86 protein-coding genes and 3 pseudogenes are annotated in these 84,014 nt (G+C 60.1%); 47 read left to right on the top strand and 42 right to left on the bottom strand.

What is annotated here, in order from left to right; genetic code table 11:
* Window positions 1-90 precede the first annotated feature (90 nt).
* Window positions 91-366 carry a copper-binding protein gene (locus tag MK745_RS14780; RefSeq protein WP_243614076.1) on the bottom strand — a complete coding sequence of 92 codons (276 nt, stop codon included), beginning with the start codon at window positions 364-366 and terminating at the stop codon, window positions 91-93.
* Between the two features lie 825 nt (window positions 367-1,191).
* Here MK745_RS14780 and MK745_RS14785 point away from each other — a divergent pair.
* The 12 genes and pseudogenes from MK745_RS14785 (at window position 1,192) to MK745_RS14840 (ending at window position 14,615) form a co-directional block, all read left to right on the top strand.
* Window positions 1,192-2,949: a copper resistance system multicopper oxidase gene (locus MK745_RS14785; protein ID WP_243614077.1), complete on the top strand. Its 1,758-nt coding sequence runs from the start codon at window positions 1,192-1,194 to the stop codon at window positions 2,947-2,949.
* Between the two features lie 25 nt (window positions 2,950-2,974).
* Window positions 2,975-3,679: a copper resistance protein B gene (locus tag MK745_RS14790; RefSeq protein WP_243614078.1), complete on the top strand. Its 705-nt coding sequence runs from the start codon at window positions 2,975-2,977 to the stop codon at window positions 3,677-3,679.
* Between the two features lie 154 nt (window positions 3,680-3,833).
* Window positions 3,834-4,454: pseudogene (locus tag MK745_RS14795) on the top strand (IS6 family transposase); the annotation flags it as partial.
* A gap of 64 nt (window positions 4,455-4,518) precedes the next feature.
* Window positions 4,519-5,678, top strand: a protein-coding gene (locus MK745_RS14800) for an IS3 family transposase (RefSeq protein ID WP_243614079.1) whose coding sequence is annotated in 2 segments (ribosomal slippage) — window positions 4,519-4,768 and window positions 4,768-5,678 — 1,161 coding nt in all. Because the reading frame shifts where the segments join, the coding sequence is not laid out codon by codon here.
* Between the two features lie 123 nt (window positions 5,679-5,801).
* Entirely contained in the window at window positions 5,802-7,064 is a 1,263-nt protein-coding gene (locus MK745_RS14805; RefSeq protein ID WP_279391823.1) for a multicopper oxidase family protein, read from the top strand.
* Window positions 7,065-7,177: 113 nt separating this feature from the next.
* Complete coding sequence (locus MK745_RS14810) at window positions 7,178-7,690, top strand: disulfide bond formation protein B (protein WP_243614081.1); 513 nt, start codon at window positions 7,178-7,180, stop codon at window positions 7,688-7,690.
* A 41-nt stretch (window positions 7,691-7,731) separates the two neighbouring features.
* A complete protein-coding gene (locus tag MK745_RS14815; RefSeq protein WP_243614110.1) occupies window positions 7,732-8,397 on the top strand; it encodes a L,D-transpeptidase in 666 nt (221 codons plus the stop codon).
* 263 nt (window positions 8,398-8,660) lie between these two features.
* Window positions 8,661-9,260, top strand: a complete 600-nt coding sequence (locus tag MK745_RS14820; protein WP_243614082.1) for a calcium-binding protein — start codon at window positions 8,661-8,663, stop codon at window positions 9,258-9,260.
* Between the two features lie 141 nt (window positions 9,261-9,401).
* Window positions 9,402-9,788: a DUF302 domain-containing protein gene (locus tag MK745_RS14825; RefSeq protein WP_243614083.1), complete on the top strand. Its 387-nt coding sequence runs from the start codon at window positions 9,402-9,404 to the stop codon at window positions 9,786-9,788.
* Window positions 9,789-9,884: 96 nt separating this feature from the next.
* Window positions 9,885-10,805, top strand: coding sequence for a prolipoprotein diacylglyceryl transferase (gene lgt, locus MK745_RS14830; protein WP_243614084.1), 921 nt, complete (start codon window positions 9,885-9,887; stop codon window positions 10,803-10,805).
* Between the two features lie 135 nt (window positions 10,806-10,940).
* Entirely contained in the window at window positions 10,941-13,229 is a 2,289-nt protein-coding gene (locus tag MK745_RS14835; RefSeq protein ID WP_431978981.1) for a copper-transporting P-type ATPase, read from the top strand.
* Window positions 13,230-13,277: 48 nt separating this feature from the next.
* Window positions 13,278-14,615, top strand: coding sequence for an APC family permease (locus MK745_RS14840; RefSeq protein WP_243614086.1), 1,338 nt, complete (start codon window positions 13,278-13,280; stop codon window positions 14,613-14,615).
* Window positions 14,616-14,622: 7 nt separating this feature from the next.
* Here MK745_RS14840 and MK745_RS14845 read toward each other — a convergent pair whose 3' ends face one another.
* On the bottom strand, window positions 14,623-15,267 hold the full coding sequence (locus tag MK745_RS14845; protein ID WP_054540602.1) for a hypothetical protein: 645 nt from the start codon (window positions 15,265-15,267) through the stop codon (window positions 14,623-14,625).
* A gap of 109 nt (window positions 15,268-15,376) precedes the next feature.
* On the opposite strand from MK745_RS14845, the pseudogene MK745_RS14850 reads away from it, so the two are divergent.
* The 3 genes and pseudogenes from MK745_RS14850 to MK745_RS14860 all read left to right on the top strand — a co-directional run.
* Window positions 15,377-15,496 (top strand): annotated as a pseudogene (locus MK745_RS14850) (IS5/IS1182 family transposase); the annotation flags it as partial.
* Complete coding sequence (locus tag MK745_RS14855) at window positions 15,484-16,206, top strand: cytochrome c biogenesis CcdA family protein (protein WP_007803446.1); 723 nt, start codon at window positions 15,484-15,486, stop codon at window positions 16,204-16,206. The pseudogene MK745_RS14850 and the gene MK745_RS14855, both read left to right, overlap by 13 nt.
* 193 nt (window positions 16,207-16,399) lie before the next feature.
* Window positions 16,400-17,065: a L,D-transpeptidase gene (locus MK745_RS14860; protein ID WP_007803448.1), complete on the top strand. Its 666-nt coding sequence runs from the start codon at window positions 16,400-16,402 to the stop codon at window positions 17,063-17,065.
* Between the two features lie 47 nt (window positions 17,066-17,112).
* Here MK745_RS14860 and MK745_RS14865 read toward each other — a convergent pair whose 3' ends face one another.
* Complete coding sequence (locus tag MK745_RS14865; RefSeq protein WP_431978980.1) at window positions 17,113-17,400, bottom strand: hypothetical protein; 288 nt, start codon at window positions 17,398-17,400, stop codon at window positions 17,113-17,115.
* A gap of 177 nt (window positions 17,401-17,577) precedes the next feature.
* On the opposite strand from MK745_RS14865, the gene MK745_RS14870 reads away from it, so the two are divergent.
* Complete coding sequence (locus tag MK745_RS14870; RefSeq protein WP_207287124.1) at window positions 17,578-19,932, top strand: heavy metal translocating P-type ATPase; 2,355 nt, start codon at window positions 17,578-17,580, stop codon at window positions 19,930-19,932.
* On the opposite strand, the gene MK745_RS14875 is transcribed toward MK745_RS14870, so the two are convergent.
* Window positions 19,926-20,201: a hypothetical protein gene (locus MK745_RS14875; protein ID WP_012187175.1), complete on the bottom strand. Its 276-nt coding sequence runs from the start codon at window positions 20,199-20,201 to the stop codon at window positions 19,926-19,928. The two genes, MK745_RS14870 and MK745_RS14875, sit on opposite strands and share 7 nt — an antisense overlap.
* A 97-nt stretch (window positions 20,202-20,298) precedes the next feature.
* Here MK745_RS14875 and mntR point away from each other — a divergent pair, with 97 nt between their 5' ends.
* Window positions 20,299-20,757, top strand: coding sequence for a manganese-binding transcriptional regulator MntR (gene mntR, locus MK745_RS14880; protein WP_008327326.1), 459 nt, complete (start codon window positions 20,299-20,301; stop codon window positions 20,755-20,757).
* Window positions 20,758-21,018: 261 nt separating this feature from the next.
* On the opposite strand, the gene lnt is transcribed toward mntR, so the two are convergent.
* From lnt to MK745_RS14930, 10 genes are read right to left on the bottom strand one after another with little or no spacing between them, the layout of a single operon-like run.
* The gene (gene lnt / locus MK745_RS14885; RefSeq protein ID WP_009807490.1) at window positions 21,019-22,590 is read right to left on the bottom strand and encodes an apolipoprotein N-acyltransferase; all 1,572 of its coding nucleotides are present in this window, start codon (window positions 22,588-22,590) and stop codon (window positions 21,019-21,021) included.
* A complete protein-coding gene (gene lspA / locus MK745_RS14890) occupies window positions 22,587-23,060 on the bottom strand; it encodes a signal peptidase II (protein ID WP_007803461.1) in 474 nt (157 codons plus the stop codon). The genes lnt and lspA overlap by 4 nt, the downstream gene beginning before the upstream one ends.
* 4 nt (window positions 23,061-23,064) lie before the next feature.
* Window positions 23,065-23,847 carry a ZIP family metal transporter gene (locus MK745_RS14895; protein ID WP_054540603.1) on the bottom strand — a complete coding sequence of 261 codons (783 nt, stop codon included), beginning with the start codon at window positions 23,845-23,847 and terminating at the stop codon, window positions 23,065-23,067.
* A gap of 22 nt (window positions 23,848-23,869) precedes the next feature.
* Window positions 23,870-24,328 carry a DUF411 domain-containing protein gene (locus MK745_RS14900; RefSeq protein WP_007803465.1) on the bottom strand — a complete coding sequence of 153 codons (459 nt, stop codon included), beginning with the start codon at window positions 24,326-24,328 and terminating at the stop codon, window positions 23,870-23,872.
* A 3-nt stretch (window positions 24,329-24,331) separates the two neighbouring features.
* Complete coding sequence (locus MK745_RS14905) at window positions 24,332-25,705, bottom strand: M23 family metallopeptidase (protein ID WP_243614087.1); 1,374 nt, start codon at window positions 25,703-25,705, stop codon at window positions 24,332-24,334.
* Entirely contained in the window at window positions 25,702-26,328 is a 627-nt protein-coding gene (locus MK745_RS14910; RefSeq protein ID WP_007803468.1) for an SCO family protein, read from the bottom strand. The genes MK745_RS14905 and MK745_RS14910 overlap by 4 nt, the downstream gene beginning before the upstream one ends.
* Window positions 26,328-26,798 carry a copper chaperone PCu(A)C gene (locus MK745_RS14915; RefSeq protein WP_008327335.1) on the bottom strand — a complete coding sequence of 157 codons (471 nt, stop codon included), beginning with the start codon at window positions 26,796-26,798 and terminating at the stop codon, window positions 26,328-26,330. The genes MK745_RS14910 and MK745_RS14915 overlap by 1 nt, the downstream gene beginning before the upstream one ends.
* Before the next feature lie 22 nt (window positions 26,799-26,820).
* Complete coding sequence (locus MK745_RS14920; protein ID WP_054540605.1) at window positions 26,821-27,480, bottom strand: DsbA family protein; 660 nt, start codon at window positions 27,478-27,480, stop codon at window positions 26,821-26,823.
* On the bottom strand, window positions 27,477-27,899 hold the full coding sequence (locus tag MK745_RS14925; RefSeq protein ID WP_007803474.1) for a disulfide bond formation protein B: 423 nt from the start codon (window positions 27,897-27,899) through the stop codon (window positions 27,477-27,479). The genes MK745_RS14920 and MK745_RS14925 overlap by 4 nt, the downstream gene beginning before the upstream one ends.
* Before the next feature lie 5 nt (window positions 27,900-27,904).
* Window positions 27,905-28,471, bottom strand: coding sequence for an SCO family protein (locus MK745_RS14930; RefSeq protein ID WP_007803475.1), 567 nt, complete (start codon window positions 28,469-28,471; stop codon window positions 27,905-27,907).
* 213 nt (window positions 28,472-28,684) lie between these two features.
* On the opposite strand from MK745_RS14930, the gene MK745_RS14935 reads away from it, so the two are divergent.
* The 6 genes from MK745_RS14935 (at window position 28,685) to MK745_RS14960 (ending at window position 32,736) form a co-directional block, all read left to right on the top strand.
* Window positions 28,685-29,113: a MerR family transcriptional regulator gene (locus MK745_RS14935; RefSeq protein ID WP_007803476.1), complete on the top strand. Its 429-nt coding sequence runs from the start codon at window positions 28,685-28,687 to the stop codon at window positions 29,111-29,113.
* Between the two features lie 82 nt (window positions 29,114-29,195).
* On the top strand, window positions 29,196-29,816 hold the full coding sequence (locus MK745_RS14940) for a cation transporter (protein WP_008327361.1): 621 nt from the start codon (window positions 29,196-29,198) through the stop codon (window positions 29,814-29,816).
* 69 nt (window positions 29,817-29,885) lie between these two features.
* Window positions 29,886-30,449 (top strand): transglutaminase-like domain-containing protein, encoded by a 564-nt coding sequence (locus MK745_RS14945; RefSeq protein ID WP_007803479.1) that lies wholly within the window; start codon window positions 29,886-29,888, stop codon window positions 30,447-30,449.
* The gene (locus tag MK745_RS14950) at window positions 30,439-31,404 is read left to right on the top strand and encodes a cation diffusion facilitator family transporter (protein WP_007803480.1); all 966 of its coding nucleotides are present in this window, start codon (window positions 30,439-30,441) and stop codon (window positions 31,402-31,404) included. Before MK745_RS14945 ends, MK745_RS14950 begins: the two co-directional genes overlap by 11 nt.
* Entirely contained in the window at window positions 31,376-31,687 is a 312-nt protein-coding gene (locus tag MK745_RS14955; protein ID WP_007803481.1) for an STAS/SEC14 domain-containing protein, read from the top strand. The genes MK745_RS14950 and MK745_RS14955 overlap by 29 nt, the downstream gene beginning before the upstream one ends.
* Before the next feature lie 353 nt (window positions 31,688-32,040).
* The gene (locus tag MK745_RS14960) at window positions 32,041-32,736 is read left to right on the top strand and encodes a hypothetical protein (protein ID WP_173674657.1); all 696 of its coding nucleotides are present in this window, start codon (window positions 32,041-32,043) and stop codon (window positions 32,734-32,736) included.
* 517 nt (window positions 32,737-33,253) lie between these two features.
* On the opposite strand, the gene MK745_RS14965 is transcribed toward MK745_RS14960, so the two are convergent.
* Window positions 33,254-33,511, bottom strand: coding sequence for a helix-turn-helix domain-containing protein (locus MK745_RS14965; protein ID WP_017470289.1), 258 nt, complete (start codon window positions 33,509-33,511; stop codon window positions 33,254-33,256).
* 124 nt (window positions 33,512-33,635) lie between these two features.
* Window positions 33,636-33,887 (bottom strand): hypothetical protein, encoded by a 252-nt coding sequence (locus MK745_RS14970; RefSeq protein WP_008327366.1) that lies wholly within the window; start codon window positions 33,885-33,887, stop codon window positions 33,636-33,638.
* 210 nt (window positions 33,888-34,097) lie between these two features.
* On the opposite strand from MK745_RS14970, the gene MK745_RS14975 reads away from it, so the two are divergent.
* From MK745_RS14975 to MK745_RS15060, 18 genes are all read left to right on the top strand, one after another.
* Entirely contained in the window at window positions 34,098-34,466 is a 369-nt protein-coding gene (locus tag MK745_RS14975) for a hypothetical protein (RefSeq protein ID WP_008327368.1), read from the top strand.
* A gap of 43 nt (window positions 34,467-34,509) precedes the next feature.
* Window positions 34,510-35,124: a lytic transglycosylase domain-containing protein gene (locus MK745_RS14980; protein ID WP_243614088.1), complete on the top strand. Its 615-nt coding sequence runs from the start codon at window positions 34,510-34,512 to the stop codon at window positions 35,122-35,124.
* On the top strand, window positions 35,121-35,414 hold the full coding sequence (locus tag MK745_RS14985; RefSeq protein WP_008282963.1) for a TrbC/VirB2 family protein: 294 nt from the start codon (window positions 35,121-35,123) through the stop codon (window positions 35,412-35,414). Before MK745_RS14980 ends, MK745_RS14985 begins: the two co-directional genes overlap by 4 nt.
* Window positions 35,407-35,685 (top strand): type IV secretion system protein VirB3, encoded by a 279-nt coding sequence (locus MK745_RS14990; protein ID WP_008282962.1) that lies wholly within the window; start codon window positions 35,407-35,409, stop codon window positions 35,683-35,685. Before MK745_RS14985 ends, MK745_RS14990 begins: the two co-directional genes overlap by 8 nt.
* Complete coding sequence (locus MK745_RS14995) at window positions 35,675-38,050, top strand: type IV secretion system DNA-binding domain-containing protein (RefSeq protein ID WP_197922769.1); 2,376 nt, start codon at window positions 35,675-35,677, stop codon at window positions 38,048-38,050. The genes MK745_RS14990 and MK745_RS14995 overlap by 11 nt, the downstream gene beginning before the upstream one ends.
* Window positions 38,047-38,214 carry a hypothetical protein gene (locus tag MK745_RS15000; protein WP_008327378.1) on the top strand — a complete coding sequence of 56 codons (168 nt, stop codon included), beginning with the start codon at window positions 38,047-38,049 and terminating at the stop codon, window positions 38,212-38,214. The genes MK745_RS14995 and MK745_RS15000 overlap by 4 nt, the downstream gene beginning before the upstream one ends.
* Entirely contained in the window at window positions 38,204-39,358 is a 1,155-nt protein-coding gene (locus tag MK745_RS15005; protein ID WP_173585991.1) for a lytic transglycosylase domain-containing protein, read from the top strand. Before MK745_RS15000 ends, MK745_RS15005 begins: the two co-directional genes overlap by 11 nt.
* The gene (locus tag MK745_RS15010) at window positions 39,358-40,167 is read left to right on the top strand and encodes a type IV secretion system protein (protein WP_040884167.1); all 810 of its coding nucleotides are present in this window, start codon (window positions 39,358-39,360) and stop codon (window positions 40,165-40,167) included. Before MK745_RS15005 ends, MK745_RS15010 begins: the two co-directional genes overlap by 1 nt.
* A 15-nt stretch (window positions 40,168-40,182) precedes the next feature.
* The gene (locus MK745_RS15015; protein ID WP_043755065.1) at window positions 40,183-40,836 is read left to right on the top strand and encodes a virB8 family protein; all 654 of its coding nucleotides are present in this window, start codon (window positions 40,183-40,185) and stop codon (window positions 40,834-40,836) included.
* An 11-nt stretch (window positions 40,837-40,847) separates the two neighbouring features.
* Window positions 40,848-41,534, top strand: coding sequence for a TrbG/VirB9 family P-type conjugative transfer protein (locus MK745_RS15020; protein WP_173585992.1), 687 nt, complete (start codon window positions 40,848-40,850; stop codon window positions 41,532-41,534).
* On the top strand, window positions 41,531-42,910 hold the full coding sequence (locus MK745_RS15025) for a TrbI/VirB10 family protein (protein ID WP_043755071.1): 1,380 nt from the start codon (window positions 41,531-41,533) through the stop codon (window positions 42,908-42,910). Before MK745_RS15020 ends, MK745_RS15025 begins: the two co-directional genes overlap by 4 nt.
* Window positions 42,911-42,914: 4 nt before the next feature.
* Window positions 42,915-43,901, top strand: a complete 987-nt coding sequence (locus MK745_RS15030; RefSeq protein ID WP_043755074.1) for an ATPase, T2SS/T4P/T4SS family — start codon at window positions 42,915-42,917, stop codon at window positions 43,899-43,901.
* The gene (locus MK745_RS15035; protein ID WP_054540613.1) at window positions 43,898-44,086 is read left to right on the top strand and encodes a hypothetical protein; all 189 of its coding nucleotides are present in this window, start codon (window positions 43,898-43,900) and stop codon (window positions 44,084-44,086) included. The genes MK745_RS15030 and MK745_RS15035 overlap by 4 nt, the downstream gene beginning before the upstream one ends.
* The gene (locus MK745_RS15040; protein ID WP_082386782.1) at window positions 44,083-44,487 is read left to right on the top strand and encodes a hypothetical protein; all 405 of its coding nucleotides are present in this window, start codon (window positions 44,083-44,085) and stop codon (window positions 44,485-44,487) included. The genes MK745_RS15035 and MK745_RS15040 overlap by 4 nt, the downstream gene beginning before the upstream one ends.
* A gap of 6 nt (window positions 44,488-44,493) precedes the next feature.
* On the top strand, window positions 44,494-45,573 hold the full coding sequence (locus tag MK745_RS15045; RefSeq protein WP_243614089.1) for a type IV secretion system protein: 1,080 nt from the start codon (window positions 44,494-44,496) through the stop codon (window positions 45,571-45,573).
* A 222-nt stretch (window positions 45,574-45,795) separates the two neighbouring features.
* Window positions 45,796-46,968 carry a metallohydrolase gene (locus tag MK745_RS15050; RefSeq protein ID WP_093412170.1) on the top strand — a complete coding sequence of 391 codons (1,173 nt, stop codon included), beginning with the start codon at window positions 45,796-45,798 and terminating at the stop codon, window positions 46,966-46,968.
* Between the two features lie 9 nt (window positions 46,969-46,977).
* On the top strand, window positions 46,978-49,296 hold the full coding sequence (locus MK745_RS15055) for a ThiF family adenylyltransferase (RefSeq protein ID WP_243614090.1): 2,319 nt from the start codon (window positions 46,978-46,980) through the stop codon (window positions 49,294-49,296).
* Between the two features lie 23 nt (window positions 49,297-49,319).
* Entirely contained in the window at window positions 49,320-50,036 is a 717-nt protein-coding gene (locus tag MK745_RS15060; protein WP_131815006.1) for a hypothetical protein, read from the top strand.
* Window positions 50,037-50,097: 61 nt separating this feature from the next.
* On the opposite strand, the gene MK745_RS15065 is transcribed toward MK745_RS15060, so the two are convergent.
* From MK745_RS15065 to MK745_RS15085, 5 genes are all read right to left on the bottom strand, one after another.
* Complete coding sequence (locus tag MK745_RS15065; RefSeq protein WP_243614091.1) at window positions 50,098-52,101, bottom strand: type IV secretory system conjugative DNA transfer family protein; 2,004 nt, start codon at window positions 52,099-52,101, stop codon at window positions 50,098-50,100.
* 8 nt (window positions 52,102-52,109) lie between these two features.
* Window positions 52,110-54,461 (bottom strand): relaxase/mobilization nuclease domain-containing protein, encoded by a 2,352-nt coding sequence (locus tag MK745_RS15070; protein WP_243614092.1) that lies wholly within the window; start codon window positions 54,459-54,461, stop codon window positions 52,110-52,112.
* Window positions 54,448-55,029, bottom strand: coding sequence for a helix-turn-helix domain-containing protein (locus MK745_RS15075; RefSeq protein WP_243614093.1), 582 nt, complete (start codon window positions 55,027-55,029; stop codon window positions 54,448-54,450). Before MK745_RS15075 ends, MK745_RS15070 begins: the two co-directional genes overlap by 14 nt.
* A 517-nt stretch (window positions 55,030-55,546) precedes the next feature.
* Complete coding sequence (locus MK745_RS15080; RefSeq protein ID WP_243614094.1) at window positions 55,547-55,753, bottom strand: hypothetical protein; 207 nt, start codon at window positions 55,751-55,753, stop codon at window positions 55,547-55,549.
* Window positions 55,754-56,292: 539 nt separating this feature from the next.
* Window positions 56,293-57,222, bottom strand: coding sequence for a DUF2493 domain-containing protein (locus tag MK745_RS15085; protein ID WP_243614095.1), 930 nt, complete (start codon window positions 57,220-57,222; stop codon window positions 56,293-56,295).
* A 683-nt stretch (window positions 57,223-57,905) separates the two neighbouring features.
* On the opposite strand from MK745_RS15085, the gene MK745_RS15090 reads away from it, so the two are divergent.
* Window positions 57,906-58,988 (top strand): AAA family ATPase, encoded by a 1,083-nt coding sequence (locus MK745_RS15090; RefSeq protein ID WP_081536350.1) that lies wholly within the window; start codon window positions 57,906-57,908, stop codon window positions 58,986-58,988.
* 31 nt (window positions 58,989-59,019) lie between these two features.
* Window positions 59,020-61,359: a S8 family peptidase gene (locus tag MK745_RS15095; RefSeq protein ID WP_243614096.1), complete on the top strand. Its 2,340-nt coding sequence runs from the start codon at window positions 59,020-59,022 to the stop codon at window positions 61,357-61,359.
* 166 nt (window positions 61,360-61,525) lie between these two features.
* Here MK745_RS15095 and MK745_RS15100 read toward each other — a convergent pair whose 3' ends face one another.
* The 16 genes from MK745_RS15100 to MK745_RS15175 all read right to left on the bottom strand — a co-directional run bounded on the left by MK745_RS15100 (window position 61,526) and on the right by MK745_RS15175 (window position 75,132).
* Window positions 61,526-62,254 carry a DUF736 family protein gene (locus tag MK745_RS15100; RefSeq protein ID WP_114512665.1) on the bottom strand — a complete coding sequence of 243 codons (729 nt, stop codon included), beginning with the start codon at window positions 62,252-62,254 and terminating at the stop codon, window positions 61,526-61,528.
* Between the two features lie 107 nt (window positions 62,255-62,361).
* Complete coding sequence (locus MK745_RS15105) at window positions 62,362-62,682, bottom strand: hypothetical protein (RefSeq protein ID WP_093733159.1); 321 nt, start codon at window positions 62,680-62,682, stop codon at window positions 62,362-62,364.
* 99 nt (window positions 62,683-62,781) lie between these two features.
* A complete protein-coding gene (locus MK745_RS15110) occupies window positions 62,782-63,243 on the bottom strand; it encodes a DUF6915 family protein (protein WP_243614097.1) in 462 nt (153 codons plus the stop codon).
* Window position 63,244: 1 nt separating this feature from the next.
* Entirely contained in the window at window positions 63,245-63,631 is a 387-nt protein-coding gene (locus tag MK745_RS15115; protein WP_243614098.1) for a DUF6878 family protein, read from the bottom strand.
* 121 nt (window positions 63,632-63,752) lie between these two features.
* Window positions 63,753-68,015 (bottom strand): strawberry notch family protein, encoded by a 4,263-nt coding sequence (locus tag MK745_RS15120; protein ID WP_243614099.1) that lies wholly within the window; start codon window positions 68,013-68,015, stop codon window positions 63,753-63,755.
* A 104-nt stretch (window positions 68,016-68,119) separates the two neighbouring features.
* Window positions 68,120-68,272 carry a hypothetical protein gene (locus MK745_RS15125; RefSeq protein ID WP_043754116.1) on the bottom strand — a complete coding sequence of 51 codons (153 nt, stop codon included), beginning with the start codon at window positions 68,270-68,272 and terminating at the stop codon, window positions 68,120-68,122.
* Window positions 68,262-68,426, bottom strand: a complete 165-nt coding sequence (locus MK745_RS15130) for a hypothetical protein (protein ID WP_243614100.1) — start codon at window positions 68,424-68,426, stop codon at window positions 68,262-68,264. The genes MK745_RS15125 and MK745_RS15130 overlap by 11 nt, the downstream gene beginning before the upstream one ends.
* 96 nt (window positions 68,427-68,522) lie before the next feature.
* A complete protein-coding gene (locus tag MK745_RS15135) occupies window positions 68,523-69,041 on the bottom strand; it encodes a type II toxin-antitoxin system YhaV family toxin (RefSeq protein WP_243614101.1) in 519 nt (172 codons plus the stop codon).
* Complete coding sequence (locus tag MK745_RS15140) at window positions 69,038-69,367, bottom strand: type II toxin-antitoxin system PrlF family antitoxin (RefSeq protein ID WP_243614102.1); 330 nt, start codon at window positions 69,365-69,367, stop codon at window positions 69,038-69,040. Before MK745_RS15140 ends, MK745_RS15135 begins: the two co-directional genes overlap by 4 nt.
* 125 nt (window positions 69,368-69,492) lie before the next feature.
* Window positions 69,493-70,146 (bottom strand): DUF6927 domain-containing protein, encoded by a 654-nt coding sequence (locus MK745_RS15145; RefSeq protein WP_243614103.1) that lies wholly within the window; start codon window positions 70,144-70,146, stop codon window positions 69,493-69,495.
* The gene (locus tag MK745_RS15150; RefSeq protein ID WP_025042408.1) at window positions 70,146-70,739 is read right to left on the bottom strand and encodes a hypothetical protein; all 594 of its coding nucleotides are present in this window, start codon (window positions 70,737-70,739) and stop codon (window positions 70,146-70,148) included. Before MK745_RS15150 ends, MK745_RS15145 begins: the two co-directional genes overlap by 1 nt.
* A gap of 74 nt (window positions 70,740-70,813) precedes the next feature.
* Complete coding sequence (locus MK745_RS15155; protein ID WP_243614104.1) at window positions 70,814-72,796, bottom strand: ParB/RepB/Spo0J family partition protein; 1,983 nt, start codon at window positions 72,794-72,796, stop codon at window positions 70,814-70,816.
* Window positions 72,797-72,955: 159 nt separating this feature from the next.
* Window positions 72,956-73,345, bottom strand: coding sequence for a DUF3768 domain-containing protein (locus MK745_RS15160; RefSeq protein WP_028288612.1), 390 nt, complete (start codon window positions 73,343-73,345; stop codon window positions 72,956-72,958).
* An 87-nt stretch (window positions 73,346-73,432) separates the two neighbouring features.
* Window positions 73,433-73,642 carry a DUF6330 family protein gene (locus tag MK745_RS15165; RefSeq protein WP_072629723.1) on the bottom strand — a complete coding sequence of 70 codons (210 nt, stop codon included), beginning with the start codon at window positions 73,640-73,642 and terminating at the stop codon, window positions 73,433-73,435.
* 23 nt (window positions 73,643-73,665) lie between these two features.
* Complete coding sequence (locus MK745_RS15170) at window positions 73,666-74,607, bottom strand: ArdC family protein (protein WP_072629722.1); 942 nt, start codon at window positions 74,605-74,607, stop codon at window positions 73,666-73,668.
* A gap of 39 nt (window positions 74,608-74,646) precedes the next feature.
* Window positions 74,647-75,132 (bottom strand): hypothetical protein, encoded by a 486-nt coding sequence (locus tag MK745_RS15175; RefSeq protein ID WP_072629721.1) that lies wholly within the window; start codon window positions 75,130-75,132, stop codon window positions 74,647-74,649.
* A gap of 278 nt (window positions 75,133-75,410) precedes the next feature.
* Here MK745_RS15175 and MK745_RS15180 point away from each other — a divergent pair, with 278 nt between their 5' ends.
* Window positions 75,411-76,613 (top strand): Fic family protein, encoded by a 1,203-nt coding sequence (locus MK745_RS15180; RefSeq protein WP_243614106.1) that lies wholly within the window; start codon window positions 75,411-75,413, stop codon window positions 76,611-76,613.
* A 135-nt stretch (window positions 76,614-76,748) separates the two neighbouring features.
* Here MK745_RS15180 and repC read toward each other — a convergent pair whose 3' ends face one another.
* From repC to repA, 3 genes are all read right to left on the bottom strand, one after another.
* Window positions 76,749-77,969, bottom strand: a complete 1,221-nt coding sequence (repC, locus tag MK745_RS15185; protein ID WP_243614107.1) for a plasmid replication protein RepC — start codon at window positions 77,967-77,969, stop codon at window positions 76,749-76,751.
* Window positions 77,970-78,146: 177 nt separating this feature from the next.
* Window positions 78,147-79,163, bottom strand: a complete 1,017-nt coding sequence (gene repB, locus MK745_RS15190; RefSeq protein ID WP_055296344.1) for a plasmid partitioning protein RepB — start codon at window positions 79,161-79,163, stop codon at window positions 78,147-78,149.
* Window positions 79,160-80,347: a plasmid partitioning protein RepA gene (gene repA / locus MK745_RS15195; RefSeq protein ID WP_055296343.1), complete on the bottom strand. Its 1,188-nt coding sequence runs from the start codon at window positions 80,345-80,347 to the stop codon at window positions 79,160-79,162. The genes repB and repA overlap by 4 nt, the downstream gene beginning before the upstream one ends.
* A 236-nt stretch (window positions 80,348-80,583) precedes the next feature.
* Between repA and MK745_RS15200 the strand changes: the two genes are divergently transcribed.
* Both MK745_RS15200 and MK745_RS15205 read left to right on the top strand, forming a co-directional pair.
* Complete coding sequence (locus MK745_RS15200; RefSeq protein ID WP_055296342.1) at window positions 80,584-80,811, top strand: AbrB/MazE/SpoVT family DNA-binding domain-containing protein; 228 nt, start codon at window positions 80,584-80,586, stop codon at window positions 80,809-80,811.
* Window positions 80,801-81,196 (top strand): PIN domain-containing protein, encoded by a 396-nt coding sequence (locus MK745_RS15205; RefSeq protein WP_110281057.1) that lies wholly within the window; start codon window positions 80,801-80,803, stop codon window positions 81,194-81,196. Before MK745_RS15200 ends, MK745_RS15205 begins: the two co-directional genes overlap by 11 nt.
* A gap of 61 nt (window positions 81,197-81,257) precedes the next feature.
* On the opposite strand, the gene MK745_RS15210 is transcribed toward MK745_RS15205, so the two are convergent.
* Window positions 81,258-82,151, bottom strand: a complete 894-nt coding sequence (locus MK745_RS15210) for a recombinase family protein (RefSeq protein ID WP_243614108.1) — start codon at window positions 82,149-82,151, stop codon at window positions 81,258-81,260.
* 226 nt (window positions 82,152-82,377) lie between these two features.
* Here MK745_RS15210 and MK745_RS15215 point away from each other — a divergent pair, with 226 nt between their 5' ends.
* A complete protein-coding gene (locus MK745_RS15215) occupies window positions 82,378-83,445 on the top strand; it encodes a helix-turn-helix domain-containing protein (RefSeq protein ID WP_243614109.1) in 1,068 nt (355 codons plus the stop codon).
* A gap of 121 nt (window positions 83,446-83,566) precedes the next feature.
* On the opposite strand, the pseudogene MK745_RS19900 reads toward MK745_RS15215, so the two are convergent.
* Window positions 83,567-83,812 (bottom strand): annotated as a pseudogene (locus MK745_RS19900) (hypothetical protein); the annotation flags it as partial.
* Window positions 83,813-84,014 lie beyond the last annotated feature (202 nt).

Genomic DNA, 84,014 nt, shown 5'->3' on the forward strand with positions numbered 1-84,014 from the left:
CCAGACCTTCTGGCGCATATCTCGCCGCTCGGATGGGCTCATATCCTGCTCACAGGCGAATACAGGTGGAAAAGCAGGTGACGTCCGGTCTTAGGGTGTCATTCTGCACTCAGCCGGAGCAGACCCCTTCATCATCGACGGATCAGCAACCGCATATCCCATTTCCATTGCTGGCATTTTGATATTTGCCATTGGCCCATGGTTTAAAGTCAGTACGTTCGATTTGCGATCAAGTTTGGTTACTGTGCCCATCGTCATGTCATGATCGCCGCCCGCAAAGGCGGTCGTTGCGGCAACGACTATTGCGGTGGTTAGTGAAAGAAACTTCATTTTTCTATTGCTTCTTGGGTTGATTTTCTTCGTCATGCTCGATGTTCCTTCTGCGTTTACGGTTTAGGAAAAAGTGTCATTCGGGGAACGGCCACTTTGCGTTCCTACGGAAACTGTTTTTTGGCCTAGTATCGAGTTCGTTCAGGCGTGTTACCCCCAATTTTCAGTTTCCCGCGATGTATTGAAGCAAGCATCGGCTGCCTTTCAAATGAGACAGTAACTTGAGGTAAATCAATGGATTCTGGCCGACTTAAATGTATCAAATTGTATCGTTTACATTGAAAGGGGTCACGCCTAAACGTCTCTCGAGTAATTCGAAAGATCCGACCATGCATCCTACACGTTTTGCGAAGATTTTGAGTATTTTGTCGCTTGTGTTCTTTTCCGCTGCCTTTGCAACCCAAGCCTCTTTCGCGACTGGTTTGGGGCATGACGCAGTCGGTGCAATATGCTCGCACTCCGACGCCGAGAATAGTACGCCTTCTCGTATGAGCGTTGTTTCCAAAGAGGCAGTTTGCTTCGATTCAGCCGCTCAATGCTCGATGTACTTCACTGCATCTCAAAAGCCTTCTGGACCGAATAATGTTGTAGGCAAAGACGAGCAGGTGCCTTGCGAACGAAATGCTGAGAGTTGGACAGGTGAGGTTTCTTCGCCTCCCCCGCGTGGGTAAAATGCTGTGCATGTTGATGCTCTAAGCCAACTATCGCGCAACTGACAATTCTTGTGCTCCCGAATACGCGTTGTCCACAGTTTGGACACATGCAGGAATGGCTTCTTCGGAACAGCGGAAAATCCTGTCCGCTTTTCTAAGGGCCGTGAGTTTCAGCACACCCTAAAGATCCCATTACTAAGGAAAAAGTATGCGTTTTTTCAATGCAAAGTTCCTCGCACGCTCAGATACGGCTCTGAGTACCTCAGAAGACCTGCTCGGTAGCCTTTCACGGCGTCAATTCGGTCTGACCGCAGCTGCGGCGCTCGCTGTACCAACCGCTTTGCAAGCACATCAGGCCCCGAAAATCTCATCCAAGGGAACCTACGATATCACGGTCGACCGCGTGCGGATGAACATCGGAAATGTTCGACGGAGGGGGGTTGGCTATAATAACAGCTCGGTGCCGACAATCCTGCGTTTCAAGGAAGGCGAAGAGGTGACCATTAATGTCACCAATAATCTCAACGAGACGACATCGATCCACTGGCACGGGCTGATCCTTCCCTTCCGTCAGGACGGAGTTCCAGGGATCAGCTTCAACGGTATCGCTCCAGGCGAAACATTCACATATCGGTTCCCGATCACCCAAGCTGGCACTTACTGGTTTCACAGCCATTCCGGTTTCCAGGAACCTGACGGAGCCTACGGAGCGATTGTGATCGAACCGCGTGGCGGTGAAAGGGTTCGAGCCAACCGCGACTATGTTGTGCAGCTAGCAGACAGTCACCCCCATCCCGGTCGTAAAATCATGCGCAACCTCAAAAGAATGCCGGACTACTATAACCGCTCGCAACGTACTCTCCAAACATTGATCAAAGACTCGCGTCAAGACAGCCTGCAAGCCGCCTTAAGAGAGCGCGGGATGTGGGGCCGCATGCGCATGATGCCAACGGACATTGAAGACGTGCAGGGCTTTACCGCTTCGATTAACGGACTCAGTACATCGCAGAATTGGACAGGACTATTCCGACCCGGCGAAAAGGTACGACTTCGGATCATCAACGCGTCCGCGATGACCTATTTCGACATGCGTATCCCTGGTTTGAAAATGACCGTTGTTCAGGCCGACGGGAACGACGTTAAGCCAATCAAGGTGGACGAGCTGCGTGTGGCCGTTGCTGAAACCTATGACATTATCGTACAGCCACGCGAAAACAAAGCTTACAGCATTATTGCCGAGTCGGTTGGTCGAACTGGATTGGTTCGCGGAACTCTTTCTCCCAAAGAAGGACTGGTCGGTGCGGTACCAGCACTCAGACCTAAGCCGATGCTCACAATGGCGGACATGGGCGGCATGATGCACGGTATGGGAATGGGTGACCATGTCATGCAAAATATGGCGGATATGGACCACTCCAACATGGCGGGTATGGACCACTCCAACATGGCGGGTATGGACCACTCCAACATGGTTCAGGCTGGCGCTGGTGATCCATTCTATGCTGAAGGCAGCGGATTGACCCCTAAGGCTTACAACGGTGGAAAATTCTTGTCCTATTCGGATCTGACCGCTTCACGTCCTCGATACAAACATCGGGCGCCGTCACGTACAATTGAATTGCGCCTCACAGGTATCATGGAGCGCTACATTTGGTCGATAAATGACATCAAATTCGATGATGCTGAACCCATCATACTGAATTACGGAGAACGGGTACGGATCCGTTTCATCAATGAGACGATGATGGCGCACCCGATGCACCTGCACGGGATGTGGTCACTTCTGGATGTTGGCAAGGGCGCACGGAACCCGATCAAACATACGGTGAACGTCAACCCTGCAACCACGGTCGATATGGATGTCGAAGTGGATGAGCCAGGGCAGTGGGCTTTCCACTGCCACCTCTCGTACCACGCAGACGCGGGCATGTTCAGGAAAGTCGTCGTCAACGGCGGCCCTGCCTAACCCTTGCCAAAAAAGGACAAAAATCATGCAAATTTATACGATTGCCGGTGCAGCCGGTATACTTCTCACAACGATGTCGATGACACATGCAGAGCCACTAATTTACGGATTTCAGGCGGAGAGACTTGAATATCGAAATGGCGACAACGATGAAAATGTCTTTGTTTGGGACTTCGATGTTGTTGCAGGAACTGATGAACTAAAGTTCGTTTGGCGAAGTGAGGGAGAAGTTGTTGAAGGGTCCGGCGAGTTTGAGGGCCTGGAAAACCAGTTGCGTTTACAGTTCCCGATTTCAACGTTCTTTGACGCCGTTGTTGGTGTTCAAGCAAGCACACCAGATGACTTGCCCGACCGCTACAATGCTGTATTGGGTCTTAAGGGGCTGGCACCTGGTTTCTTAGAGATCGATGCAGACTTCTACTTGTCAGATCATTCGTTCTTCCGTTTTGAAGCTGAGTACGAAGGCCTAATCACTAACCGTCTTATTCTCATACCCAGTATTGAACTGGTTGTGCCGTTGCAGGATGACCTCGCCTATGATCAGGCTGCGGGTGGCGCAACCGTCGAAGCGGGATTGCGCCTCAGTTACGATTTGGTTGGTCGGGCATTCTCTCCGTACATTGGGGTAAATTATGAGAAGTCTTTTGGTGGAACCGCTGACCTCATTCAAGCAAGTGGCGAGAAAAACGGTGTTACTTCCATTGTTTTCGGGACTCGCATGATGTTTTGATCATCGACCGCTCCCGCGTAAAGTGGGAGCGGTGCACATTTGCTGAGTTTATACATAGCCCGTGTGATGCGGTTGCGAACTTTTGCTTAACTTGAAGGGCATTGTCAGATTAAACAGGCTTGAGGCGGGTAGGGCGACCAACTAGCGGTTGAATATGCCAAAACGCTCCCCTTTTCGCTACTCCAAAACCAGCCCCGAGATCATCCGCCTAGCGGTGATGATGTAAATCCGGTTTCAACTCTCTCTGCGCGATGTGGAGGATCTTCTTCATGAGCGGGGTATCGATGTCAGCCATGAAACCATCCGGTTCTGGTGGAACAGATTTGGACTACTATTCGCAGCCGAGATCCGAAGAAAACGGGCCAGCCGGATGCGGTGTTACTCGAATTTGCAATGGCATTTGGACGAAGTGTTTGTGAAAATCTACGGCGTCCAGCATTACTTGTGGCGTGCGGTTGATCACGAAGGCGAAGTGCTCGAAAGTTACGTCACCAAGTTCCGAGATCGCGCTGCAGCCTTTAAATTCTTGAAGAAAGCGATGAAACAGTATGGTCAACCGGAGGTCATCGTCACCGACAAATTGTGTTCTTACGGTGCCGCAATGAAGGTTATTGGGAATGTGGCCAGGCTAGAGACTGGACGTTGGAGGAACAATCGAGCTGAGAATTCACATTTACCTTTTCGTCGACGAGAAAGTGCTATGCACCGTTTTCGTCGCATGCGAAGTTTACAGAAATTCGTCTCCGTTCACGCTTCCGTCGTCAACCGCTTTGACCTGCCTCCCGAAACCTCCCTCGTTCTGATGTAGAGTTTGCTCAACCTTTTGAAGGAGCAAACGAATGCGAAAGAGCCGTTTCACCGAGGCGCAGATCATCGGGATGATCAAGGAACAGGAAGCTGGAATGCCGACGGCGGAGGTGTGCCGCAAGCACGGTCTCAGCCAGGGCACGTTCTACAAATACAAGTCGAAGTATGGCGGCATGGAGGTGTCCGACGTCTCGAAGCTGAAGGCGATGGAAGACGAGAATGCCAGGCTCAAGCGCCTGCTGGCCGATACGATGCTGGACAATGCTGTTCTGAAGGATCTTCTGGGAAAGAACTAACGACGCCGAATGAGCGGCGAGAGGCAGCGCGTCGCGCGATGCGGGATCACGATATCTCGCAACGCCGGGCCTGCCGACTTGTCGGTGTCGATCCGAAGACGGTCCGGCGCGAACGCCCGCCGGACAACCCCGAGATACGCAAGGAGATGAAAGCCGTCGCGGCCAAGCGCCGTCGCTTCGGCTACCGGCGGATCGGGGTGATGCTGGAGCGCAAGGGAATGATCATGAACCACAAGAAGCTGTATCGGCTTTACACGGAGGAGAAGCTGGGCGTCAGGCGTCGACGGGGCCGGAAACGGGCGCGAGGATCGCGGACGCCAATGCCAGAAGCTCTGAGGCCGGGCGAACGCTGGTCGTTGGACTTTCTGTCCGACACGTTCGGTGCTTCACGCCGGTTCCGCATCTTGGCAGTGAACGATGATTGCTGCCGCGAGAACCTGTGCCTGATGGCCGATACCAGTATCTCGGGCGCCCGTGTGGCGCGGGAACTGGATGCGCTAGTTCGCATCTATGGCAAGCCTGCCAGCATTGTCAGCGATAATGGGACAGAGTTCACCAGTCGGGCCATCCTGAAATGGGCCAACGACAACGACGTGGACTGGCACTACATCGACCCGGGCAAGCCACAGCAGAATGCCTTCATCGAGTCATTCAACGGCAGCCTGCGCGACGAACTTTTGAATGAAGAGATGTTCGACACTTTGGACGATGCCCGGCGCAAGCTGGCGCTTTGGCGCTACGACTACAACAATGTCAGACCGCACTCATCGCTCAGCAACAAGACACCCACAGAAGCGCGCCGGACGCTTGAGCAATTTGAGGGCTCCGCGCCCGACGCGCTTGCCCAAACCGAAACCGAGGAATATGAAAACCAGACCCGCAGACTCTCGTTATGAATGAGGGACCATCGGGGGGCAGGTCACCTTGAATATGGCAAATACTCGGTGATTGGTGAAAACCAGTAATGTGACGATGAGGTGGCAAAATTGTCTTTGACCAGGAGAGCTTTCCTTAGAGGAATGACGTTTGCACTGGCTGGTACCCGCTTGTCAGCAGCGCCTTCCGAATTGGTCCTCGCGCCACAAGAGATCAAGGCTCGCTTCAGAGGGCAAGACGTGTCGATGCTGGGCTTCAACGGCGGTCTGCCAGGCCCTGAGATCAGGGTGAGACAAGGGCAAAATGTCCAAATTATCCTTGAGAACCGCTTGGATGAGGGCGCGCTTGTCCATTGGCATGGGTTGCGGGTTCCAAATCGGATGGATGGTGTGAACGTACTCACCCAGGATGTAGTCATTCCGGGCGATTCATATCGTTATCAATTTGGCGTCCCGGATGCTGGCACGTTTTGGTATCACTCGCATTACCTGTCTTATGAACAGGTTGGTAGAGGACTGTTCGGTGCGTTCATCGTCGAGGAGAAAAATGTGCCCGCTGTCGATCATGACATTGTTGTTCAGTTCTTCGATGTCTTGCTGGATGAGGCTGGACAATACGAAGATGAGTTCAATGCGGCCCATTTCTCGACCGAGGGCCGCATAGGAAACTTGGTGATGGCTGATGTTAGCAATGGAACCGGCCAAATCGTAAAGCGAGGCGACCGTCTGCGGCTGCGTCTCATAAACCCTTCAATCGATAGGGTTTACCGTGTCAGCCTGGATGGTTTGGAAGGCAAGATCGTTGCACTGGATGGCATGCCCCTGGCGCATCCACGGGCACTTGAACCAATTCTACTCGCTCCGGGGCAAAGATGCGACGTGATCGGTGATGCGACCGGGCCTATTAGATTCGACGACAGCTTTGGAGAGCGGACGTTGAGCCTTGGCGTAATCACAGTTTCCGGTTCCCGTGACCCTGCGAAAACGCCCATCACCGCGTTGCCCGCCAACCGAATGCCCGCCCCCAAAGACCCCGGCCAAACCGCGGAGCTGGTGCTCCAGGGAGGTGCGGGAAGCGCGTCCCACAGCGGCACGGCGACATGGGCGCTCAATGACGTATCGGGCCTGCCTCGAACCCCTTTCCTATCCGTCGCGCAGGGGACGACCGCGCGTATTTCGATCCGCAACGAAACCGAGTTTCCACATGTCATGCATCTGCATGGCCACCATTTCTGGGAACTCGATGCGGCGGGTGAAGCCGGTCCATACCGAGACTCGATCTATCTGGATATCGGCGAGACGCAGGACATTCTGGTCGTCCTAGACAATCCGGGATCGTGGATGCTGCATTGCCACATGTTGAGCCACCAAGCCGACGGAATGGCCACGTGGATCAAAGTCGGCTGAGGGTCGAGACGGATACATACCGTTACAAATATCTGAATGATAACAGGCCTTCTGCCGTTTACGTAGCCTGACAAGCGAGAAACAGGTCCATCGATTGCCAACGGGAGCGTTCATTGACCCTGACACCAAAATCTCTGGGCAGGATTGCGGCGGCAGGATCAGCCGCCTTGCTGTTCGGGGCGTTCGTTTTCCAGGCTCTAGGCTACGCGCCGTGCGCAATGTGCATCTGGCAACGCTACCCACACGCAATCGCCATTGGAATGGGGGCTCTGTTGCTCCTCGCTCTTCCGGTCCTGCCAATCCTGATAATCGGCGCCCTATCGGCACTGAGCACATCCGCGTTGGGGGCGTTTCATACCGGTGTCGAGCGCGGCTGGTGGGAGGGACCGACGTCTTGCACGGGATCCGGCCTCGATGTCTCTCAAATGTCGGTATCGGAATTGCTGCCCTCTGCCAGTTCAAGTGATCCGACTCTGATTCTGTGCGATGAGGTTGTCTGGGAATTTCTGACGTTGTCCATGGCCAGTTGGAACGCGATCCTGAGCGGTGTCCTTGCTTGTCTCTGGTTGGTCGCAATCGCAAGGCATCAAAAGGGTCGGTGGTATGAGGCCGCGGACGTTTCTTGAATCGTCTCACATCCATCAAGAACAGCAAAGGGCTTCGTTTCATGGTTACAAGACGACACTTCCTTGCACTCTCCGGTTCGTTGTTTTCAGCGTCTCTGAGTTCACCTGTGTTCGCGAAGACCTGGCCGACGAAAGCCGAAAAAGCGGCGTGGGATGCGCAGGTCACGCCCGCCAACTATGACCCGGCAACATCCAACCCATGGGGGCTGCATCCCAGGCTGTTGCCGCAACGCGTTTTGGCAAATGACGGTTTGCGCCCGGGTGACATTCACGTCGATGCGATCGCGCGCTATCTGTACCATATTGAGGAGGGTGGCACCGCGATGCGCTACGGGGTCGCGATTGCCAAGGGCGATCTCTATGAACCCGGCACCTATACGATCCGCCGAAAGGTCGAATGGCCGCACTGGACGCCAACACAATCGATGATCGAACGCGATCCGGAGGCTTACGAACGGTTTGCCGATGGTATGGAGCCTGGCCCCGACAATGCCTTGGGCAGCAGGGCTTTGTATCTATTCGTCGGAGATCGGGATACGTACCTTCGAATTCACGGAACACCGAGCCCACGCAGCATTGGCGGCCGGGCCAGTTCAGGATGCGTGCGCATGGTGATGGCCCAAATCAATGATCTCTATCCGAATGTCGCTATCGGATCGACGGCGTTCCTCTACTCGGCCGAGGACAGCGTTACCGCTCGAAGCTGATCTATTCGTCGGAAGGCGCGTCTTTGGCTCACCCGCCGAGTCCCGCGTCGTTTTCGGTTGGTATACGGCTCCTCGACACCTTTTTTCTGGATATCGCATGTCTCAGATGAAGAGGAGCGTTCGCCCCGAACTGATTTGTCGCAATTTGTAACAGACCCCGCCTTTGTGACCTCGCGATACAAAACACCGGCTCGCGTGGCATTCCGTAAAAGCAGGTGCCGCCCATATGATTTGTATCGCAACACTGACACGAGGTGATCGAAATGAAGCGCAACACAATACTCGCTGCAATGACGCTGGCTGCAACTGCTATCGGCGGTGCTGCATTTGCGGATGCCAACCACGGGCGTGGGGGGCAATTCGGTGCCCAGAGCGGACCGAGCATGATGCAGAACAGTTGTCCCGACATGATGGGAAAGATGGGCGGCATGATGGACATGATGACGCGCATGCACGGAAACATGATGGGCGGCCGCATGATGGGCGGCGGCATGATGGGCCCAGGCATGGGTGGCGGCATGATGCAAATGTTCGACACTGATGGAGACGGCACAACCGCGCCGACAGAGATGCGCACGCAGCTTCAGTCAAAGCTTTCCGAGTTTGACAGCGACGGGGATGGAAACCTCTCTATTGCCGAGTTTGAAGCTCTCCACAGCGCGATGATCCGCGAAATGATGGTTGATCGCTTCCAACACCTCGATGCCGATGGCGACGGCGCGGTGACGCCGGAAGAGATGGCCGCTCCGGCCGATAGGATGGAACGGATGCAGATGATTCGGTCGAACATGGCAGATGACGCGCCCGTGCGGCCCGGCAATGGCCAGGGCATGGGCGACGGCACCATGATGCAGGACAACTGAGTCGTGGCGTGCCGGTTCTTTTACCGGCACCCTTTCTCGAAGCGCCAAAACCATACGCCGGTGGGACATTGAACCCAACAGCGGCATGAGGCGTTCAGCCTCCGTAGGCAGACAGTTTTAGAAACGGAAAGGAAAAAACCCATGTCATATACCCATGATCGCGTCTTGAAAGATACCAATATCGATGACGCGGAGATGCGCGTCCGAGACGCTCTGTCAGACAAGGGATTCGGCGTTCTGACCGAGATCGACGTCAAGGCGACGATGAAAAACAAGCTGGATGTGGATATGCCAGCCTACCGCATCCTGGGGGCCTGTAATCCGGGCATGGCGCACAAAGCCATCGAGATCGAGCCTCGTATCGGCGCGATGCTCCCGTGCAACGTGATCCTGCGGCAAGTGGACGGCGGTACCGAAATCAGCGCCGTCGATCCTGTCGCTTCGATGCAGGCGGTACAGAACGAAGACCTGGCCGCGGTCGCCGGCGAAGTCCGCGATCTACTCCGGGACGCCCTCGACGCCGCGTGATGGGGATTGGATATCCTATCCCCGATTGAGCACCTTTGGCATTGCTCGATCAATGCCATTTGAACCCACATCTGTCTTTTATTAGGAACTCACCCAGTGTTGCCAGCGGCTTTGCCATTTCCGGACATCGGAACCGACCTCTTCTCCTTCGACATCGGGGGGGTCACATTTGCACTCCGCTGGTACGCGCTAGCCTATATCTTCGGTATCCTGATTGGCTGGCGCATTTGTTTGAGTGCCATAAGCCGTCCAGCGCTCTGGACGTCAGCTGGACCGCCGCTTGACCGAACGCAGATCGAAGATCTTCTGACGTGGATTATCATCGGCGTGATTGCTGGCGGGCGTCTGGGCTTTGTATTGTTCTACCAGCCCGCATATTATCTCGCCAATCCCTTGGAAATTCTGATGGTCTGGCAAGGCGGCATGTCTTTCCACGGGGGGTTCGCGGGCGTTGTCATTGCGGCCTTGCTGTTCTGCCTTAGACAGAACGCGTCATTGCTCAGCACTGGCGACTTGCTGGCTTTGGCAACACCACCAGGCTTGTTTCTTGGGAGGCTGGCGAACTTCACCAACAATGAGTTGTGGGGGCGTCCAACGGACGTTCCCTGGGCGGTGATCTTTCCCGGCGAAGTCGCGCAGGCCTGCCCAGGGATTAGCGACCTCTGCGCGCGACACCCGTCGCAGCTGTATGAGGCGCTATTGGAGGGGCTCATTCTTGGAATGCTGCTCATTTATCTCGCTTGGGGCCGGGGCTGGCTGAAAATGCCCGGTGCCTTGGCTGGCGTGTTTCTGACCGGCTATGGTCTTGCCCGAAGTTTCGTCGAGATGTTCCGGCAACCGGACCAACAATTTGTGACGGCGGACAACCCGATTGGCCATGCGTTTCATTTTGGTGAGTGGGGTTTGACGATGGGCCAGTTGCTCTCCATGCCGATGGTGTTGGTCGGGCTGGCGTTGATCGTGTTCGCCAGGCGGGTATGGGGCCGGAAAGCGCCACCCCGCAGAGCCGCAATGTAATCTCCATACTGATCTCTCTTGACCTTCCTGTGGATGGAAGCCTTAGGCAAGAGAAGCATTCTCGGAAAGGACCGCAAAATGAGCACCCCCGACAGTTCTCAAACCACAGCGACTTCTTCGGTATTCGTTTGCCCCATGCACCCTGAGGTGCGACAGGTTGAGCCCGGCAATTGTCCGAAATGCGGAATGCATCTCGTGCCGGAATCGGAGCTCGATGTCCATTCAGCACATGATCATCACAACCACCACGCGCATGCCACGCCGGCCGATGGCCGTTATGATCTGGTTCCTACAGGGCATAATGGTCCCATTTACACCTGCCCGATGCACCCTGAGGTGCGGCAGCCTGATCCGGGCGCGTGTCCGATCTGTGGTATGGGATTGGAACTGGAATCCGGTGTGCCGGGCGATGAAGGTCAAAATCCCGAACTGGTGGATTTCACACGGCGGTTCTGGGTCGGCACAGTCCTGACGATCCCTCTCCTTGTCCTCACGATGGGGCCATTCGTCGGTTTCCCCGCAGTCCGGACTTTTTTTGGCGAAAGCACTACACAATGGATCGAATTGATCCTGGCAACGCCAGTGGTCTTGTGGTGCGGCTGGCCGTTTCTGGAACGCGGATGGATTTCGTTCCGCACGTTGAACCTCAACATGTTCTCCCTGATCGGCATGGGCGTTCTTGCCGCCTGGCTCTTCAGCGTCGTTGCCGTTCTCGCACCGGACATATTCCCTGATGGGTTCCGAGACTTCGAAGGCCATGTCGGCGTCTACTTCGAGGCGGCGGCGGTGATCGTGACGCTCGTGCTGCTCGGTCAGGTGATGGAATTGCGCGCACGTGAAGGAACCGGTAAGGCGATCCGTGCGCTTCTCGACATGGCCGCCAAGACCGCGCGGGTCATGCGGGACGATGGCTCCGAGGAGGAGATTCCGCTGGAGGACGTACAGGTCGGCGACCGTCTGCGCGTGCGGCCCGGCGATAAAGTGCCTGTCGATGGCGTGGTTCTGGACGGCCGGTCCTCGATCGACGAAAGCATGATCTCCGGTGAACCTGTGCCGGTCGAGAAGACCGAAGGCGACCCGGTAACTGGTGCGACGATCAACGGCACTGGCAGTCTGGTGATGGAGGCGACGCGTGTCGGGTCCGACACGATGCTGGCTCAAATTGTCGAGATGGTGTCGAACGCGCAGCGCTCGCGCGCCCCGATCCAGAAATATGCCGACAAGGTGGCGGGTTATTTCGTTCCGGCCGTCATCGGTATCGCGGTCCTGTCCTTCATCGCCTGGGCGATCTGGGGGCCCGCGCCTGCGCTGTCTTATGCACTCGTCTCCGCCGTCGCGGTTTTGATCATCGCCTGTCCCTGTGCGCTTGGCCTGGCGACACCGATGTCGATCATGACGGCGACGGGACGGGGGGCTCAGGCCGGGGTGCTGATCAAGAACGCCGAGGCGCTGGAGCGGTTCGAGAAAGTCGATACCCTGATCGTCGACAAGACCGGCACGTTGACCGAAGGCAAACCGCGGCTTGTCGACGTACTCCCGCAACCCGGCCACGACGAAGCCGAAGTCCTGCGTCTCGCCGCATCGCTTGAGCGCGGATCGGAGCACCCTCTCGCCGAAGCGATCGTCAGGGGCGCGGAGGCGCGTAACGTCACGATGGCCGATGCCGACGACTTCGAGGCGGTTACCGGCAAGGGCGTAAAGGGGGTCGTAGACGGCAAGGCCGTCGCCCTCGGCAATCTGGCGATGATCCGCGAATTGGGGCTTGAGGCAGGCGACCTGACCGCCAAGGCCAACGCCCGCCGCGACGAAGGCGAGACGGTGATGTTCGTGGTGCTGGACAGTGAGATCGCCGGTCTTGTCGGTGTCGCCGACCCGGTGAAGGAAACGACGCCCGTAGCCATCAAGGACCTGCACGAGCTGGGATTCCGGGTCATAATGGCAACCGGCGACAATGAACGCACGGCCAAGGCCATCGGCGCGCGGCTCGGCATCGACGAGATCCGGGCCGACGTGCTGCCGGAGGACAAGGCGCGGATCATCAAGGAATTGCAGGCCGAGGGCCGCAAGGTCGCCATGGCCGGGGATGGCGTCAACGACGCCCCCGCGCTCGCGCAGGCCGATGTCGGCATCGCGATGGGCACCGGCGCAGATGTGGCCATCGAAAGCGCGGGCATCACGCTGGTCAAGGGCAACCTCGACGGTATCGTGCGCGCGCGGCGGCTGGCTCGGGCCACTATGCGCAACATCCGCCAGAATCTGTTCTTCGCGCTGATCTACAATGCCTCCGGAGTGCCGGTCGCGGCGGGAGTTCTGTTTCCCTTCTTTGGCATCCTCATCAGTCCGATGTTTGCTGCCTTCGCCATGAGCGCGTCGTCAATCTCGGTGGTGCTCAATTCGCTGCGCCTTCGCGGCGTTCGTATCTAGAAGCGCGCAACAGCGTTCGGACGAACCAAAATTAAAAGGGGATCATTTATGCAGAGCGATCAAGACACGTACCGCGAAGGTTCCATAAGTCTGGGCGGAGCCATTGCGATGGGAACAGGCGTGATGATCGGCGCCGGAATCTTTGCGTTGACGGGGCAAATCGCGCAGCTCGCCGGCCCTCTATTCCCGCTTGCATTCATCGCCGGCGCGGTCGTCACAAGCTTCAGCGCCTACAGCTATATCAGGATGTCGAACAAATGGCCTTCCTCGGGTGGCATCGCCATGATCCTGCAAAAATGCTATGGCCCCGGAGCCATCGCAGGCGGGGCCGCGTTGCTGATGGCGCTCAGCATGGTGATCGCGGAAAGCCTCGTCGCGCGAACCTTCGCCACCTATGTCCTGCGCCCTTTCGATATCGAAGGTGGCCCACTGGTCCCCGCTCTGGCCGTGGCCGTGATCATTTTCGCCTTTTTGGTGAACATCGCCGGAAACCGCTCGGTCGGGCTGTTCTCGCTGATCATGGCAGCGATCAAGATCGGAGGCATAGCTCTGTTCGGCATCGCGGCCCTGTGGTCCAGTGGTTTTGCGTTCGCCGCGGCCTCCGAGACGCTTCAATCCTACGGGCTCACCGGGTTCATCGCCTCTACGGCGCTGGCCATCCTCGCCTTCAAAGGGTTCACAACGATCACAAACAGCGGGGCCGAGATCACCGAACCCAACCGCAACGTTGGGCGAGCGATCATGTTCTCGATCGGAATCTGCGTCGTCGTTTACCTGTTGGTCGCCTTCGGGGTCGGTTCGAGTCTGACGATCGAGGAGATCATTTCGGCGCGGGACTATTCACTGGCACAAGCGGCGCAGCCCGCCCTTGGACAAACCGGCTTCATATTGACGGTGATCCTGGCCGCTGTCGCAACCGCATCGGGCGTTCTGGCCAGCGTCTTCGCGGTGTCGCGTATGCTGGCGATGTTGACCGACATGGAAATGATCCCGCACAGCCACTTCGGTATGTCCGGCCCAATCCAACGCCACACGCTGGTCTATACCGTTGTCATCGCATCAGCGCTGGCCGTGCTTTTCGACCTGGGCCGAATCGCATCCCTCGGTGCTTTCTTCTACCTAGTCATGGACATGATCATACATTGGGGCGTGTTCCGCTATCGTCGAACAGACGTCGGCGCCTCCGGTATCGTGCTTTTGACTGCCCTGTCGCTCGATGTAGTTGTATTGGCAGCTTTCACCGTGATGAAGCTTCAAAGCGACCCGATGATCGTTCTCTACGCCGCTGTCGGGATGATCGCTGTGTTCGCCTTCGAGCGCGTTTACTTGTCGCAATGGGTGGCACCGCAAGTCGCCCCCGCCCCCGCCCACGCCCACGGTGATTAGCCTGCCATCACCTGGCCTGAAGAGATGCGATGCCTTGTGCGCCGATCGTGATCAGCCCGACCGACAAGGCAAACGCAGCCAGGGCAAGCAGCATCACGCCCGTGTTCATGGGCAAGCGACGTACAACCGGTCCAAGAAATTCCGACCGCCCGAAAGCCGAGACGTAGAGCGGCAACGCGCTTATCATAGTCGCATAGAGGTAAACGCCGGAGATGTTCTCGAAAAACGCCGAACGCGCAAGAGTCGGGGATACAACCGCCAAAGCGGTTGAACGATTGCCGCCGAATGACCCGAACCAGTCGGCAGATAGAACGTATATCAGCACGTGGAGACCTGGAAAGAGAAGGGCTCTGAGCAAGACATCGACCAGCACGAAAAACGCCGTGTCTCTTGAGCCCGCCTTTGGTTGCTTTGTCATAGCGAAAAGGAAAAAACTGACATAGTTGACGGCAAAAACCACGGGCAAACCGTTGGTCGCAACCTGCCTTAGAAAGCGCATGAGTGCCGGTCCGCCGGCAGCAAGAGCCGGAGCAAAGCCCGGAGCCAGTAAGACGTAGAACAACAGGACCGGCAGTAATGCAGCGAAGCTGAACAGCAGGACATTTCTAACAAACTGAGCCGCGGGCATACTGATAGAGAAAAATCTATCCATTGAAATAGCCTGCCATGTGGGCACCACTAGGTCGATGATACGGGGCGTTGTTGCACAAGTCTGACGCCTCAGGATTCCCTTCGCGAACCCATGCTGTTAGCCGCATTCCATGAGCAACCCATCTCCCGCCCGCTATCGTACGACCAACTGGTCCAGCTACAACGCATCGCTGCGCAAGCGGGGGTCCCTGCTGATCTGGGTCGACGAAGACATCACTTGGCGCGCGCCCTCACCGCCGCCCTCCTAGCCGGCACGATATCATTTCTGTCCCCCTGCGTGCTACCTCTTGTGCCAGGTTATGTCTCCTACGTAACCGGGCGCACAGCCGCTGAGGGCGGGGTGGTCGGCGCTTCGCCGTCGCGCGCGGTCTGGCTAAGCCTGTGTTTTGTCCTCGGCTTCTCCACCATCTTCATGGGACTTGGCGCATCCGCGACTGCAATGGGTCAGGCCCTGCTTCGGTGGCGGTATGAACTCAACCTCGTTGGGGGCGGCATCATCATTTTCTTCGGGCTCTTCATGATAGGAGCCGCGCGTGTTTCGGTCATGGAACGCGACTTCCGATTCAATCTCAACATCCCCGGGGGCCAACCCGCTGCGTCCTATGTCCTCGGTCTTGCCTTCGGTTTCGGCTGGACTCCGTGCATCGGCCCGATCCTCGGCGCGATCCTGACAGCCAGTGCGGCGAGTGCCACGATGGGCGAAGGTATCATGCTGCTTGCCGTCTATTCCGCCGGCCTTGGAATACCGTTTCTGATCGTGGCCGGATTCACCGACCAGATCGCGGGACGGTTGCGGGCCATCGGCCGGGTTGGCCGCCGCCTCCACCAGCTTGCGGGCATAGTGATGATCTTGATGGGGCTGGCGATGATGACAGGGCAGTTGAGCGCGCTGTCATACTGGATGCTCGACGTATTTCCGGTTCTGGGACGGATCGGATAGCTCCATTAGTAGCAGCGTCTATTGATAACAGAAAATTTTCTTGAACCTCTAGTAGCTTTAGGAGTTAAGCCACCGACAAAGAACGGCACCATGGAGCAAGTTGCCAATAACGCCTCACTCCTTCCCGGGCGAACAACACTGCGTTCGGGGTAAGGTTCGGTTTGCCGTCCAATGCGTGAACGGAGCAATCTATATGCTGACAAGACGACATTTCATCCAGACGACCACCGCGCTGTTTTCGGCATCGATATCCAGCCCGCTCCTTGCAGACACGTGGCCTACCGATGCGCAGAAGGCAGCTTGGGACGCACAGGTTACACCTCCCGGCTACGACCCGGCCACGTCCAACCCTTGGGGCCTTCACCCTCGCTTCCTGCCACAGCGGGTCCTCGCGAAGGACGGACTTGTACCCGGTGATATCCATGTCGATGCTGTTGCGCGCTATCTCTACCACATCGAAGAAGGCGGCACGGCGATGCGCTATGGCGTGGCGATCGCGCGCGGTAAACTTTACGAACCGGGCACCTATACGATCAAGCGCAAGGTCAGGTGGCCGCATTGGCAGCCGACACAAAACATGATCGACCGCGACCCAGAGCTCTACGCCGATATCGCTGACGGTATGGAACCCGGACCTGAAAACGCGCTCGGATCGCGAGCCCTCTATCTCTTCGTCGGCGACCGAGACACCTATCTAAGGATTCACGGGACACCGTATCCAAGAAGCATTGGCGGCCGTGCGAGTTCCGGCTGCGTCCGAATGGTCATGGCACACATCAATGATCTCTATCCCAACGTCGAGATTGGCTCGACGGCATTCCTGTACTCGGCGGAAGACAGCGTCACCCCGAGAAGTTGACTGGCGCATCATGTGTTACGCGTGGGCTTGACGCATCTATGGGCTGATCAGGACTGGCGCGAAGTGCAGATGGGGTTGCCACCTGCCGAGCGTAGCGGAACCAAGGTGTTTTCCACCGGACCGCTGTGTTCATACCAATAACAGCCATCCTCGGGACGAAGCCGCGCCGTGGTGAGATCCTGACCAGGCGCAGCAAGGGCAATGACGGCCTCGGGAACACTTCCCACTTCGTTGCGAGCGCCGCCGTCGTCCAGCGTTGGCACCGCGCAGCCAGCAAGCACCAATGTCGCTGCGATATTCGGCGCGTTTCGTTTCTGCATGTCTACCTCACTCATTCTGATCGCTTCGTACCGGCAAGCGTTGCTCCAACCGCGTCGTTTCAAGGGGGCGGCTAGCTTCAAGCCTCCGCAGGGCGCCTTTCTTGCTGGACGAATATCCACTTGTTGCCCTTGAAGCTCTAGTTACTGTAGGGGCTATGTCAATGTGGAATCAATGAATCCTGAGGTCAATCCATGTCTTCCGACGGCAACCGCAACGATCACGGCCATCCGGGTGATCAAGAGCATTCTGACCCAAGAGGCAACTCCTGTTGCGACGCCAGCAAGGACGTCGCGTCCACGGCGCCAGCGCCGTCTGGCGGAAGGAGCTTTCAGGTCTCCGGGCTCGATTGCGCCGAAGAGGTGGCGATCCTGAACCGGGTTGTCGGGCCGAAAGTGGGCGGAACCGAACACCTGGCATTCGACGTGATCAACGGGCGAATGACCATCCTCGATAGCGCCGAGAGGATACCAGACGACGAAGTCACGCAGTTGGTCGCAACGACCGGCATGAGCGCCAAGCCATGGGATGCCGACAACGCAGCAGAGGACCAGGCGGCGCATCTGGCACGTCAGAAGCGCTTTACCTCGTTGAGCGGCGGCTTCTGGGCGGCGGGATTCCTTTTTCACATTGTCGAGACCGGCATGGGCGGCGCGCTCGGGCTCTTTGCGGGCCATGGCGAGGTGCCTATGCCTATGGTGGAAGCAGGGATCTTCGCCGTCGCGATTCTTTTTGGCGTCTGGCTTGTCGCGCCCAAGGCCTGGTCTTCGGCGCGGAGGCTTAGCCCCGACATGAACCTGCTCATGGTGGTGGCCGTCGCGGGCGCCATCGGCCTCGGCGAGTTTTTTGAGGCCGCGACGGTCGCCTTCTTCTTCTCGCTTTCGCTTTATCTTGAGAGCTGGAGCGTGGGGCGGGCGCGTAATGCGGTTTCCGCGCTCCTCGATCTGGCGCCGCCAACGGCGCGGGTTCTTTACGACGACGGATCTGAATCCGACGTTCCGGCCGCGGCCGTGGCAGTCAATGCAAGGTTTATCGTGCGCGGCGGCGACCGGATCCCCCTCGACGGTGAGGTCGTGGACGGGGCAGGGGCCGTCGATCAGGCCCCAATTACTGGGGAAAGCGCGCTAGTGCCCAAGGAACCAGGCGACGAGGTCTATGCCGGCACGATCAACGGCGAGGGCACACTGACGGTGCGGGCGACGAAGGCCGCCTCGGACACGGTGCTCGCGAAAATCATTCGCATGGTGGGCGATGCCCATGCCCGCCGCGCGCCGGTCGAACAGTGGGTGGCCAAGTTCGCGCGCATCTACACACCCATCGTGATGGCTTTGGCGATCGCCATCGCGCTGGTGCCGCCACTGCTGCTCGGCGGCGCCTGGGACTACTGGTTCTACAATGCTCTGGTCCTTCTGGTCATCGCATGTCCTTGCGCGCTGGTCATTTCTACGCCGGTCTCCATCGTGGCAGCGCTGACCGCGTCGGCACGGGCGGGGGTGCTCATCAAGGGCGGCGCCTATGTCGAGGCGCCGGGGCGGACCACGGCACTGGCGATGGACAAGACCGGGACGATCACCATGGGCGAGCCTGAGGTGGCGGCGGTTCACCCACTGGTCGGCGTTTCCGCACGCGATCTCATGGCGCTGGCAGCAAGCCTGGAGGCGCGGTCTTCACACCCGCTGGCACGCGCCATCCTCTCGCGCGCCGAAGCCGATGGTGTTTCCGTGTCTGCCGCAGAGGACACCCGTACCGTGCCCGGGCGCGGTCTGGAAGGACGCGCCGACGGGCGCGCTATCTGGCTCGGCTCGGATCGCTTCGCCGAAGAGAAGGGGTTCGGCAATGCCATTCCGGCGGATCTGCGGGATCGGATCGAAGGGGCAGGGAGCACCCTCGTTGCCGTGGGTGACGAGACCGGCGTGACCGGCGTACTGGAGCTTCGCGACCGCATCCGCCCAGATGCAAAGGGGATCGTTGCGCGTCTGCATGCGCAGGGTGTGAAGACCATCGTGATGTTGACGGGCGACAACGAACGCACCGCGCGCGCGGTGGCAGCCGAAGTCGGCATCGACGAGGTGCGCGCCGAACTTTTGCCAGAAGACAAGGTGACGGCCATTGAGGAACTCGTCGAAAGCCACGACATGGTGGCGATGATCGGCGACGGTGTGAATGACGCACCGGCCATGGCGCGGGCGCATTATGCCATCGCCATGGGCGCTGTCGGATCGGATGCCGCGATCGAGACGGCCGACATCGCGCTGATGACCGACGACATCGGCAAGGTACCCTGGCTTATCGGCCATTCGCGCCGTGCCATGACGATCATCCACCAGAATATCGGCATATCGCTGGCGACCAAGGCGCTGTTCGTCGGGCTGACCGCGTTCGGTATGGCCTCAATGTGGGGCGCCATTGCTGCGGATGTAGGGGTGTCTCTGCTGGTGGTCGCCAACGCACTTCGGCTCCTGAACGGCCATCAGGTTGAGGCCGGGCCTTCAGGCGGAGAACCGGTGGGCGAGCAGATGGCGAAAGGAGCACTGGCGCACGGTCATTGATCCGGCGGTTTCGGTAGCTCGATATCGCTTTTGCGGTCCAGCCACGCCAGCGCCCCGACAGAGAATTCCGAACCCCGGTAGGGTTCCGTCCAGGCGGTCTCGATGTCGTCCCAGGGCAGAGGCTCGAGATTTCCAAGAAAGAGCGTCAGACGGTAGGCCGCTGCCTCGGGAAGCCAAGGCGCCTCCTTGGCCGGCGTCGCGGCGACAGGTCCGGACAGGAGGAGCGCACTTGCGAGTGTGGCGAGCAGCACTCTCATAATATTTCGCATCACCACGGCCTCCAAAGTAAAAAGTTAGACATGGCTAACTTATCTACCCGAAGCAAACAAGTTGTCAATCCCGCTGTTTCGCTGCAAAGTCCCGAGTATGACAAAGCTACAATCACAAGGGCGTGAGCCATTCGAAGCGGTCGACCGGGCTCCCGAGGCGCAGGCCGATGGCTTTGCGACCGTGCGTCAGGCACATGAAAGCGAGATGGCGGAGGATTACGTCGAACTGATCGCGGAACTGATCGAGACGCGCGGGGAGGCCAGACCGGTCGAGATCGCCGAGCGGCTTGGCGTGAAGCCGCCGACCGTGACCAAGAACATCTCGCGGCTCAAGGCTGCTGGTCTGGTCCGGCGGGAGCCATACCGCGCGATATTCCTCACCGATGCCGGGCAGGACCTCGCGGAGATCTGTCGACGCCGCCACAGGGTCGTCGTCGCCTTTCTTCTGAGCCTGGGAATCGACGAAGAGACCGCGGAACGCGATGCGGAAGGGATCGAGCATCACGTCAGCGGGACGACATTGGAGGCGTTCGAGCGACGGCTCAATCAGAAATGAGCTCGCCTAGATGCACATTCGCGCGATTCTCTATCGGGACCTCGAGCTATCAGGTCTTCAAGCCGCTGACACGTTTGCGCAATTTCGAAGCTCGCTAGCCGAGAACCCGCGACAGCACGATGGTTGCAAACAGGGCGACAAGTCCGAAGGCGATCGCAGACGCTACCGCATATTGGAGGATATCCAGGTGATTCCCCCTCCTCCGTCGTGCCAGATAGCCACCCCAGATCGCGCCTCCGATAGCGCTCACGATCACAAGCATCAGGATACCTCCGTTCCAAAATGCCGCGCATCGGGATCTCGTCCGAGCAAACTGGCCAGCCAGCCGAAGACCCAGCACCCAAAAACAAGAACCAACAAGGTCCAGTCGCCGAACCGCGCATAGGGCGTTGGAGTACGCGCGCCCGGCAGGCCGGCATCAATGGTGCCTGTTTCCCCGGTATCAAGACGCGCGACGACATTTCCATTGGCGTCGATGATCGCGGATATCCCAGTGTTGGCCGCCCGGACCACGGGAAGTCCCTCCTCGACCGCGCGCATCCGCGCGGAGGCGAGGTGCTGCTCGGGTCCGATGCTGGTTCCGAACCAGGCATCATTTGTGGCGTTGAATATCCAGTCGGGGCGGAAAAGGTCATCGACCACGTGGCCCGGAAAGATGATCTCGTAACAGATCGCCACCGCGACCAGAGGCGCGCCAGGGATCGCCAGCGTGCGCGGCCCTGGTCCCGGCGTGAAATCGCCCAACCCTTCGGTCAGCCGCTCGATGGGCAGCCAGCCTTTCAGGGGCACATATTCCCCGAACGGAACAAGATGATGTTTTGCATACCCCGTCAGAACCTCGCCGCTGCCGTCATAGGCCTGAACCGTGTTGAAATATCTGGTTCCCCCATCGCCCTCCACTCGGTCAGGCGCACCTGTCAGTAGGATCCTGCCGTCTGGCAAAGCTGCAGATATCCGCGCGCGTGCCGCAGCATCTTCGTCCAGAAAGCCGGGGAAGGCCGTTTCCGGCCAAAGCAGCAAATCGAAACGTCCGGGTTGCGCGGACAAGCCCAGGTATTTTTCCAAGGTTCGCTGGCGGCTGCCCGGTACCCACTTCTCGACTTGTGGCACATTGCCTTGGACGATGCGCAAAGCAACGTCTGTCGGCGGCACGTCCTGCCCTGACCGAAGCGCACCGCCAACCCAGAAACCCGCCACAGCAACGGCGAAGAGCACGAGAACAGGCGCGCGTCTCTTTGGCGCCGCCACAGTCAACACACCTGGCAATATGCCGATGAAGACCGTGAGAAAGCCCAAACCGTAGCTTCCGACCCAGGCGGCGGGTTGGCGCAGGGCGGCATAGTCGACAAGGGCATAAGCGGCAAGGTTCCAGGGAAACCCTGTCAGGACATGACCCCGCAGCCATTCCGTGGCCACCCAGCAGGTTGCAAACAGCAGGCCCGCCGCAATGCCGCCGACAGCTCGGCGCTGCATGATGGCGGCAAAAAGCATCGCCGCCATGCCCGGGAAGATGGCAAGTCCGGCGGACAGACCCGCGACCGCCGGAATCGCCAGTGCGCCGAAACGTTCGGCATCGACGTAAAAGCTCTCGGCGATCCAGGAAATTCCAATCCCGAATTGGCCCAGTCCGAAAGCCCAACCGACAAGGAAAGCGCGCGAGGTTGAGATGTTCCGGAGAACGATAAAGAGCACGGAGAAGGCGACAGGGACCGCGATGAGCCAAGAAAACGGCGGAAGAGTCAAAACCGTCAATCCGCCGGCAGCAAGGGCAAGACCCATGCGCTGGAACAGGTTCAGGTCCTCACTAACGAACTGCGGCAATCCCGGCTTCATGAATCGGTCTGAAGTCGAGCGCCAACCCACGGCGCAATGAGCAGCAGCATCACGCCGCCAACCACAAAAACATCGGCCATGTTGAAGGCAGGCCAGTGCGCCGTCCCGATGTAGAAATCGAGGAAATCCGTCACCGCACGATAGCGCAGGCGGTCCAGAATATTGCCGAGTGCACCGCCGATGATCGCACCATAGGCAATGGCCTCGACCCGGCTGCTGGTACGGACCAGCATGAACGCCAGCCAGACGCAGATGCCAAGCGCCAGTAAGACAAGGCTCCACCACGGCGCGCCGCCGAGAAGCCCGAAGGTCACTCCGTCATTGCGCAGGTAGATGAGATTGAAGCCGGGAAAGACCGATACGCCGGAACTAAGAACAGTCGCATTGGACACAACGATTGCCTTCGTTGCCTGATCGACAAGAAAGGCGATCAGCGCAGCAAGCAGACCGACGAAGAGGCAAGTTCTCATCAGCTTATCCCAGCCAGACGTCGAGGAACAACATGATCACAAGACCAACGGCGAGGCCGAGCGTCGCCCTGTTCTGATGGCCGGATCGGTGGGTTTCCGGAATGATCTCGTGGCTGATGACGTAGAGCATCGCACCTGCTGCGAAGGCGAGACCCCAGGGCAGCAGCGGTTGCGAAAGACTGATAATCCCTGCGCCGAGAAGTCCACCGACGGGCTCGACGAGACCGGTCAGAGCGGCGATGCCCCAGGCGCGAAGCCTGGAATAGCCCTCGCCGAGCAACGAAACCGCCACCGCCAGACCTTCGGGGGCATTCTGTAATCCAATACCGATCGCAAGTGGCAACCCGCCCGACAAACCGTCAGCCCCGAACCCGACGCCGACGGCAAGCCCTTCGGGAAAATTGTGGATAGTGATCGCGATGATGAAAAGCCAGACGCGCCGCAGCGATGCGGCGTCGGGACCTTCCCGCCCCGTCTTGAAATGTTCATGCGGTAGCCGTTCGTTCATCAGAGCGACCGCGCCCATGCCAAGCAGGATCGCAACACATACGATGGCCGCCGGGAGAGCACCGTTGTCGAACTGTCCTTCAGCTGCGTCGAGAGCCGGGATGATCAGCGAGAAGAACGAAGCCGCGAGCATGACACCCGCCGCGAAGCCAAGCAGCAGATCGCGCGTGGCCCGGGACGGGATGCGCCCAAAAAGAACGGGGACCGCCCCGACCGCGGTCAGCGATCCGGCGGCCAGGCTTCCAAGAAAGCCAAGCGCTATGGGGGAGAGGGGTTCCAATTGTTAAGGTTCTGCCGCGAGTTCAGTCAGGAGCCGAGTAGCTGGTGTAGACCTCGGTCGATCCGTCTTCGTGGATCAGGAAGACATCGTAAGCCTCCCGGTCGTCCTCCGGTCCCATGCCGGGCGACCCGTAGGGCATTCCCGGCACCGCCAGGCCTACCGCGTCTGGCCGGTCCTCCAGCAGGCGTTGGATGTCAGCCGCCGGCACGTGGCCCTCGATCACATAGCCGTCGACCAAAGCCGTATGGCAGGAGACCATGCGCTGCGGCACGCCATTGTCGAGTTTGAAGCGCACAAGAGATCCTCCGAACATGTCCTCGCCCATCGGCGCGAAGCCATTCTCCTCGAGGTGCTTCATCCAGGACAGGCAACAGCCGCAGCCGTTTGTCTTCCGGACGTCGATCTGAATCGCCTCTGCGACGGCCTGCGCCGCAGGAAGCAAGGCAAATGCGATGGCAAGGGCGGGAGTAAATCGTTTCATGGATCAAAGCCTTTCGGTTGTCGTCTGTGCAAATTCGCTGGCGAGCCTCTCAGCAAGAAGTGAACGCGCCTCACGCAGTCGCTCAAGCGCGGCCGTGTCGTCCGCTTCACGCTCGGCCGCCTCTGCCAATCGGTCGTCAGAGAGAGGGTCGGTTGGGCGACCGTCCACCAGCACTTCGTAATGTAGGTTGGGGCCTGTCGCGGTACCCGTCGCACCGACCCGCCCGATCATATCTCCGGCCATCACGCGTTGCCCTTGTGTGAGCCCGTCCGGTACGGCGCTCAGATGCGCATAGCGCGTCAGGGTGTCGGAGCCATGAGCGATCTCGACGACCCGGCCATACCCACCGCGTCGGCCGATGAAGCTAACGCGGCCCGGCGCCGGCGCCTGTACCGGCGTGCCGCGCGCCGCCGCGAAGTCGACTCCTGTGTGCATCCGTACATTGCCGTAGACCGGATGGGTGCGGCGCCCGAACACAGAACTCAGCCGTGCACCTTCGACCGGTTGCGCAAACACGCGCAGGACTTCTCCGTCGACATAGATCGTCGCTTGGCCGCTGCCGTCGTTCGGCCAGACGATTTCATAGACCGAGCCATCGATATCCAGTGCGGCAAAGGCAAGCTCGGGCTGACCAATCCTCTTGTTCCCGTCTCGGGCCTCGCGCCAAAGGAGGCGCATCGTCTCGCCACCCGCAAGATCACGACGGAAATCCACGGTGCCGCCCAGCATCTGCGCCAGGTCCACCGCAAAACGGGCGGGGATGTCTGCCGTGTTCAGGGCGGCGAAAATCGAGCTCTCGATCACCGCCTCGCCGGCGAAAGTCACCAATTCGGGATCCGGGTCCAACACGCGGGCGGCAAGCTGTTCGCCGAAGACCGCCTCTATCCGGACACCGTCTTCGACGGCGAGCTCTACACGACGCGGGTTGTCGTCCGTTGTGGAAACCACCGTAATGATGTGACCCGGACGCAGACGGCGCAGATCGTATTCCGTGCCAATCGCCAAGGCGATTTCGGCGCGATCCGAAGCATCCAGCCCCGCATCGGAAAGGACCGCATCAAGCGTCTCGCCGGACGCAATCTCCCGCGACCAGGTGACCAGCGGGGGCTCGATAGATGGCAAGGAGGTATCAGCGGGGGAAACGGTCAGGAGCGGCCGGGGTCTGAACTCGAATGCGATATCCGCCTGGGCGAGTGTAGGGCGGACCGAATTGGTTTCGGTAATCCGAGGCGGCGCAAGCGGATTGGGAGTCCAGAGGGTCGCTTCAGCAATCGCAGGGGGCACCGGTTCTTTGGACAGAACGCCAGAGATGGCGATGGCGGTCACCGAAAATGCGCCTGCGACCGCAACGGCCGCCAAGACAGTTCTTATCTTCATGTTGCCCCCTCTACGTCTTCTGTCAGTGCGCGCTGGATCTTCGGCACCGCGAATTCTCTTTGCTCGTGATAGTCGATCATGGTGACGAGCTCACCCTCGGCATCGAACAGGAATACGCTTGCCGTATGGTTCATCGTATAGCCGCCGCCCTCAGTCGGGACGCGCTCAAATGAGGCACGAAACCCTTCTGCAGCGCGGGCAATTTGGTCTTCCGGCCCCGTCCAGCCACGAATGACCGGATGAAAATAGCCGACATATTCGGCCATGGCCTCGACCGTGTCCCGCTCCGGGTCGACCGTGATGAAGACCACGTTCATCTCTGATGCTTCGTCGCCCAGTTCCTCAAGCCAGCCGGAAATATCCGATAGGGTCGTCGGGCAGACGTCCGGGCAGTAGGTGAACCCGAAAAACACCATTGTGGGACGACCGATCAGGTTGCCAGGCCCTACCTCATTTTCCTCGTGGTCGGTCAGCCGGAACTCCATCGCCGATAGGGGCAGGGGCCGCTGCCCTTTTGGTTCAGGCGCACCGGGCCCGTCCACCCGCCACCAGCCCACGAAGAGCGTCAGGCCAAGAACGCCGGCACCGGCTGCGCCGTATAGAAGGAGCTGCCGACGTTGCATCAGCCCTCCGGTCCACGCGCGGCGATTCCGAGGATTGGGACCTCGACCGTCACCTTGCCGCCATCCGAGAAGGTCAGTGTCAGCGGGAAATTCTCGCCTTCGGTCATCGGCTCTTGCAGCTTCATGAGCATGGCGTGCAACCCGCCCGGCTCCAATGCCACGCTTTGGCCGGGCTCAATCGTGATCTCGCCTGCAGGCGCCATGGAACTGACGCCATCGGAGTTGGTTTTCGACTCATGGATCTCGGGCATCATTGCCAGCGGTGTCGCAAGTCCGGTCAGCGTAACGGCGTCTTCACCCGTGTTGCGCACGGTCATATAGGCGGCACCTGGCCTGTTGACGCCGATCGAGGCGCGGGACCACGCATTCTCGACCACGACATCCTCCGAACCGGCCAGTGCGGGGGCCGACAGCCCTGCAACCGTCAAAAGCACGGCCAATGCATTGGTATATCTCAACTTCTTCACCACTCGTTTCTCCTGCCTCCGCAAATCAGCTTTGGCTTGCCGCAACTTCCACTGCCACCAGCCTCCGCAATTCGGCCTCACCGAACGGATCGAGAGGCTTGCCGTTCACGAAGAACGTGGGCGTTTGGCGGACCCCGACTGTCTCGACATCGGCGCGGTCCTGGTTGAGCACCGCCACAACACCGGGGGCCAGCATCTGTGTCCGGGCAGCTTCGACATCCAGACCTCCGCTTGCTGCAATCTCAAGGATCAATCCGGGTGCCGGGGTCCCGTGAGACGCCCATCTGGGCTGCTCTCGCAAGACTGCCTCGAGCACAGGTTCAAACACGTCCTGCATGCGCGCCGCCTCGAGCACACGGATCGCTTCTACCGACGCCTCGCCGTGAAAAGGCGTATAGCGGATTACAACGCGCACCGCGTCTCCGTGCTCCGCCATGATATCCTCGACGACCGGATAGAAAGCGCGGCATGCCTCGCAGGCCGGGTCGAAGAATTCAACGATGGTTACGGGCGCATCCTCGGGCCCGAGGATCGGGGAATAGGGTCGGATCAGCGCGTCGGCCATTTCAGGGTCGATGGGATCGGACGCGGCAATCGGGTCGGGGCGGGTGGCATACCAGGCGGCACCGCCGAAACCGGCGACCCCGAGCGCGAGAACGGACAGGATGAGGCCGCGTCGTTTCATTTTTGTGTTTCCTTCAGTGAGAGAGCCGACAGCAGACCGATCATCGCGAAGGCGACGAGCGCCATCAAAGGAATCGGAATGCCGAAGACCAGTTGATTGTCGTCGGTACAGGATGGGCCGGTCGCCGTGCAGGGCTGGATACGCTCGGGGATAACGCCGACATAGAGGCCCAAGTGCCAAAGCGCGACGGCGGCACCGCCCAAAGCCAGCGCGATCCCGTAGCGACCCACGCGCCGATCCTGCCACCACAGCCCAAGCCCGAGGATGATGGCCAAGGGGAACATGAAGGCACGCTGGAACCAGCAGAGCACGCAAGGTGTCTGCCCCAGAACCTCGCCGATGAAGAGCACGGCAAGCGACGCGGTGAGCGCGATGATCCAGGCCAGGCCAAGGGCCGTCTCTCCGGAAAGTCGGGTCATGACGATCAGATCCTCTGTCTCAGATCGGCGAGGATCTCTTCGGCGGGCGTGCCGTAGGGCCAGGAGTCCGCGAAGCCTGCTTGCGTGTCGAAAAGGAAAAGATGCGACGTGTGACCCATCGTGTATCCGCCCGGCGCAGTCGCCTGCTCGATCCGCTCAAAGAATATCGGAAAGGTTTCGGATGTCGCGGCGATCTGCTCCGGTGTACCGGTCAGCCCGATGATCCCTGCGTCGAACAGGGGCACATACTCGGCAAGTGCAGTCGGCGTATCCCGCTCCGGATCAATCGTTATGAAAATCGGCTGAACCATTGCTGCCTCATCGCCCAGGCCCTCCATCACGGCCGCGACTTCGGACAGTGTTGTCGGACAGACGTCGGGGCAATTGGTGAAGCCAAAGAAGACCAGCATCCAGCGCCCTGCGAAATCTTCGTCCGTTTGGACCATGCCGCGATGATCGGTCAGTTCGAAATCAGCAAGAAACGGTGGTTCACTCTCGGTGCGGGCAAGATCGGCACGGTAGTCGGACCATAGCAACAGCCAGATGAAAACGAACGCCGCCGCGCCCGCCAACACCCACAATACCTTCTGAAGACCTGAAAGCCTCACGCCGCTCCGCCCGAACCTGATTCTATATTTTGTGTGCGTTTACATCCTCTAGCTACTGTAGGTTCAAGCGTGATTGTCATCGATCGGCCAACAATCACCGATCTGTGAAACTCGGGTGAAGCTTGTGATGCGCACCGCATAAAGCTACACCCACTGTAGGTAATGTGGGGAGCGGAAATGCTGACGATTGGGACGCTGGCGAAGAAGACCGGAACAAAGGTGCAGACCATCCGGTATTACGAGCAGATCGGACTTATGCCTGAGCCCGGCAGGACCGAGGGGGGCCAACGACGCTATGGCGACGCCGAACTCGACCGCTTGTCATTCGTCCGGCACGCACGGCAACTGGGGTTCTCGTTGGACGCGATCCGTGAGCTCCTCGATCTCAGCGATCATCCGGGAAAGTCCTGCGCTGAGGCGGATGCAATAGCCCGTCGGCAACTCAAACAGGTCGAGCAACGATTGGCGCGGCTCGAGGCGCTGCGGACGGAATTGAAGCGGATGGTGCATGAGTGCAGCGGCGGACAGACTTCTGATTGCCGTGTGCTCGAGGTACTGCGCGACCATTCCGAATGCCTGACCGACCATGAAGAGATCGGCGCCTGAGCAATTTCGACGACCTTTGATCGGAACGCAAAAAGCCCGGTGTTAGTTACTCATTGGCAATTCACTAATTTGGATACCCGGCATGGCGGAGCAGAGAAACGCAACGGAAAGACGCACACTCTGGATCGTGCTGGGTCTCAACATCGGGCTGGCAGTCGCTTTCTTCGCCTCGGGCGCATTCGGCGAGTCAAGCGCGCTTATCGCCAATGGCCTCGACAATCTGTCGGACAGTTTCGTCTACGCGATCAGCCTCTTCGCGCTGTCCCGCTCCGCCAAGTGGAAGCGCGGAGCGGCGAACGTTTCGGGCGGCCTGCTGATCCTCTTCGCCCTTGGAATCCTGTATGACGCGTGGCGCCGCTACGTCGGCGGATCGGATCCTCTTGGCACGATCATGATTGTCATGGCGCTGGTAGCGGCGGCCATCAACGCACTTTGCGTCTGGCTGCTGGCACGGCTTCGCGATCCAGACGTAAACATCCGAGCGGCGAATACGTTCAGCTGGAACGACTTCGCGGCCAATCTCGGAATCGTCGTCGCAGGCGGGCTCGTAGCCTGGCTCGGAACGAATTGGCCGGACCTTGTCGTGGGCGTGATTGTCGCCGGCATCGCGGCCTGGGGTGGCGTCGGAATCCTGAGAGACGCGCATGGTGAACACCACAAGGCGGTGCACAATGACGATCAGGTAACCAAGGACTCGGCCTGAAATCGGGGCTTGAAGCTACAGTGACTGTAGCAACTACATATTCTCGTGAACGATTCGAGGAGGTATCCCGTGAACCCCGCCGACCCTCATTTGGCCAAAACCCGGCTGCTGGATTTTGACGCGACCTCAATTGCAAAACTGATCGAGGAGCGCGGCTGGGCAGACCTTCCCAGCGACGACCGAATTGGGGCCATCTACGATTTCGTCAGGAACGAGATTACCTTCGGCTACAACCGCGCCGACGACATTCCGGCGTCCGAGGTCCTCGCAGATGGCCACGGGCAGTGCAACACCAAGGGCACGCTCCTCATGGCCCTGCTGCGTGGCGTGGGAGTTCGCTGCCGACTGCACGGGTTCACAATCCACAAGGCGCTTCAGAGAGGCGTCGTTCCGGAACTCGTCTATCCCCTCGCGCCGTCCGAAATCCTCCACTCCTGGGTAGAGGTGGACTTGGGCGACGGATGGGTCAATCACCGCCAGAACTTCGGATTTGTGCGCGACTTGCTCTATCGCCACGTCATCCGTCACTGGATGAATGCCAGGGTTCGCCGCATCCGCCGCGGAATCTTGCCGCCGGTCCCCGGATTCGATCGGCCGAACCACCGCCATGAGGAGACGAACCGTGCCGCATGATCACGGCCACGCCCACATCGATCCTCAATCCGGTGATCGTCGCGTCTCCATCGCCATCTGGGCCAACGGCCTCCTGACGGTCGCGCAGATCGTCGGCGGGATCCTTTCCGGCAGCCTCGCGCTGATCGCGGATGCCCTCCACAATTTCTCGGACATGGCGTCGCTGGTGATCGCCTTCTTCGCGCGTAAGATCGCTCGCCGCCCGGCGGACAAGCGCATGACCTTCGGCTATGGGCGGGTAGAAATCGTCGCAGCGCTCATCAACTACACGACACTTATCCTGATCGGCTTCTACCTGATCTACGAGGGTGGCATGCGCATGATCGACCCACCAGAGGTACAGGGCTGGACGGTGGTGATCCTGGGCGGTGTGGCACTGGTCGTCGACACGTTGACGGCGCTGCTCACCTATTCGATGCAGAAAGGCAGCGTGAACATCCGTGCGCTCTTCCTGCACAACCTATCGGACGCTTTGGCCTCCGTGGCGGTCATCATCGGCGGCTCGCTCATCCTCCTCTACAACATGCGGTGGGTCGACCCGGCGATCACCATCGGCATCGCTCTCTACATCCTCTACCTCGCATTTACCGAGATCGGCGGTCCGATTCGGACGCTGATGCTCGGCAGTCCACCGGACATCGATAATGAAACCGTCGTTCAGGCGATGCGGGGTGTGGATGGTGTCGCGGACGTTCATCACGTGCATCTGTGGCAGATGCAGGAGCACGAGGCGGCTCTGGACTGCCACGTCGTGCTGACAGCGGACGGCTGGGGTCAAATCGAAAAGATCAAGGCCGCGATCAAGGACCGGCTGAAGGACGATTTCAGCATCGGTCATTCGAGTCTGGAATTTGAGCACGAAGACCGCGCACACGAAAACGCTGACCTTTACGGTCACGGCAAACCGGAAAAAGAGGAGGAAAACCATGTTCACCGAGACACTGACAGCTCATGACGACACGATTGGCCTCGCCTGCGAGGGCAAGCTCAGCGAAAGCGACCTGAAACGGATGCACGCCCTGCTTCATGAGCGCCTGCAAGAGACAAGTAAGCCCGGCCTGGTTCTCGATCTCACGAGGTTCGAAGGCTACGATGGGCCGTCCGCTCTGCTCGAAGATCTGAAAATCGACACAGCCCATAGGAATGACTTCCGCCGCGTCGCTGTGGTGGGCGAAGGGGCTTTGTTGGAGTGGGGAACCAGGTTCGCCGACGTGCTGACCACGGCAGAACTCCGTTAGTTCGACCCGGCGGAAATGAAGGCGGCAATCGCCTGGGCAAGTGAAAGGTAGAGTAGCTTTCAATCAGATGCCTTCGCAGAAGACAGCATCTGTTCGAAACCATAAACAAAAGAACTACAGCAGTTGCGAGACCCAAGAGCAATCCGAAAGTTCTGAACATGGTCGCTCCTTTCGCAAAGGAGTAACTTTGGTACGGTGGCACTGCCCTTGCCGGGGCATTATCAAATCGTAATGTTTTAGCGGCTCAGGGCGCCAGTTGGTTAACATAAACTTAATTATGCGACTTTATACTTAGCGTTGCGATAGTATATTATTGTATGTATGCTGAACTCCTATCACGGAGGCTCCACAGCATGCGCCATTTACTCAAGAAGCTCCTCCCCTCGGTCGCAGTCGCTTTGACCGTGACAGGTTCTTCGCTGCCAATACCCGCCCGCGCGCAGACATACCCGATCGATTGCGCGATCCTCTTGTGCCTGTCTGGCGGCTGGCCTGCTTCCGTCCCTTGCGCCCGAGCCCGCGCCGAATTTATCCGGCGGATTACACCTTGGCCGGTCGAACCACCGCTGCAAATCTGGCGCTGTCCCATGGGCGCCTCCTACGAGAACGATCGGTTACAAAACAACGCTGGCGGCATCTTTGAAGCCTTGTACCGAACCGACAGCCGTCGACCGCTTCAATCCTTGCCAGTAGATAATCTCGTTCCCACCGACCTCGCCCTGCGGCTCGTTCAGGACCGCGCGGACATCGATATCAGCGGGCCAGAGTTCAATTTCGTGCGGTCCATCCGCGTCTTCGATGTACGGTATGCACGACAGCACGAGTCCGGGCGCGATGGGGATTGTAACCGAAGCGCGACCGTGGTCCTCGGCACCTACGGGACCCAAGGCGATTTCTCATGGCAGCGATCTTCGATAACTGCCCTGCCCGAGGCCCATGTGGGACTTGAACGTTGGGGCGAGCATTGCCCTGGCATTTATCACCGATCCGTCTTCGTCGATTGGCGTGACTATGACGGCAACTACGGGTTCGAGCAGGTGAACTACTGACCTGCCGCTACGTAGATTTGTCATGGAAGACGGCTTCTTTGGCTTGCACGACCGCACCGCATACGCTTCGCGGTCCACATGCTGTTTGGCGTTTAGGCAAACACCGCGGGTTCGCTCTGTTCACCCGTCGTCGCTTCTTCCGATCCTCGTCAGCGCATCGAAGTCGATTTCTTGCTTCTGTTCGTCACTTATATCCGGCCGGGTTTCCGATACCGGCTGGGGCCCTTGGACGTCCCACATCACCGCATGTGAGCCTGTCCTCCAGCGATAAACCCAACCAACAACACTGCACCCATCGGTCCCGATCAGATTGGCGATCGCGACGCCCTCACCCTTATCTTCGTTCACTGTTTACTGGCTTCCTGCACTGCGGCGCTGCGAATTGCGGCGTGGGGTTGCAGAGCGTTCACTACGACCGCGCGCCGGGCTTCTTTGATGTTGGCTAACTGGTCCTCGATGAGGAAATGATCATCAGACCGGGAAAGTGGGTTCCCGTGTTCTCAACAATTCATTGGCTTCAAATCCTGTGGTCGGGCTCCGTGGCGGCTTCAACGATCGCCAGAACCTCGAACGGGTCAAAGCCGATGGCGCGCGCCAAGACGACCAGCTCGACAACGTCGACCCGGCGCTGGCCGCTCTCAAGGCGGGCAATAAGGGACTGGTGGCATCTGAGCCTGTCTGCCAGGTCTTTCTGACCAAGGCCCGCTTTGACACGGGCGTCGACCAACGCCTGACAGAGTGCCACTTGTCCCTTGCTTCTGATTGTCTTTGCCACGCGTCACATACCTTTTGTGACGTCGCTAGCGGATGAAATCTGTTATCTAAAAAGTAGATATATGAGGGTGTTATCGGCGTCTGGTTTCCATGGGCTGCAAGTCTGATGCTCCCGAGGTTGCCCATCAATCCCCTACCAATTGCAGGAACCGGCCATATTCCTCGCTGACTTCGCGCGCTTCCTCGAAGGCGCGGGCCCGTTCACCGTCGAGGCAACGGAAGTAGCTCTGGATATCCTGAATGTAATCTTCGAAGTCGCCGCGGATGATATCCGCATAGTCCCGCGCGGCCTGCGAATCGCTTGGCAGGAAAGGACGGGATGGCGCAAAGCAGGATTCCGCCAAAACCGGCCCAGGAACGCAGATCAGAAGGGCCATAGCTTGCAATGGGAGCAGGCATGTCAACCTTGGGTTTCTCAAACCTGTTATCTCCTTGATCGCGGACACTGGCCGTGACTAGTGTTTGCGTAACCAAACTACAGCCAAAGCACGATATTACATCTTGCGGTTGATAATATACTATCGTAACTCTGGGCTTCAAGTAGGAATGCCTGGGGTCGCGCCATTGGAGAAAGCGTGAGCCGGGCCATGAACTGGGACATCGAAGCACCAAATGTGGTTACGGAAGCCAGGTTCCGCGAACTCGTGGAAAGCGGCTATAGCGCAGAAATCCTGTGCCAAGAGTCGGCACACAAGAAAGGCCCCAGCTATTACGGGGTCTGGATCATGCGTGTTGTCTCTGATGACGGGGTGGAAAAGCTCCTCGTCACCGCCCGCACGCGGACGACCTACAACGATATCAAGATCCGCGAGTTCAAGACGATCTCCGGCGTGGTGTCTTTCTTCATTGGCCTTGGTTTTGCGCATGTCGACCTGCCGCTTGAGGCGGGGACAAGCCGTACGCACAAATTTGCGCCGCCAGACAAAGCCCCATCAGACAAGGGCGCTGGCAGCTAACCTCGTCTGTCTCTGGCTGGTCGCAGCACCTGCCTCAGCGCAAATGGTCCTGGTCATGGAGAGCGACGGCTCCCTGACCCCGTCCCGCTCTCAGAGCAGCTTTGCTCGAAACTACAATGAAGGGATTGGTCAGAGTTCGGCCTCCGATGGGATCGCGATCTTCGGCGAGGTAGAGGCCGAGCAAGAGGGCGTCCAAGTCGCGGCCCTTGCCCGCCCGACTCCCCTGCCCCGCGCCGATGTCCTCTCCGGGATTCAGACCACGGCCTTGCGCTATGCCGGCCATCCCGGCCTGCGTCGCGCGGGGCTTTCCGTGACGGATTGGCTAGCTCTCTATCGAGCCAATATCGAGGTTGAGAGCGCCTACCGGCAGGATGCGATTTCAAGTGCAGGTGCCATTGGCCTTGGTCAATTGATGCCAGCGACGGCGCGTGATCTGGGCATCGACCCGCGTGATCCGCTGCAGAACCTCGAGGGCTCTGCCCGCTACCTCGCGATGATGCTGGAGCGCTTCGGCGATCCGCATCTGGCGCTGGCGGCCTACAACGCCGGTCCCGACGCCGTGCGCCAACACGGTGGCATTCCCCCTTACCGAGAAACCCAGAACCACGTGGCCCGTGTCATGGCCGTCGTGGCCCGATTGGAAGGATCAAATTCGTGAAACAGATTTCAAACCTCTTTGTCGCCTCGCTGGCGCTATTCCTGTTCATTGCCGAGCCCGCCCTTGCACAGAGCATCGATCTCTCCCCGATCCAGAGCTTGTTGCAGGGCATTGTCGATGCGCTGACCGGCCCTCTTGGTGTGGTCATCGCCACACTCGCGGTCCTCGGCGTTTTCTTGAGCTGGTTCTTCAACATCATCGACCTGCGCCAAGCGCTTTGGGTCCTCGTGGGCATCGCTGGTGTTGCCGCCGCTCCCACCATTGTTGCCGCGGTCTTCGCCGGTGGCTGAACGCTCGCCCCTCTTTCTGGGCCTCGTGCGCCCGCCGAAGCTTCTGGGCCTGCCCATCATGTACGCGATGGTCTGGCTCTTCGGCTCTGTGCTCTTGTTCGTCTGGGTCCAGCACATCGCGGTGCTGGGTTTCGCCGCCCTGCTCTATCCGGTGCTGTGGAAGGCCGCAGATTGGGACCCGCGTTTCATCGACGTGATGATGACGGCCCTGCAGGAGACACCGCCCACGCGCAACAGGTCCATCCATGGCGGGGACAGCTATGCCCCGTGATGACGCCCGTGGTGCTGCGCTCGATGCCCGCACAATGACGCCAGACTGGTATGCGCGCGAGACCCGCCTCGCGCATATGCTGCCCTATGTAAGCCTCGTCGACGACCAGACCGTGCGGACCCGGGTGAACGAACTCTTCCGCTGCATTCGGCTCGAGGGGATCAACAGCTACACGACCGACGATGCCTATCTCGACAAGGTGACGGCGCTTTTTGCCCGCATCGTCGCGCAGCTCGGGCCGGAATTCAGCTATTACGTCCACAAGGTCTCCAAGGCCATCAAACCTGATCTCGACCCGATCCGTGAGGACAGCTTCGCAGGCGAGGTGGACCGGCGCTGGCGCGCAAAACTCGAGACCAGCGGGCTGCGCGACAAGACGCTGACGCTCACCGTCATTCACCGTCCGCCCCCGAAAAGCCTCCTGCCGTTCCTGAGCCGCAGCGCGCCGGACCGACTGAAGGAGGAGACCCGCAAACGCCTGCAGCGCCTCGGTGAGGCCGTGAACGTCTTCCTCTCGGGGCTTACCGAGCTCAAGCCGCGCCTGCTGTCAGCAGGATCGGGAGAGTTGGTGGGATTTTTGGGCGCGCTGAACACGGGCACCGAGCTGCCGCTCTACCCGGCCAACACCTACGGCTTTCTGTCCTTCAACGTCGCCAATACCCGCGTGACGTTTCACGGCGACCATTTCGAGCTCTCCGAGGGCGTCGTGGGCCACCGCTACGGCAAGAGCTTCACCATCGGAGAATACTCGGAAGGCACCTCCTGCACCATGTTCGACATGCTGAACCTGCCAGTCGACATGATCGTGACGCACTCCTTCACGCCGATCAATTCGAACCTCATGGCGGGCCGCATCAAGCGGCAAAAGCGCCAGATGCAGGCGAGCCAGGACGCCGCCCTATCGCTTATGGAAGCGCTCGACATCGCCGCCGATGATCTGGAGGCCAAACGCCAGAGCTTCGGTGAGCACCACATGGTCGTGACGATCTTCTGCGAAACGCTCGAAGAGCTGCAGACGCTCAGCGCCGAGATCGTGAATGCCGCCGCGACCGAGGGCGTGAAAATGATCGGCGAGCGGGTCGCCGCAAAGGCCCATTACCTCAGCCAGCACCCCGGCAACCAGCCCAAGCGTGTCCGCGCGAGCGCCGTCACCAATCGCAACTTCGCGGATTTTGCGGCCTTCCACCGGACGCAGCTCGGCAAACCCGCAGCACTTACCCCTTGGGGCCGGGTCGTCACTTATTTGCCCACGCCGGAGCAGAGCGCCTACCGGTTTTCCTACCACGAGCAGGGCAGCCCGGACAAAGAACCGACCAGCGGGCATACCCTGATCATGGGTCGGCCCGGGTCGGGCAAATCGGTGCTGTCCGCCTTTCTGATGACGCAAGCCCGTCGCGCAGGCGCGCGGATCTTCGTCTTCGATTACCGTCTTGGTATGGAGATGGCGGTCCGCGCCAATGGCGGGCGCTACGCGTCCCTGAACGCCGGTCAGCCCACGGGCCTCAACCCGCTCTGGACCGAGACCGATGCGCGCGGCACCGCCTGGCTCTCGGACTGGCTTGCCACCCTGCTCTACCGCGCCGACAAGCCGCTCACTCCTGCCCAGACCAATCGCATCCAGGAAGTCGTGCGCCAGAACGCGCAGGCCACAAACCCGGCCCTGCGGAACTGGCGGGATTTCGCATCGCTTTTTGTGTCCACCGACGATGGCGGCGATCTGCACCAGCGCCTGCTCGAATGGACCGAGGACGGCCGCTATGGCTGGATCTTCGGGCAGAGCCTCGAGGACACGTTCTCGCTCAAGGGCGATGTGGTGGGCTTCGATCTGACCGGCATTCTCGACAGCGAGGCCGACAAGGAACGGATGGCGGTCCTGTCCTATCTCTTCCGCCGGGTCGAGCGCGAAATCGAGGACCGCCGCCCCACCATCATCGTGATCGACGAGGCCTGGAAGGCCCTCGATAACGCGTATTTCGCCGAGCGGCTGTCGAACTGGCTGGTGACAGCGCGCAAACAGAACACGGTCGCGGTGATGATGACGCAATACGCAAGCCAGCTCGAGCGCACCCGGACCGGCAAGACCATCATCGAGGCGGTGCCGACGCAGATCCTGCTCCCCAATATCCGCGCGCAGCCAGCGGACTACGCCATGCTGAACCTCACGGAGAAGGAGCTCGATGTCCTTCTCAACACGGGCAGCAACAGCCGCTTGGCGCTGATCCGCGACGATCAGGGCTCGATCGTCGTCGATGCCGATCTGAGCGCGCTTGGACCCAATCTCACCATCCTTGGCGGCATGGAAAAGGGCGAAGCGCTTGTCGGCGCCGATTACCGCGACCGCCCTGATTTCTGGAGGCTTTCATGACCCGTATTTTGATGTTCGTTGCCGCGCTCGGTGCGTTGGCCTCCTGTGCCCAGTACCAGGAACCGCAGGCCAATTGCTTCACCTTCCTCGCCTCCACGACAGCCATCTCGCCTGATTGCACCTTCACGCCCCTTGGCGCACCGGAGGGCGACATTGAAGTCTAGCCTGCCTCATATCCTGGCCCTTTGCCTGCTGCCCGGTCTCGCTTTGTCTCAAGGCGTGCCGACCAATGACAGTGGGCTGACCGCGCGTGACATCGTCGAGACTGGCGATCGCGAGGCTGACTTGGCCGTTCAGGCCGACAAGCTTGCCGTGCGCGAACTCATTGCCGAGATCGAACGGGAGCAGCTGGAAACCCTGCAACGCATCCTCGATGCCCAGACCAGCTTCGGCGGTCAGGGCTTGCCGGCTATGGTCTCGGGGCTGGAAAGCGGCAGCGGGGATCCGGCCCGGTCAGTCGAGGCGGTCTATGGCAATGCCGACATCGACCCCAATCCCGGCGGTGCGCAGATGTTCGGGGATGCGGCGGAAAACATCGAGCAGCTCATTATCCGCGTGGCTCAGGAGACCAGCGGCTTTGCCGGCGTTGGCCGCGCGGGCCTCTCCCCGGTCCAATGGCGCGCACTCCTACAGGCGCTGATCTGGCAGGAAAGCCGTTTCACCATCGGTGCACGCTCTCCCGTCGGCGCCTTTGGCCTCACCCAGATCATGCCCGGTACCGCCAGCGATCTGGGCATCAATCCGGAATACTATGACAGCCCCTACCTGCAGGTGCATGGCGGTGCACGCTATCTCGCGACACAGCTCAACACCTTCGACGGCAATATCATCAATGCGCTCGCGGCCTATAACGCGGGACCCGGCCGGGTTTTCGAGTATGGCGGCGTGCCACCCTTTCGCGAGACCCAGCACTACGTCCAGGTGATCCCCGAACGCTATAACCTCTATTTGACCCGTATCGGCGGGATCGAAGCGCTTGGCACGATCGACCCCGCGCTTCTGGCCAATGCCAACCTCTCGCTCACTGGGCACGGCGCGGCCTTCTATGGCAACAACTCACCCGCCGCGATCAGGCAAGCCGCCCTACGTATTGCGGATATCGTCGAACGGATTTCCGAGACCGAGGATGTGCAGGAGAGCGTTGCGCTCAACACTTATGCCCGCGCCGAACTCGTGCGTCTCGTGGCCGCCCGCATCCGGCTTCAGGCCGCCCGCACCCGCGTGCTCTCCGCCGAAGAGCTGGCCCAGGCCAGCGCCCGCATGGCCGAAGGCGCGTTCATGGATTTTACGATCAGGGAGATTGAATGATGGGACATCTGCTCTTGAGGACAGCTTTGGCCACGACACTTGGGGTTGGTCTGCATCTTGGCGCCCTATCCCCCGTCCTCGCGCAAGGCGTGCCCGTCGTCGATACCCAGAACATCGCGCAAAACATCCAGCAGCTGCGGCAGATGATCGAGGACGAGATCTTGCAAAACGAGCAGCTGACGCAGCTCCGCGAACAGCTCGGCCTTCTCACGGACCAACTCGCGGAGCTGCAAAGAACCTACGAGGCCCTCACCCGCCTCGCCGAACTGCCGGAGATCATCCGGACGGAAATGGAAGACGAGTTGAATGGTCTGCTCGACCAGGAGTTCGGCGACATCCTCGCCACGATTGAGGCGATCAAGACTGGGGATTTCTCCGGCCTGTCCGGTTCTGGCGCAGGCGAGATCGAAACACAGATGGACCGGGTGCTGGCCGATCTCGGATTTGACGATGACACCCTCTCGGAAATGGCCACCAGCGGCAATCCCGGGGCCAACCGCGTGGCGACGCAGGCCACCACCGGTGCCCTTGTCTCGGCCGCCGCCCAGAACAGCTATGAGGATGCCGGCCAATCGCTCGAGCGGGTGGACCGCCTTGTCGGGCTCATCGACGACATGGATGAGCTGAAGGAAAGCGTCGATCTCAACACCCGCGTCACGGCGGAACTGGCCATCGCGCTGGTCGCCATGTGGCAGCTCGAAGCGGTGCAGACCGTGGGCGATGGCACAGGCGGCGTGATCGATGCCGCCACCATCGCCGAAGAGCAGCGCTTCATGGACTTTACGCTGCCGGACCTGCGCGCAGACTGATTTGAGGCATGACGCGTGGCGAGTGAACAGGAAATCATCGAAGAAGAGCTGGTCTATGGTGCTCTGCGCCGTGAACGCCTCTGGCAGCGCCTTGGGCTCATCGGGCTCATCTTCGGCATTCTCGGATGCCTGAGCGCGGCGGCTGTCGCGATCCTCGATGTCGATCCGCCGCCTGTGGTCGTGCCCTATGATCCCGCCACCGGCTTTGCCCTGCCCGAGGCTTCGGTGGGCGCGACGTCTGTCACAGCCAACCAGGCGATCATCGAGGCGGAGGTCTTCCGCTACGTGACCGACCGCGAGGTCTATAACCAGCTCGACAACGATCTGCGCATCCGCAGCGTCCTGCGCCGCTCGGACGGAGCTGCCGAGAGCGGGTTGCGCCAGATCTGGAACAGCGCCAACGAGAATTACCCGCCGACCGTCTATGGCCCCAACGCCAGGCTCGACGTGGAAATCCTCAGCATCAACCGGATCGGAACCAACCGCGCGACGGTCCGCCTGCGCAAGCGCCTGACGTCCATTAACGGCACCCAGACCGGCCTCTTCACTGCGACGCTTCTCTTCGAGTTCCGCCCGGAGACCCGCCGCTCCATCGACGAGGTCTGGACCAACCCCTTCGGCTTCACCGTGCGCGAATATTCCATCCGCTCCGACAGATTGGAGAACTGACGTTGTTGTATATGAGATCGCTTATTTTTGTCATTGCCCTGTTGCCCGGCCTCGCCTCTGCCGAAACCATCCCGCGTGGCGGTCCCAACGACAGCCGAGTGCGCTTGGCCACCTACCAGGAGGGTCAGGTCTACCGTCTCAGCGTGTCGCTCACCCATGTGACCACGGTCGAATTCGGTGAGGGTGAAAGCATCCGCTCGATCATCGCGGGCGACACGGAAGGCTTCGAGATCGATGGCGTCCCCGGTGGTCAGGCCTTTGCAATCAAGCCCGTCGCGCGCGGTGTCCATACCAATGTGACGGTCTACACGAACAGGCGAAGCTACTATTTCAACGTCGAGGAGGTCCGCAGCCCGACCTTCTACGTTGTGCAGTTCCGCTACCCTGACGACGCTGCGCGCCCGATCCGGGCCATCGCCGCCCAAGCGCCGAACTACAATTACGGCGCCAGCGCGCGGACCGAGTTCACGCCAACCCGCATCTGGGATGACGGGACGTTCACGTATTTCGCCTTTCCAAGAAACGCACCTGTGCCAGCGATCTTCCGCTACGCGGGCGGCCGTGAACGCACGGTCAACACGCAAACCCCTGAGGACGGTGTGATCCGCGTCAGCGGCGTAAACCGCCAATGGGTCCTGCGACTTGGCGAAGAGGTGGTCTGCATCGAGGCGATCCCGCCCGCGGAGGCCGCCTCATGAGCGATACCGAGAACACCGAGCTGGAAAAACGCCTCGCCGCCCTTGAGAAAGGCAGTGCCCGCGCCCCCACGGCGGCGCAGCGCCGGTCGCCCCTTCTCGCGCTGATCGTGGTCCTCGTCATCGGCGCGGGTGGTGCCCTGCTTTATCTTCTCTCACAGCCCGACGAAGAGGAAGCCTTGCCGACGGCCACCCCGGATGTCTTCCAAAACGAGGGGGACGGCTTTGGCGCCATCGAGACCTTGCCCCCGCCCGAGCCCGAGGTTGTGTTTGTCGGACCGGATCCAGTCGAGCCCAACGCGGAGCTTCTGGCGCAGATCACCGCGCTGCAGGCCCAGATCGAGGAGTTGCGCAACGCCCCTGAACCAGTTGTCGAGGAAGACACCGCTGCCGCAGATGCGATTGACGCGCTGACCGCGCAGATCGCGGCCCTGCAAGCCGCGTCGGAAACCGCGCAACAGCAGTTTCGCGATGAGCTCACGGCGCGCGACCGCGAACTGGAGCAACTCCGCATGGACCTTGAGCTCGCGCAGCTTGAGGCCAACCGGCCCCTTCCGGCACCCATCGGGCCCACCGAGGACGAGTTACGCGCGCGGGAAGAAGAGCGGCTCCGGCGCGAGGAAGAAGCAAGACGGCTCGCGGAACTTGAACGCCGCGCCGCGGAGGAACGCGCCTTCCAGGAGCGGCGCATCGCCTCGCCGACCATCGCTTTTGGCGGTGCCTCCGGAGCGAATGAAACAGCTCTGACCGAACGCACTTTTGGCGAGGTGACGGATTTCGTGCTGAACGGGGCGCTGCCCTCTACCGTGACGCAGGCCGAGGTGATCGCCAATCCCTCCAACACGATTCTACAGGGCACCATGATCCAGGCCGTCATGGAAACTGCCCTTGACAGCTCCCTGCCCGGCCAGACCCGTGCCGTGGTGTCCGAGGATGTCTACAGCGTCGATGGCGCGCGCCTCTTGATCCCCCGCGGATCCCGTCTCATCGGGCGCTACCGCGCTGGCGTCGATATCGCGCAGCGCCGGGTCACCATCGCCTGGGACCGGATCATCCTGCCCGCGGGCCAGACCGTCCAGATCAGCTCCTTCGGAGGTGATGAACTGGGCCGTTCTGGCGTCACCGGTTTCGTGGACACACGCTTCGCCGAGCGTTTCGGGTCGGCCGCCCTGATCTCGCTGATCTCAGCAGCACCCAGTGCTGCCGCCTCCGAAGTCCAGGATGAGACTGCCGCCGACGCTCTCGAAGACGTTGGCGATGATCTGGCAGATGCCACGGACAGCGTCATAGGCGATTACCTCTCCATCGGCCCCGTCATCTATGTCGACCAGGGCGCCCGCGTCACGGTCATGGTCGACCGCGATCTGGAGATATTCTGAGCCCATGTCGCTGAGCTATCTCGAAACCTCGCTCGACCGGATCGACGCCGCCGCTCGCGACGATGTCATCGAGATCTGCATCAACCCTGATGGCACCTGCTGGGGCGAATTCCAGGGCGATCACTTCATGCGGAGGCTGGACCAGGCGTTGACCGCAACAGAAGTGAAGGACCTCGGCAACCAGATCGCCTCTTCCGCCAACACAACGATGAGCAAGGACCGCCCGATCGTCTCGGTCTCGATCACCTACAAGGGGCGCCCGATCCGCGCACAGGTCATCACCCCGCCTGCCGTGCTCTCGGCCATGTCGATCAGCCTTCGGTTCTTCTCAAGCCTGCCGCTTGACGGGATTGCGCTTGATTTCCTTTTTGGCAAGGAACGCAAGCTTGAAGAACTCCGCCTCGAGAAAACCCACGAACTGCGCGAAGTGGTGGCCGCGGGCGTGATCGACGATGCGCTGGCCTTTTGCGTCGACAACAAGCTTAACATGATCGTCTCTGGCGGCACCTCCACCGGCAAGACCGTGGCTGCACGCAAGATCCTCTCGCACGTGCCATCCGAGGAACGCATCGTCACCATCGAGGAAGCCGCCGAGCTTCTGCCGACCCAGCCCAATGCCGTGACCCTCATCGCCAATCGCGATGCGGAGTTCCAGACCGCCGATGTGCTGCTCACCGCAACGTTGCGCATGCGCCCCGACCGGATCATCCTGGGCGAGGTGCGCGGCAAGGAAGCCATGACCTTCCTCGAGGCGATCAACACTGGCCATGGCGGCTCAATGACCACGCTGCACGCAGAAACCCCGCAACTTGCCGTGCAGCGTCTGGCCATCGCCGCACTCAAGACCGAGATCCCGATGACCTATGCCGACATGATCCAGTACATCGAGAACTCCATCGACGTAATCATCCAGGCCGGTCGCCATGATGGCAAACGCGGCATCACCGAATTCTACCTCCCCGGCACCAATGAGATCGGAGCTTCCCAATGAAAACCTTTGAATACGATATCCTGTCCTTTCCGGTGAAGAAGCAAAAGGACTACGACGAGGTGCGACGTGCTTTGAATGAGCGCGGCGCGGAAGGGTGGGAGGTTATCACCGCCGAAGCCGGCGACTACGGCTACACCACTTTCTTGAAGCGTGAGACTGGTACAATGAAGGCGGCATCGGAATGACACGGGCTATCGCAGTCGCTGGCCTGCTCTTGATCTTTGGCACAACTGCTGGCGTAGCCGAGCGGAACCTGATCCCGACGCTCGACAACCACCCAAATGTTTGCCCAGACCAGCCACCTGAGCCGAAGTGGATGCAGAACATCAATGTGCGCGAATCCTATAAGCGCCTTTTAATCCAACAGATATATCGGGCTCAAAGCATGGAGCGCGTCGTAGAATCGCAAAACTGCGACTGTCCCACGCGGTATCCATCTTGGGCAGCAGCCGAACGCGTATACATCGAGCATTTCGCCGCATCTGAATACTGGGACATCGTGGAAGCGACTTCCGCATACCGACGCCAAGCAAATGAGCTTCGACGCGAAGCCATGCCTATCTGCGAAGCCACCGGAAACTGGTAGGTCTCCATGAGTGTCGTCACCTATTTCGTGGAAACCGCTGAAGGCTATCTCAATACCGCTGCCGAGACGCAATTCGGCGCGGTCGCCGCAACGGTCGGCACGTTGCTGGTTCTGGGAACAACACTAGTTGTCATTCTGGTCTTCATCAACATGATCTACCAGTATCGCGCCATGGACGGCCGAACTGCCTTTTGGCTGGCCGTGAAGGTCGGACTTATAGGGGTCTTCGCGGCCAACTGGGTCCAGTTCAATGCGCTTGCCTCAGCAATACTGAACGGAATTGACAGCATTGCCGGCGCCCTTGTGGCTTCTGTCGGCGGCGGATCACCTGGTCCGTCCGGTACCTTTGCAGAGGAATTTGACGAACTGATTGCAGCGCTAGGGGATTATCTGAATGCTGCGGGATCTGAGCTGAACTGGATGGCGGGTGCCTTGCTTGACACACTTGGGGTTCTGCTGCTCTCGATTCTTGGCGGGTTGGCGGCATTTATTGTTGTGGCGTCCCGGCTCATGATCGCTCTGCTAATTGGCATTGCGCCAGTGATGATCTTCTTGACCCTGTTCGAGGTGACCAAGGATTATTTCGCACGCTGGCTTTCGGCACTGATTTCCTTCGCGATATACCCGATCGTCGTTGCCGGCGTGTTCGCGACCATCACGGGTGTCTCGCGTGCGCTTCTTGCTAAGCTGGGCGACCCGGAAGGCGCCTCCAACATCGGTGCGCTCATTCCGTTCTTCATGATGGTGCTGATGGCAAAGGGATTCATCATAGCAACGCCATTCCTGGTTCGGGCGATTTCTGGAAACATCATGATGCCAGCACTCTCGGCCGGATTCGGGGGAAGCTATGCCTTTGCCCGAGGACTCGCAGGCAGCCAACAAGTCTACAACCGGTACGCCATCGGAGGTGCGACTGGCGCGGAATACGCAGCTCTGCGGGCGCGACAATTCTTTGGTGTGCAAGCGTTGCCAAGCCGACCCAATACTGCGGGAGGGCCAACCGCTGCTGCTCCCGGCGACGGGACCGGCGCAGGAGCCCGGATGCTGGCACAGCTTTCAAGGTTGGGACGCCTTGGCAAGCGGTGATGGCGCGAAACGAAGTGGACATCTGCGCATCCCATCAACGCAGCGGCGCAGGTTTTTAAAGCAGACCATAGTCATTAATGGAATTTTGGCGATGCCTATTGCGGGACACAACATGTTGTTGAAAGGCTATCCTCGATCAACTATGTTAAGAACAAAGCGTAAACTTGTTCGATTCGGTGGGAGGCGCGTCACTCAGGTTTTCCAAGCTAAGGAGCAGTACTGATGAGCGTCGAAACTTCGCATTTCAAAGTCGCCAATGGTGACATGAGCCTAATCAAAACACAGAGTGGCCGTTATATTCTCGTAGACATAAATATTAGTGCCTCTGCTGATGACAAAGATGAGGATGTGCCTGATGTTGGAGCACAGCTTCGCAAAGCGCTTGACCGTGACAGCGACGGACGTCTGTTTATCGATGCATTCTTGCTGACGCATCCGGACATGGATCACTGCTCTGGACTGCAGAACCATTTTCATCTCGGCAAAATTGAGGATTGGTCGCCCGAAGACGACAAGATCGTAATTCGCGAGATGTGGTCTTCCCCAATTGTTTTTAGACGTGCCAGCAGTACCAACAAGCTTTGCGCTGACGCAAAGGCTTGGGCGACAGAAGCGCGCCGGCGCGTTGAAATGTTCCGCCAGGACAAAGATATCGAAGACGGAAGCAGAATTTTGATCCTGAGCGAGGATGCGGACGGCAAGACGGATGATTTGGCCGACATTCTGATCAAAACGGGCGAGACATTTTCCGAGATTTGCGGCGTAGCAGATGACAGTTTCAAGGCGGTCTTGTTGGCTCCGCTGCCGGTCACGGACGATGAAGACGAAGAAGAGTTGCTCAGCAAGAACAACTCTAGTGTCATCACTCAGTTTACGCTTGCGAAAGATGATACCGAAAACGCCGCCCAGTACCTGTTTGGTGGTGACGCCGAAGTGGCGATTTGGGAGAAAATTTGGGCAGAGTATTCTGAAACTCCCGAGGTTCTTGCATATGATGTCTTGATCGCGCCCCATCATTGTTCCTGGCGGTCACTGTCGCACGACAGCTGGTCCAAAAAGGGAAAAGATGCGGTAGTTTCTGAAGATGCCCGATCAGCTCTTTCGCAAGCAAACGGCGGTGCAATAATCCTGGCGAGCAGTAAGAGTGTTATAGACGACGACAACGATCCGCCCTGTATCCGCGCAAAGGAAGAATATGAAGCCATTCTGAGCGAAGCGGAAATCAATGGGGAGTTCCGGTGTTTAGAGGACGAAAAAGGTGACAAGCCGCTAAAGATGGAAATCACCGAACATGGTCCAAAAGTCGCCTCCCTGAAAATGGCAGCCGCGATCTCTTCATCGTCCGCTCTTGGAGTCGAGGCACATGCTCATGGTTGTGGGTCAGACTTGGCATGAGTCAGCTGCATGGTAACCGTCGATAATCTTCTAGCCGTTCCCGTAGCCATTGCCCGTGCGATTCGCACACTGGACAAGCACCCTCAAGTAATCGGCATAGCTATTGCGTCGCGGGCTGATGACGATTGTCCGGTGGATGTGACTCTACAAATCAAAACGGAACTTCCATCTCGGTTTCGAGGCGAAAGCCCGTCGGGAGTACGACGTGTCGAGCCCGTCAAACTATCGTTTCCTGTCTCCTTCCCTCTGTTTGCACCGCGCCCGAGTTTACGGGACGACTTTGACCGGTCCCATCCTCACTTACAGCCAAGTGCGGCCGGTGCAGCGCCCGAACCGTGCCTCGTTTTCGGATCTCCACGTGAGCTAATTCAGTCCGGGGGCGGTATTCTTGCGCTTCTCCAGCAACTTCTGGACTGGCTCGATCGAGCAGCGATGCTGAAACTGAATGATCCAAAACATGGTTGGGAATTTGTTCGGCGTGACCACTTGAACGACCTTATTGTTGGAGATGCCTCGCAGATCCGGAGTGTAGTTAAACGTAGGTCCGGCGGGACTTGGCACCGTACGTGGGTTTTTGCGCAGATGGGTCAGTCCGACCCCTACTATCGAATCTGTCTAAAGGGCGATGAGCAGGTCAAAATTGATGAAAAGACACTGAAATCCCTTGGACAGGTCCCGAAAGGTGACAACGAATGGACGGGGTTTAGCCTCGGACTGATTGTCTGGCCCGGCAAGCATCCAAACGGAAAGCCAATCATCTGTGACCGCTATCTTCCAGAGACAGTAGGCAACGTTGCAGAGTTATACGAACGCGCTGAACTCTACGGCTGCGGCAAGATGCTGGCAGAGAGGATGAAGTGGCTGCGTTCGAAGCTCGACGGCTATACCATCAAAAAGGCGTTGCCAGTCACAGTGATATTGATCGCCCGCCGACCGTTCAATCTCATTGGCCAAGCCTCACCTCTTGAAATCTGCCCATATGTGATCGAATTCCAATCTGTGGATGATCTCAAGCCGACATCAAGTGCGATTGTCCGTTTGGCGGGCCACAGAGATTCGATCTCGATCGATGTCTTGAGAAGAACCTCGCATGGTGATCCCAGCTCGCAATGGCTTTCATGGTCCATGCTAGGTTGTGGAAGCTTAGGTTCGAAAATTGCGATGCATCTCGCGCGGTCCGGCCGTGCCCCGATATCGGTCATAGACAACGACACCATGGAACCGCACAACTACGCGCGACATTCCTGCTTGCCGTATTCTGCTGATTTGGATTCGATGTTCTACTCTTCCAAGGCTGGGGAATTTGCGCATGACGTCAGCAAACTTGCGCAGGAGACGGATGGGTATCGGATTGATGCCAACACTGTGCTGCGTACCAAAGAGCTTCGCAGAAAGCTGAAGCTCGAAAAATCCAAAGCACTATTGAACACTACCGCCTCTGCGGTTTTGCGGGAAACCCTGAGCTATACAGATTGGGCGAAGGGCAAGACACCACGGGTGATGGAAGCAAGCCTAATGGGTGATAGTGACATTGGTTTCTTCTCGGTGTCAGGCCAGAGCGCCAACCCCAGTAGCAGCGACCTGATGACCGAGTTTTATCACCATTTACGGAGCGACGACGCACTCCGATCTAAAGTGATGGGCCAAAGCGCTGACGAGATCATCATTGGTCAAGGTTGCTCGAGCTTCTCGATGATTGCCTCAGACACTCGGCTTTCTATGATGGCGGCTCCGCTCGCGAAGCTGACAAGCGACGTGCTTTCCGGCAGGTATGTGGATGAAAGTGGGCAATTCAACATTGGGCACCTGCAGGCCGATGGTCTTTCCCAGAATTGGGAAAGCCATAACGTTGAACCCTATACCATCGTAAAAGGACCCAAGATGGGCGCGCTTGAAACGCGGCTTGCCCGCCGGGTTACGATAGAAATTGACGCTGAAATTGCGCGCAAGCCGGGATCTGAAACCGGCGGTGTTTTGGTCGGGCGCTTCTCGGCCATCGGTAACGTCTTTCAAGTCGTAGATACGATTCCAGCTCCGCCCGATAGCAGATTTTCTAAAACGGAGTTTGTTCTGGGTACCGAAGGTTTGAGTGATCAGCTCGCACAATTATCCAAGTCTTCGGGAAACACTCTCTACGCGCTAGGAACGTGGCACAATCACCTTGCGTCCACTGGTCCCTCTACAACTGATTTCAGTACAGCGGCCAAGCTTGCAATTGGACAGCTGTTTCCCGTTCTGATGATTATCAGAACCCCAACTGGGTACCGTCAGCTTATCGCAGAGGCGGTGGACTTGTCCTCCGAACTCGGAGGAGACGAAAATGCCTAATTTTCATCGAAGAGTTCATGCAGATGGATAAGATGTTCGGTATGGACCGCTACGATAGGACTGCCCGTCTCAATCCGGCGCTTTTGACGCTGTTGCCCGCGCTCCTTTTTGTCTTTGTTTGGTTTCCAGCTGTTTGGACCCAATTGGGTACCATAGCTGCATTTGTCGTCACTTGCGGGGTCCTGTTCGCGTTGACGCGGTTGGCGCGTAAGTTTGGTCAAAATGTTGAGCGCAAAATGGGCAGCCGAGTTGGACGTCTGCATACTGCGTCTTTGCTTTCCCTTTCCGATGATCGTTTACCCAAGACCATGAAGACGAGGTGTCGCTCATACATTGAGAAACATAGCAAGATTATCTTGCCGAGTTTAGTTGATGAGACCCAGGACCCAAAGAACGCTCAGGATGACCGCTTGCTAGCAGTACGTTGGTTGCTTGAGCACACCCGCCCGCAATCAGAAGCAAGCCTTCTGTTGAATGAGAACATTGCGTATGGGTTCGCGCGCAATTTGCTCGGATTGAAACCATTGGGCATTGCAATCACCACCACGGTGGCTCTTGGAAGTGCATATTTCTTATATGATCTCGAGAGCGGGTCGACTGCGTTCGTTCTCGGGGCACTGCTTTGCGGAGCCGCAATTATTGGGCTTTTGATGTGGGTATTTTTGGTGACGAAGAGCTCTGTAGAACACGCGTCTCAGGTCTATGCCGAAAAAATTCTGTCGCTGTGCTTAGAACACTGAGCGAATGCGACACGACAGACCTAAATATGCGGCTGCAAACTTCCTGAACGCGCCCGCCACCCTATCGAGCAACCAGCTTTGCGCCGCCATCCCCCTCTTGCAGCATCGCTTCCATGTCGTCCAAGCCATCGACTGCAGAGCGCATCTGCGCCTCATCAGCTACGCTCGCTGCTTCAGAATCCGCGACGCCGCTGCCAAAATCCATCTCCATCTGGCGCTGTTCCTCGGCGATGACGGCTTGAACGACAGGCGCGGTCTTCTTTGGAGCGGCGTCGGCTTGGCCTGACGGTTGACCATCGCCAGCCTGGCTCGCCCTCTCCACATCGGCTTCTGTTCCCCCTGGCCCATCCGACGGCGGCGTCATCGGCATGGCGCGCACACTCAGCGGCAGCGTGCCCTGCGATCCCCCTCCCCCCGGCTTCGGAAACGGCAGCTCCCCCGTCTGTGCCGCATGGATCGCCTTGAACAGCCGGTCGTCAAAATATTGGATCCGCTTGGCCCGGACAGGCATTTGCGCGTCGATCACCATGACGATCTCGTCGAGCGGCAGACGGCGCGCCTCATCTTCAGGGAGCAATGAGCTTTCTTCGGTCCGTATGGATTGGCTGCGCCCTTCAAAAGGGTTCTTGCCGATGGACTGGGAGCGCGTGATGACGGTCTTCGTGGTCTTGCCGACCGCCTTACTCAGCTCCTCGACAGTCTTTTCATCTGACGGCGTCAGGTAAAGCTTCACGCCCGCGTTGCCCTGCAGGGCGCGGCGGGTGTTCTCGCCGTAGATTTCATCGAGGGCGGGGATGGTTTGGGTGACCACGGCCAAATGGCCGCGATAGGTACGCAGGGTCTCGATGCTCTCGACCACGATGGGCATCTTGCCGAGACGGTTGAACTCGTCGAGCATGATCATCACTGGCCACGGCTCGTCTGGCCCGGGATCCTTTTCCTGCATGGCCGAGAGCAGATCGGAGAAAAACAGCCGGATCAGCGGCGCGAGCGGCTTCACCATCAGCGGCTGGACCACGAGATAGACCGAAAAGGGCTTTTTCCGGATCGTGCGGAAATCAAAATCCGAGACGCTTGTCGCCTCATCGATGGCCGGGTTCTGCCACTGGTCCAGCCCCGAGGTCATCAGGAGCGAGACGTAAGAGGTCAGCGTGTCGTTGTTGGTCGAGGCCAGCCGCGTGAAGATCAGCTTGGCGGCCCTGTTATCCACCTCGTGGCCGCGCGCGAAGTATTCCTTCTGCTTGTTCCCACCCGAGGCCGCGATGCGATAGATCTCGCCCAAGGTGGGGCGCTTGCGCTGGAAGGCCAGCAGGCCTGCTGCCACAAAGAGATCGATCCCGCCCTTGAGGAGGCCTTGCACCCGGTCGTTGTCGCTCTGCAGGAAGAGCGTCGCCAGGAGCTGCAATTCCATCTGCTGGCGGGCAGGATCTTTCAGCTCGAAGATGCGCAGGAGCGGATTGTAGCGATGCGTGCGCTTGTCCTCCCAATCGGTGGGGGCAAAGCGATAGACCTTGTCGCCCTGGGCTGCGCGGTGGCGGGACGTGGCCTCGAAACACTCGCCCTTCACATCGAGCGTCACGGCGGAGCCTTGCCAGGTCAGCAGGTTCGGAATGACAAAGCCCGTGGTCTTGCCGCGGCCGGTGGGGGCCACGATCAGCGCATGCGGGAAGACCTTGGAGCAGATGTACCTGGCGCGGGAGCCCGGCGGCCCCAGTTTGCCGAGGATGAACCCGGTCCCGGGTGCCCCGAAGAAACCATTGGCCTTCATCTCGCGCGCGGTCTGCCAATGGGTCTGGCCAAAGCGTGTCAGAGCGGACCCCGACAGGGCGAGGCTCAGCATCAGGCCGGCGGCGGCGAAGCTGCCGATGATCAGGTGAATAAGTTGGGCGTCCTCCGGGCGGCGGTCCAGGATCGCCAGATAGTTCTGCGCGATATAGGCAAAGTCGATCTCGGCCCCGAAGCCGAGATCCTGGTAGGTCAGCACCGCCGAGGCGATCGTATAGCCCATGGCCCCGGTCACCAGCGTCACAAGCAGGACGCCCGTGGCGATCCGCGCTTTTCCCATGGGCGCGCTCAATGGACCTGACCCCGCTCGGTCTCGCCATCCACGTCTGTCGCGCGGTGTTTTTCGTATTCGGTGTCGGCAAGATCATCGACCACCTGGCGCAAGGCCTCCGTGTTGGCCGTCGCGGCATCGGATTGCAGATAGACCTTGGCGACATAGAGCCGGTCGAGGCGGTCCTCGAGAACCTTCTCCAGCGCATCGGCATCGCCGGATGTGAGCCTCTCAAGTTGACGGTCATCCAGCACCCGCGCGATCTCGCCCCGGAAAGCGTCCCGCTCCGCCTCGGTCTCGAAGGGCGCGGACAACTCCCCCGCCCGCTCATGGTCCAGAACACGCGCAATCTCGTCTGCAAGGCGGTCGGCACGGTCAGACTGCGGCGCAGTTTCACCGCGGGCTGCGAGGAGTGCGTCGCGCGTGCCAGACCCAAGCCCCCCGCGCAACTCGTTTTCGCGGCGGACCTGGTTGATGGCCTCCGTGTCGCGGATCTCGAAGACGGCCGCATAGGTCGCGCCAAGCCCGCGGGCGAGGTGGGACGGCATGTCCGGATAGCGCTCCCTGAATTCATCCGTGACAGCATCTGCAACGGGCGTGCGGACGTCGCGTCCCTCCATGATGCGGTCGACCTCGCGGGTGATCTCGCTGGCGCGGGCCGCATCGGTGATGGTCTCCCTGTAGGGCTCAGACCGGTCGATCACATCGCCGGGACGTGCGAGCAAGTCCGGGTGTGCTGCGAGATACGCGCGCTGCTCCGTCTCGATCCGGCGCTCCGCCCGGGAGACCACCTCCCAATCCCGGTCCTCGATCTGCTGCGCTGTCAGGCCGTCTGCGCGCATCTCCATACGGATTGTCCCTTCCATCGCCCGGACTGCGTCCCGGTGATAATGGAACCGCTCGCTGTCCGCTTCCGCTTCCATGACACCATCCCGGCGCAGCACCTTCTCCTGTTCCAGCATCGTGCCAAGCTCGACATGCACATCGTTGAGAATGTCGCGCGCCTGTTCCAGATCGGCGCGGCGCTCGAGGTTGAGATCCCGCGCTTCGGCCACTTTGGAGAGATCATTGGCGATCCATTGATGCTCGAGCGCTGCATTTGAGGCGCCCGTCTCGATCCGGGCCACCACTTCCGATGTGTTGATCCCGGTGCCCCGTAGTGCCGCGTCAATGCGCGATCTCAGGTCGGGCTCGGCCAGTCGCTCGCGCTGGCTGGCGTCAATATTGGCTTCGGAATAGATACCGCCCTCCGAGGGGGTCTCTGACAGCGTGGATGATCGCAAACCGAGAGGCTGCATGTGCTGGACCTGCGTCTGGATCTCGATGAGACGTTTTTCCAGCACGGGACGTTCCGCGTCAGACTTCTCGGCGATCATGCCCTGCACCCGCGCGAGCTTTTCCGCATAGAGGCTTCTCAGATCCTCAAAACTTTGATCCTCGGCCATATACACATCTCCTGTTCGGTCCACCTGCCCGCCATGCGCCAGCACCTCACCCGCGCGGAAGAGGGCCGCGGCGATGTCTTCGCGGGCCCCGCGGACCTCGGAGGTCTCCCGGGAGGCCTCCACGGCAAGCGAATGGTAGACGGTTCTGGTGTTGGCGATCTCCGCCAGCGTCCGGGTCAAGTCGGTCCCCACGCGTTCCCGCTCGCGGGGCGCGCGACCCTCTTCTTTCGCCGCATAAACCTCGCGGGTAGGGGCTGGGTAATGCACAACCCCGCGATCGACCCGGCGCGTGGCCTCCAGGCGCACGCCGTACTTCTCCGCCTCCTCGACCATGGCGAGGCGGAAGTCGTCATAGTTGAAGCGGTGGTTGCGCCCCAGAAAGAAGAACTCGCCTTCCTGCGAGCGGCGGTTCAGCACCAGATGCGCATGCGGGTGATCGCGGTCCTCATGCACCGCGATGATGTAGTCGAAATGCCCCTTATCAGTCTGGAAGAACCGCTCGGCCACATCCGTCGCGATGTCGCGCACATCCTCCCCACGCGTGCCGATGGGGAAGGACATGAGCATATGGGTGGTCTGCCCAAGCTTCGGCTTGAAGCCCGCATCCCACCGCTTGGCAAAGCGCTCGGTCAGATCCTTGATGTCACCCGCCTCGAGCTTCGCCTTGCCATCCAGAAACCCGCTCGAGTCCACGATATGGGTGGACTTGGTGGTGAGGTAATCGAGCTGGTTTGCGAGCTGCGATTTGGTATGTGTGCCCCCGCCCCGGATCGCCTTGAAGACTGCTGGCCGATGCCCTGCTGCCGCGCGGGTAAGCTGGGTCTGCTTGGCCACATGCAGCCCTTGCATCGAGCCCCGAACGCGGCTCCAGCCATCCCGAAAGACCTCGCCCGTGACGGCATGGACGGCATCATTCAGCCGCATGGGCAAACTCCCTCAGCGCGACCGTGGCCTCCAGCTGCATCGCGTCCCGACGACGGCGCAGAAGCAGATCGATCTCGTCAGCAGAATCCAGGATGAACCGCGCCAGCCCGCGCATCTGCGCGAGGCGCAATTCGGTGAGCTCCGAGCCGGCCCCCTGCCCTTGCCGATTGGCCTGCGTCATCTGCTTGGCAATCTGCGCGACCCCATTGCCGACCTCGTGCAGCGAGGCGCGGTAGCGCGCCATCTCTGCTGCCATCTGCGCGTCCGGGACAAACACGCCGCCTGCCGCCTGAATGAGCCGCCGCAGCCCCTCGGCCCGGCTCTCGATCCCGGCTTCGGCCAACACCTCGTCGAGCGCCGCAAGCTCCGCAGCCGTAACCTTCACACTTACCGCTAAGACCGGGATGGCTGCATCCGTCTGGCGCTCGGCATCAGCTTTGAGCGTGTACTGAATCGCCCGCACCGACACGCCAAACCGTTCCGCCAGCACTGAAGTGGAAATGCCTTCCGCAGCTTCGCGAACGATCTCCAGGCGGTCCGCATCTGTGAGACGTTTTGAGCGCGACATGCGAAGAAAGACCCCCTATTTCCTGCCACCTTCCACCAAGGCTGCCCCTACCTTACGATAATATACTAAACTGTCAATTATATACTTACGTCGCATTCAGGCTCAGGCAGCCTTGGTGTCCGCTTCGCGCCGCGGCCCGCAGGGACGCGGCTCTGCCGCCCTCACCATCGGGCGACCCACCTGTCCTAGGGGTCCCCTTCCCCAGCACCGCCCGAGGGTCTGGCCGAACGCCAAGTGTTCGGACGGAACCGCGGGCGGGCGCAAACCCCACCGACAGGGCGGACAGGCAGGGTCAAGGCGGGTCAGATTTGGCTTGCCAAATCTCTGCCGCAAAAACCGGGAGGCCCTGGCCGATAGGTTTTTGTGGATGGCCCCCTTGAGGCTGACTGGCCGGTCTGTCGCGGCCTGATCATTCCGGGGGGAGTGCGTCCGTTGAACGCGCAGGGACCGGCATCCCTGGAACAGGGATCGGGCCGCCCCAAGATCGTCCTGGGGCGGCCCATCCTCGTCAGAGGATTTATTCCTGCGGTTCCTTCGAACTCGGCGGGAACATCACCAGCTCCGAGACCGCGACCGGGAAGTCGAGCTTGAGGCTGAAGAACTCCGAGCCGTCCCCGTTGCGGGTGTTGCGGAACATCGCGCCGACGCGCTGAAAACGGGTGCGCTCCTGGCCATCGGTATCGGTGAACTTGACGGGGACGGTGGCGACGTAGTGGTTGGTCATTTGGGTATCTCCTTGTTGCGATGGGGATCACCCGGCACGGGGGCAAGAGGCCCGGTCGCAAGCGCAAATGCGGAGGGTCCGCGGCTCCGCCGTGGAAGCCGTATTTGTGCTTGCCGAAGCGTGAGCTGAGGGCACGAACGGGCCGACCCCGTGCGATCCACATCTATGAGCAGAAAGGAGTGATCCGGATGACCCTTGCCATCACGCAGCCGCCACCATCCGCGTCCGCGTCCCACCGAGCCTGGCCGGGGTGCTGACGGAGCCCGCCCGCGTGGATGCGATGTTCCGAAACACGCCCCGAGGAACGTGCAGGTGTTCAGCTTCATATGCGACGTCTCGACCCCTCGCGTCTTGCGATGCTGACGATGTGCGTGAGGTGCGCACCATCCCCAGCCCGCACCGATGCGGATGGGCCGCACTCTGACGGACCGGGTAGAGGGATGGCAGTGCCGGCCGCCGCAGACTGCCGATCACGCATGACCGATCGCACGCGCCATGAGACATGACGAAAGGGCCGCGCCAAGCGCGACCCCCTCTCTTCAATCCTGCGACGCCTTCTTCGCCGGGTCAGCAACCCGCATGACCGTCAAGCCTTTCGCTTCCGCCTTCTGCCCGAGGTTCAGCGCGACCCCGTTGCCGCCGAAGAGAACAACCCCCGTCGCCGCGAACTTGTCGTCCAGCATTTCGTCGTTGCACTTGAACGGTGCCGCCCGCCCATGCGCGGACCAGCGAGGATCGAAGCGCGCCTGCGCGACCCCGCGTGCCCGGGCCCACCGAGCCGCAATCATCTCTGCCCCGTGCTTGCCACCCTTGTGGCAGAGGAAGATCTCCTGGTTGCGGTTCTGCTTGATCCGTTCGCGAACCTTGTCGAGCGTGTTGAAGATCACATCGACATCTGCCCAGTCGGTGGCTCCTGAGACGATCAGGGGAACCCCCTCGACTTTCGACTTCTCGGCGGTTTCACGGTCGTGCTGCTCCAGGAGCTGCCGCGCCTCGAAGACCGCCCCGGTCTCCTGCGCCCGGACGCTTGCGCGCGACCCGGCTGCCGGGATGAAGGCGTGGCCCGTTTCGACCTCGTAGCATTCCGCCGCTGCCTCGCTCATCACCTCGATGGCGCTCACAATCTCGCGCAGCTGCAGAAAGCGCGCCTGCGCCTCTTCGAGCGCGGTCTCGGCGATTTCCGATCCGTCGTGGGATTTTGCCAGCGCGCCGATCTTGTCGGCGGTGCGGTCGACCTCCTTGCCAAGCGCCACCTTGCGGCGCTGCAGGATCGTGGCGAGCCCATGGGCCAGCGGTTCGATTTCCGCTTCAAGCCTGGTCCCGCGCAACTGCCCGAGCAAAGCCTCGAAGCTCTCGCGGATGATGTGGTCGGTCAGGATGTGATCTTCCGGGATCGGCAGCTGCGCGTCCTTCTCGGTCAGCCCGAAAAGTTCGATCGTCTCGTAGGTGTTTGCAGTGTCGTAAGCCATGTCTGGTCTCCAGTGTTCGGTTGAGGAGCCACCACGTGAGTGTGGGGGCATGGCCGAATGCCTGGTTTCCGAATCTGCCCGGGTCAGGGACGGCGCAGCCGCCGGCTTGCCGGGCGCAAAAGTTTTCCGCGCGCAACACCCGACACATGCGCGCGCTCACGCACGGGTTCACCCCAAGCCACCGGCCCCGCCCTCGCCGAAAAGTTTTGCGATCCTTGACGCGGGCTGATTTGGGGGCCATCCGGAGGATATGCTTCCACGCTCATGTGTGTGTGTTTTGACGGTAGGTTTGCCCGACCCGAGCAGGCAAACGGCCCGACCGGACGCGGGAGACGGATGGAGCGGCGGGATCGTTTTGCCCCGCAAAACAGACCAGAGCGCAATCCGGCGGAGCGGCCGGGGAGGGACGTGCTCGCGAGGCGGGCAAACCGGGGGCCTGGGTGCGACGCCGCGGTGAGGCCGCATGGCCGAATGCGCGACGGACCGAAGGGCCGTTCTCCCCTGCGACACGCGAAGCCGAGCGGGGGAGGCCGCAAGGCAAGCATCCAAGTCGATGCTCGAGAGCACAAAACCGACACACTCTGCTTCCAAACAGCGCAAATTGTCTGGTCTGCTGAGGAGTTCGAATGTAGAAAAGACCTTAGTATCATTGAAAATGATCATTCAGAAAGAGCAACTCGACCTTGGCTTCCGCCCAACAACTCATCGGTCTCGTCAAGAGCCACGCAGAAGGGGACGCTGATCGTTTTTACGATCTGGCGATGCAACTCTCTGCGGCTGAAGAGCAGAAGGGACATACCCGTCTGGCTGAACAGTTGCGACAATGGGCCGAAGCGGGACAGAAGCCGCCTTCGAAGCGAACCCCTGCGATCACTCCTATCGCAACACCCCGCGGTGATCTGGCGGAGTTCCTTGCCGCGTCCTATCCGACCGAGCGCCTCGTCGATGTCATCTTGCCAGACAGGATTGAGAGCGAACTCGCGCATCTCGTTGTAGAGACACGAATGCGCGAAAAGCTCGAGGCGAAAGGGTTGAAGCCACGGCGGCGCGTTCTCCTCTCCGGTCCTCCCGGAACCGGCAAGACCCTGAGTGCTTCAGCGCTTGCCGGTGAGCTGCAGTACCCTCTCTTTTCGGTCATGCTCCACGGACTGATCACAAAATTCATGGGTGAAACAGCGCAGAAGCTGAAGATGATATTCGATGCCGTCAAGACGACGCGCGGTATCTATCTCTTCGACGAAATCGACGCTTTGGCCGCGGCCCGGGGCGGTGAGAACGATGTCGGTGAGGCCCGGCGGGTTCTGAACTCGTTCCTGCAATTCCTGGATGAGGATACCGGGCCTTCGATCGTCATTGCCACTACAAACCTGCCGGGAATTCTTGACCGCGCTGTGCTGCGCCGCTTTGATCTTGTTTTGCCATATGTCATGCCCGATGGCCCTGCCATTCGGCAGGCGCTCGAACGCCGTTTGATCGGCTTCTCACTCGCTCGCATGGGATGGAAACGGGTTATAGACGTTGCCACAGGCCTCTCAACGGCCGATGTTGTGGCAGCGGCGGAAGATGCCGCTCGACGTGCTGTTCTGAATGATACCGACAAGATTGCGACACAGGATTTGCTTGATGCCCTCGAACGCCGACGGTCGCTCCAAGAACTAGGGACCGATGACAATGGCACGAGACCTTCGGCACTTCCACCTTCGCAATCTCGGACAACCTCGCCCGTTCCAAGCAAAGGGCGGGGGCGGGTCCAAAAGACCAAGTGATGTCCCCAATCGCGCGGCGCACGCCCAAGCATTGCTTCAGGCCATCGACGCGCTGCCAGATATTCCAGCAGCCGAACTTCCCGGCGTCTATCTGGAAGTACGCTCGCGTATCGACGAGCGCCTGAAGAAAGGCAGCCTCGACGCTAGTGGCCTGACTCTCCTTCGCGTCGCCGAGACCCCTGATCCCGGTGGCACCGAAGAGCGCGCGACGGTGTTTGCGACAGCCAAGGGTATTGAAAAGCTGCGCAAGAAGGTCGAGCAGTTTCGGACGGAAGACACACCCGACCGGGAAAAGGATGGTGAATTCATCCCAGGCCGTCCGAAGAACGCGGATCTGGTGCAGAGCGTCGCTGCCATCACGGAAGCGGGATTGCGTGCCCTCTGGCGCAGCCCTTCAGGCAAATTTCCAGCAGCGGATGTTGCGACCATCTGGGAGGTTTGGCTCGAGCCTCAAATGACCGAAGGTTTCGTCGCGGCCGCACCAAACTATGGCGTTACCGTGGGAGCAGATCGGCTGGAGTTTCCCGAAGATATCGTTGTGATCGTAGAGGCCGATCGCAATCAGCTCGCCCAAGCCGTCCGCCGACTAGGCGGCGTGCGCGCCCTTGCTGCTCCCACCATCACAGCGGATTTCTTCGACGGCTTGCCGGTGGCAGAACAGGCGCAGTGGGTCGACGAACTCGCGGGTCGTACGACCTACACTGACAATCCCGATCCTAGCTACGTCACGCTTTTGGATACCGGTGTCAGTCGCGCGCATCCTCTCATTCAGCCGGCGCTCAGCGTGGATGACCGACATGCCGCCAACCCGGCCTGGGGGCTGGAGGATGTGAAGGGCCATGGCACGCAGATGGGAGGACTGGCGCTCTTTGGAGACCTGACGCCGAAACTGCACCAGGCGAATCCGGTTTCTGTCGTGAACCGTCTGGAATCCGTGAAGCTGCTGCCTGATGCAGGGATGAACCCGCATCATCTCCTCGGCGCGGTTACCAGGCAGGCGATCAATACAGTAGAACAGGTCGGCCCCCGGCGCCGGACCTTCACCATGACCACGACGACGGGTGAGGACACCCCGCATGACGGCGCGCCGACGTCCTGGTCGACGGAGGTCGATCAGCTCGCCGCCGGTGTTTCAGGTGAGGTGAAACAACAACGCTTGGTGCTTGTCTCCGCAGGGAATACCGACAACTTCACCTTTGGTGCCGGAAACTACCTGGACCGATGCGATCACGAAGACAACGAAATCGAGTCGCCTGCCCAAGCGTGGAATGTTCTGTCTGTTGGGGCCTTTACAGAGAAGACCGTACTGCCAGACGGAGAGCCGGCCCAGGCGCTTGCACCATTCGGCGATCTATCGCCAGCTTCGAGAACTGCATCGTGGTCGTCCCATTGGCCGAACAAGCCGGACGTCGTCCTTGAGGGTGGAAACTGGGCGCTAAGTGCCATGCCACCGCCAATGCGGCATGGATGGTTATCGCTGCTTTCGACTCACCACAATTACCCAGTCCGATCCTTCACATTCACCTTCGATACCAGCGCGGCGACCGCGCTTGCCGCGAAGGATGTAACGGAACTCTGGTCGGACTATCCGACGCTTTGGCCCGAGACAGTGCGTGGTCTCTACGTGTCGTCAGCGCGGTGGACGCAGCAGATGCGTGCGCATCTGCCGGCCCAGCCAAACAAGGGTCACTTCACGCCCCTTTTTCAGCGCTATGGGTATGGTGTGCCGGACATGGCGCGTGCCCGCCGCAGCGCGTCGAACGCGCTGACCCTCATCGTGGAAGATACGATTACGCCGTACGGGATTTCAGAGAAGACCGGCGGTGATGTCCACAATGAAATGAAGCTGTTCGCCCTTCCCTGGCCCGTTGAGGCTTTGCGCGCGCTCGGCAATGCCGATGTGACCTTGCGGGTGGCACTCAGTAGCTTTATCGCTCCGAACCCGTCCGAAGCCTCGCGCGGCGTTCGGTATCGCTACGCGTCCCACAACTTACGTTTCCAACTCAATCGCGCTGGCGAGAACGAAGCCCAATTTCTGGCCCGGATCAGCAAGGCGGCCGAACAGCCCGATGGTCCTGCAAGCGACGAAGATGATCTTTGGGACTTCGGTAGCAATCGGCGCCATGTCGGGTCGCTCCATATAGATCAGCTGACATGCAGGGCTTCAGATCTGGCGCGGCGCAACTTGCTGGCTGTTCACCCAGTCACCGGTTGGTGGAAGTCGAAAAAGCTTCTCGCTGAGAGTTTGCCTTCCGTACGCTACGCACTGATTGTGGAAATCGACGCAGCAGAGTTGGACACCGAGCTCTACGCCGAGGTTCAAGTTGCTGTTGACGCATTGATTGCCGCTCAAGCAGTTGTACAAGTCTGACTTTAATCGAAACTCCGCGCGGCACTTCCGATCTAGCAGTCTCATCTACACCGGAACGCCATATGAAGTGGCAGTTCGATCGCTCTATTGAAGCAAGCACAGCAAAAGGGGAACCGTGAACCCACGGCTCCCCTTGCAGTTCAGATGTTCAAGCCTCGTACCAAGGTCACGCGACCAGCGAGAGCCCCGTGCCCGCGTCCTGCGGTTGCTCACCGCTGTCGATGAACGGGATGATCGAGAAAGTCTGGCCACCGCGCTGTTCTTCGTTCTGGACGGCGTTGACACGCAGGTCGCCATCGGGCGTGTTGATCAGCAGCGAAAGGTAGTCATTGCCCGTGCGGCTGCTCTTGGCCATCCACGCCGAGCCAACGCGGATCGGTGTGCCCCGGGGCGAGCTGACCTCGATGCGGTAGTCAGGGTGGGTCTCCTCGGTCTTGTAGCTGTTCTCGATCAGCATGAACTCCAGATCGAACATCATATTGGCGATGTAGCCGGTGAAGGCGTTGTCAGCGTCCATGGCGGTGAGCTCGCCCGAGATCGAGCCGGATTTCATCAGACCGTTCGAGACCAACGGGATGATCTCGAATTCGCCGCTCTGGGCCGCGCGCGCCTCTTTCGTCTGCACCGCGTTGACCCGGAACGGGCCGAGGCCCACATCGATCTGCATGGAGATGTAGGGGTTACCGCTGGTATTGCCGGTCTCGTTCCAGGCTGTGCCGATGCGCACCTTGCGGCCCGACTTGTTGACCGCGGTTACATCAAAATCCGGGCTGCGTTCGGACATCTTGGCCCGTGCCTCGAGCTGGATGGCAATGTCAAAGCGCGTCGAATGGATCATGCCGGTGTATTCGGCGGCTGCGGTCTCGACGTTGCGGGTGAGGGTTCCTGCGAACATGGGATGGTTCCTTTTGGATTGGCCGGTGCCTGACGTCCTTGCCAGCGCATCCGGGATTGCTTTCTCGACCCCTTGAGGGATCACAAATCAGAAAGCTTGCTTTCCCTTTATGCCCCGCCCCCAGCTTCGCGATGCCGTCTGAGTAGGTGTGCCGCCGCGCCCCCGGGTGCTGCGCCCCTCTCCTGCCCGTCTGATCTTGATTGGCGGCCCGGATTTTCCGCAGCGTCCTTCGATTGCGCGATGAAGAACTCCGCCTCTTTGCCATTCAACCGTTGCCCTTCCCAGTCGGTCAGACCGATGCAGCTGCCGTTCGGCAGAAAGCTGATCAGGTACTGACCGAGCCGATCCTTTTGGACAACGTAGCCGGTATTGGCCCAGTGCACGGTCTGGCCGGCATCGACGGCCGCCTTGATGTCATCGAGTGTCATGCGAACCTCCTTACGAAGAATGGTGGGGAAACGACGCAGGAAGCCCGGTCATCGAACCGGGCTTCACTGCAGCATTTGTTTGGCAAACGGCCGAGGCTGTCAGGCACCTTGCGTGGCTTGTGTCGCGCGCGCCGCCATCCAATCCTTCAAGCCAAGAACTGTTCTGCCGGCGGCGACGTCGGAGGCCCAGGCAACCCTTGGGTCGCCGCAGGGCTCGGAGCCGACATGCCGGTCGATGTGGCCATTGGCCACCCATGGCTCGGGCTGGATCCGACGCAGCCAGTCCGCCATGCTCGGGATGCGGCCTTGGCAATCTTCACGGACATGCTGCTCACCGATCCAGCGCACGGGAATGTCCCGACCCGCGCTATTGGTCAGGGTCAGGCCGAAGACACGTTCGGATTCGAACAGGCCTTGGGAATGATGACGCAAGGCGCGGTGCGTGAAGAGCGCGAGGTGCTCTTTCGAGGCGTCGAACCATTCGTGCACGGCCTGATAGTCAGACGGCACCCCGCCGAATTTCCGGGCAGAGCTTTCAGCGTGATGAAGCGGATGTGCCATCTCACAGTCCCTCGTCATGGCTGTGCGAGCATTCAACGTAGCGGTCCGCATGATCGAGCGTGATGCTGTCGTCGCGCAAGTCCCAGGTCAGCGTGCCATAGCCGCCTTCGTTGTTCTCGAACCCAGGGTGATGGTGATAGGCGAGCGACCAGGCGAAGTCGCCAACCTCTGTGGCAAGCGCCTCCGACAGTTGGACCTCTGCAGGCTGCACCGTCACATCCTCGACATTGCCGGAGTCGCCATAGCCTTCGTATTCGGCAGTGACCCCGCTGATGCCAAGCGCACGTAGTTGCGCGAGCAGCTCCGTTCGGGATGCCTTCAAGGTGGTTTCGCGCTCTGCACGCCACTGAGCCGCCATTGCGGCATAGTCGATCTGGGGATTGGTCATGGGACTGTCCTCTTGTCTGCAATTGGGGGGCCGGGTGTGGCATTGGTCAGCGCGCGCCCGGAAAGCGCAGCCCGGGCAAACCCCGATCCGCGACGCCCGACCCAAAGCCCGCTTTGACTTTTCAGGCGGCTTGTTCTGACGTCATGGCGGCTTCCTGCCCCACGATCCGGGCCAGAATGCTTCCCGTGTCGATCCCGTCCCCATGCGGCAGGAACACCCGCAGCTGGAAGGCGATGATCTCCGTGAAACACCCCATTGCCTTGAGGCCATCAATCATGCCCCGATCCGCGCCGCCCAGCTCGAGGCGCATCTCGCCTGCGACACGGCGACGGGTCAGGGTCAGACCCCGGCCCAGATCGACAGGCGCGGTGGTGCCGAGGGCGGCGGTCAACATCTCCTGCGGTGTTTGCGGGTTGGAGACGAGGAAGCGGGCGCGCAGCGCGGCCGCCCCTTCCTCGCTCAGCGTGCGCCCGATCATGGCGGTCGCCCCATCGGGCGTGACCCGGTAGATGCGCTCATTGGTGGTCGGAATATCCTTCCAGATCGGCAGCAGCAGCCCGGTCAGCAGGTAGAGCTTGGTCGTGGTGGTTTTTGGCAGGGACGCAGCCTCGGCATCCCAAAGACGTGCGAACTCAGGCCTGTCGATCTCTTCCCAAGCCGAGGACTCAAACCGTGCCTCTTCGAGATAGCTCGACCCGTTTGGCCGCACCGCCTTGCGCATCAGCGTGACGATGTCCTCGTCATACATCTGCATGGGCCGCGCCGAGATGAGCGCCGCGCGACCGGAGGCGCGGTTAACCATCGGCAGCTTGTCGGGATTGCGCGATATGGCCTCTTTGGCGCCCAGGACATACACTGGGTCCGTCACCTCAAGTCCGATGATCCGCGTCACGGCGCCGGATTTCGGGCAGGTCCAGAGATCCTCTGTGGAGACCTGTTCGATCCTCTCGCCGCGCATGGTTTCGACGCCGAGATCGAGCGTGCCCGCCGCCCGCGCGCGTTCGGTCTGATCAGCGATCCGGCGCATGAACTCGGCAAAGAGCGCGTTCTGCATGTGGATGGGAAGGGCCAGAACCCGGTTCAGAAACCGCTGGATCGGGGGAAGCTCCTCAAGGAGCACCCCGTCCTTGTCGATCAGCCGCAGGGCCGTCCAGTCGGTGAAGCTCTCGTAGCTCATCGCCTCAGCGCGCCCGGCGGCAAGATCGGCGAAATACCCACGCAGCGCCGCCCGTGCGATCGGGCTTTCGAGATTGTCCTCCTCGCGGAACATGCCCTGCGAGCCGGTCTCGCGCTGACCCTTGGTCAAGGCCCCCAGCTGGTCGAGGCGTTTGGCGATCGTCGAGGTGAAGCGTTTCTCGCCATGCACATCCGAGGTGCAGACCCGGAAGAAGGGCGCGCTGACCTGAGCCGAGCGATGCGTGCGGCCCAGCCCCTGGATGGCCGCATCGGCGCGCCAGCCGGGCTCCAACAGGTAGTGCCGGCGCCGTTTCTGGTTCTTCGCCGTTTGCGCCGCGTGATAGGACCGGCCCGTCCCGCCCGCGTCAGAAAAGATTAGGATAACCTTTTCGCCGTCCATGAAGGCTTGGGTTTCGGATGAATTGCTGCTGGCGGCGCGCTTTTCGATGAAGAGATGACCATCCTCGGCCTTGAGGGGCCGGATGGACCGCCCTGTGACTTCTGCCACGGCCTCGTCGCCAAAGGCCCAGAGGATCTGATCCAGCGCCGAGGGGATCGGGGCGAGCGTCATCAACTCCATCATGGCCGCATCGCGCAGGGCGAGCGCCTCGCGCGAGACAACGAGCGCCCCGGTCTCATCCCGCAAGGGTTCCGCCACCATGTTGCCGTCAATCTCCACGAGCCTTTGCGCATGAATCGGGAAGGCCTGTTCGAGGTATCCCAGCGCGTAGTCGCGCGGCGTCAGCGCACCCTCGACCAGCTCGTCCTCCGGGTCCATTGTCTCAAGCCGGCGTTTCAGCAGACTCTCACCCGTCGAGACCACCTGGATGACGCAAGCCTTACCCGCTGCCAGATCGTCCTTGATCGCGCGGATGATGGTCGGGGCTTTCATGCCCATCAGGAGATGGTTGAAGAAGCGCTGTTTCGTGCTCTCGAAGCGGGACTTGGCCGAGGCGCGTGCGGCCGACGCATTGGTCTCGCCCGAGGCGTCGTTGACGCCGGTCGCCGTCAGCGCGGCTTCGAGATTGTGGTGGATGGTGCGAAACGCTCCAGCGTAGGCGTCATAGACCTCGATCTGGGCCGGGGTCAGCGCGTGTTCCAGCACATCGTATTCAACACCGTCGAAGCTGAGGGCACGCGCTGTGTAAAGCCCGAGCGTCTTGAGATCGCGCGCGACCACCTCCATGGCGGCGACACCGCCAGCTTCCATCGCCGACACAAAGCTCTCGCGGCTTGGGAAGGGGTATTCGGGGCCCTGCCCCCAGAGCCCCAGCCGCGCGGCATAGGCCAGGTTGTGCACGCTCGTGGCACCCGTGGCCGAGATGTAGAAGACGCGGGCGCGGGGTGCTGCCAGTTGCAGCCGCAGGCCAGCAAGGCCCTGCTGGGAGGGTTTGACCCCCCTGCCCTGCTCGGACCCCGCCGCGTTCTGCATGGCATGGGCCTCATCAAAAGCGAGGACGCCTTCAAAGTCTTCGCCCATCCAGTCGAGGATCTGGCTGAGCCGCGTAGTGCCGCATTTGCCCGCGGACCGCAGCGTGGCGTAGGTGACAAAAAGGATCCCGTCGCCCATCGGGATGGGCTGGTCGGGTTTCCATTTGGAAAGCGGCTGGATATCAGCAGGCGAGCCGCCGAGATCAGTCCAGTCGCGGATCGCGTCCTCGATGAGCGTGGCGGATTTGGAGACCCAGATCGCCTTCCTGCGTCCGGCCAGCCAGTTGACAAGGATGAGCCCCGCGCATTCGCGGCCCTTGCCGCAACCGGTGCCGTCGCCGAGGAAATAGCCAAGGCGATAAGCCCGTGCATCGGGGTCATCATCGGCGCGCGTCAGCTTGGTCTGGTCGTCATCGATGGTAAACCGACCGGGCAGATCACGTACATGGGCATCACGCGCCATGATGATGGTCTCGAGCTGCTCCTCGGAGAGATGTCCCTCCTCGATCAACCGTGCGGGCAGGCGCAAGTCATCACTGCCCGTGTTTGAGGGCATGGGCGGGGCAACCGAGGCCATGGCGATGCTTTCGACGAGCGGCGTGGGATGTTCCTGCGCACCCGCGATCGCGATCCGCTGCGGCCGGTAGCGCGCATAGATGTCCGAGATGGGCGTGTTGTCGCGAGGGGTCTCAAAGCTTGTGAAACTGAGCGGACGGACGGCATTGGCCCGGGGTTTGTAGGCGGCGACAGGCGCAGCAGCGGTCTTGCGCGGAGCAGAGGATGCAACGGTCGGTCGCGCAGGAGTAACCGCTGCTGCCCGTTGGGCCGGGCGCATCTCGGTCCGGGTTGCGGCCACGGCGTCGACAAAAGGAAGGGCTTCGTCCAGATCGCACACAATGGCGCGGATCATCTCGCCACCCTCCTGCACCTTGTCGAAGACCATGAGCTGGGTTTCGACAGAGGTGCCGAGCTTGCGGTAGACCTGCCCCGGCATCGTCAACGCCAAGCGCGGCGTGAGCAAACTGCAGGCGCGTGACCAATGCGCGGCATCGCGTTCGGGCGTGAATCCCGGCGGCATGATCGCCACCAGCCGCCCACCGGGCGCGAGACGCTTGGCAGCCGCGACGAGATGTTTGGCGGCGATGTGCTTGTCTCGGGAGCGATCGACCGAGGAGGCGAAGGGCGGGTTCATCACCACGACGTCGGGTAGAAGCGGCGACTGCAGCAGATCGTCGATATGCTCGCCGTCATGGCCCGTCACCTGGCCGCCGAAAACCGCGCGCAGGAGGCGCTGGCGAAAGGGGTCGATCTCGTTGAGCAAAAGCGTGGCACCAGCCCGGGCGGCGAAAGCGGCCAGTGCACCGGTGCCAGCCGAGGGCTCCAGAACGGTCTCGCCCTTGCGGATCGCCGTGGCCTGCAAGACCAGCGCCGCAAATGGCAGCGGCGTGGAAAACTGCTGCAGCCGGATCTGCTGCTCGGAGCGGCGGGTTTCCGTAAGGAGACGTGAGGCGAGGAGTTTTGCGTTGGCGATGTCTGCTGTGGCACCGGCCCCACGCAGAAGCACCTGGATGGCCGCTGCCTGCATCATGTCATAGGCCATGCGCCAGTCCCAGGCGCCACCGGCATCGCTGCCATGAAACGTCTCGCGCATGATACGCGCGAGCGCTGAACTGCGCAGGGGCTGGTCATCGACCTCCGTGCCGATTTGCGCGAGGGCAGAGGCGAGATCGGCTTCGGAGATTGCGAGAGCCGGGTTGGCCGTTCTGGGTTTGGACATGGGGATTTTCCTTTGGACCAGGGTCTGAGTTCCAAAGGACAAAAAGCCCGCTTTCGCTTTTCAGGGTGACGGGGGGTCAGACCGCGCTGCCCCCCAAGGCTTGGTCAGGACTTGGGTTCGACCTGCCGCTTCGCATCAATCAATGCCTGTGCGGCCTGCATCACCTGAACCTGAGATGTTCCCGAGCGTGCATCCTCCAGCGCGGCCTGCACCTGCGCGCAAAACCACGTGTCATAAGAATTCGCTTCAGCGGCCACGGAAATGCTCCTCGAGCCCGATATCCAGCAGCTTGCCGAGGTCATCGGGCATGTCTGCAACGCGCACAGCAATTGGGAAACGGTGCCCCGTCAGGTCAGGCGCGCATTGCTCCTCTAGCCCGAGGTGCTGCCTATCCTTTTCCGCCTCAATCATCGTGCTTTCTCCGACCGTATTATCAGCCGATGCTACATCTTCACCAGCGGGGCGTCGTAAACGATAATGCCAAAGGGTCACAGCAAGCTGGCCCACTTACCGATCGGGCACCGCTTCAAGAGAAGTTTCGAACCGCTTGCCCGCCGCTGCAGCTTCTTTCAAGAGCGCGTCGAAATTGTCAGGTGGATTGCCATCTTCCAACATCCCTTTGAACGTCGCATAGGCATCCGTCTTGCTGCCGTAGGCGCGCAGGGTCTTGTCGTCGTTCACCCAGGCCACCACGATGACCTTCGCATCGCTGTTGAACCGATAGAACAGCCGATACTGCTGGAAGAATTTCGCCCGGAACCAGTGCTTGCGGTGATCGCCGAGTGTGCCGCCTTGCCGGAAGGCGGCGGCACCCGGATCTGTCGGTATGGCCTCGGTGACCAGCTTAAAGATGGCGGCCAGCCGTTTCGTCGGGTTTTTCTTGCGCCAGGTCTTAGGATCGCGTGCCTTACGCGCCTCGACCTCTTCAATCAACCCTTCGAGCTGATCCAGAAAGAGCGGATGCGCATAAATCGACCATCCGTTTACGACAAGGGGCGCTTGGGCGGGCACGCTATCGCCGCTCATTCATCCTCGAGCGATAGCGGCGCATCGAGATCGACGTCAACGTCTCCGACCAGTGCTGCAAGACGGTCATGCAAAGCCCCATCGAACGCCCGAATGCGGTCCGGATGCGCCTTGATATCGGCCTCGACAAAATCGAGAAAGGCTCCGAGCACGGGATCGTCCTCCTCGTCGCTGCGCACGGGCTCGATATAGACCCTGCCACTCGGCTCGGTGCAGTAGCGAATCTGGTCGCCCTTGCCCAATTTGAGCTGTTTGCGCACACCCGCCGGCACGGTCGTCTGATACCGATCCGTGAGTTTCGAGACATCTTGTGCGAGCACTGTCATGGCAGTCTCCTGAAAGAATGGGGGTCTTTGCTGCCCGCGATAGGTAATGCATTTGCATTGCCTTGTCAAGATAAGCCGCAGGATCTGTTGTCGCCGGCAGTTCGAAGAACCGTCCGGCGCAGGACCTAATTTCGCCCCGCCAGGTACTCCGCCAGCACAGGACTGGCCTCGCCTTTTGCGGAGCTGAGCAGCTCCGAGCCCGCAAGCGAGGCCTTCGACAGGCGTACGAGCCCGCCGGTTTCCTCGATGCGGTAGCAGCGGCGTTTCTGCCGGCCCCGCCTGTAGTGCGTTGCGGTGACGATCTGGCAGGTGCTGCCATCGGTGAGCGTCACGGGCGCGGCGAGCCTGATCTTGTCGCCTTCCTGGTAGTCCGGGATCGCAGCCCAATCCCGGCAGCGCTGGCGCCAGTCATGGGCGTAGCTGTCGGGATCTTTCAGGTCGGAGAGGAGCTCGATCAGCCCAAGGGGAGCACGCGACTCGTTCGGGCCAGCGCTTTCCTCCATGTCCTTGTAGCCCCAGCAGCCGTCATCGTATCGGGTGAGGAAGACAGCTCCGAAAGTGATGGAGCCATCCGCATCGGTGACATAGGTCGCGTCCTCGACAGGGGTGCCGTCGCGATTGGTGACCCTAGCCGCTGCATACCAGGTGGAGCCGACCTTACAGGCCTTGACCAGTTCGGTTTTGCGCGTGTCGCCCTCAAAGGTGCAGAGCCGGGCAATCTCCGCTTTCTCGTCCGCGTAGGTCTGGACGCGGCGATCGGTGTAGAAGAGCCATCCCATTATGCCGCCCTCCGGTCATCGATTTCCATCAATGCATCGAGCGGCACGCGGTAGGGCTGCATGGCGTCGAAATCCTCGCAATTGCCACAGTTCTGCACGATCGCGAAGGTGTCGCAGGCATCCTTGAGGATGACCCGGAAGGTGCCGCCGAGGCCCGAGGGCACCTCGTAGGTCCCGCCGATGAGATAGTCCGAGGCCCGGCGCACGAAGACGCGGATACTGTGGCCATCGGTGGCGAGCCGGATCGCCCCCCGCCCCCGGTCGATGAGCACTTGCACATCGTCGAGGATGTCAGTGTAGAATTGCCCGGTCAGATCGCGAAACGCCATGCGGCGCTGCGCCATCCAGTCGGTATCGCGAAATGGGTTCATGCCGTCGGCGAAGGCAAAGGAGGGATCGGCCTGTTCGGTGGTGACGATACGGGTGGTCGTGCCATCGATGCCGTTCGAACGCAGATGCACACCATTGCCGACGATGAGGATCAGGGCCGGCCTGTCCACGGGCCCATTCCAGTTGGGCAGGAAGGTTTTGCAGGCGCGCGCATGTGCGATTTGCGCCGCGACAGCGGACGCAGAGAACTTGAGAATAGCCATGGGGATGTCTTTCTGTTCGGTTTGGAAGGGTCGACCCGCGCGCTCGGAATGCTCCGCGCGGGTCACTTGATGCGTCAGGCCGCTTGCGCGACCTCGCTGGCAGGCTCCGGAGTTTCCACGGTGGGCTCCGCCTCCTCAAAGGCGACACCGGCGGTCTGCATCATCGGCGGGCACCAGGCGGCCACGGCAGCGCGCTGCGCGTCCGTGAGTGTGGCGAAGGGTTCGGCGAAGAGCTTGTCACAAAAGGCGACGATCTCTTTCTTGCTGGACGAGGCCAGCGTCACCGCCTCCTGGGCCAGACCCAGATCCTCGCCGAGGATCTTCAGGAGCCAGGCCTTCTTGAAGCGGTTGAAGAGCGCCGCATTCGGCATCCAATGGGCGCGGATATCGGGCATGATCTCGATCTCGAAGTCATGCATCAGGCTGTCACGCTGCCGGTCCCGGGCAAAACAGGACTGCGTGGTGCTGGCTGTCGCATAAGCGACGAGCTTGGCCTTCTCCCCTGCTTTGAGCGCGCGAAACGCCGCGAACTGATCGGCGGGCGGGCGGGTGTCATCGCGCCAGGACAGATCAAGCGCATCATGCGCCGCGGCCACCTGCTCGAGCGAGGTCTCGTCGATCTCGTCCATCTTGGCGTGGTTGCGGTATTCCTTGCGGGCCTCGATCTTGATCGCCTGCGTGACACTCATGCCGCTGGCCAGAACGTCACTGACCAGCTTGAAGAGCGTCAGATCGAGCGTGGCTTCCGGATGCAGCGCCATCGCGGCCCCGAGGGCCATGGCCCGCTCGGTCTTGAGGTCCTCGGCCAGTGAGGCCGGGTAGGTGATTTCGCCGGCGTCTGGGGCCTCCTCCCCGGTCGGGCTAGCCGAGGAGCCGCGCGCGCCCTCCTTTTTGACGGTGTCCTCCGGGCGGACGAGGCCCACATGGAGCGTGATCTGCCCGTTCGACCAAGACGCAATCACGCCTGCACGGGCGAGATCCTCGGCGCTGTAGGCCTCCTGCAGATCGCGGGCTTCGTCTTCCAGAGCGTCCACGCGCTCGTAAAGGACATTGTAGGCAGCGTCCTCGAGCCCCTCATCCTCCATCTCGAGCTGCAATTTCTCAAGCTCGGCGGTGATCTCATCGATGCGCTTTTGCGCAGCCTCATCGGGCTCGATCGGGCCGGGATAGACGCGGCCGTAGTCGGCCATGGTCGCGTAATCATAGCGGACCATCGCATCGGCCCAGGCAAAGCCCAGCTTTATGCGGGCCTCTTCGGCGGCGGCACCGAGCTTCTCGAGCAGGATGGTTTCGACCAGCGCCGCATCCTCAAGCACGGAATGCTCATCCAGCAGATCGGCTGCGACGGCGCCGCCGCGCGCCTCGTAGTCTTCGCGCACGAAAGCCCCGATATCGTCGCTGACCTGCACGCCGCGGGACTTGAGCGCCTGGCGGACTGTATAGGCCTGCAGGTAGCTATCTTCCTTGGTGAGCGCCTCGAAGACCTCGCGCTGCACCTCCTGGCTCGGATGCTCCGCAAAGGCCTTCATCGTGTCGAGCGTGATGGTCTTGGCCCGGGCCGCGGCGCGGATCTCGGGGTGGATCAGACCGTAGCGCAACCGGCCTTTCACGGCCGCCACCGTGGTGCCGAAGGTCTTGGCGATGGTCTCGGGCGTCTGGCCGTCGACTTCCATCATCCGGGCGAAAGCCTCGAACTCGTCGATGGCGTTCATCGGCGCCTGGGTGATGTTCTCGGCGAGCGACAGGGCAGTGGTGACGTCGCAGTCGTCAGGGACAAGCCGACAGTCGACCTTGGTTTTCGCAGTGAACCCCTTGCTGGCATTGTCGGCGATCAGCTCCTTCAGGGCTGCATGGCGCCGGCCGCCGGCGAGGACGGCGTACTTGCCGTCGAGCTTCTGGACAAGAAGCGGCTGGAGCAGGCCCAGCACAGCGATGCTCGCCTTCAGATGCGCGATGTTCTCGGGCTCATAAGTTTCCGGGGAGTTGCTGCGCACGTTGGCGGGATGCGGGACCAGATCGCCGATGGCGACGGTGAGGGGGGCAAAACTTGTGGTCATGGGATATCCTTCCAGATGGGTTAGGTGTGGCCCGCGCCTCTACGCGCGGGACCAATCCCCGGCTTCGGGGATCACCACGAAAAAAGGCCCGCTTTGCCTTTTTTGGGGGCAGCGGGCCTTAGTCGTCTGAGATGTCACGGGGAGGCGTCCCTTGCCCTTCTACCAGTCGCGCGCCAGCATGACGGTCAGTACGCGCATTGTGGTCACGGGATTGCCCGGGGTCTCGGCCCCGTAGCGGAAATCCGAATCCGCTTCATAGAGATCGATTTTCCAGAACACGGTCTCGCCCCGGATCTCGACCGCCCCGAAATCATGCCATCCCTCGGGATCATTGTCCTGCTCAAAGGTGGTAAACTCACCGGTGGCTTTCACCGCCTCGGCCATAAAGCCGTCACCGGCCTCCATGAGCGAGCGGGTGACATGCATCCGGCCTTGGATGGGCTGCGCGGGCGGCACTCCAAGGCACGCGAGCTTGCGGAACGCGTCGTTCTGCGCGGCGATCACACTCGGATCCGGGCATTCTGTCTGGGGCTGTGCAGTGATGGTCATAGGGCTCTCCTTTGAGAAGTTGAAACACCCTTCCCAAAGCCTGCTTTTTCTTTTCTGCTTGTCGGAAGGACCGAAGCAGAAGGTGCCCTACCCGAACAGCCCCTTGGGTCTGTAATTCGAGTTGGGGATGGTTTCGATCCAGCCGCCTTGTTCTTTAATGCTCTCGAGCGCTGCCGAGAACGGATAAGCGCCCTCGGACTGGCTCCACCAATAGGCACCGCGCTTGAAGGTGATGATCTTGCGGCGGCCGTCGTTGAAGCAGGCCACCCGCAGCGTTTTGGGTTCCTTACGTGACATAGGAATCTCCGTTCTCCATGTGGTCAGGCGGCCTCGGCGCTGCGCCCTGCCCTGCCCATCTCCGATCTGGCGATCAGATAGTCGCAGGCGCGCTGCGCATCCGCGGCGTGCTTGAAGATCGCACCCTTGTCCGACCGAAGAACGCGCAACCAGTTGTGGAGGTAGGCGGCATTCATCTCGAGCGTATGCGCCGTGAAGCCGAGCGTCTGACCCAGGAACACCGAGGTCAATTCCGCGACGATCTCCTCGCGCGCATAGGACGTGTTGCCAAACTTCGAGAACCCGAAATCACGGTTCAGTCGATGGGGGGCTTTCGTGGCATGGGCCAGCTCATGGGCCCAGACCCCGTAGAAATTGCGCGGGTCCTGGAACCGCGTGATGGATGGCATGTAAACCTTGTCCACGGGGGGCAAATAGTACGCCTCCGTGCCCGTGAAGACGGTTGTGATGTCGATGGCGTCGAAAAACGCCTGCATGTGCGGGATGGGCTCGGACGGCGGATGCTCGGGCACGGGCTCCGGATCGGGGAAGAAGCTGTCGGGCAAGCCCTCGATCTGGCAGGCATTGAACACGCGGTAGGATTTCTGAAAGCGAAAGATGCGGGCTTCCTCGGAGTGATCATCCCCGTCGCTGCGGTCACGCTCATCGCCGCCCGCGTCTTTCCGGCTTTGACCGTAATAGACGACGACAGAGGATTTCTCACCCTTGCGGACCTTTGCGTCCAACGCATTGGCCTGCGGCAACGTCATCCAGAAGGGAGAGCTGTGGCCCGCCATCACGGTCCGCATCGTCAGCAGGAAGTTGTTCACTCCCTGGTAGGGTTCTCCGCCCACGCGCAGGGGACGAGAGCTGCCACCTGCGGTCCATGGCTTGCGCCACGGCAGGACGCCGCGCTCGATGATGCGGATGATTTCGTTCGTGATGACCTCGGAGGCATCGAATTTGGGCGTGCGGGATCGGGCCATGGCTGGCCTCCTTTCGAGTGTTGGTGAGAAGATTGGGAGTCAGGTTGTCTGACGGGGCCGCGGATCATTGGCGACCTTCGCGCCAAGCTCTTCGACCATGTCGATATAGGTGGTCAGTGAAACGGACCTGGCGAGCCCCGAAGGGGCAGCGTCGACCGATCCGTCCCGCGCCACGCACGGCAAGTTCGCGAAGGCGATGACGTCACGGACGGGTCGGATATCGATGAACGGTGTCCCTCGCACGACTGCAAGAGCGGCCAAGGGAAAGCGCTCGATCGGCGCGAAAGTCGACACTGTGGTCCAACCGAGATGGAGGAACGTCCCACCCTCCCCGCAGATCACGTGCGCGTTTGGCAGAGTCGCAGCCTGCGTGAGATAGCCGAGATCGCGGAGAACGGCTTTCCGCTCGAGCCGCCGTGCCAGCTTCGTCTCGCCGGTTCGGCGCAGTTCTCTATGCCGCCACCAAGAGGCAGCGGTCGCGCGCAACACGCGCAAGACACCTGTTTGCATGGGAATGCCCTTCATCAGGAACGGCAGACCGGAACCCGGCCCGGACCCATCTGAGGGACCCCAAAGGCCCTCATCCGTCAGTCACAAAACCCGAAGAACACTTTCACTTTCTCCAGCCCCGTTGGGCACACAACAAAACCGAAAAGCCCGGCACATCTGCCGAAGCCATTGATTTCATGCAGCAATTCCAGACCGGCACCCAAGATCGGCAACACATATCGGCAAAACCTTGCCCGCGGCTCCGAAATGTGTATGTTTTTCAATTACTTTGTAAACATAGAAGATCGGCAAAAATGCTGGAAACACCCGCCAGAATCGAACCCTGCTTCTTCGAAGAGCATATTCCTACAGAATTGGCAGACCTTTCGGTCGACATCCAGAGGGAAGCCACCGGGCTGGGCCAAGGACTGCATCCTGACAGCGCAGCCGAACTTGCCGATCTTGTCCGCGTGATGAACTGCTACTACTCCAACCTGATTGAAGGACACAACACACGCCCTCGCGACATCGAAAGGGCGCTGGCTGGCGCCGAGCTTGAGGAAGAAACCCGCCCTCTCGCCCTTGAGGCCCGGGCCCACGTCATCGTTCAACGCGGCATCGACGAGATGCATCGCAAGGGCACCCTGCCCCGCCCCACATCTGTCGAATTCCTGACTTGGGTCCATAAGAGCTTCTACGACGAGATGCCGGATGAGTTTCGGGTCATCGAACATCCCGACGGCACACAAGAGCCCATCGTTCCGGGACGCATGCGCCAGGATGACGATCGGGAAGTTGCGGTCGGGCGCCACCTACCTCCTTCATCGTCGCGCGTCGCGGCATTTATGGACCATTTCGACAATCGGTTTCAGATTGCGGCGCGGTCTTCGAGCGGACGGATCATCGCGATCGCGTCTGCACATCACCGGCTCAACTACATCCACCCTTTCCCGGATGGTAATGGCCGCGTCAGCAGATTGATGTCTCATGCCATGGCCCTCACAGCGGGGATTGGTGGCCAAGGGCTCTGGTCCGTATCACGGGGGCTGGCCCGCGGGCTAACCGATCGGGGCGAGTACAAACGGATGATGGATCTGGCCGACAGTCCACGCCGCGGAGACCGCGACGGACGGGGGAACCTGTCAGAAGCGGCACTGAAGACGTTTAGTGAATGGTTCCTAAAGGTGACGCTCGACCAGATCACCTTCTCAGCAAGATTGTTCGATCTCGGCGGACTGGACCAACGGTATCGTCGTCTTGTTGCAGATACCATCGATGACAAGCGAGCGCCGGAACTGATCTCGGCGGTACTTCGGCATGGTGCTCTGGAACGAGGTGATGCGCAGATTGTGCTCAAGACGTCCGAGCGTACTGCTCGCAACACGCTGAGTAAACTGACCGCCGCCGGATACCTGACTTCCGCCTCGCCGAAGACGCCAGTTCGGTTGGCGTTTCCGGTGGATTATCGAGAGCGGCTCTTTCCAAACCTTTTTGGAGATGGTGACCTGACTGAGTGATTTTCGTTAGTCCGCGCTCTGCGCAGGAAAGCGGGCCCAGGGAGAAAGTGGACGAATCCCCTAAGCAATGAGTTCACAGCTGTGAACCTGTCTTCTGCGCGACGAAACAAGACGCAGTTCACAGCTGTGAACTTTTCATGCAGCGTCCTTTCTCATAAGGGCCATGATCATGGGACCACAGGAGAATTCGCCGAGCGCAGCCTTTGCAGACAGCGACCGCAAATACCCACCAGGTGACCGAATGTCGCCGAAGCGTTCCAACATTGCCAAGATGACCACCGATGCCTCTTCCGGGCCCATGTACTTTTTGGCCTCATCCCACGCTGAAGGAGAGACGCCCATCATAGGTCTTATTACATCGGCAACCCTTACTAGATCATGCCAGTGGCGCACAGGTCGTTCAGCATAAGTTCGGTATTCAGAGCAAGCGGCCAAAACGAGACCGAGGGGTATTCTTGGTAGATTGTTGTCGACCGAGACAGGCTCATCAGTACTACCCTCTGCAACCAGTGCTGTCGCCGGATCGGAGGCGCTGCCCTCGCCCTGCGCTTTTTCTAAGCGTGGTTCAAAATCATAAGAGTCTTTATTTGAATTCTGATAGTGCTGCTCATTTGTGACTTCATTGGTGCTCATATCTTGTGATTGCACTGGTTCCAACAGGTCCCTAATTGCGTTGAGGGCTTCGGACAACGTAGATTCCATCTGCTGCAACTCTGCAAAATCGAGCTTGCGACGAAGGTCACGCGCCGTCAGGACGCATAGGTCGGACGCCTGGTCCCAGATGGCGTGGTCAAGGCGCAGAGAGCGGCCGTAGTCGACGAGACCCGCTAGATCACGGCGCATGAGGCTTACAGTGGTTCTAAGCCGCTTGTAGCGCTCCTCCGCAGCACGGACAGCCTCTGCGGCTTCGCACACTTCGACGAAGCGTTGGGCGAGGGGGGCCAGATCGAAGCCGAAAGCGATCTTTTCGTCCCCATACTGGCGCGCGTAACGCTTGCCATTGGGACTGTCGCGACGCACGACGAAACCGGTTTGCACCAGGTTCGCCAGATGCCGCCGCATGGTCGAGCAGGGCATGCCGTTCAGGCGCTCACAAATAGCCTTGTTGGACGGATGCACGACAGTTTCACTATGGTTCCCGCCAACGATCGTGGCCTGATGGAAACTGACCAATGCCTGAAGCACGCTCAAATCACGGTCGGACAAGCCGAAGGCGATACGGGCAGCGGCGAGTTCGCGAAGTGCTTCCCATTTGTTGACGCCGGAAGGCGGGAGGTCCTGTTGCGCCGCTGCCTGATAGTGCAGAATGGCAGCATTTATGGGTCGCCTGAAAGGCGTTACGGGGGTGTAGTCCATTTTACATTCACGACGACAAAGAAATCACGGTCCGCGAATCACTTAAGACTTGCGAAAAACGGCGTCTGAGACTAACTTGAGAGTGCTAAGAACAAGTCAGGGTCTCGTAGGGCGGTCGCTTTGCGGGACCTTTTCTTTGGCTTTTTCGTGCCTCCTGTTTTTGGTTTCTGCTCTTCCTCAGTCTTCTGAACGCTGCTTCCAGCGTTCGTGAAGTTCTTCAATCAAATCATCGGCTTCAGACTCTACCCAGTCGGCAAACTTACTATTCTGCAACTCGATCGAGATCCCTTTGGCGGTGCGTTTGAGCGTGCCGCCACGTTTGCCCCCAATCCTGAGCGGCTGACTGGATGCAGCAGAAGGGGAGGGGGCCTTGGCCGGTTTGACTAACCTTGTGACAACCTTCGACACGGCCTCGAACGCCTGCACAGAGGGGTCGTCGGTCGCAGGTGCGGCATCAATCACCATGGCCACATCGGCCTTGCCATGGGTTTCCTCAGCAAGGCGGATCAGGCTGCCCCGATCCAGGTCGTTGTCCGCGATGGCACGGCCCATGGCCTCCCACCGGGGTCGGCCGATGCCGTGTGCAGCACCGATGGCGCGGATGAGGTCTGTACCGACCATGTCGGCGATGGCGATGGCCATGGACACCGAAGATTTGGTCACGGTCAGAACTTCTGCAACCTGTGATTGATTTCCAAAACCCGACGATACGAGTTCTTGCGCAAAAATCGCCTTTTCAATGAAGGACAAATCGCGGCGCGCCATGTTTTCGGAAATCTGCGCACGCAGGGCACTGTCATCATCCAGATTGGCAACCAGTGCGCGCACCTTGGCGACCTTGTCTGACTGGCGGATCGCCTCGAGCCGCCGGCGACCATAGACGAGCAGATAGCGGTCCGCCTCTGACGGGTGCCGGCGCACAAGAATTGGTACGGTCTGACCATTCGCCTCGATTGCGGCGCGCAGATCATGTACATCGGCTGGATCAAGCCGGTCGGCCATTCGGTCGTCGACGATACTGGCCGGGTCGAGTTCCCAGACATGATGTGAATCGACCGCATCACGGGCCGAGCGCAGGGCGCGGTTGGACGTCATCATAGGGGTCGCGGCACCAGCCTGAGGGGTAGGGGCCGGGCCACCGGCTGCCGCGAGATTGTCGAGCATCGACATCCGTTTTTTCTTGCCACTCGTCATGACCGCCCCCACGTTTTCTGAATAAGATCAGCGACTTCATCGTTCAGCGCGTTCAGGCTTTCAAGGGCGCGATCGTAGGTCGTGCGGGTAAAGGCGCTCCGCTCGACTTCGTATAGGGTTTGCTTTGTCAGACCTGCATCGGAGATCGCCGTGGATTTGAGCATTGGCGAGTTGAGCACCGCATCGCCATACATGGTGCGCAGAAAGGCGACGATCCGGTTTTGTGGTGCATCCTGAGGTTCATAGCGTGTCAGCGCATAGCGCATCCAGTCGTGGGACATGTCCGCACCGCTTTCGGCGATCACGTCCATTAGATCAGCCGTCATGCGCAGAAATTGCGACATCGACATCACGTCGAGCATTTCCGGATGAATTGTGACCAGTACGCCGGTGGCGGCCGAAAGTGCGGACATGGTGAGAAAGCCCAGTTGCGGCGGGCAGTCGATGACCACAACATCGTAATCGCCGTCAACCTGCGCCAACGCCTCTTTCACGCGGAAAAAGAACAGGCCTGCGTTGCCTTGTGAAAGAGCACGCGGCGTTTCGTGTTCGAACTCCATCAGTTCCAGATTGCCCGGGATCAGGTCGAGGTTCGGGATATAGGTCTTGCGGATGACAGCGCGGATCGGCTCTGGGTCGTCATAGCGGATCGCGTCATAGAGCGTGCCGCCATCTGTCAGATCGAATTCGGGCTGTACGCCATGTAACGCCGTGAATGAGGCCTGCGGATCAAGATCAATGCCCAGGACGCGATAACCGCGCAAGGCCAGCCGTTGTGCAAGGTGTGCCGAAGTCGTCGTTTTGCCCGAACCTCCCTTGAAGTTCATCACACCGATGACTTGCAGGTGATCGCCATCACGCCGTCCGGGGATATAGTCTCCAGGCTTGCGCGCGGTCTTTTCCAGCAGGATACGCAGGGCCTGAATGTCCTGCGCGGAATACAGGCGACGATTGCCGGCCGTCAGTTCAGGCGAAGGGCCCTTGCCATCAAGGTTGATTTTGCGCAGGTATGAGTCGTTCACACCAAGAAGCGCTGCCGCCTCGCCGGAGGTGAATTTGCGCATTTCCTTTGTGGCGTCAGGGGGAAACAGGCTCTCGCGTTGCGAATGCAACTGGTTGGCCAGCCACTCGGAATGCTGGCGGATGACCGCGTTCAGGTCCTGATGCACGAAAGTCTTGTTCATCTGCCCTCTCGATCCGCGCTACGCATCTTCGGCGTGTTCACGGTTATTGACGTTTTTTGCCTCGTTTCCGTGACTATTGCCGTAAGAGTCGGATTCGCGCAAGTTTTTTCCACATCTTGTGTGAGCTCACCGTCGAAACACAAGCCCGTTCGCCGTCGTCGTCGCATGCTGATCTTGGCAATTGCGGCAAGATGATATACATACAGGCTCGTATATCCACTTGGAGGAACGACACCATGCAAGTTGCAAAATGGGGGAATTCGCTCGCGGTCCGGCTGCCTGCCGATCTTGTGCGCGAACTCGGCCTCAAAGAGGGTGACCAAATCGATCTGATAAAGGACGACGGTACCTTGCTCGTCCAGCGCCAACCTCGCGCCGATGAAGTCCTGCAAGGGCTAAGGCGGTTTCGCGGAAAGCTATCCAAGGACGCACGCCTGAGCCGCGACGCTGCGCATGAGCGCTGAATTCGCGGATACAAATGTCGTCCTTTACCTTCTTGACGACGGCCCAAAGGCGGATCGGGCGGAAGACATCCTGGGGCAAGGGCCGCGGATCAGTGTGCAGGTCCTGAACGAAGCGATGGTCAATTGCCGGAGGAAAGCCGGTCTCAGTTGGGAGGAGACCGGCGCTTTTCTCGCAGGGGTCCAATCCTTGTGTGAAGTCGAAGACCTGTCTGTGCAAACCCATTTGGTGGGCCGAGCTTTGGCAGAAAAATACCAGCTTTCGGTCTATGACGCGATGATTGTGTCGGCCGCCCTTATTGCTGGATGCACGACTTTGTGGAGCGAAGATATGCACGACGGATTGCTGGTTGAAGATCAGTTACGCGTCGTGAATCCATTCACCTGACCAGAAAACGGGCTGCAACCTTGCAATTGTTCCATGAGTTGGAAGATTTGCAAGGTTGTGTTTATTGCTCGCACTTCAGCAAGCCCAACTTCTCCGCGCGTTCCAGCAGCATCCTCACGGACGACGGCTGCCAGCTGGCGCGTCCGCGCGGGGTGCGTTCGCGCATGGATTCCAGTCGGTCACAGATCGCCTGGAGCGTGATGTCAGGGTCCGCGCCCTTGATGCCAGCGACAATCGCGGGCAGGCGGTCGTCGGTTTCGCGTCGTCCAGCGCGACCAAGCACTTCATTGGGCAGAAACCCGTCGCGCACATAGGCTTTCACTGCGCGCAGAAGGCGGCTTTGCGTCCAGTGGCGGTCGTAGGGCAGGGGGCCATTGATGATCCGAAGCACATCTTCCCAGGCCATATCGGGTCGAAGTCGTCGGACATGTGGCACCCAGTCCTGAGCCGTCTCGTTCAGCCGCTCCATGTAGCCGTCTTGCCGCGCGCGCCGCACTTTGCGTAGCGCCGCTGGATCGCGGGCGCGTAGGCCCGGGTTCCCGCCGACCCGGCCCTTAGTACGGGCACTTGCCAGCCCCGCCTTGGTACGTTCGCGGATCAGCGCCCGCTCGAACTCGGCCGCGGCGCCTAGAACCTGCAATGTGAACTTGCCCTGTGGGGAAGCGGTGTCGATGGGGTCCTGCAGGGAGCGGAAGAAAGCTCCCTTGGCCTCCAGACGTTCGATCACCTCCAGCAAGTGCGACAGAGACCGCGCAAGCCGGTCGATCCGCACAACGACCAGCGTATCGCCGCTCTGGACGCGTTCGAGCACGCGTGCCAGCACCGGTCGCGCGCGATTGCCGCCCGAGGCGTGCTCTTCAAAGATCTCGACGCAACCCGCAGTTTGCAGGGCCTCAGACTGGGGCAGGGGGGTCTGATCCTCTGTGGAAACACGGGCGTAGCCTATCAGGGGCATAAAATCGGGCCGTTTGCAGTTTAAGGTATCGCCACTAAACGACCGTTTGTAAACAAATGCAAGAGAGTGCTCTCTCGTCGTGCTGGCGCAGAATCCCTTGGTTTCCTTATCCTGAACGCGATCAGAGAGGTTCCGCCGGCAGTCGCCCGCGCATACTACGTAAAGAGCATGGGTAATGGCCACAAAATCGCTTGGGTAATGTGCATATTATGCGTATTTTGCACATATGAAGCCGCTAGCACATATTTCAAGTGATGATTTCGACGACCCCCTCACCACAGTCGAGGGGGATGAAGAAGCTCACGAAGAGGATCTTTGGTTCCTGCCGGGACCCATTGAAGAAGAACCGGATTATCTGCCTCCCGGGCCACGGGCGGAGCCACCCGAACCTGCGGTCATCGACGAGTGGGGACGCGCGGAAGGGGCTCATGCTGCACGGCTGGCAAAGGTGGCTGGACGCCTGGGTGCTCTGGATGACCGACTACTGCGTGGCCCAGAGGGCTGGCGCCATCGGCTCGCTCTTATCGAGGCGGCGGATCTTAGCTGGTTCGCGGGGGATCGGGTGAATTCTGATCGTCTTGCGCTCTGGGTATCGATGCGGCTCTCGGGCGCACAGGATGACCCAAATGCCTTGGCACGAATTGGATGGGCAGTTCGGCGTCTGACGGGCGGTCTAGGACCGGAGGTTGACTTGGCCGCCTTCCTGGATCGCCGTGATCCCGAAAACATCGAAGACAGCACTGAGCGTTTCGAAGATCGCGCGGGTGGATGGCTGGAAGTAATGACAGGCGCAAAAGGTCTCCACCCGATTACCCGGGCTTGCATGGGCTTTCATCTCTGGAGCCTGGCGGGCCTGGGACAATACGGAGACCAGATCGAAGCCGCCGTCACCGCATCCAGGATCGCGGCCAGCGACGGAAGCGGCGCCGTCTTCGCGCCACTGGCAATGGGTGGGGCAGGGGGGCTGCGTGCATCTGGTTCTCCGGACGAACGATTGGCCCGTTGGTTGGCGGGGATGGAGAGCGCTGTTCTAACGGCGATGCGGCATTTGGATTTGGTTGAGGCTTGGACGGTTCAGGCAGAGGGCGAAATGGCGAAACTATCAGGCAAGACGCCTCCTGCTTTGCTAACTCTCTTCGCGGAATGGCCTCTGGTGTCCGCGCCGATGGCTGAGACTCAGATCGGTGCCAGTCGCGCGGCGGTGCAACGAAACCTCGCGTGGATGGAAAAGAAAGGCTTGATCCGCGAGGTTACAGGGCAGGGGCGGTTCCGGATGTGGCGGATTGCAGCTTAGTATCTGCCGGGTGACGGCTCAAAAACGTATAAGCGCGCATATGTTAAGTTGGCTCTTGGCCAAGAGTGCGCATGACTCGGGCGCACCTGGGACGAATACTTCTCGGGCGAAAGCGGCGCGCCTAAGACCCGCAGCAAGAGTTAAGTCCGCTATCCGCGTCGGACCCGGGGTCATGCCAGCCAAGTTCGCAGAACGTCAGAAGGCCGCAAGCATGTGGACTAGGCCTTTTTCGATGTTCTTCCACGGCTTCTTGCCCACGGTATGTAAGAACCAACATCTGGTACCGCAGATATTTTTCGTAAAGAACTGCATGAAGCGACAACAGATTTTGTGACCCACAGGCCTGGATCAAGGACTTATGGAACTCCCAGTCATATCGGAATCAGGATCGGAGCGACCACGCCCTGCGCCAATGGCTGCGGGAACTGGCGAATAAAGGGGGCTGATGCCGGAGAGTGCAGAATCCTACGCTAAGGCTATTTGGTCATCTTTTGGGCCACCTGTATTCGCCGGTGAGAAGGATGTGCGCCCACCCGAGGGGTGAGATATGCGCTAGCAGGTCTGCTGAG

Origin of the sequence: Shimia aestuarii (assembly GCF_022814865.1) — a bacterium.
Classification (GTDB): Bacteria; Pseudomonadota; Alphaproteobacteria; order Rhodobacterales; family Rhodobacteraceae; genus Shimia; species Shimia aestuarii_A.

What these genes read in the sequence shown, in the direction of transcription:
- MK745_RS15210 (WP_243614108.1), bottom strand. Translation starts at nt 82,151, where the DNA reads ATGCCCCTGATAGGCTACGCCCGTGTTTCCACAGAGGATCAGACCCCC.
- MK745_RS14870 (WP_207287124.1), top strand. Translation starts at nt 17,578, where the DNA reads ATGTCTTCCGACGGCAACCGCAACGATCACGGCCATCCGGGTGATCAA.
- MK745_RS15040 (WP_082386782.1), top strand. Translation starts at nt 44,083, where the DNA reads ATGACACGGGCTATCGCAGTCGCTGGCCTGCTCTTGATCTTTGGCACA.
- MK745_RS15050 (WP_093412170.1), top strand. Translation starts at nt 45,796, where the DNA reads ATGAGCGTCGAAACTTCGCATTTCAAAGTCGCCAATGGTGACATGAGC.
- MK745_RS15000 (WP_008327378.1), top strand. Translation starts at nt 38,047, where the DNA reads ATGACCCGTATTTTGATGTTCGTTGCCGCGCTCGGTGCGTTGGCCTCC.
- repB (WP_055296344.1), bottom strand. Translation starts at nt 79,163, where the DNA reads ATGACGAGTGGCAAGAAAAAACGGATGTCGATGCTCGACAATCTCGCG.
- MK745_RS14980 (WP_243614088.1), top strand. Translation starts at nt 34,510, where the DNA reads ATGGTCCTGGTCATGGAGAGCGACGGCTCCCTGACCCCGTCCCGCTCT.
- MK745_RS14790 (WP_243614078.1), top strand. Translation starts at nt 2,975, where the DNA reads ATGCAAATTTATACGATTGCCGGTGCAGCCGGTATACTTCTCACAACG.
- MK745_RS14955 (WP_007803481.1), top strand. Translation starts at nt 31,376, where the DNA reads ATGTTCACCGAGACACTGACAGCTCATGACGACACGATTGGCCTCGCC.
- MK745_RS15160 (WP_028288612.1), bottom strand. Translation starts at nt 73,345, where the DNA reads ATGACCATCACTGCACAGCCCCAGACAGAATGCCCGGATCCGAGTGTG.
- MK745_RS14995 (WP_197922769.1), top strand. Translation starts at nt 35,675, where the DNA reads ATGCCCCGTGATGACGCCCGTGGTGCTGCGCTCGATGCCCGCACAATG.
- lspA (WP_007803461.1), bottom strand. Translation starts at nt 23,060, where the DNA reads ATGAGAACTTGCCTCTTCGTCGGTCTGCTTGCTGCGCTGATCGCCTTT.
- MK745_RS14925 (WP_007803474.1), bottom strand. Translation starts at nt 27,899, where the DNA reads ATGACCCGACTTTCCGGAGAGACGGCCCTTGGCCTGGCCTGGATCATC.
- MK745_RS14780 (WP_243614076.1), bottom strand. Translation starts at nt 366, where the DNA reads ATGACGAAGAAAATCAACCCAAGAAGCAATAGAAAAATGAAGTTTCTT.
- MK745_RS15150 (WP_025042408.1), bottom strand. Translation starts at nt 70,739, where the DNA reads ATGGCTATTCTCAAGTTCTCTGCGTCCGCTGTCGCGGCGCAAATCGCA.
- MK745_RS15165 (WP_072629723.1), bottom strand. Translation starts at nt 73,642, where the DNA reads ATGTCACGTAAGGAACCCAAAACGCTGCGGGTGGCCTGCTTCAACGAC.
- MK745_RS15170 (WP_072629722.1), bottom strand. Translation starts at nt 74,607, where the DNA reads ATGGCCCGATCCCGCACGCCCAAATTCGATGCCTCCGAGGTCATCACG.
- MK745_RS15025 (WP_043755071.1), top strand. Translation starts at nt 41,531, where the DNA reads ATGAGCGATACCGAGAACACCGAGCTGGAAAAACGCCTCGCCGCCCTT.
- MK745_RS15135 (WP_243614101.1), bottom strand. Translation starts at nt 69,041, where the DNA reads ATGAGCGGCGATAGCGTGCCCGCCCAAGCGCCCCTTGTCGTAAACGGA.
- MK745_RS14940 (WP_008327361.1), top strand. Translation starts at nt 29,196, where the DNA reads ATGGCGGAGCAGAGAAACGCAACGGAAAGACGCACACTCTGGATCGTG.
- MK745_RS14845 (WP_054540602.1), bottom strand. Translation starts at nt 15,267, where the DNA reads ATGGATAGATTTTTCTCTATCAGTATGCCCGCGGCTCAGTTTGTTAGA.
- MK745_RS15010 (WP_040884167.1), top strand. Translation starts at nt 39,358, where the DNA reads ATGGGACATCTGCTCTTGAGGACAGCTTTGGCCACGACACTTGGGGTT.
- MK745_RS15105 (WP_093733159.1), bottom strand. Translation starts at nt 62,682, where the DNA reads ATGACACTCGATGACATCAAGGCGGCCGTCGATGCCGGCCAGACCGTG.
- MK745_RS15055 (WP_243614090.1), top strand. Translation starts at nt 46,978, where the DNA reads ATGGTAACCGTCGATAATCTTCTAGCCGTTCCCGTAGCCATTGCCCGT.
- lnt (WP_009807490.1), bottom strand. Translation starts at nt 22,590, where the DNA reads ATGAAGCCGGGATTGCCGCAGTTCGTTAGTGAGGACCTGAACCTGTTC.
- MK745_RS15075 (WP_243614093.1), bottom strand. Translation starts at nt 55,029, where the DNA reads ATGTCGCGCTCAAAACGTCTCACAGATGCGGACCGCCTGGAGATCGTT.
- MK745_RS15045 (WP_243614089.1), top strand. Translation starts at nt 44,494, where the DNA reads ATGAGTGTCGTCACCTATTTCGTGGAAACCGCTGAAGGCTATCTCAAT.
- MK745_RS15070 (WP_243614092.1), bottom strand. Translation starts at nt 54,461, where the DNA reads ATGCGGCTGAATGATGCCGTCCATGCCGTCACGGGCGAGGTCTTTCGG.
- MK745_RS14820 (WP_243614082.1), top strand. Translation starts at nt 8,661, where the DNA reads ATGAAGCGCAACACAATACTCGCTGCAATGACGCTGGCTGCAACTGCT.
- MK745_RS15200 (WP_055296342.1), top strand. Translation starts at nt 80,584, where the DNA reads ATGCAAGTTGCAAAATGGGGGAATTCGCTCGCGGTCCGGCTGCCTGCC.
- MK745_RS14840 (WP_243614086.1), top strand. Translation starts at nt 13,278, where the DNA reads ATGCAGAGCGATCAAGACACGTACCGCGAAGGTTCCATAAGTCTGGGC.
- MK745_RS15120 (WP_243614099.1), bottom strand. Translation starts at nt 68,015, where the DNA reads ATGTCCAAACCCAGAACGGCCAACCCGGCTCTCGCAATCTCCGAAGCC.
- MK745_RS15205 (WP_110281057.1), top strand. Translation starts at nt 80,801, where the DNA reads ATGAGCGCTGAATTCGCGGATACAAATGTCGTCCTTTACCTTCTTGAC.
- MK745_RS14875 (WP_012187175.1), bottom strand. Translation starts at nt 20,201, where the DNA reads ATGCGAAATATTATGAGAGTGCTGCTCGCCACACTCGCAAGTGCGCTC.
- MK745_RS15020 (WP_173585992.1), top strand. Translation starts at nt 40,848, where the DNA reads ATGAGATCGCTTATTTTTGTCATTGCCCTGTTGCCCGGCCTCGCCTCT.
- MK745_RS14860 (WP_007803448.1), top strand. Translation starts at nt 16,400, where the DNA reads ATGCTGACAAGACGACATTTCATCCAGACGACCACCGCGCTGTTTTCG.
- MK745_RS14805 (WP_279391823.1), top strand. Translation starts at nt 5,802, where the DNA reads ATGACGTTTGCACTGGCTGGTACCCGCTTGTCAGCAGCGCCTTCCGAA.
- MK745_RS15085 (WP_243614095.1), bottom strand. Translation starts at nt 57,222, where the DNA reads ATGGCTTACGACACTGCAAACACCTACGAGACGATCGAACTTTTCGGG.
- repA (WP_055296343.1), bottom strand. Translation starts at nt 80,347, where the DNA reads ATGAACAAGACTTTCGTGCATCAGGACCTGAACGCGGTCATCCGCCAG.
- repC (WP_243614107.1), bottom strand. Translation starts at nt 77,969, where the DNA reads ATGGACTACACCCCCGTAACGCCTTTCAGGCGACCCATAAATGCTGCC.
- MK745_RS14865 (WP_431978980.1), bottom strand. Translation starts at nt 17,400, where the DNA reads ATGAGTGAGGTAGACATGCAGAAACGAAACGCGCCGAATATCGCAGCG.
- MK745_RS15035 (WP_054540613.1), top strand. Translation starts at nt 43,898, where the DNA reads ATGAAAACCTTTGAATACGATATCCTGTCCTTTCCGGTGAAGAAGCAA.
- MK745_RS15215 (WP_243614109.1), top strand. Translation starts at nt 82,378, where the DNA reads ATGAAGCCGCTAGCACATATTTCAAGTGATGATTTCGACGACCCCCTC.
- mntR (WP_008327326.1), top strand. Translation starts at nt 20,299, where the DNA reads ATGACAAAGCTACAATCACAAGGGCGTGAGCCATTCGAAGCGGTCGAC.
- MK745_RS14970 (WP_008327366.1), bottom strand. Translation starts at nt 33,887, where the DNA reads ATGGCCCTTCTGATCTGCGTTCCTGGGCCGGTTTTGGCGGAATCCTGC.
- MK745_RS14815 (WP_243614110.1), top strand. Translation starts at nt 7,732, where the DNA reads ATGGTTACAAGACGACACTTCCTTGCACTCTCCGGTTCGTTGTTTTCA.
- MK745_RS14910 (WP_007803468.1), bottom strand. Translation starts at nt 26,328, where the DNA reads ATGCAACGTCGGCAGCTCCTTCTATACGGCGCAGCCGGTGCCGGCGTT.
- MK745_RS14825 (WP_243614083.1), top strand. Translation starts at nt 9,402, where the DNA reads ATGTCATATACCCATGATCGCGTCTTGAAAGATACCAATATCGATGAC.
- MK745_RS15180 (WP_243614106.1), top strand. Translation starts at nt 75,411, where the DNA reads ATGCTGGAAACACCCGCCAGAATCGAACCCTGCTTCTTCGAAGAGCAT.
- MK745_RS15175 (WP_072629721.1), bottom strand. Translation starts at nt 75,132, where the DNA reads ATGAAGGGCATTCCCATGCAAACAGGTGTCTTGCGCGTGTTGCGCGCG.
- MK745_RS15140 (WP_243614102.1), bottom strand. Translation starts at nt 69,367, where the DNA reads ATGACAGTGCTCGCACAAGATGTCTCGAAACTCACGGATCGGTATCAG.
- MK745_RS15060 (WP_131815006.1), top strand. Translation starts at nt 49,320, where the DNA reads ATGGATAAGATGTTCGGTATGGACCGCTACGATAGGACTGCCCGTCTC.
- MK745_RS15100 (WP_114512665.1), bottom strand. Translation starts at nt 62,254, where the DNA reads ATGTTCGCAGGAACCCTCACCCGCAACGTCGAGACCGCAGCCGCCGAA.
- MK745_RS15130 (WP_243614100.1), bottom strand. Translation starts at nt 68,426, where the DNA reads ATGATTGAGGCGGAAAAGGATAGGCAGCACCTCGGGCTAGAGGAGCAA.
- MK745_RS14900 (WP_007803465.1), bottom strand. Translation starts at nt 24,328, where the DNA reads ATGAAACGATTTACTCCCGCCCTTGCCATCGCATTTGCCTTGCTTCCT.
- MK745_RS14935 (WP_007803476.1), top strand. Translation starts at nt 28,685, where the DNA reads ATGCTGACGATTGGGACGCTGGCGAAGAAGACCGGAACAAAGGTGCAG.
- MK745_RS15115 (WP_243614098.1), bottom strand. Translation starts at nt 63,631, where the DNA reads ATGACCAATCCCCAGATCGACTATGCCGCAATGGCGGCTCAGTGGCGT.
- MK745_RS15080 (WP_243614094.1), bottom strand. Translation starts at nt 55,753, where the DNA reads ATGACCAACCACTACGTCGCCACCGTCCCCGTCAAGTTCACCGATACC.
- MK745_RS15145 (WP_243614103.1), bottom strand. Translation starts at nt 70,146, where the DNA reads ATGGGATGGCTCTTCTACACCGATCGCCGCGTCCAGACCTACGCGGAC.
- MK745_RS14975 (WP_008327368.1), top strand. Translation starts at nt 34,098, where the DNA reads ATGAACTGGGACATCGAAGCACCAAATGTGGTTACGGAAGCCAGGTTC.
- MK745_RS15155 (WP_243614104.1), bottom strand. Translation starts at nt 72,796, where the DNA reads ATGACCACAAGTTTTGCCCCCCTCACCGTCGCCATCGGCGATCTGGTC.
- MK745_RS14920 (WP_054540605.1), bottom strand. Translation starts at nt 27,480, where the DNA reads ATGAAACGACGCGGCCTCATCCTGTCCGTTCTCGCGCTCGGGGTCGCC.
- MK745_RS15030 (WP_043755074.1), top strand. Translation starts at nt 42,915, where the DNA reads ATGTCGCTGAGCTATCTCGAAACCTCGCTCGACCGGATCGACGCCGCC.
- MK745_RS15065 (WP_243614091.1), bottom strand. Translation starts at nt 52,101, where the DNA reads ATGGGAAAAGCGCGGATCGCCACGGGCGTCCTGCTTGTGACGCTGGTG.
- MK745_RS14785 (WP_243614077.1), top strand. Translation starts at nt 1,192, where the DNA reads ATGCGTTTTTTCAATGCAAAGTTCCTCGCACGCTCAGATACGGCTCTG.
- MK745_RS15110 (WP_243614097.1), bottom strand. Translation starts at nt 63,243, where the DNA reads ATGGCACATCCGCTTCATCACGCTGAAAGCTCTGCCCGGAAATTCGGC.
- MK745_RS14835 (WP_431978981.1), top strand. Translation starts at nt 10,941, where the DNA reads ATGCACCCTGAGGTGCGACAGGTTGAGCCCGGCAATTGTCCGAAATGC.
- MK745_RS14905 (WP_243614087.1), bottom strand. Translation starts at nt 25,705, where the DNA reads ATGAAGATAAGAACTGTCTTGGCGGCCGTTGCGGTCGCAGGCGCATTT.
- MK745_RS14960 (WP_173674657.1), top strand. Translation starts at nt 32,041, where the DNA reads ATGCGCCATTTACTCAAGAAGCTCCTCCCCTCGGTCGCAGTCGCTTTG.